A 112,376-nucleotide genomic window follows, 5' to 3' on the forward strand; every position below is an offset into this window, starting at 1 on the left:
GCCTGCCCGCGCCGCCTCGATGGTGGCGTTCAGCGCCAGAAGGTTGGTCTGCTCGGCGATGTCGGTGATGAGTTTCACCACCTCGCCGATCTTGCTGGCCGCCTGGGCGAGGCCGGCGATCTTTTCGTTGGTGGCATGCGTGCCCTCGGTCGCCTGGGAGACGACCTGGGTGGTCTGGCCGACCTGGCGGGAGATCTCGGCGATGGAGGCGGAAAGCTCCTCGGCAGCACTTGCCACGGTCTGCACGCTGTCGGTCGCGGCCGAACTTGCATCGGCCGTCTCGCCGGCGCGTTCCGCGCTGTCCTGGGCGGAGGCGCTCAATTCGCGCGCCGTCTGGTCGAGACCTTGCGCCGTCTCGCTCACCGTGCCGATCAGCTGCTGCACCGTGCCACGGAAACCGGAAATCAGCTCTTCGGTGCGCGCCTGGCGCTCGCGGGTTCGCGTTTCCGAGGTGTCGCGTTCCAGCGCAAGCGTCTCGCGCTCGATCGCACGCTGCTTGAAGACCTCGACCGCCTTGGCGATCGCGCCGATCTCGTCCTTGCGGGCGGTAAAGGGGACGTCTGCGTCATGCGCACCGTCCGCGATGCGTCGGGCAACCTTCGCGATTTGCGGGATCGGGCGCAGAAGCCGGCGGGAGAGCAGCGCCATCGCGCCGACCGCCACGAACAGGATCGGGACGAAGGCGATCATCAGCTTGTCGGTGACGGCGCTCATCAGCGCCGTGATCTGTGCCTTGCGAACCCCGGCGTAGAGAATGCCGACGATGTCGCCGCCGGGCGAATAGATCGGTTCGTAGATGGTGAAATAGGGCGTTCCGAGAATGACGGCCTCGCCACGAAAGGTCTCGCCCTTGGTAACCACCGGATAGACGGCGCCGGTCTGGCCGAGTTTCGTGCCAACGGCGCGTGAGCCATCGGGCTTGATGATGTTCGTCGTCTTGCGCCAGAAGTCCCGCGTCTCGGGGTCCCACTTGAAGACGGTGACCGTCTCGCCGGTCATGCGTCCGATCTTGTCGATCATGCCGTGATCGGTAATCTCGTCGGGAATGTTTGCCATGACCACGCGGGAGACGTTGCCGTCCTCCGCCCAGGTGATCTCGGTGCCGGGCATGTCCTGTCCGACCTCGGTTGCGGCAACCCGCAGGCTGGTGTTCTGCCGTGCGACGGCATCCGCCTGGATGCGTTCGGACAAAACCAAGTGTATCACGATGGCAACGGTTCCCAGCGCGGCGGTGATCATGACAGCGGCTGCCAGGGAGACAATTGAAACCAGATTGAGACGTGAAAACAGGGCCATGGCCGGCAGTCTCCTAAAGATCTAACAATTTTTTTCCCGACTGGAAACGATACGCTACCTGAAATTGGTAAACCGGCTCTTATGCACCCCTGAATGGTCAGCGAAAAAAAGCGCGCCCGGGTTTCGAGCGCGCTTTTCTATAGATTTCAAACGTCTGGCTGGATCAGGCCGCCGCAACCTTCGCCAGGAAGGTTTCGAATTCTGTCTTCAGCCTGTGCGATGTCTGGGTAACCTGGCGGGAGGCGTCCAGAACATCGTTGGCGCTCGCCGTCGACTGTTCCGCCGTCGACAGCAGGCCGTCGAGGTCGACGGCGACGGCGCGGGTGCCTTCCGCGGCATGCTGCACGTTGCGCGAGATCTCTCCGGTCGCGGAGCCTTGCTGCTCGACCGCGGCGGCGATGGCGGCCGTATAGCCGTTCACGTCTTCCATCGTGCGGGCGATCACGCCGATCACGTCGACGGCCTCGCCGGTCGATCCCTGGATCGCGCCGATCTGGGCGCCGATTTCCTCGGTCGCCTTCGACGTCTGGGTGGCGAGCTCCTTCACTTCCGCCGCGACGACCGCAAAGCCCTTGCCGGCCTCGCCCGCGCGCGCCGCCTCGATGGTGGCGTTGAGCGCCAAGAGGTTGGTCTGTTCGGCGATCGCCTGGATCAGGGTCACGACCTCGCCGATCTTGTTGGCCGCCGCCGCGAGGCCTGCGACCTTGGCGTTGGCGTCCTGTGCGTTGACCGTGGCGTCGGTGACGACCTGGGTGGTCTGCCCGACCTGGCGCGAGATTTCGGAGATCGAGGCGGCGAGTTCTTCCGCCGCGCTTGCCACCGACTGCACGTTTTCCGAGGCGCTTTGCGATGTCGCGGAGGCGTTGGTGGTGCGTTCGGCGCTTGCGGATGCGGAAAGAGACAGTGTTTCGGCGGCGCTGCCGAAGGTTGCGTTCGTCTGTTCCGCTTCGTTCAGAAGGTCGGCGATGACAACGCGGAAGTCTCCGATCATGGCGTCGATGCGCTGTTGGCGCTCGATCTCGGTTGCCTGGGCCCGAGACTGGTTGACACTCAGTTGCTCGCGTTCGATTGCCGCCTCGCGGAAGGCTTCCAGGGCCTGGGCCATGTCGCCGATCTCGTCGCCGCGCTCCACGCCGGGCACCTCGCTGTCGGTATCCCCGTCGCGCAGGGAGCGCATGCGGTCGCCAAGTGCATTGATCGGCCTTGTGATGGAGCGCACCAACAGCATGCAGATGCCGCCGCACAGGGCGAGGATCACCAGGACGATGCCGGAAAGGCGCAGGAGTTCGGAATAGAAAATCGCGTCCAGGTCGTCGACATAGACACCCGTACCGATAACCCAGCCCCAGGGCTGGAAGGCCTTGATGTAGGAATATTTCAGGACCGGCTCTTCCGACCCGGGCTTCGGCCAGTAGTATTCGACGAGGCCGGAGCCCTTTGTCTTGGCCAGCTTGACGAACTCGGAGAAGAAGCGCGTGCCGTCCTTGTCCTCAAGTGTTTCAAGGTTCTTGCCTTCCAGCTTGGCCGAGAACGGATGCATCAGCATGACGTGCTGCATGTCGTTCACCCAGAAATACTCGTTGCCGCCATAGCGCAGCGCGCGCAGCATTTCCGAGGCGTCGCGCCTGGCCTGCTCCTCGGTCTTGTCACCGGACTGCGCAAGGGCGTATTCGCGGGCGACCATCGATGTCGCGGTCTCCACGATGTGGGTCAGCTCGGCCTTGCGGTCTTCCACGAGCCGTGAGCGGTAACCGGACACCTGGACCGCAAGAAGCGCGGCGATGCCGAGGGCGAAGAGAAGAACAAGCGCACCGAGACGGTGTCCGATTTTCAAGTTCATGGGGACTCCCTAGAGCCGGCTGGCTGGAGACAGGACGGATGACGTGCCTCTGGACAATCGGATATGACCGCGACGCTGCGGCCGGTCGCTGTATAGAAGACGCGCGAACCTGTTATGATTTTCTAAATTCTTCGCCGAAAGTGAAAGTAGTGCCGATTATTTAGTCATTACAATCAGCAAGATACTTGTATAGAAACCTAAAACCCTGGGTGGATTTCGGCCGTTTTCCCGGCAAATTCCCGGTGGGCAGTGCGGGCCCTGCACCTCTTGGGCGCGCGCGCCGGGGGGGCGTCCGGCGGGCCCGGATCGCGGCGGTCGCCGCGGCACGCGGGAAAGCGAGCGCTCAGATGTGCTGGCCGCCGTTCACATGCACTTCCGCGCCGGTGACATAGGACGACTGGCTGGAACACAGGAAGAAGATCGTCTCGGCGACCTCCTGGGGCAGGCCGAGACGGCGCAGCGGAATATCGCCGATCATGTCCTCGGTGCCGGGGGACAGGATCGCGGTGTCGATCTCGCCCGGGGAAATCGCGTTGACGCGGATGCCGTGCGGACCGAAATCGGCCGCCATTTCGCGCGTCAGGCTGGCAAGCGCCGCCTTGGAGGTGGCATAGGCGGTGCCCGCGAAGGGATGCACGCGGATGCCGGCGATGGAGGTGACGTTCACCACCGCGCCCTTGGCGTTCGACAGTTCCTTGAACAGGCCGCGTGCCAGCAGGATCGGCGCGAAGAAGTTTACCTGGAACACCGTGCGCCAGGCATGCATCGGCGTCGTCAGCGAATTCATCCGCCCGCCGTCGTCTTCCTTGGGGCTGATGCCGGCGTTGTTGACCAGCGCATGCAGTCTGGATCCGCCGTCGACGAGGCGCTTCTGGATTTCCGCGATCGCCACGCCCAGGTTTTCCGGGTCGGACAGATCGACCTGGATGTGGTCTTCCGGTCCCGACGGCCAGGGGCACTTGTCGGAAAACGCATGGCGCGAGCAGGTGATGACACGCCAGCCTTCCGCGGAAAAGCGCTTCACCGTGGCATGGCCGATGCCTCGGCTCGCGCCGGTGAGGACGAGCGTCTTGCGGTCGCTTGGCGGTGTCATGTGGCGGCCTTTCGGGTTCGGCGGAGGCGGGTTGCATTTGCTTCCGGCTACCGGCTTCCATATGTAGGCTGGGACGGTGCGCTTGACGAGGGAAAACCGGCTCTTGCCTCGAACGGACGGAAAACCTGCGTGATTGTGTGTTCCTGCAATGTACTGACCGACAAGGAGCTGCGCCGCGCCGCGCGCGAGCTGCAAAGCGGTCCCAACGGCGTGATCGCGACGCCGGGTGCCGTGTTTCGCGCGCTCGGCAAACGCCCGCGCTGTGGTGGCTGTTTCAGTTCGATCATACCGATCATCCACGAGGAGGCGTCCGAGGACCGCAAGGCGGCGGGCGGCAACAGGGAGAACTCCGATGAAGGGTGACGCGAAAGTCATCGACTATCTGAACAAGGCGCTGCGCCACGAACTGACGGCGGTCAACCAGTACTGGCTGCACTACCGGCTTCTGGAGGACTGGGGTTACGCGAAGCTTGCGGCCAAGGAGCGCATGGAATCGATCGAGGAAATGCAGCATGCGGACAAGCTGGTGGAGCGGATCCTGTTTCTGGAAGGCTTTCCCAACATGCAAAGCCTCGATCCCTTGCGCATCGGCCAGTCGCTGAAGGAAGTGATGGAGGCCGATCTCGCCGGCGAGTATTCCGCCCGTGCGCTCTATCGCGAAGCCCGCGAGATCTGCAAGACCGCGTCGGATTATGTGACCCTGCGTCTGTTCGAGGAACTGCTTGGCGACGAGGAAGACCACATCGATTATCTGGAGACCCAGCTGCAGCTGATCGAGCAAATCGGCATCGAGCGCTACGGACTTCTGCAGGCGGCGTCGGCGGACACCGCGCCCTGAGAGGCGCGCAGGCAGAAATGCTGCCCTGAGAGGCGCGCAGGCAGGAACCGCGTTCTGATCAGGCCGGCGCGATCTCGACAATCGCGCCGGCGGCCGCTTGCGCATCCGCTGCGTCATGGGTGACGAGCAGGACGGGCAGGCCGCGGGCGCGCGCCATTTCGAACACCAGGTCCCGGATCTGTCCGCGAAGCGCGGTATCGAGTTTTGAAAAGGGTTCATCCAGAAGCAGCGCGCGCGGGGCGCTGACCAGCACCCGCATCAGGGCCACGCGGGCCTTCTGACCGCCCGAGAGCGTGGCCGGGTCCCTCTTTTCCAGCCCGGCAAGCCCGACCTCCGCCAGCGCAGCCGCGATGGCGGCCTTGCGCGCCGCGCGGCCGCGCAAGCGGGGCGGCAGCGCGAAGGCGAGATTGCCGCCGACGGAGAGGTGCGGAAACAGCAGCGGGTCCTGGAACAAGAGACCCATGTGACGCTCATGCGCGGCAAGCCGCGTGACATCCGTCCCGTCGACCAGCACGGCACCCGAGGCCTGAAACACGGAATCGAGAAAGCCGGCCGCATAGGCAAGCAAGGTGGATTTGCCGACACCGGACGGCCCCATCACCGTCAAAACATCTCCCGGAGCGATATGGGCATCAAGCGCGATCAGCGGCTGTCCGGCGCGGGCGATCCGCACGTCCTGGAAGCGAAGGCCGGCAGGCGTGTCGGCGGGCAAGGGCAAGGCCTCCGTCATGTCGAGGGCTGAAGGTCGCGCCGCGCCCTGAAGGCAACGCCGGGAACCAGCGCGGCCAGGGCGAAGGCGAGGAAGGGAAGCGCCATCTGCAGCAGGGCGTAGATCGCGATGAGGCGGCGGTTGCCGCCGGCTGCAAGCGCGACCGCCTCTGTCGTGACGCTGGCGAAGCGCCCGCCGCCGATCAGGAGCGTCGGCAGATATTGTGCGACCGAGACGGCGATGCCGAGTGCTGCCGCCGTTGCGGTCGCGCGCAGCGCCAGCGGCAGACGCACGCGCCAGAAGACGCGGTCGGGTGGAGCGCCAAGTGCGGTCGCGACATGGCCGTAGCGCGGATCGGCGGCGCGCCAGGGATCGGAGAGCGCCAGAAAGACGTAAGGCAGCACGAAGACGAGATGGGAGAGCGCGACCGCGAGCAGCGTATCGTGCAGACCGCACAGGAGAAACAGGATCTGCAGGCCGAACAGGAAGGCGATCTGCGGCACGATCAGCGGCACATAAAGAAGCGGCAGCGTGCGGTGGCGCAGCGCGCGGCCCTTGCGCGTCTCGCCTTCCAGGCAGGCGAGTGCCAGCACGACGGCGAGTGCGGTGACGGGAAGGGCGATGGAAAGCGTCACGCCGACCGCCTCGGAGATTGCGCCCAGATGACGGAGCCAGTTGTCGAACGACAGATGCGCGGGAAGCGCGTCGGGAAAGCGCCAGGGGCCGGCAAGGGACCACAGGCACAAGACGCAAAGGCCGAGCAGCAGGGCGCCGATGAGCGCAGCCATCCCGGCGCCTGCGGCAAGGGCGACCCAGCGGTCGGCGAAACGCCGCCCCCCGCCGTCGGTCCAGCGGCGCCCGACGTGGATCGCCAGTCTCTCGCCCACGATCCACAGGCCGATGGCGCCGAGGCTGATGGCAAGCTGCAACAGCGCGCCGGCAGATGCCATGAAGCGGAAGGAGAGGTCCGGATCGTTCATCCAGGCAACGAGCCGGACGGCGAGCGGCGCGGGCGTGGTCGGCCCCAGGATCAGCGCCACGTCGACAACGGAGGTGGCATAGGCGAGCACGGCGAAGACGGGCAGGCGGATCTGTGGGTAGACGCGCGGCAGGACGACCTTGAGCCATCCGGCAACGGGGGCATAGCCGAGACCGGTCGCAACCCGTCGCGCCGCCAGCGATTTCGTCTGCGGAAGCGCCGCCAGCACCATGAGAAACAGGAAGGGGATTTCCTTCGCCATCAGGCCGAAGGTCATGGCAAGGCCATGGGGATCGCCGATGATCAGCACGTCGGGCGGGCGGGTCATGCCGTTCGCCCAGGGCGAGACGAGCCGCATCGCCCATCCCGACGGGGCGATCAGGAATGCGAGGCCGAAGGCGGCGGCGGCATGGGGAACCGACAGGAGCGGCGAGAGCAGCGTCTTCACGCCGCGAAACATCCGCGTGCCCTCGAAGGCAGCGGTGAACAGCATGACGATGACAAAGGCGCCAAGCGTCGCCGCCAGTCCGGTAAACAGGCTGAGAAGCACGGAGGTGGCCAGCCCCGGCTGGGCGAGAAGGGCGCGGACCGGCTCGAGCGACACGCTCGTGCCGCCAAGCGCGGGCACGTAGCCCGCCGCCGGCAGCAGCGTGCCCGCAAGCCCGGCGATCACGGGTCCGAGCATCAGCGCTAGCGTGAGAAACGGCGCGGCCCTCAGCATGGCGCCGGCCCGTGCGGTCCGGTCACTGCGCCGCGTAGCGCTTGGTCCACGCGCGCTCCAGCTCCGTCATCCAGCTTGCGTGCGGCTCGTCGATCACCGGGCCGAGGTCTTCCGGCGAAAGCGTCGCGATGCCGAGGTCGAGCGCCTCGAAGCGGGCGCGGTCGTCGCTCTCGAGCCGTGCGACGGCAAGCACGGTCGGATCGCCCCAGATCTGCGGATCCTGCTTGCGCGCCTGGGCCTGCGGCGAGATCAGGAAGTTGGCGAGCACCAGCGCGCCGGCCTTGGCGGAGGCGTTGAAGGGAATGGCGACGAAATGGGCGTTTCCGATGGTGCCGCCCTCGAGGACGAAGGTGCGCACGGTATCCGGCAACTCGCCGGAGGCGATCGCCGCCGAGGCGCCGGACGGGTTGAAGGTGAAGGCGATGTCGACCTCGCCGTCGGCAAGGAGCTGGCGCATCGCCGGCTGGTTCTGCGGAAAGGCCCGGCCCTGGCGCCACAGGTTCGGATGCAGCGCGTCGAGATAGGCGAACAGCGGTGCGGTGTCCGCCTCGAAGGTTTGCGGGTCGACCGGCCGGGTCAGTTTGCCGGGTTCGGCGATGGTGGTCGCCAGCACCTGCTTCAGGAAGGTCGAGCCGTGGAAGTTCGGCGGCTGCGGATAGGTGAAGCGGCCGGGGTTCTCCGCCACATGGGCGGCAAGGGCGGCAAGCGTCGTCGGCGGTTCGGCGAGCGTCGCGGTGTCATGCATGAACACCAGCTTCGCCATGCCCCAGGGGCTTTCCAGTCCCTCGGTCGGCTCTGTGAAGTCGGTGACCACGGCGGGTTTGTTCGCAACGTCGACCAGCGGCCAGTTCGGCAATTTCGTCGCCCAGCCGGGCGCCATCAGCAGGCCGGCTTTTTTCAGGGAAATGAAGTTCTCGCCGTTGATCCACACGAGATCGACCGCGCCATCCGTCTCCTTGCCCGCGGCCTTCTCGGCGACGATGCGGCTGACGACATTGGCGGCGTCGCCGACCTTGACGTGTTCGACCGTGATGTCGTGACGCTGTTTAAGCGTTTCGCCCGCCCAATCGATGAAGGCGTTGATGCGCGGCTCGCCGCCCCAGGCATGGAAATAGACCGTCTGCCCGCGCGCTTCCTTCACCACGAGACCCCACTTTTGCACGTCCGGCGTTTCCGCCCGTGCCGGCGCCATCGCCATGAGTGCGAGGGCCGCGGCGCTCAGGAGTGTCTTCGAAAACGGCGGCAGGCGGAGGTGCATGATCGATCCTTCCCTTTTTCCGTTAGGTGCAAGAGCCTGGCGCGAGGGTCAAGACACGGCTTCGTGACGGGTGCGTCAGCAAAGAGGGGAGCCGGGCGGATCAGTCGAGCGACAGGACGTGCGTGTCCTTGACCTCTTCCATCACCGCGTATGTGTGGGTTTCGCGTACGCCGGGCAGGTCGAGAACGGCGTCCGCCAGAAGCTTGCGGTAGGACGCCATGTCGGAGACGCGGGCCTTGACCAGATAGTCGAAGCCGCCCGCCACCATGTGGCACTCCAGCACCTGCGGCACGCGCTTCACCGCGCGGGCAAAGGCATCGAACACCTCCGGCGTCGTGCGGTCGAGTTTCACCTGAAGGAAGATCAAGAGCCCCTGGCCGAGCTTGAGCGGATCGAGTTCTGCGGAAAAGCGCAGGATATAGCCCTCCCGGACAAGCCGTTTCATCCGCTCCGCCGTGGCAGTGGGGGAGAGGTTGACCCGTGCGGCAAGATCCGTTGTCGTGATGCGGCCGTCGCTCTGCAGCACGCCGAGGATGCGTCGGTCGGTGCGATCAAGCGGCGTGAATTCCTCTGAATTTTCGTTCTTCACCGAGAATACCTCAGATTTTGGTGCTTATTTCGATCAGAATAACGGTCAAAACCGCGTTAGACTAATGAAAATGAAGGAGGGCTTTCGCGCCGTCGCGCGAGCCAGCCGCCGGGACAAATTTGCATCGTGAGGAGAACAGCATGAGCCAGTCCGTCGACCGTGTGCCCGTGACATCGCCCGGTCCGGAGCTTTCGCCGTTTCGCGCCGCCTTCGCGCCGGCCGACGAAAAGGTCGTGCGCGCGCTGGTCGGTCAGGTCGGGTTCGACACCGGCGGCGAGGCACGTGTCGACGACATTGCGTCGGGCTACATCCAGACGATCCGTTCCGCCATCGGCGGGCTTGGCGGCGTGGAGGATTTCCTGCGCGAGTATGGCCTGTCGACGCGCGAGGGACTGGCGTTGATGGTGCTGGCCGAGGCGCTGCTGCGCGTGCCGGACGCCAGGACCGCCGACAAGCTGATCGAGGACAAGCTCGCCGCCGCCCGCTTCGACGAAAGCGAGCACGGCCCCTCCGACACCTGGCTCGTGTCCGCCTCCTCCTGGGCGCTGGGCGTCACCTCGCAGCTCATTCACCCCGGCGAGAAGCCGAACACCATTCTCGCTTCGCTGGTCAAGCGCATGGGCATGCCGGCGGTTCGCGGTGCGACCCGTCAGGCGATGCGGGTTTTGGGCCACCAGTTCGTGCTCGGCGAGACGATCAAGGCGGCCCTGTCGCGGGCGCGGTCGCAAGAGGCCAAGGGCTACCGCTACTCCTACGACATGCTCGGCGAGGGCGCGCGCACCGCCGAGGACGCGGAGCGCTATTTCCGCTCCTATGCCGATGCCATCGAGGCCATCGGCGCCGCCGCCGGCAAGAAGGGGCTGCCGGAGAGGCCCGGCATTTCGGTGAAGCTTTCCGCGCTGCACCCGCGCTACGAGGCCGTGAAGGGAACCCGCGCGCGCGACGAGATCGCGCCGCGCCTCCTGGAACTGGCCCAGGCGGCGAAGCGTCATGATCTCAATTTCACGGTGGATGCGGAGGAGGCCGACCGGCTCGAGATCTCGCTGGATGTGTTCGCAGCCGTTGCGTCCGACCCCTCGCTTGCCGGGTGGGGCGGCCTCGGCCTTGCCATCCAAGCCTATCAGAAGCGCGCGCTGGAAACCGTCAACTGGGTGATCGACCTGGCGACGCGGCTCGACCGCAAGTTCATGGTGCGTTTGGTCAAGGGCGCCTATTGGGACACGGAGATCAAGCGCGCGCAGGAGCGCGGGCTTGACGACTTCCCGGTCTTCACCCGAAAGGCCGCCACGGATCTCTCCTATCTCGCCTGCGCCCGGGCGATGCTCGCCGCCCGTCCGCGGCTCTATCCGCAGTTCGCCACCCACAACGCGCTGTCGGTCGCCCAGGTGATCACCATGGCCGGCAACGAGGGCGGTTTTGAGTTCCAGCGCCTGCACGGCATGGGCGAAAGCCTGTTCAAGGCGGTGTCTGAACGCGACGGCCATCCCTGCCGGATCTATGCGCCGGTCGGCGGGCACCGCGATTTGCTGGCCTATCTGGTGCGTCGCCTCCTGGAAAACGGCGCGAATTCCTCCTTCGTGTCGGCGGTCGGCGATTCCGCCGTGCCGATTTCCAGACTGCTCGCCCGGCCGCAGGATCTGCTGGCCGGCGGCACAAAGTCGCGCAATCCGAAGATCCCGCTGCCGCGCGATCTCTACGGCGAGAGCCGCGACAACTCGAAGGGATTGGAGTTCGGCTATGCCGCCGACCGCATCGCGCTGACCGACGCAATGGCCGCCGCACCGTCGAAGATCGAGGATGCCCGTCCGCGCTATCCGGGCGCCCCTTCGAACGGGGCGCCGCGCGACGTGGTGTCGCCGGTCGACGGATCGCGGGTCGGAACCGTGCATGAGGCGCAGGCGGGCGAGGTCGGGGCGCTGTTCGATGTCGCGCAAAAGGGGTTTCAGCATTGGTCGCGCACGCCGGTCGATGTGCGCGCGAAGGCGCTGGCGAAAGTCGGCGATCTTCTGGAGCGCGACAGTGCGAAGCTGATGGCGCTGATGGCGCGCGAGGCCGGCAAGACCCTGCCCGACGGGCTGGCGGAAGTGCGCGAGGCGGTCGATTTCTGCCGCTTTTATGCAGCCGAAGCCGAAAAGCTCTTCGGCGAGGGCGTCTTGATGCCGGGACCCACGGGCGAGGAAAACCGCTACCGCTTCCGCGGGCGCGGCGTCTTCGTCTGCATCTCGCCGTGGAACTTCCCGCTCGCGATCTTCCTCGGCCAGGTGACGGCGGCCCTTCTCGCCGGCAACACGGTGATCGCAAAGCCCGCCGACCAGACGCCGCTTGTGGCCCATGAGGCGGCAAAGCTGCTCTATGAGGCCGGCGTGCCGGAGGATGTGTTCCTGCTGGCGCCCGGCGGGCGCGAGCTTGGGGCCGCGATTGTCGCCGAGCCGCGCGTGGCCGGCGTTGCCTTCACCGGCTCGACCGAAACCGCCTGGGCGATCAATCGCGCCTTGGCCGAAAAGCGCGGGCCGATCGTGCCATTGATCGCGGAGACCGGCGGCATCAACGCCATGCTGGTCGATGCGACGGCGCTCCCCGAACAGGTCTGCGACGACGTGATGATGTCGGCCTTCCGCTCCGCCGGCCAGCGCTGTTCGGCGCTGCGGCTCCTTTATCTGCAGGAGGATGTCGCCGACAAGCAGCTCGCCATGCTCAAGGGGGCGGCGGCGGAAATGTCGCTCGGCGATCCGGCCGATCCCGCGACCGACATCGGTCCGGTGATCGACGCGGCGGCGCGTGACAAGCTGATGGCGCATATCGACGACATGCGGTCGAAACAGAAGGTCACCTATGCCGGTCCGACGCCGACGGACGGTCTCGCCAACGGCACTTGGGTCGCGCCGCATATCGTGGAACTCGACAAGCCGGACGCGCTGGAGAAGGAGACCTTCGGCCCGATCCTGCATGTGGTGCGCTACAAGGCCGCCGACCTGCCGAAGATGCTGGAGACCATCGCCGCGACCGGCTACGGGCTGACGCTTGGCGTGCACTCGCGCATCGACGCGACGGTGGCGCAGGTGGTCGACCGGCTGTCGGTCGGCAATGTCTACGTCAATCGCAACACCATCGGTGCCGTCGTCGGCACGCAGCCCTTCGGCGGCTCGGGCCTCTCCGGTACCGGTCCCAAGGCCGGCGGTCCGGGCTATCTGCCGCGCTTCGCGCTGGAACAGGTCGTCTCGATCAACACGGCGGCCGCCGGCGGCAACGCCAGCCTGATCGCCATGGCCGAGGAGGATTGAGGGGTTTCTTGTTTCTGGTGCTCATTTGGGCTGCATTCAAGGCTTGAAGGAACACCTCGATGCCTCGAAATACCTACGTTCGGGCGCGGATCGATCCGGCCTTGAAGGAGGATGCAACGCTTGTGCTCGACAGTCTGGGTTTGACCATCTCGGACGTCGTGCGCATGACGTTGACACGGATCGCGCGGGAAAAGGCGCTTCCCATCGAACTGACGCGTCCGAACGCAGAAACCATCGCAGCGATGGAAGAGGCAAGAGCGCTGAGCGCGGAGCGGAACGGTCGTTTCGATACCGCAGATGAACTGATCGAAGCACTAGAGGGTCGCTGATCGGCCTCGGGGCGAAATCGCGGGAAGTCGGCGTCTTCCAAAAGGGCCCGGCTTCCGCGTCGCTTCGATTACACCAAAAAATTTTCCAAGGACTGGGAACGTCTCAACCGCACCGGGCGGTTTGACATGGCGAAGCTCAAGGACGTTATGGGCTTGATCGTTGCAAGTGATGCTCCCTTGCCGCCTGAGTTGAACGATCATCCATTGATCGGCGACTGGAAAGATCATCGCGAGTGCCACATCGGCGGCGACTTTCTGCTGATCTATCTTCTCGACGAGGCGAGGAACCTGGTTGTTTTCGTGAGAACGGGAACCCATGCTGAGCTCTTCGACGGCTGAAGGCGGCCCCAAAACATAGACGTGGAGATTCCTCTGCTCGACCTCACGTGCCCCGTGGCTTCGCCCGGGCGGTCGCTTTCGTGGCAAGCGGATCGTCCGGCCAGGGGTGTTTGGGGTAGCGGCCTTTCATTTCCGATTTCACCGCCGCCCAGGAGCCGCGCCAGAAGCCCGGCAGGTCCTTGGTGATCTGGATCGGGCGATGGGCGGGCGACAGGAGTTCCAGGATCAGCGGTACGCGTCCGCCGGCAATCGCGGGGTGGGTGTCGAGGCCGAAGAGCTCCTGCACGCGAATGGCAAGCGTCGGTCCTTCCTCGCGCGCGTAGTCGATGGCAATCCGCGACCCCGATGGGGCCGCGAACTGCGCGGGCGTCAACCGCTCGAGCTCCGCCATGCGGTGCTGCGGCAGAAGCCCGGCGAGCGCATTGCCGAGACAGGCGGCATCGATCTCCGATGCCTTCGTGACCCCGGCGAGATAGGGCGCAAGCCAGTCGTCCATCGTTGCCGTGAGGGTCTCATCGGAAAGATCCGGCCAGTCGTCCGCGCCGTTGTCGCCAAGCATCCTGCGCAGCACCATGACCCGGCCGCGCAAGGCCCGTTGCGCCTTCGACCAGTTGAGCGCGCCGGCACCCTTTTTCGTCAGGTGCTCCGCCAGGGCCGCCGCGACCGCTTCCGGGTTGGGCGACGGCTCGATGTCCTCGGCAAGCACCAGCTTTTCATAGCGACGGACGCGGCGCGCGCGCACGGCACCCGACGCATCGCAGACAACCCGCGTTTCCGTCACGATCCGGTCGGCGAAAAGCGTCTCGATCTCCTCGCGCGATATCGGGGCGGCCAGCAGGATGCGCCCGCGCGCCGCCGTGCCCTGCACCTCGGCGAGCACGAGGAAGGGCGCGCGCGCGAGCGCGTCGGTTTCCTCCAGCCGCGCCGCGCGACCATTGGCCATGCGAAAACCGCCGCGCCCGTCCTGCGCCTGCGCGACCCGGTCGGGAAACGCCAGCGCCAGCACGTGCCCGCAGGCTTGCGTGTCGGGGTCTCCGGTCTCGACGCCCGCCGCCGCGCGCCAGCGTGCGGCGAGCGCGCGGGCGGATTTGGCGCGCGGGTCCTTCGTCCGGCGGAAGGCGGAGAGCCGGCCGCGCAGATCGCTGTCCCGCCCGCCGAGACCTTGTTCCGACAGGAGCGCGGCGATCTCGGCGGCAAGGCCTCCGTAGCCCGCGCCCCCCGCCGCGACCAGCATGTGCGACAGGCGTGGCGGCAGGGCGAGCTGCATCATCCGCTTGCCCTCGCCGGTCAGCAGGCCGCCGGCGTCGAGCGCGCCGAGGCTCGTCAGCAGCGTGACCGCCTGCGACCAGGCAGCCGGCGGCGGCGCATCGAGAAATCGCAAGGCGGCCGGGTCCGACACACCCCAGGCGGCGAGATCGAGCACAAGGCGCGACAGGTCCGCCTCCAGGATCGCGGGCCGGTCGTCGGGGGCAAGGGCTGCGGTCTGCGGTTCGTCCCACAGCCGGTAGCAAAGACCGGGTTCCATGCGTCCGGCGCGGCCCCGGCGCTGGTCGGCGGCGGCCCGGGAGACCCGGACGGTTTCCAGCCGCGTCAGTCCGGTGGCCGGCTCGTAGACGGGAACCCGCGACACCCCGCTGTCGATCACGACCCGAACGCCCTCGATGGTGAGCGAGGTCTGCGCGATGGAGGTTGCCAGAACCACCTTGCGTCGGCCGTCGGGAGCCGGGCGGATCGCGGCGTTTTGCTCCGCGCCCGTCAGCGCGCCGTAAAGCGGGGCGAGATCGGTGTCGGCGGGCAGGTGGCCTGAAAGCAGATCGGCCGCGCGGCGGATCTCGCCCTGGCCCGGCAGGAAGACGAGCACGGAGCCGTGCTCCTCGCAAAGCGCCTTGCGCACGGCCGATGCGGCCTGATCAGCCGCCCCTTTTCGCGGGTCGCGCCCGAGATAGACCGTCTCGACGGGAAAACTGCGCCCGGCACAGGAGATCACCGGAGCACCGTCCAGATGCGCCGAGATCCGCTGCGCGTCGATGGTCGCGGACATGATCAGCAGACGCAGATCCTCATTGAGCGCGGCTTGCGCATCGAGCGCCAGCGCAAGGCCGAGGTCGCCGTCGAGGGAGCGTTCGTGAAATTCGTCGAAGAGCACGGCCGCAACGCCGGAAAGTTCGGGATCGTCGAGGATCATGCGGGTGAAGACACCCTCGGTGACCACCTCGATGCGTGTCCTTGCCGAGACCTTGGTTTCCAGCCGCACGCGCAGGCCGACCGTCTCGCCGACGCTTTCGCCAAGGAGCGAGGCCATACGCTGCGCTGCTGCGCGCGCCGCGAGCCGGCGCGGTTCGAGCAGGATGATGCGCCCGTCGTTGCCGGCCTCCCTGCGCCAGGGGGCGTCGAGGAGGGCAAGCGGAACGACCGTCGTCTTGCCGGCGCCGGGTTCCGCAACGAGGACGGCGCGCGTGTTCGCTTCGAGCGCTGTCGTCAGATCGCCGAGCACCGCGTCGATTGGCAGCATCGGTCTCGAGATAGTCCGAAAGGTCATTTCGGCGTGCGGGCCGCTTCGCGCATCCACGTCCGGCCGTGGAGGTCGACCGCGAACCGGTCCGGCTGACGCGCGAAGCCGGCCAGTCCTTCAAGGGCCGGCGCGTCGTGGCGGACGAGATACGTCGGGATGGCGGCCATCAGGCGCTCGTGCGGTGCCTTGGCCTGGAAGGCGGCGCGAAAGCCGCCGTCGACCAGATGGCGCTCGATGTGTTCCGGGATGCCGCCGCCGAGGAACACGCCGCCGCGCGCCAGAAACATCAATGCAAAATCGCCGGCAACGCGCCCAAGCGCCTGGGTGAAGATCGCCAGCGTGAGATTTGCGATCTCGTCGCCGGCATCCGCCGCGCGGGTGACATCCGCTGGTTTGGCGAAACTGCGCGTCGCGTTTTCGGCCGCACACACCGCCCGTGCCAGCCGCAGGAGACCGGAGCCGCTGATGATCTGTTCCGCGCCGATGCGCCCGCCAATGCGCTCGATATGCGGCCAGACACGATAGTCATCCGCGCTCACCGGACCGAGCTCCACATGGCCGCCTTCGCCGGGGAGCGGCACCCAGCGCCCGGCGGCATGGATCATCGCCGCCGCGCCGAGGCCCGTGCCGGGACCGAGCACCACCTGTGGCATCTGTGCGATGCGTGTCCCCGGACCGATCTGCTGCAGGTGGTCGCCGTCAAAACCGGGAAGCGCCAGTGCCTGGGCCTCGAAGTCGTTGAGAACGAGGACCCGGTCGAGATCAAGTTCCGCCATCAGTCGGCGCGGCTCGATCACCCAGTCGGCGTTGGTAAGCGGGATGCGCTCCCCCGTCACCGGGCCGGCGACGGCGAGCACCGCGGAGCGCGGGCGCCCCGTGCCCTCCAGAGGCAGGGCGCTCCGTGCTGCCTCGGCAAAGCCCGCGTGATCCGCAGTCGGCACGCGGGCGGCCGGGCCTGTCGGTGCATCGGGGGCGGCAACAAGCGCAAAGCGGGCGTTGGTGCCGCCGATATCGGCGACCAGCACGGGAAAGGGAAAGGCCGCGTGCGGAATCGGGCTTGAGGTCATGACGGGCCGCGGGGGATTTCTGGTGTCTTCGATGTGGTCGACAGTCCGGCGAGCCGGGCGGAGCGCAGCAGGATTTCCGCGGTCGCCGGATTGAGGGCCATGGGAATGTTGTAGACGACGGCCAGCCGCATCAAGGCCTTGACGTCGACATCATGCGGCATCGGCGACAGCGGGTCGACAAAGAAGATCAGCCCGTTGAGCCGGCCTTCGGCGATCATCGCGCCGATCTGCTGGTCGCCGCCGAGCGGGCCGCTTTTCAGCGGCAGGATGTCGAGACCGGGACAGGCATTGGCGATGCGTCCGCCTGTGGTGCCGGTGGCGACCAGCGAATAGGCGCCGAGCTTGTCGACATGCGCCTGGGCGAAGGCGACCATGTCGTCCTTCTTGGCATCATGCGCGATCAGCGCAAGCGCCGGACGCGGCGCGTCGGAACGGGGCAGGAGGTCGGGAAGCGATCCGGTCACGGCAGGGTCCTGTGTTCACGCGGGATGCGCGGGAAGCGCTGCCCCTCCGTTTAACCGCTTCCGCGTCGCGTTGGAACCCGCCCGCCGGCGCGCCCCTGCCCCGCGGTCGACGCGGTGCGGGCCGGTTGCCGGTTGCGGCGGATCAATCGTAGAGGCCGCAGTTGACCCGCTTGCGCGCGCTTGCCGGCATCACGCGCGGTCCGGCCGGCACCAGCCCGGCGATCTCGAGCACGAGTTTCATGCGGATCGCGTCGGCGAATTGTGCCTTGGAGTGCACCGGCACGAAGAAATGTCCGGGGCCGCCGATGACGCAGTCCTCATAGTAGCGGTCGATGTCGAGCATCGCCTGCCAGGCGGTGTCCTTTGTCTTCAGCATCAGCGGCAGCCCGTTGATGGTGATGCCGGCCGCCACTGCGCGGTCGCGGTAGAGCGTGACGGCGCCCCCCTGGTTGTTGGGGCCGTCTCCGGAAATGTCGATCACCTTGCGCAGGCCCTGAAAGCGGTTGCCCTCGACCATCGCAACGGCGGCCTCGAGGGCGGAGGCGATGGACGTGCGCCGGCGCTGGTTCAGCGGTGCCTCGGCGACCTTGGCGGCAAAGGCGGCGGCGGTGGCTGCATCGCTGATCACCGACCAGTCGGCGACGATGAACTGTTCGCCCGTGCCGCCCCATTCCATGTAGGAGACGGCGATGCGCCCGGTCGGACCGTGGCGGATGGCGTCGAGCACGTCCCGCGAGGTCAGGGCCGCGACATAGCCGGCGCGCTGGACTTCCTGTTCGTCGGTGTCCATCGACTGGGAAATGTCGACCGCAAGCACAAGTTCGACATCGACTTCGGCGTCGGGGTCGTAGCTGTAGCCCAGCGTCTGGGCATGGGCCATGTGCAGCGAGACCGCAAGTGCGATCGAAGCTGCGAACAGCGCGACCAGCGCGCCGCGGAGGACGGCAAGAGCCGTGTCCCTTGCCGGGGTGGGGTGAACTGAAACGCGCATGGTCGAACTCTCCTTCAACCGATGTGACAAGCTCCCGCCTGTTTGACGCCGTCTCCCGAGCCCCTCCCGGTGTGCCTTCTGTCGTCGCCGTTGCGCCGCTTTGCGGATGTGATCCGCGCGATGGGAAGCGCGTTGCCGGCAACCGGGCACCTGTCCCTGAGATCAGCAATTGCCGTGCCAGTGTCGTCAATACGGCGCGGACAACCCGCCGGTTGTTCCGTCCCTCGCGCTGGCCCGTCGGCGAAAAGTGCCGCAGCGTCAATGGTCAAGCCCGCCATGGCGGGAGAGGCCGACGGGGGGTGTTGCGGCCCGGTCTCCTGCGGGTCGCGAATGACATGTGTGCGCATGCCGCCGGGACCGGTCTTGCAAAACGCAAGGCGGCCGGCATTAATTGCCTCCCGCTGCGGCATTTCATGCCCCGTCGGCGGGCACCCGAGTGACCGGATCCGCGCCGCACCGGCTCCGGGCGATTGCACAGACAACGCGCTTGACGTTCCCGGAAGCGTCATGCAGTCTGCTTGAAAGAAATCGCAGGCGATGAATAATTTTTCGGCAATTGCGATCTTTCGGCCCGGCGCCAGCAAACGAGCGCCAGCGACACAGCGTCGATCCGGGGCATGCGGCGAGGGAGGGGTGTGGCCATGCAACAGGGCGACTGGACCACGGACATGGCCATTCGCGCGGCATGGATGTCGTTCGTCGGTGGCGCCACCCAGGGCGAAATCGCAACGCGCCTCGGCATTTCCAACGCCAAGGTTCACCGTCTGATCGCCCATGCGCAGCGCACCGGCCTCGTGCGTTTCCAGATCGCCGGGCGGCCGGCCGACTGCCTGGAGACCGAGGCGGCGCTGATCACCGAATGGGGCTTGTCGTCCTGCCTGATCGCGCCCGATATCGGCGCCGGCGGCGACGGTCCCGAAGACAGCGACATCCGCGCGATTGCCGCATTGGCCGGCCCGCATCTTGCCAATCTGGTGTCCGGCTCGGGCATTTCGCAGCTCGGCGTCGGCATGGGGCGTACCCTGAAGGCGACGGTGGCGCAGATGCCGCGCGTCCAGCGGCCCGATCTCAGGATCGTCTCGATTTCCGGCTCGCTCACCCGAAAGCTCTCTGCAAATCCCTTCGATGTCGTGCAGCAACTGGCCGAGCGCACCGGCGGGGAGGGGTTCTATCTGCCCGTTCCCTATCTGGCGGAAAGCGCGGCCGAGCGGGACATGTTTCTCGGTCAGCGTAGCGTGCAGGCGCTGCTGGAGCGCGCCCGCGCCTCCGACCTCTTCGTCATCGGCATCGGCTCGGTGGAGGATGACGGGCATCTCATTCGCCGCGACCTGATCTCGCGCGACGAGCAACGCGACCTGATCGCCTCGGGCGCGGTCTGCGATCTCATGGGCCGGTTCATCGGGCGCGACGGCCGGCTCGTCGGGGCGAAACTGGGGGAAAAGGCGGTCGGCCTGCCGTTCGAGGCGGTGCGCGGGGCGCGCGTCGTCGCGCTGGCGGGTGGGCTCGGCAAGCTGGAAGCAACGCGGGCGGCGCTGAGCGCGGGGCTGATCACGGACCTGATTGTCGACGAAAAACTGGGACGCGCCCTGGTGTCGGCGAAGGGCACACAACAGGCCCGCTCGGCATGAGGCCGGCGGGGGGAAGCAGCTGGAGGTTTTGCAGGTGATGAAACGATACATTCTCGGTGTCGCGGCGGCGACGCTTCTTTCCACAACCGCAATGGCGGAAGAATTCGCGCCGGCGGTGGTCTATGACCTCGGCGGCAAGTTCGACAAGTCGTTCAACGAGGCCGCCTATACGGGCGCCGAACGCTTCAAGGCCGAGACCGGGGTCGAGTATCGCGACTTCGAGATCCAGAACGACAGCCAGCGCGAGCAGGCGCTGCGCAATTTCGCCCGCCGGGGCGCCAATCCGGTGATCGCCATCGGCTTTTCCCACGCCAACGCGCTGGAAAAGGTCGCCAGGGAGTTCCCGGACACGAAATTCGCCATCGTGGACATGGTCGTCGAACTGCCGAATGTGCGCTCCATTTTGTTCAAGGAACAGGAAGGCTCCTACATCGTCGGCAAGCTTGCGGCGATGGCGTCGGAAACCGGCAAGGTCGGGTTCGTCGGCGGCATGGACATTCCGCTGATCCAGAAGTTCGCCTGCGGCTACAAGCAGGGCGTCATGGAGACCAACGCCGACGCCGAGGTCTTCCAGAACATGACCGGCACGACGGGGGCCGCCTGGACCGATCCGGTCAAGGGCGGCGAACTGGCCCGCTCGCAGATGGATCGCGGCGCGGACGTGATCTATCACGCGGCCGGCGGCACCGGCCTCGGCGTGCTGCAGGCGGCGGCGGATGCCGGCAAGCTCGGCATCGGCGTCGACAGCAACCAGAACGCCCTGCATCCGGGGCAGGTGCTGACGTCCATGCTCAAGCGCGTCGACGTGGCGGTCGAGACCGCCTTTAAGGATGCCCGCGACGGCAACTGGAGCTCCGGGTTCTACACGCTCGGTCTTGCGGAAGGCGGCGTCGACTGGGCGCTCGACGAGCACAACGAGGCGCTGATCACCGACGAGATGAAGGAGGCGGTCGCCCAGGCGCGCGCCGACATCGTCTCCGGCAAGATCGAGGTCCATGACTACATGGCCACCAAGGACTGCCCGTTCTGATCTGAAACCGGGCACAAAAAGCGGTCGCCCTTCCCGGGCGGCCGCGATTTGCAGGCAAGCCGGGGTGAGCGCACGATGTCCCTTTTGACTTGGAAGAGCTGGCTTGGCGGCGCGGCGATGCTTCTCGCGTCGAGCGCGGGCCTTTCGGCGGAGCCGGCGCTGGTCTATTCCGTCGGCGGCAAGTTCGACGGGTCCTTCAATGAGGCGGCCTATCGCGGCGCAGAGCGTTTTGCCGCCGAGACCGGCGAAAGCTACCGGGACTTCGAGATCGCGCGCGATGCGGAAAGCCTGCAGGCGCTTCGCAATTTCGCCCGGCGCGGCGCGGACCCGGTCGTTGCCATCGGTTTCAACCAGGCTTCCGCAGTTTCCGGCGCGGCCGCCGATTTTCCCGACGCCAATTTCGCCATCGTCGACATGGTGGTCGATGCGCCAAACGTGCGCTCCGTCGTCTTTCGCGAGCACGAGGGTGCCTATATCGCCGGCCTGCTCGCGGCGATGGCGTCAAAGACCGGCACCATCGGTTTCGTCGGCGGCATGGATATCCCGATCATCCGCCGGTTTCTTTGCGGCTACCGCGAGGGCGCGGCCTCCGTCTCCGGCGACGTGCGGGTGATCTTCAACATGGCCGGCGACACGCCGGCGGCCTTCGCCGATCCCGCGCGCGGCGCGGAGCTTGCCCGCAGCCAGATCGCGCGCGGCGCCGACGTGATCATCCAGGCGGCCGGCGGCACCGGCATCGGCGTGCTGCAGGCGGTGGCGGATGCCGGCAAGCTCGGCATCGGCACCGACAGCAACCAGAACGGCCTGCATCCGGGGCATATGCTGACCTCGATCCGCAAGCGCATCGACACCGCAGTCTATGCCAATTTCATGGACGCGCGGGCCGGCGCCTGGACGCCGGGCGTGCAGGAACTGGGTCTGAAGGAAGGTGGCATGGACTGGGTTCTCGACGCCGACAATCGCGCGCTTGTCACCTCCGCGATGGAAGCGGCGGCCCGCGCCGCAGAAGCCGGCATCGCGCAAGGGCGCCTGTCGGTGCACGACACCATGCGCGACGGGGAGTGTCCGCTGTGAGTGAGCGACTTGCCATCGAGCTTGAGGGCATCGACAAGCGGTTCGGCGCGGTTCATGCCAACAAGGACATCCACCTGAAGGTCGCGAAGGGCTCGATCCACGGCATCGTCGGGGAAAACGGCGCCGGCAAGTCGACGCTGATGTCGATCCTCTACGGCTTCTATCATGCCGACGGCGGCGAGATCCGCGTCGACGGCAAGACGGTGACGATTGCCTCCAGCCAGGCGGCCATCGCGCTCGGCATCGGCATGGTGCATCAGCATTTCATGCTGGTGGAGAATTTCACGGTGCTTGAGAACGTCATTCTCGGCGCGGAGGGCGGCGCACGGCTTGGCGCCGGTATCGGACGGGCGCGGGCCGAGTTGAAGCGGCTGGCCGCGGATTACGATCTCAAGGTCGACCCGGATGCGGTCACCGGCGATCTCCCCGTCGGTCTGCAACAGCGGGTGGAAATCCTCAAGGCGCTGTTTCGCGGCGCCGACGTTCTCATCCTCGACGAACCCACCGGCGTGCTGACGCCGCCGGAGGCCGACCACCTCTTCCGCATCCTCCGGGTCCTGCGCGACGAGGGCAAGACGGTCCTTTTGATCACCCACAAGCTGCGCGAGATCATGGCGGTGACGGATGAGGTCTCCGTCATGCGGCGCGGCGAGATCGTTGCCACCCGCGAAACGTCGAAGACCTCCATGGGGGAACTGGCCGAACTCATGGTCGGACGCCGGGTGCTGCTGGAGGTGGAAAAGACCCCGGCGCAACCGGGCGCGCCGCTTCTCACGGTCGAGGGTCTGAACGTGCGCGACGGGCGCGGCGTCGAGGTGGTCAAGGACGTGTCGTTTCAGGTGCGCGCCGGCGAGATCGTCGGTATCGCCGGCGTGTCCGGCAACGGCCAGTCGGAGCTTCTGGAGGCGATCGCCGGCATCCGTCCGGCACGCTCGGGCATCGTCACCATCGACGGCACGCGGGTGGATCTGGCGGCCGCGCGTCGCGACCCGGCCGAGATCCGAAGCTACGGTCTTGCCCATGTTCCGGAGGACCGCCACCGGATGGGGCTGGTGACGCGGTTTCACGAATACGAAAACGCGATCCTCGGATATCACCGCGATCCGGCTTACGGGCGCGGCGCCTTCCTCGATCTCGATGCGATCCGCGACACGGCGCGGGCGGAAATAGAGAAATACGACATTCGTCCGCCCGACTGCTTTCTCAAGACGGCCAATTTTTCCGGCGGCAACCAGCAGAAGATCGTCCTGGCGCGCGAGATCGAACGCGACCCGGCCGTGCTTCTGGTCGGCCAGCCGACGCGCGGCGTCGACATCGGTGCCATCGAATTCATTCACAAGCGGCTCGTCGCGCTGCGCGACGCCGGCAAGGCGGTGCTTCTCGTCTCCGTCGAGCTTGACGAGGTGCGCGCGCTCGCCGACCGGGTGCTCGTCATGTTCGATGGCCGGGTGGTGGGCGAACGCGCGCCGGAAACGGCGGAAAGCGAACTGGGGCTCCTGATGGCGGGTGCCGTTCAGGAGGCGGCGGAATGATGGCCGGACAGATGCCGCGCTGGGCGGATTACATTCTCATGCCGGCGATCAACGTCGCCGCCGCCTTCTTCGTCTCGGGTCTGGTGGTGCTGGCGATTGGCGAGAACCCGTTCGACGCGGTGCGCATTCTGGTCTGGGGCGCCTTCGGCTGGAACGAGGGCATCGGCTTCACGCTGTTTTACGCCACCAATTTCATCTTTACCGGCCTTGCGGTGGCGGTCGCCTTTCATGCGAGCCTCTTCAACATCGGCGGCGAGGGGCAGGCCTATGTCGGCGGTCTCGGCGTGGCGCTTGCCTGTCTGGCGCTCGACCGCTTCGTGCCCTGGTGGGTGACCATGCCGCTTGCCGTTGCCGGTGCCGCCGCCTTCGGCGCGGCCTGGGCCTATATCCCGGCGGTGCTGCAGGCCAAACGCGGCAGCCATGTCGTGATCACCACGATCATGTTCAACTTCATCGCCGCCTCGCTGATGGTCTATCTGCTCGTCAATGTCATGGCGAAGGAAGGCTCGATGCAGCCGGAAACCCGCACCTTCGAGGACGGCGGTCGCCTGCCGCTGCTCGACACCATCCTGCCGGGCGTCGATTTCGGCTCCGCGCCGGCCAATCTCTCCTTCGTCATCGCGCTGCTGGCATGTCTTTTCACCTGGGTGCTGATCTGGCGCACCAGGCTCGGCTACGAGATCCGCACCTTCGGTGCAAACCAGACGGCGGCCGTCTATGCCGGCATTTCGCCGGTGCGGATCACCATCGTCACCATGCTGATTTCCGGCGGGCTGGCCGGCATGATGGCAGTGAACGAGATCATGGGGTCGCAGCACCGGCTCCTGATCGAGTTCGTCTCCGGCTACGGTTTCGTCGGCATCGCGGTCGCGCTGATGGGCCGCTCGCATCCGCTCGGCATCGTCTTCGCCGCGATCCTCTTCGGCATGCTCTACCAGGGCGGCGCGGAACTCGCCTTCGAGATGCCGGCGATCACCCGCGACATGATCGTGGTGATCCAGGCGCTGGTGATCCTCTTTGCCGGGGCGCTGGAGCACATGTTCCGTCCGACCCTCATCAAGCTGTTCGGCATCCTGTCCGCGCCGGCTTCACGCGCGGCCTGAGGAGAGGCGCCCAATGCTCGACACGATCATCCTCATCCTCGACAGCACCGTGCGGCTTTCCACGCCGCTGTTGCTGGCCGCCCTTGCCGGACTTTACTCGGAGCGCTCCGGCGTCTTCGACATCGGGCTGGAGGGCAAGATGCTGGGCGCGGCCTTTGCCGCCGGCGCCGCCGCCGCCGTGACGGGCTCGGCCTGGATCGGGCTTGGCGCGGGCATTCTGGTGTCCATCGCGCTGGCGCTGGTGCACGGTTTCGCCTGCATCACCCACCGGGGCAACCAGATCGTCTCCGGCGTCGCAATCAACTTCCTCGCAATCGGACTGACGGCGCTGCTCGGGCAGGACTGGTTCCGCCAGGGCGGGCGCACGCCGCCGGTGACAGGGGATGCGCGCTTTGGCAGCATCGTCTTGCCCTTTGCCGACAGTCTGCGCGATGTGCCGGTGGTCGGCGGGATCTATGCCGAACTGCTCTCCGGCCATAACATCCTGGTCTACATTGCATTCCTCGCCGTGCCCTTCACCTGGTGGGTGCTGTTCCGGACCCGCTTCGGCCTGCGCTTGCGTGCCGTTGGCGAAAACCCGGCCGCCGTCGACACGGCCGGCATTTCCGTCACCTGGCTGCGCTACCGCGCGGTGATTTGCACCGGTATCCTGTGCGGCATTGCCGGCACCTATCTGTCGGTCGCGCAATCGGCCGGCTTCATCAAGGACATGACGGCCGGAAAGGGCTTCATCGCGCTGGCAGCGCTGATCTTCGCCAAGTGGAAGCCGGTGCCGGTGATGTTTGCCTGCCTGCTCTTCGGGTTTCTCGATGCGGCGGCGATCCGCCTTCAGGGACAGCAGGTGCCCGGCATCGGCGAGGTGCCGGTGCAGGCGATCCAGGCGCTACCCTATATCCTGACCGTCGTGCTTCTGGCCGGCTTCATCGGCCGGGCCGTTCCGCCCAAGGCTGGCGGCACGGCGTATGTAAAGGAACGCTCATGAGCCGCTTTGCGGATCTTTTCGCCGCCGCCCGTGTCGCGCGCGACAATGCCCATGCCGGCTACTCCGGGTTTCCGGTCGGCGCCGCTGTTCTGACCGACGACGGGCGGATCTTCGCCGGTTGCAATGTCGAGAACGCCAGCTTCCCGGAAGGCTGGTGCGCGGAGACGACGGCGCTTGGCGCCATGGTCGCGGCCGGCGGGCGCCGGGTGGTGGAAGTGGTGGTGACGGCGGATGCCGCCCTCTGCACGCCCTGCGGCGGCTGCCGCCAGCGGCTGGCGGAATTCGCCGGCGACGACACGCCGGTTCACATCTGCAACGCGACGGAGCTGCGCCGGACGTTCCGGCTGGACGAACTCCTGCCGGCAAAATTCGAACTTCACGATCAAAGGGACATGTCTTCATGAGCGGTTATGGACGCGAATGCGCCGAACAGTTGCGCGCCGCGCGCCCGGGAAATTACCGTCTCGGCATGGTGCTCGGCTCCGGCCTCGGTGCGCTTGCCGACGAGATCGAGGACGCCGTGCGCCTTCCCTATGCACGGCTGTCGGGATTTCCGGTGCCCTCCGTCTCCTCGCATGGCAGCGAACTCGTCGCCGGCACGCTCTCCGGCGTTCCCGTCGTCGTGCTGTCGGGGCGCGCGCATTTCTACGAGAGCGGCACGGCTGACATCATGCGCACGCCGCTGGAGACGCTGAAGGAGCTTGGCTGCGACACGCTGCTCCTGACCAATGCGGCCGGCAGCCTGCGCGAGGACCTGGCGCCTGGAACGCCGATGCTGATTTCCGACCACATCAACTGGTCGGGTCGCAATCCCTTGATCGGCGAGGAGAGCGAGGCGCGCTTCCTCGACATGAGCGCCGCCTATGATCCGGACCTGCGCGCCCGTCTTGCCGCTCTTGCGAAAGACGCCGGCATCACGGTGGGCGAGGGCGTCTACATGTGGTTTTCCGGCCCCTCCTTCGAGACGCCGGCGGAAATCCGCATGGCGCGGCGGCTGGGCGCGGATGCGGTCGGCATGTCGACCGTGCCGGAAGTGATTCTCGCGCGCGTCATGGGGTTTCGGGTTGCGGCGATTTCCACCATCACCAATTACGGTGCGGGCCTGCAGGCGCATGCATTGTCCCACGCCGAGACCAAGGCGACCGCATTGACGGCCGTCGACGCACTGAAAACGCTGATCCGGCGTTTCGTGAAGGACCTTGCCGATGACTGAGATGACCGCTGCCGAAACGGCGGCCCGCGCGCTGCCGCTCGTTGACCTGACCAATCTGGACGACGCCTGCCGCGCGGAAGACATCGACACGCTTTGCGCCCGTGCGGTCACGCCGCACGGGCCGGTCGCGGCGGTGTGCATCTGGCCGCGCTTCGTCGGCCAGGCGGTCGCGGCCCTTGCCGGAACCGGCGTGCGGGTCGCCACGGTGGTGAATTTTCCCCAAGGGGGCGACGAGACCCTGAAAGTCGTCGCCGAGACCCGGCAGGCGGTGGCCGACGGGGCCGACGAGATCGATCTGGTGATGGCCTATGGTGCCTTTCTCGCCGGTCGGCGCGGTTTTGCCGAGGAACAGATCCGCCGTGTGCGCGCTGCCTGCCCGGAGGCGACGTTGAAGGTCATTCTGGAAACGGGCGAGATCGCCGATCCCCTGTTGATCCACGCGGCCTCCAATGTGGCGATCGGCGCCGGCGCCGATTTCATCAAGACCTCCACCGGCAAGGTCGCGGTCAATGCGACGCTGGAGGCGGCCGAAATCATGCTGACGCTGATCGAGGAAGTGCGTCGCGACAGCCTGCTCGAGATCGGGTTCAAGCCGGCCGGCGGCATTCGCACCGTCGAGGATGCGGCAAGCTATCTGGCGCTGGCCGACAGGATCCTCGGGCAAAACTGGGTGTCGGCGGCAAGCTTTCGCTTCGGCGCCAGCGGGTTGCTGGATGCGTTGCTGGCAGCTCTCGGGGACCCGCCCGAAGACGGCCCGATCCCTTTGAAATCAGGATATTGACCGCGATGCTGGCACAGGAACTCATCCGCAAGAAACGCGATGGCGGCACGCTGGATGCCGAGGAGATCGGCTTTTTCGTCAAGGGGCTGGTCGACAGGTCGGTGACCGACGCGCAGGTCTCCGCACTGGCGATGGCGATCATCTTCCGCAAGCTCTCGGGCGACGAACGCGTTGCGCTGACGCTCGCCATGCGCGACAGCGGCACGGTGCTCGACTGGTCGGACCTCGACCGGCCGGTGGTCGACAAGCATTCCACCGGTGGCGTCGGCGACAATGTGTCCTTGATGCTGGCGCCGGCGCTGGCGGCCTGCGGCGCGGCGGTGCCGATGATTTCCGGGCGGGGTCTCGGTCATACCGGCGGCACGCTCGACAAGTTCGACAGCATCCCGGGCTATGTTACGCAGCCCGATAATGCGCTGTTTCACAAGGTGGTGGCCGATGTCGGCTGCGCGATCATCGGACAGACGGCGGATCTTGCGCCGGCGGACAAGCGCTTCTATGCGATCCGCGACGTGACCGGCACGGTGGAAAGCGTCGACCTCATCACCGCCTCGATCTTGTCGAAGAAGCTCGCCGCCGGGCTTCAGGGGCTTGTGCTCGACGTCAAATGGGGAAGCGGTGCCTTCATGGCGACGCTCGAGGAGGCGATGGCGCTTGCCGAAAGCCTCGTCGCGGTCGCCAATGGCGCGGGCTGCCGGACCACCGCTCTCCTGACCGACATGAACGAGCCGCTGGCGTCTGCCGCCGGCAACGCGCTGGAAGTGCGCAACGCGGTCGATTTCCTCACCGGTCGGGCCGTCGACAACCGGCTTCACGATGTGACCGTCGCGCTTGGCGGCGAGGCGCTGGCGACCGCGGGGCTTGCGGCGGACAGGGCGGCGGGGACCGATGCGATGCGGGGTGCCTTTGAAAGCGGGGCAGCGGCCGAGCATTTCGCGCGCATGGTGACCGCACTTGGCGGTCCGGCGGATTTTCTGGAGAAGTACGAGGCTTACCTGCCGTCCGCCCCGGTGGAGCGGGCGATCTATCCGCTCGAGGAGGGAACCGTCCTGTCGGTCGATGCGCGCGCCATCGGCGTTGCGGTGGTGGAACTCGGCGGCGGACGCCGCCGGCCGGAAGACACGATCGATCCCTCCGTCGGGCTGGAACATCTCGCAGGCGTCGGGCATTCCGTCGACAGCGACGCGCCGCTTGCGATCGTTCATGCGGCCGATGAGGAAAGTGCCGCCCGTGCGGTCGCGCTTGTTCAAAACGCCTACACGATCGGCGCCGCCGCACAGGTGGAGGACAGGCCGGTGATCGCCGGACGGGTCGGTCCGTCGGGTTGACCGTGCGAGCGACGAAAGACGGGACGAACCCGTCAGACTGCTGACAAAGAGGAAACCCCATGGCCCGCGCAATCCTGTGCGTATTGGACAGTTTCGGCATCGGCGGTGCTCCGGATGCGGCAAGCTTTGGTGACGAGGGCGCGAACACGCTCGGTCATATCGCGGCCGCCTGCGCCGCCGGCGCGGCCGATCGCGAAGGCCTGCGCGAAGGCCCGCTCACGCTTCCCAACATGACGCGTCTCGGTCTGGCGCGGGCATCGCTTCTGGCGAGCGGCGAGGCGCCCGCCGGCCTCGACGTTGGCGTGGAGCCGGACGGGATCTGGGGGGCTGCGAGCGAGACCTCGCACGGCAAGGACACGCCCTCCGGCCACTGGGAAATCGCCGGCGTGCCGGTCGCATTCGACTGGGGCTATTTTCCCGATACCGAGCCGACCTTTCCCGAGAACCTGACCGAGGCCATCGTGGCGCAAGGCGGCCTGCCGGGAATTCTCGGCGACAAGCATGCTTCCGGAACGGTGATCATCGCGGAGCTTGGGGAGGAGCACATCAGGACGGGAAAGCCGATCTGCTACACGAGCGGCGATTCCGTCTTCCAGATCGCAGCTCATGAGACCCATTTCGGCCTGGAGCGCCTCTATGCGCTCTGCGAGACCGTAAGATCGCTGGTCGATCCCCACAACATCGGGCGGGTGATCGCGCGTCCCTTCGTCGGCGAGACGGCCGAGACCTTCGAACGCACCGCCAACCGTCGCGACTACTCCGTCCTCCCGCCCGAACCGACATTGCTCGACCGGGTGGTGGACGCCGGCCGCCGGACGCATACGGTCGGCAAGATCGCCGATATCTTTGCCCATCAGGGGATTTCAACGGTCCGCAAGGCCGCCGGCAACATGGCGCTTTTCGACGAGACGCTGGCGGCGATGGAAGAGGCGGAGGACGGCGATCTCGTCTTCGTCAACTTCATCGATTTCGACAGCCTGTTCGGCCACCGCCGCGATGTTGCGGGCTATGCCGCCGCCCTTGAAGCCTTCGATGCGCGGCTGCCGGAACTGCTTGCGCGGCTGAAGCCGGGCGACCTGCTGCTGCTCACCGCCGATCACGGCTGCGACCCGACATGGCGCGGTACGGATCACACCCGCGAACGCATCCCGGTGATCGGCACGGGGCCGGGGCTTCCCGCCGCCGCCATCGGCGTGCGCGCGACCTTCGCGGACATCGGCGAGACGGTTGCGGCGCATCTGGGTCTTCCGCCGGGCCGGCACGGAAAGGGGTTCCTGTAAACGGCGACGCGCGGCCCCCGGATAAGCGGCCCCCGGATAACATGACAAGGACGGACGAATGATTGCACGCTCATTTGACGCGCCCGCCGACGGTCGTTTGACGCCGGAGATGCGCAAGGCTTACGCGGACGACGGCTTTTTGGTGCTCAACCGCTACAAGAGTGCCGGGGAATGCGACGCGCTTGCCAGTCGCATGGCCGAATTGATCGACGCCTTCGATCCGGCGGAAAACGCCTCCGTCTTCGAGACGGGCGCGCAGAGCCACGCCCGCGACCGCTATTTTCGCGAAAGCGGCGACAAGATCCGCTTCTTCTTCGAGGAGGAAGCCTTTGATGCCGACGGCAAGCTGACACGGCCCAAGCAGGATGCGCTCAACAAGGTCGGCCATGCGCTGCATGATCTCGATCCCGTGTTCGAGGCGTTTTCCCGCGATCCGCGCCTGGCGCGCACCGCCGCCGATCTCGGGCTGGCCGATCCGCTGCTGGCGCAGTCGATGTATATCTTCAAGCCGCCGGAGATCGGCGGCGAGGTCAATTGTCATCAGGATTCCACCTTCCTGCATACCGAGCCGCTCTCCTGCACCGGTTTCTGGTTCGCGCTTGAAGACGCGGACGAGACCAACGGCGGGCTGCTGGGCGTGCCGGGCGGTCACACCGGGCCTTTGCGTCAGCGCTTTCACTACGACGGCGACGGTCTGACGATGGAGACGCTGGACAAGACGCCCTTCGGCGCGGATGCAGCCCTTGTCGCGCCCAAGGGGACGCTCGTCGTGCTGCACGGCCTCGTTCCCCATCGCTCCGCGCCCAACCGCTCGCCGCGCTCGCGTCATGCCTACGCGCTGCATATGGTCGATGGCGCAGCCCGGTGGTCGGCGGACAACTGGCTCCTGCGGGCAGCGGATAATCCGATGCGGGGATTTGGCGGCTCATGACGCAATCCCTGGCCCCGGCCGTCGTGCCCAAGGCGGAACTGCATGTCCACATCGAGGGCGCCGCGTCGCCGGAGTTGGTGCGCGAGCTTGCCCAGCAAAACGGCGTCGATGTCACCGGCCTCTTTGCCGAGGACGGGGCCTACGCGTGGAGCGATTTCACACAGTTTCTCGCCGCCTATGACAGCGCAAGCCGGGTGTTTCGCACCCCTCAGGACTATACGCGTCTCTCCGAGACCTATCTGCGCTCCATCGCCGAACAAGGCGCGATCTACGCCGAACTCACCATCTCGCCCGACCATGCCGCCGCGGCGGGTCTCTCTTATGCCGACTACGTCGGCGGCCTTGCCGAGGGCATCTACCGGGCACGGGAGGCAACCGGCATCGAGGCGCGCATGATCGTCGTCGGTGTGCGCCACTTCGGTGCGCGCGCGGTGGAGCAGGTGGCGGCACAGGTCACCGCCCGGCCCCATCCGCTTGTAACCGGCTTCGGCCTTGCCGGTGACGAGGCGGAGGGTCATCCGGCGAATTTCGCCCGTGCCTTTCGCATGGCGGGCGAGGCGGGGCTCGGACTGACGGCCCATGCCGGCGAGACGGCGGGCGCGGAAAGCGTCACGGCCGCGCTCGACTTCCTGCAAGTCTCGCGGATCGGCCACGGCGTGCGCGCCATCGAGGACACGGCCGTGGTCGAGCGCCTGGCGCGCGACGGCATCGTTCTGGAGGTGTGCCCCGGCTCCAATCTGGCGCTGGGGCTTTATGGCGCGCTACGGTTTCACCCGGTCAACCTGCTGCGCCGCGCCGGCTGTCGCATCACGCTGAATTCCGACGATCCACCGTTCTTCGGTACGACCCTTGGCGAGGAGTACGAGGGATGCGCGCGCACCTTCGGCTGGAGCCGGGAGCAGTGCCTGGACATCACCCGAACCGCCATTGGCGCCGCCTTTTGCGACGAAGACACGCGCGGGCACCTGCTGCGTGCGGTGGCGGATGCGGCGGGGGCGCCTCCGGCCCCGGCCTGAGGAAAGCCGTGGGGCTTGTTGCTTTTCGCGACCGTCAGTGTTCCGCTCCGTGAGCGCTTGAACTAGAAGGATCGCAGCGAGGCGGCGTGCGGGCAGTCCGGTCCCGCGTTCAGACGATCCGGTCCGACACAAGAAGAGGCGAGACATGACAGGTGCCACCGTAATCGACCATCCGCTGGTTCAGCACAAGCTCACCCACATGCGGATGAAGGACACCTCGACCCAAGGGTTTCGCCGGCTTTTGCGGGAGATTTCCGTCCTGCTGACCTATGAGGTCACCCGCGACCTCCCGATCGCGCCGATGGAGATCGACACGCCGCTTCAGCCGATGTCGGCGCCCGTGATCGAGGGCAAGAAGCTCGTCTTCGCCTCCGTCCTGCGCGCCGGAAACGGTCTGCTGGAGGGCATGCTGGAGCTGGTGCCGGCGGCCCGTGTCGCTCACATCGGCCTTTATCGCGATCCGGAGACGCTGCAGCCGGTCGAATATTACTTCAAGGCGCCCGACGGCCTCGCCGAACGGCTCGTGGTGGTGGTGGATCCGATGCTGGCGACCGCCAACTCCGCGATTGCCGCCGTACAGCGCTTGAAGGATCGCGGCGCGACGCGGCTGCGCTTCCTGTGCCTGCTTGCCGCGCCCGAAGGCATCGCCAAGTTCAACGAGGCCCATCCCGACGTGCCGATTTACACCGCCGCCATCGACGAAAGGCTCAACGAGAAGGGCTATATCGTGCCGGGCCTGGGCGACGCGGGCGACCGCATGTACGGCACCAAATAAGCCAGGCTTTTCAGCCCGATACCGGAGGCGTGGACATGATAGCGGTTTTTGGGTCGATCAACCTGGATCTGGTTGTTTCCCTGCCGCGCCTGCCCGCGCCCGGCGAGACCATCGTCGGGCCGGATCACCAGAGCTTTGCCGGTGGCAAGGGGGCCAACCAGGCGCTGGCCGCCGCGCGCGCAGGGGCGCGGGTGCGCATGATCGGCGCGGTCGGACAGGACGCGCATGCAGGTCCCGCGCTTGCCAATCTGGAAGCCGCCGGCGTCGATCTCTCCGGTGTGCGCCGTCTCGACGGCACCACGGGTCTGGCAATGATCGGGGTCGCGGCGAATGGCGAAAACCAGATCATGTGCGCCAGCGGGGTGAACGCGCGCGTCGCCGCCGACTGGCTTGAGGGCGAATTGTCCTCCGAGGTGCTTCTGGTGTTGCAGCGCGAGTTGCGCGCCGAACCGATCCGCGATGCGGTGGCGCGCGCCCGTGCGGCCGGAGCGCGGGTGTTGCTCAATGCGGCGCCTTCGGGAGATGCGGATCTGGCATCGCTTCTCGACGATGTCGATATCGTGGTCGCAAACGAGATCGAGGCGGCGGAACTGGGGTGTGCGCGCGGCGCGGCGGGCGACGCCTCCGTGGAGGCCCTCTGCGCTGCGCTCGGCGGCACAGGCAGGTTGTGCGTCGTGACGCTCGGAGCGCGCGGGTTGGTCGCATGCAAGGGCGCCGACGTCTGGCGCGTTGCCGCACCGCGCATCGATGTGGTGGACACCACCGGGGCGGGCGATGCCTTCGTCGGGGGCTTCGCGGCGGCGCTCGACCGGGGCGCCGATGTGGCGCGCGCACTGTGCGAGGGCACGGCCGCAGGTGCGCTGGCCTGTACGGCGACGGGCGCGCAAACCGCCTCGCCGGATGCCGGGGCAATCGCGGACCTGGCGGATACGCTCGTTTGCGACGATGCGCGGGCGGGTTGACCCCATTGATGCCGCCGGATTGCGACAATGCAAGGCTTTCGGGTAACCCTTTGCAAACCCAGACTGGCTGTTTTCCGTGCAGGTCAGCCCTCCCTTAACCCGTTTCGCGGATACTTCTCCCATCCATCCGCGCAAGGGCGAAGAGGGACCGATGGGACGCTATCTGATCATTGCGATTGCGGTTGCCGTGGCCGCGGCCTTCGGCCCGGACATCGCCCGGACCTATCTGGACGACGGCCGCCTTCTCGCCGCCGCGCGGGTCGATGACGGCGACAGCGACAGTGATGCATCGCGGACGTCCTCGGGTCTGCGCACCCTCGTGCTCAAGGCGGGGTACAACGGTCATTTCCAGGTGAACGCCCATTTCAACGGTCGGCCCGTGCGCTCGTTGATCGATACGGGCGCCTCCGCCGTCGCCTTGCCGCTCGACGTGGCGCGGGCGGCCGGCATCGCGCCGTCCGCGTCGGACTATACCGTTCGGGTCAAGACCGCCAATGGCATGGCGCTGGCTGCGCCGGTGCGGCTGCGGGAAATGCGCCTCGGCAGCATCCGCATGCGGAATGTGGAGGCCCTGGTGATGCCGGCGGGGGCGCTGGAAATCCCTTTGATCGGCATGTCGGCGCTCAATCGCCTGCGCACCGTCGACATCCGCTCCGGCACCATGCGGCTCATTCAGTAGGCGCTCAGCGCCCGGCCTTCGCGTCCCGGCAGCATGTTCGCACCTGGATCGCGCCTCCCTGCTTGCGGCTGCCGGTCGACACCGTTATCAGCGATGGGGTGAGCGCTGCCCGGCCAGGACTGGCGGGCACGGCGGCAAGGGTGGGGACCCCGATTGCAATGAAGACGATTTTTTCCACGGGCCAGCTGGCTCACAATCCGACCCATGAGATTTCCGACGGCGCGTTGCAGCCGGCGGTGGAAATTCCGGCGCGCGCCGAGATGGTGCGAGACCGCATTCTGCAAACCGCCTTCGGCGCGGTGCTCGAGCCGGACGATTTCGGCATGGCCCCCCTGCAGCGCGTTCACGATGCCGACTATCTGGCGTTCCTGGAAAGCTTCTGGACCCGCTGGACCAATGCCGGCCGCTCAGGCGAGGCCTTCCCGTTCGTCTGGCCGGTCAGGGGCCTGCGCAAGGATCCGGCCCCCGACCACATCGACGGCCTGCTCGGACGCTATTCCTTCGATGCCGGCACGCCGATGGGCGAACATACATTTGCCGCTGCCCGTGCCAGCGCCAATTCGGCCCTGACGGCGGCCCGGCTTGTCGCCGGCGGAGAGGCTTCCGCCTTCGCCCTGTGCCGTCCGCCCGGACATCACGCGGCGGCCGATTATTACGGCGGCTATTGCTTCCTGAACAACGCCGCGATCGCCGCCCAGTGGCTGCGCGACGCAGGCGCTGAACGGGTCGCGGTGCTCGATGTCGATTACCATCACGGCAATGGCACGCAGTCGATCTTCTACGAGCGCGACGACGTGCTTTTCCTGTCGATCCACGCCGATCCGCGCGAGGAATATCCCTATTTTCTCGGCCATGCCGACGAGACCGGCACCGGAGCAGGCGACGGGTTCAACGCCAACTTTCCGCTGGAACTCGGGGCAGACTGGCGCATCTGGTCGGCGGCGCTCGACGTGGCTTTGAAGCGTATCGAGGCGCATCGACCGGACACGCTGATCGTCTCGCTCGGTCTCGATCCCTACCAGAACGACCCGATCTCCAAGTTCCGTCTGACCGGCGAGGATTTCACCCGCATGGGTGCGGCCCTTGCCCGCGCCGGCCTGCCGACGGTCTTCGTGATGGAGGGCGGCTATGCGGTCGATGCGCTGGGCGTCAATTGCGTCAACGCGCTCGCCGGATTTGCGAACGCCTGAGGTCAGCCGCGCGGCGAGAGCGGAAAGCCGTGGTCTGCAAGGGCGATCCGCAGGCCGTCCGCGCCGGAGAAATGATGGGCGTGCATGCCGATATCCCGCGCGGCGGCGACATTCGCGGCACTGTCGTCGATGAAGATCGTCTGTTCCGGCGCAAGCCCGTTGCGGGAAAACAGCACCTGGTAGATTGCCGGATCCGGCTTGAGGACGCCTTCATGGGCGGAGACCACGACATCGTGAAACGCCTCCCTGAGGAAGGGAAAGCGGATCTCGCATTCGGCGAATTTCTCGCGCGAGAAATTGGTGATCGCGTAAAGCGGCACACCGGCTGAGCGCAATTCCTCGAGGATCGCGACGCTTCCCGCGATTTCGCCGGTCACCATTTCCTGCCATCTTTCGTCCCAGGCGGTGATGGCCTCGGCGTGTTCGGGGTGAAGCGCAAGGCGCTCCGCGATCGCGTCCTTGAAGCTGCGGCCCTTGTCGAGGCTGAGATTGAACTCCGGCGGGCAGACGACCTCCAGGAAATGCGCCATCTCCTCAGGGTCGGGAAAGATCTCCCGGTAGAGCGCGCGCGGGTCCCAGCGGATCAGGACATTGCCGATATCGAAGACGACCGTGTCGGGTGTGCGTGGCATGATGGCTCCTTCAAATGATTCGTAGTCTGCCACGGGAACGGCACAAGACGGTGACACCGCGCGCGCAAAATCGCAGGAAAAGTTCGTCCCGCGCGGCCGGGGCGACATGGCGCGCAACGCTCCGGCTGTGCGTGGCCGTGGCGGTGCTGCTGGCTCTCGCCTTTTCGTCTGCCGGCGCGCAGGAGGGCGCCGACACGGGGACGGACTGGTCCGCCGAGGCGCCGGCCGTGTGGACAAGCGAGGCGGAGCGGCAACCCCGCGCCACCGGTTCTCAATGGCCCTATCCGGACGAGCGCGACCGCAGCGACGGTGGTCTGGCGGCCGATGACGCCGAAGCGGGTTCGTGGGGGGGCGGCCCTCCGGGCGGCGCCGCGCCGGAGGAGGAGCGCCTGGAGACGGGCGCCGCCGGCGCCGACGCCTTCGATCCCGAGCGTCTGGCGCTCCTGCCGGTGCTGCGCGTCGGGCTGGTGCTCGATCCGGCGAGCGAGGATTTTCGCGCCGCCGAGCCGTTTCGCGCCGCACTCGAAACCGGGCTTCGCATCCCCGTTCATCTGGTGGCCTACCGGGATCTCGCGCGCCTTCAGGGGGCGTTGATCCGTGGCGAGATCGATTATGCGCCCCTGTCGGCCTCGGCCTATGCGGCGGCCTCTCGGCGGTGCGCTTGCGTCGTGCCGCTGATCGTGCCGCGCAGCGCCGATGGTGCGGCCGGATGGCACGCGGTCGCGCTTGTCGCGCAGGCATCGCCGTTTCAGGGGCTGGGGGATCTTGCCGGCGCCCGGCTTGCAACGGCGCGGCCCGTCTCGACGGCGGGCTACCGGGTGCCGCTTGCGGCGATGAAGGCGGATGGTCTCGATCCGGACAGCCATTTCGCAAGCGTTCGGGCGTTCGACAGCACGCGCGCGGCCGCCGCCGCCGTTCTGGCGGGCGAGGCGGATGTCGCCTTCGGCTGGTCGTCCTTGCGTGGTGATGCAAGCAGCGGCTACAGCCGGGGCACCCTGCGGGACCTTGCCGAATTGCAAGGCGCGGGCACGCCCTCCCTGAGGGTGGTATGGACCTCGCCGCAGATCCCCAATGCGCCGCATGTGGTGCGCGACAGCGTTCCGCTCGCCATCCGCGACGCGCTTGTCGAGCTTCTTGTGCTCGATGCAGCGGTGTCGCCGTCGGACGCCTTGCGGTTGTCGCCCCATGGCTTCGTGCCGGTAACGCACGAGGATTTCGCAGCCGTGCTTGCGACCTTTCCAAAGGCGGAGGAGGGGGCGAGCGGCCGCCTGCGCCCGCTTGGCGGGGCGGCGGGGGAGTTGCGCTGATGCGCTGTCAGGCGTGGACGAGCCGCTGCACCTGCCGGGCGATCATGCGCTCCTCGTCGGTCTCGATCCGGTAGACGGCGACCTTCGCCTCCGCCGGCGACAGCCGGGTCGCCTGGGCTTCGTTGGCGTCATTGTCGAGCGCGACGCCGAGCCAGCCCATGTCGGCGCAGGCGAGGCTGCGCACGCGCGCCGAATGCTCGCCGATCCCGCCGGTGAAGACCAACGCGTCGAGGCCGCCGAGAATGGCGGCAAGCGCGCCGGTCTCGCGGCGGATGCGCAGCGCGAAATGCTCGATCGCCAGCTGCGCGGCCGGGTCGTCGGACGCTTCCAGCGTGCGCATGTCGGAGGACAGGCCGGACAGGCCGAGAAGTCCGGAGCGGTGGTAGAGCAGGTCGGCGATGGCATCCCCGTCCATGCCGCGCTCCTGCATCAGATACAAGAGCACGCCCGGGTCGATCTGGCCGCTGCGGGTTCCCATCGGCAGTCCGTCGAGTGCGGAAAACCCCATGCTCGTCGACACGCTGCGGCCGTCCCTGAGCGCGCACATCGACGCGCCATTTCCCAGATGGGCAATGATGACGCGGCCGCGACCGACGTCCGGTGCGATCTCGGCGAGCCGTCCGGCGACGAACTCATAGGACAGCCCGTGAAAGCCGTAGCGGCGCACGCCCTCGTCGTAAAAAGCGGCGGGCAGGGCAAACGTATCGACGACGCGCGGATGACCGCGATGAAACGCCGTGTCGAAACACGCAATCTGGGGCGTTCCGGGAAAGGCGATCCGGGCGGCGCGGATGCCGGCCAGATTGTGCGGCTGGTGCAGGGGGGCGAGCGGTTCCAGACGGTCAAGAGCGGCAAGCAGCCGATCGTCGACAGGAACCGGGTCCGCATGGTCCGGGCCGCCGTGGACCACCCGGTGACCGACGGCCCGGATCGCCCTGTCGGGGGCGGCCGTTGCGAGAAACCCGACAATGGCGCCAAGCGCCGTGTCGTGGCAGGCGGCGTCATCGGCCGGCAGGGCACGGTCGGCGAGCGTCGTGCCGGCATCGTCGTGAACCGAAAGATGCGGATCGGTTCCAAGGCCGTCGACCTGCCCGCGCAGCAGCGAGTGCTCGCCGTCGAAGAGCTGGAACTTGATCGACGAGGATCCGGCGTTGATGACCAGAATGGCACTGTTCGTCGTCATTGGCCGGCCTCCGGAACGATCTCGCGATGGGCGGTACCTTCCGGCTCGAACGGGGCGAGGGCCGTGCCGTTGCGCCGCCAGTGATCGTAGAGAAGCGCCAGCGTACAGGAGGCAAGGCGCGCGCGGGCATCGTCGGCACGGCTTGTCAGGATCACCGGCACCGAGGCCCCGACCACAAGACCGGCGGCTTCAGCATGGGCAATGAAGGTCAATTCCTTGGCCAGCATGTTGCCGGCTTCCAGATTGGGTGCGATCAACACGTCCGCATGGCCGGCGACGAGCGAGGTGATCCCTTTGGTTTTCGCCGCTTGCACATCGATGGCATTGTCCATGGCCAACGGTCCGTCGACGATCCCGCCGGTGATCTGGCCGCGTTCCGCCATTTTGGACAGGACTGCCGCGTCGAGCGTCGAGGGCATCGCCGGGTTCACCGTCTCGATGGCCGAGAGAATGCCCACTTTGGGCGTGGCGATGCCGAGCGCGCGTCCCATGTCGATGGCGTTCTGGACGATGTCGACCTTGGCGGCGAGATCGGGTGCGATGTTGATCGCGGCATCGGAAATGATCACCGGCGAGGGCCGGCCGGGAATATCCATCACGAAACAATGGCTCAGCCGCTTGCCGGTTCGCAGGCCTCCGTCGCGCTTGACGATATGGCCCAGCAGCACGTCGGTGTGCAGATGGCCTTTCATCAGGGCGCGTGCGCGCCCCTCGTGCACCAGGGCGACGCCCTTGGCCGCAGCCTGTTCGTCAGACGCGACGTCGATGATTTCAATCTCGCCGAGATCCTCGCCAAGGCTGTTTGCCGCCGCCTCGATGGCGGCCGCGTTGCCGATCAGGATCGGGGCGATCAGGCTTTCGCGCGCGGCCAGAAGCGCGCCGCCGAGCGAATTCGCGTCGTCGGGCGCGACCACTGCCACGGGCAGCGGCGGCAGCGGACGGACAAGCTCGTTCAATCGGTCGAAATGCTGGTGGCGTTCGACCAGAATGCCGGGAAGGGCGGAGGCGTCGAACGTGATGCGGGTCGACGGAGCAACCACAACGGCCTCGCCGTCGGCGATCACCGTACCGTCGGAGCGGGTCACACGGGTATCGAGACGCACGACGCCGTCGGCCTCCTTGGCCGACACCGTGGCGCTGACGGTGAGCTTGTCGCCGAGATGGACGGGCGCGCGGAAGTTGAAGGTCTGCTTGCGGTAGGCGGTGCCGGGGCCCGGCAGGACGTTGCCGAGAACGGAGGAGATCAGCGAACCGACCCACATGGACGGCGCGACCGGATCGTCCTTCTCGCCGTCGCCGGTCCAGTCGATGTCGGGGATATGGACCGGATTGATGTTGCCGGAGGCATGGGCGAAGACGAAAAGGTCGTTGGCGGTCAGGATCCGCGTGAGCGATGCAGTCTCGCCGATGGTGATTTCATCATAGATCCGGTTTTGCGCCATTGTCGTTCGTCCTTGCTCGCGAGGTCGTGCGGTCGCGTGAGGGGGATTGCCCGCGGGCGCTGTGCCCTCCAGCGGATGTATGGCACGTCTGTGAAGCGGCAGTGAACCCGGCAGGCGCCGGGTTTGCCATTCGCATTGGCCCCAGGGGGCGGCGGGAGAGGATCAGTTGCAGCACTCGACGTTGGTGCTGACGCGCGGGCGCATGAAGTATGTGTCGCTCAGTTCGATCGTGTCGGTGCTGAAGACATCCTTCAAGATCGCGGCAAAGGTCGGACGATGCGTGTAGATGGCCTGCGAGACGATCAGATAGGTGTCCTTCTGTTTCGTCAGGCTGTCCGGGATCTCGATCGGTGGCGGCGAGTTCTTGCTCCATCCACCGGTGTTCAGGCCCCGGCTCCACACGACCCGGGGCTTGTTGACGTCCTTCATCCAGACACTGGAAACGACAAGTTTGATCCCGCTTGCGGGATAGGGATCGAGCATCGCCTCGGAGATCTCCATCAGGTCGTTGACCTGGGCGGACGTCAGCTTGTCCGTCTGCGCCACGAGATCTGCGAGCGCGCTTGCTGTCTGGCTGACCTTCCGGTCGAGCGTCAGCGCGGAGTTCAGTTCCACCATCCCGAGGAACAGCAGCAACATGAAGGGCAGGACCAGCGCGAATTCGACGGCGGCAATGCCGCGCCTGTCTGAGCCAAACCGCGCAAGGCGCCGGAAGGCGCGCATCGGTTCTTGACGCGAGCGAAGCGGAAAGATCCTCATGATCAGCCTCCCGGCTTCTGCGTCGACCACGGGAAGGGTTCGTTGCGGAACACGGCGGTGGCGACCAGCAGCCGGTCCCCGGATCCCAGATCCGCATAGTTGGTCTTCATCAATGCGGAAATCATCGGCCACTTGTAGAGCGCGCGAACGATGACAATGTCGCCGGCCTCGCCGTGATTGTAGCCGACGTCATCGGTCATCTCGCCGTCTTCGATCAGCGGCTTTGAGGCATAGCCGGAGAAGGAGTCGACGCGTTCGACATCAATCGTCAGCCGGTCTTCGCTGACGGGGAAGCCGGACATGTTCTCGAGCACCTTGGTCTTGAAGGCGCCGACGTCGAAGCCCTGCGCATGGGCCTGCCCGGTGCGGATCAGCCGTGAGGCATCGAGTACGGCATTGTTCAGGACCTGGTCGGCGAACAGCGACAGGCCGATCTCGATCAGGCCGAACAGGAGCAGGAAGAATGGAATTGCGACGAAGCCGAATTCGATCGCCGTCGTTCCCTCGCGGTCGCGCAGGATCAGCCGCAGGGCGCGCCGCCTGCGCGCGTATGTTCCGTTCGAACCTGCCGAGAGGTCCTTCCCCGACGTTTTCATTCCGGACATACCTCGGTCAAATCGCATCTATTGGGAGACGCCCGCGGCCTGTTCGGACATTTGCGTGCGCGCGGTCGCCTGCTTGCTTGTGAGTTCGTAGCTGGCTTCCGTGTCGCCGACGCGCATCACCGGCTCGCAGGCCGGCGCACAGGAGTAGGACGTGCGCGCGGTGTTGCGATGGACGGTGACGATGTCGGCTTCCGGTGCGCTCACGGTAAGCACCTCGTCGATGATCGGTTCGCCGTCGGCGTCAAGGATCACCAGGTTGGTGGTGCCATAGAGCTTGCCCGTCACCACCACGGTCTGGCGGTCGTACATGGTGACATCCGCAATCGCAGGATTACCGACGATCACCGTGTCGGCGGGCGCGTCGATGCGGAACACCTTGGCCCGGTCGGTCATGACCTGAACGGCTGCGTCCTGTGCGTGTCCCGCAACCGGCAGCACCGCGAGAACGGCCGCGAACGCCAGCGCACCGGCGAGCGGCCTGAGCGAAATCAAGCGGAAAGGCGACATGTCCATCGGCTCCTTCAAAGAATTCCTACCCGAACGTGAAGGAGATTGGTGAAGGAACCGCTAACGCGGACGTTCGCGTTCTTGCGATCCGCCGCTATCGTTAATTCCGACAAGGGCGCCAGTTTACCAAGACCCGCTGTGTCGGCCGGCCGGACTCGCTGGTGCTGGCGTGTCCTGTTGGTACGGGTTGAAGGACTTGGTTAAAATTGAATTCTATGTATTCGTATTGCATTAACCATGGATACTGGAGAAGGAATTGTTTTTTCTCCGCTTTCCAAATTTAACCAACTGGCAACTTGTGGTTCCTATAGTCGCAACATCTTAGAGCGACCAAGCAAATAAAAAACGGTCGACAAGATGGTGCTGTCAAAACAAGTGGAAGTTAGGAGCCAACAAATGAAAAATCTTCTCGCACGTTTCGCCAATGACGAATCCGGCGCCACCGCGATCGAATACGGCCTGATCGCCGGCCTGATCTCGATCGGTATTATCACGGCAGTGACTGCAGCCGGCGACTCGATCGCTGGCATCTTCGGTCAGGTCCAGACTGGCCTCGAGGGCGCCGCTGGTGATGTCGGCACGGGTGGCTAAGCCCTCTTGTCGTCTGACGGTCTAGCTTGGCCGGGGCGTGATCGCCACGACCCGGTCGAACTATCCGGCACGAATAACGGGCGGCCCTTGCCGCCCGTTTTTTTTCGTTTCGGATCAGGTCCCGGGACGCCTCTAAACCGCGTTTTAAGGGATGCGCTTTCAAATTGGTGAAACGGAACAGCGCTTAAAGGAACGGAACATGCTCGAAGCGGCCCTCCTGGTGGTTTTTCCCTGCCTGCTGGCCTTTGCCGGCGCCTCCGACCTGTTCACGATGACGATCCCCAACCGCGTGTCGTTGCTGCTGGTTGCCGGTTTCGCCGTGCTTGCGCCCTTCATCGGGCTTGGCTTGGCCGATATCGGCATGCATGTGCTGGCGGCCGTGGTGACACTCGGTGTGTGCTTCGTTTTCTTCGCCTTGGGCTGGATGGGCGGGGGCGACGCCAAGGTGATGACCGCCGTGGCGCTGTGGTTCGGCTTCACGCCGTCCTTCTTGGTGTTCCTGACGTTTGCCGGGATTTATGGTGCCGTCCTGACGGTGGCGCTCGTGATGTTTCGGCAGGTTCAAGTTCTGCCGGGGCCGGCGCGACGGGCCGACTGGCTGTTGCGCCTCCACGACCAGCGCACCGGCATCCCCTACGGCATCGCGATTTCGCTTGCCGCGCTTCAGGTCTATCCGGAAAGCGTATGGTTCCACGCCTTGACGTGAGCGTCTGTCTTGCGCGCAAGGCTTGCACGCCTGCCGGGGCGGAGACCGCGCCGGCCCATACGGCAAATATTAATAAAAAATAAACGATGCGGAGAGCGATTCTCCAAATGCAAAAGCTTTAAAATTCATTCATCTACATTGATCACACCTGATTAACCATGTCTTGACCATTTGCCCGTCACAGTATCGGCAGGATGGTCGTCGGCGTTTTTGCCAGCGACCCGACATCGATCGATTGCGGGTGAGTGTCATGAAAATCGCGCGTCTGGCCATTTTGGGTGTTTCGCTGGGGGCAGGCCTTCTGGTCGCCCGCATGGTGATGACATCCGGCAGCGAGCCGCCGTCGGAGCCGGTCGTCGTCGCGGAAGCGGTCGAGAAGGACGAGGTGCTCGTCGCCGGTCGTGATATCCAGCTCGGGCAACATGTCAGTGAAGCCGACCTGACCTGGACGAACTGGCCTCGCGACCTGACGCCGCTCAACGCGATCCTGAGATCGGACCGTCCCGACGCGGTTGGCGAGATCGCCGGACGCATCGCCAAGGCCCCGGTCTATTCCGGTGAGCCGCTGCGCGAGGAGCGCCTGATCTCCAGCGACCGGGGCTTCATGTCGTCGATCCTGCCGAAGGGCAAGCGGGCGATCGCGGTGTCTGTGGAAGCCCTGACCTCGGCCGGTGGCTTTATCCTGCCCGGCGACAAGGTGGACGTCATTTTGACCCGCCAGTCCGGTCAGCGGGGCGGCAACAGTTTTACCAGCGAGACCATCCTCCAGAACGTGCGCGTGCTGGCAATCGACACGATCACGGCGGGCGAGCAGGAGGAAAAGGCGCTGCCGCCGGGCCAGACCGCGACGCTCGAACTTGTGCCCAACCAGGCCGAAGTGGTCGCCCAGGCAACCCAGCTTGGAACGATCTCCCTGGTTCTGCGCAGTGTTCAGGATTCGGCCGACGATGCGGAGCAGGACGTGATTGGCGGCGGTGTGAACTTCGTGAAATTCGGCGTTACCGGCCAGATGCAGACCCAGCGCTAGAACAGCGCGGGTGTGGCAATGACGTCAAGGAGAACTAGAATGGTTGCTCAACGTTTCCTCGGCATCGGCCTGGCCTTCGCGCTGGCCCTCGGCAGCATGGGTGTGCCCTCGCAGGGCCTTGCCGAGGGATATCCGAAAACCGTGACGATCTCCGCCGGCGAGCGCGTCTCGGGACGCATTCTCCAGGTCGGTCTCGGCCGGTCGGTGGTGATCAACCTCGGTGAGGAAGTCAGCGACGTCATCGTGTCCAGCCCGGAGGTGGCCGACGCCGTCGTGCGCAGCGCGCGGCGGGTCTTCGTCTTCGGCAACAAGGCGGGGCAGGCGAGCCTCTTTTTGTTCGGCCGCGCGGGCAACCAGATCGCCAGCTTCGATCTCGCTGTCGAAAACGATACGACCGATCTCAACGCGATGATCGCCCGTTCGATCCCCGGTGCCCAGATCCGTGCCGAATCCATCAATGGAAACATGGTGCTGAGCGGAACCGCACCGAGCACGGCGGACGCCCAGCGGGCCGCCGACCTTGCCGCGCGCTTTGCCCGCAAGGAAGGTGAGACGCTCCCCGTTCTCAACATGATTGCCGTCACCGGCAAGGATCAGGTGCATCTCAAGGTTACTGTTGCCGAGGTCGAGCGCTCGATCATCAAGCAGCTCGGCGTCAATCTCGGCGGCAACATCGGCATCGGCAATTACAACGTCGGTTTCAATAATTCTCCGGGCTATACCGTCAACTCCAACGTCGTCGGTCGCTCGGCGGCCGGACTGTTCGATCCGACCAACCCATCCGCGACCTCCGGTTTCGTCGCCGGCGGCACCCAGCTCAAGGCCAACATCGAGGCGCTGCAGCGCGACGGCGTGATCCGCACGCTGGCCGAGCCGACGCTGACGGCGATCTCGGGCGAGAACGCCAGTTTCCTGGCGGGCGGCGAATTTCCGATCCCGATCTCCCAGGACAACGACAAGGTCACGGTCGAGTTCAAGAAATTCGGTGTCGGCCTCGATTTCACGCCGGTGGTTCTGAGCGGCGGACGCATCTCCTTGCGCGTCAAGACAGAGGTCAGCGAGATCACCCAGGAAGGTGCGGTCAACATCGGCGCCCTGTCGATCCCGGCCCTGAAGGTGCGGCGCGCGGAATCCACCGTCGAGCTTCCGTCAGGCGGCACGCTGGTGATGGCTGGTCTGCTCAAGGAATCCTACAAGCAGGATCTCAACGGCGTGCCCGGCCTGATGCAGGTGCCGATCCTGGGCGCGCTCTTCAAGAGTCGCGACTTCCTGCGCCAGGAGACTGAACTCGCCGTCTTCGTCACGCCCTACACCGTGCGCCCGGTGGCGCGGTCCGAACTCGTCGAGCCGACGAAGAACTTCGCGCCGGCCACCGACGGCGACACGATTTTCCTGAACCGCCTGAACCGCGTCTATCGCGTGTCCGGTAGCCCGGCCGAGGGCGGATATCACGGCCAGGTCGGCTTTATCTACGAATGATGGGGATCGCACCGATGAATGCAAAGACCGCACAGCGCCGCGCAGCGGCAGCGCGCCCGAGTCGGCCGGTCATGCCCGCCGTCGCGGTTCTCGCAGCGCTTCTCGCCGCGGGCTGCCAGAGCCAGGCGCCGACCACCTCCGCGCTTGCCGCAAACGATTACCGCCTGCGCCATCCGATTGTGGTCGGTGAAGGCACCAAGACGCTGGACCTGCCGGTCGGCAGCGGCATGCGGCAGCTGTCGCCGCAGCTTTCCGCGGTGGTGTCGAGTTTCGCCCGCGACGCACGTTCGCGCGGCGGCGGATCGGTTGAGATCATCGCTCCGTCGGGATCGCGCAACGAGGCGGCCGTCCATGCCGTCCTGCCGCAGATCCGCAAGGCGCTCGCCCGCGGTGGCGTGCCGTCCAAGCGCATCGCCACGCGCAGCTACCGCGTCGGCGACAGCGGCGTCGCGGCCCCCGTGCGTCTTGCCTACACCGGCATTCAGGCAAGTGCGGGTCCCTGCGGCCAGTGGCCCGCCAGCATCAACGGCGGCGGATCGGCAACAAAGCACAATCCGCAACTGAACAACACGCAGTACCACAATTTCGGATGCGCCTCTCAGGCGAACCTGGCGGCGATGGTCGACAATCCGTCCGACCTGCTCTACCCGCGCGCGATGGAACCGGGCGATCAGCTCCGCCGCGGTGTCGTCTACGAGAATTTCCGCAAGGGCGAGCAGACGGCATCGGAATACAAGCAGGGTGACGGCGCGCAGATTTCCGACGCAGCCGGAAGCTGATCCCGGGAGGAGCAGGACGTATGAACACGCTGGCATTCGAGGACATGGGTGAAGACACCCGCCGGGCCATCGACGAGGCGGACCGGGAAACGGAGATGGTTGCGCCGCCGCCGCCGGCCGACACGATCGACCTGAAAGCAGTGCCGCGCATCGCGATCCAGGCGTTTTGCGAAAGCGACGACGTTGCGGGCACGATCGAGCGGGCCGCTCAGGACCGTCGCATGGCCAAGGCGCATGTCAAGGTGCACAAGGGCGGGATCGCGGCGGCCGCGGACTTCTATTCCACTGCCCCGACGCCGAACCTGATCCTGATCGAGAGCCTGATGAACCCGGAGGGGTTGATCGAGGGTCTGGAGCGCCTGGCGGAAGTTTGCGACGCGGGAACGAAAGTGGTCGTGATCGGCCACGTCAACGACGTGTCCCTTTACCGTGACCTCATTCATCGCGGAATCAGCGACTATCTGGTAGCGCCGATCGACCTGTTCCAGGTGATCGGCGCGATCGGCGAACTCTATGTGAGCGCGGAGTCCGAGCCGCTCGGACGCACGATCGGCTTCATCGGCGCCAAGGGCGGCGTCGGGGCGTCCACGGTGGCGCACAACGTGTCCTGGTCGATCGCGCGCGTCTACGAGAGCGATGTGGTGCTGGCGGATCTCGATCTCGCCTTCGGGACCGCCGGGCTGGATTTCAACCAGGACCCGCTCCAGGGCGTGTTCGAGGCAGTGTCCTCGCCGGACCGGCTCGACGAGACGATGCTCGACCGGCTCTTGTCGAAATGCGCGGACCGCCTCAGCCTGCTTGCCGCGCCGGCCTCCCTGGAGCGCGCCTACGATCACGGCGAGACGAGTTTTGACGGTCTCGTCGATGTGATGCAGGCCGGCGCGCCGGCGGTCGTCCTCGATATTCCCCATGGCTGGTCGTCGTGGATTCGTCGTTTGCTGGCGAATGTCGACGAGGTGGTGATCGTAGCAGAGCCGGATCTGGCCAACCTGCGCAACGCCAAGAACATGGTCGATACGCTGCGTCAGCTGCGTCCCAACGACACCGCGCCGCGCCTTGTGTTGAACCGGGTGAACGTTCCGAAGCGGCCCGAGATCAAGGTCAGCGAGTTCACTGACGCGCTGGGGCTCGATCCGGTCGCGGTGGTGCCGTTCGAGCCGCTCCTGTTCGGCACGGCGGCGAACAACGGACAAATGATCGGCGAACAGGACGAAAAGCACCCGAGTGCAGCCCTGTTCGACCAGATTTCGCAGGTCGTCACGGGCCGCGGCGAGATCCAGAAGCCAAAGGGTCTGGATCTTGGCGCGCTGATGACCCGCTTGCTGAAAAAGGGTTAGGGCGCGGGGTGGCGGCCCGGCGCCCGCGGTGCGGAGGGGCCCTTCGCGATTTTCGATAAATGCAGTTGAGAGCAGGTGAAAATGTTCGGTCGACGTGGCGCAACTCCCGGAACGGCGGCTCCCCGCCCCAAGGCTCCCGCCGCTCCCCCGGCGGGTCCGGCGGCAGAACCGCGCTCGAATGCCGCATCGGAGCAGGACGCGGCCATCGCTGCCGGCCCGGCGCCGGCGGCCGCCGCGCAGCCCGCTCCCCGACCCAAGGCCCCTGAGCCTGCCCCGGAAAAGCCCGCGCAGCGGCGCTCCAACGACTATTATGCGACCAAGGCGTCGATCTTCAACGCGCTCGTCGAGGCCATCGACCTGTCGATGCTCACAAGGCTGTCGCCGGAGGACGCGCGCGAGGAAATCCGCGATGTCGTCAATGACATCATTGCGCTCAAGAACGTCGTCATGTCGATTTCCGAGCAGGAAGACCTGCTGGAAGATATCTGCAACGACGTTCTGGGCTATGGTCCGCTGGAGCCTCTGCTCGCGCGCGACGACATCGCCGACATCATGGTCAACGGCGCCGACACGGTCTACATCGAGACCCAGGGCAAGATGCAGCAGACCGGTGTGCGCTTTCGCGACAACAAGCAGCTGATGAACATCTGCCAGCGGATCGTCAGCCAGGTCGGCCGGCGCGTCGATGAATCCAGCCCGATCTGCGACGCGCGCCTTGCAGACGGCTCGCGTGTCAACGTCATCGCCCCGCCGCTTGCGATCGACGGGCCGACGCTGACCATTCGTAAGTTCAAGAAGGACAAGCTGACGCTGAAGCAGCTGGTCCAGTTCAACTCCGTGTCGCCGGAAGGCGCCACCGTTCTGGAGATCATCGGCCGCAGCCGGTGCAACGTGCTGATTTCCGGCGGCACCGGTTCGGGCAAGACGACACTGCTCAACTGCCTGACGGCCTACATCGATTCCACCGAGCGCATCATCACCTGCGAGGATGCGGCGGAACTGCAGCTGCAGCAGCCGCATGTGGTGCGTCTTGAAACCCGCCCGCCCAATCTGGAAGGCGAGGGCGAGGTGACCATGCGCGATCTGGTCAAGAATTGCCTGCGCATGCGGCCCGAGCGCATCATCGTCGGCGAGGTGCGCGGACCCGAGGCCTTCGATCTGTTGCAGGCGATGAACACCGGCCACGACGGCTCGATGGGCACATTGCACGCCAACAGCCCGCGCGAGGCGCTCTCGCGCCTGGAATCGATGATCACCATGGGTGGCTTCACGCTCCCCTCCAAGACCCTGCGCGAGATGATCGTGTCCTCCATCGACGTGATCGTCCAGGCGCAGCGCCTGCGCGACGGTTCGCGCCGCATCACCCATGTCTCCGAGGTGATGGGCATGGAAGGCGACGTCATTATTACCCAGGACGTGTTCCTTTACGACATTCTCGGCGAGGACCCGAACGGCAACCTGGTCGGACGGCATCGCTCCACCGGCATCGGCCGGCCGAAGTTCTGGGAAAAGGCCCGTTACTTCGGCGAGGAGCACCGGCTTGCCGCGGCACTCGATGCAGCGGAAGTGCGCGAGGGCGAAAATGTCTGAGCTGAAGGACCTGCTCTCCCCCGAACTGACGATGCTGGCGACGGCCTTGCTCGGCGCCTTTTCCATTGGCGGAATTCTCTACGCCCTGCTGCAGCCGACCCTCACCGGTGAAAAACAGCGCGAAAAGCGGCTCAAGACCGTTGCCAGCCGCCCCACGTCATACGACGCCAGCCGTCTCGTGAAGGACAACGACCGGCGCCGCAAGTCCGTTCAGGACCAGTTGCGGGACTTTGAAGCGCGTGAAAAGAAGCGCAAAGACAAACAGGCGCGTCTTAGTCTTGAGGAACGCATCGATCAGGCGGGGCTGACCTGGACGAAGCGGGCCTTCTACATATTCTCGGTGGTCAGCGGCATTGTCGTGACCTTGATCGGTTTCGCGATCACCTCGTCCATCATCGTCAACGCGGGCTTCGCCTTTGTCGGTTTTTTCGGCATTCCCCGCTTTTATCTGGGGCGCAAGAAGAAGAAGCGCATCGACGCGTTTCTCAATGAATTGCCGAATGCCGTGGATGTCATTGTGCGCGGCACCAAGGCGGGTCTGCCGCTTGCGGAATGCATCCAGATCGTGGCGGCCGAGGCGCGCGATCCGATCAAGACCGAGTTCCGCCGCCTGATCGAGGCGCAGACCATGGGCGTGACGCTGAGCGAGGCGATTGTGAAGCTGCCGCAACGGATGCCGGTGGCGGAAGCGAACTTCCTGGCGATCGTCGTCGCCATCCAGTCCCAGGCCGGCGGCTCTATGTCGGAGGCGCTTGGCAACCTCTCCAAGGTCCTGCGTGAGCGCAAGGCGATGAAGGGCAAGATCCAGGCGATGAGCCAGGAGGCAAAATCCTCTGCCGCCATCATCGGGTCGCTGCCGTTCCTGGTCGTCGGCGTGCTGTCGTTGACCAGTCCGTCCTACATCATGCTTCTGGTCACCGAACCCGCAGGCAACATGATCCTCGCCTTTTCCGGTTTTTGGATGCTCACTGGAATGGCCATCATGAAGAAAATGATCAACTTTGACTTCTGACCCAAGGGCCCGGCCATGATGGGACTGGATTTTTCTGATCTGATGAGCCAGCAGATGATCATCGCCGCGCTTGCGATGGTCGCCGTTGCCGGGACGGTCTTCGTTCTGGTGATGCCGCTGCTTGAGGGCGACAAGCTGAAGAGCCGCATGAAGTCGGTGGCGCTCGAACGCGACCAGATGCGGGCCCGCGAACGCGCACGTATGACCGACGAGAAAGCCAACGCCCGGGTTTCCCTGCGCAATCAGCCAAAGCAACAGGTGCAGCGCATCGTCGACCGGCTTAACCTCAAGAACCTGATGTCGGACGAACAGACCAAGCTGCGCTTGACCCAGGCCGGTTTTCGCGGAACGAAGCCGCTCTATACGTTCCTGTTTGCACGCCTGGTCATGCCGGTGCTGCTGTTTTTCGTGGCGCTGTTCTACACCTTCGTGGTGCTGCAACTCGATCTTCCGCCGATGATCAATGTCCTGATCGCCAGCGTGATCGCCTTTATCGGTTACTACGCACCGGACCTCTATCTGAGGAACCGCATTCAGAACCGCCAGCTGTCCATCAACCGGGCATGGCCGGATTCGCTCGATCTGATGCTGATTTGCGTGGAATCGGGCATGTCCATCGAGGTCGCCTTTCGCAAGGTGTCGGAGGAGATCGGCGTGCAGTCGGTTGCCCTTGCAGAGGAACTGACGCTGACCAACGCCGAGTTGTCCTATCTCGGCGAGCGCCGGCTCGCCTATGAGAACCTCGCAAAGCGCACGGGCCTTGAAGGTGTCAAGAACGTGTCGCTCGCTCTCATTCAGGCGGAACGCTATGGCACGCCGGTGTCGCAGGCGCTTCGGGTGATGGCCGACGAGAACCGGGCGCAGCGCATGCAGGCCGCCGAAAAGAAGGCCGCCGCCCTGCCGCCCAAGCTGACGGTTCCGATGATCGTGTTCTTCCTGCCCGTGCTGCTGGCCGTCATTATCGGACCGGTGATCATCCAGGCGCTTGCCACCTTCAAGTGATCCACGCCGGGCCGTTGTCCGAGGCATGGCCCCGATCCATCCAGACAGAAAAAAGCCTCCGGGACGATCCCGGAGGCCTTTTCGGTTGAAATGCTGCGATCGGCGAAGCGGCGCTTCGCCGGAGCCGATCAGCCGCCGCGCTTCTTTTTCTCGGCGGCGGAAATTTCCGCCCAGGAATTGCGCTGCGCCAGCATCGATTTCAGATAGGCGATGTTCTGGTTGGCCTGCGCCGGATCGAGCTCCGAGCGCGCCACGCTTTCGGCTTCCTGGAAACGTCCCTGCAAGCCGATCGACAGGGCGAGGTTCTGCCGGATACGGCTGTCGGCCTTGGGGCTTGCAGCTGCCTTCTGGAGGATCTCTTCGGCCTGTTTCACTTCGCCGGCGAGCAGATAGGACATGGCGAGATTGTTGAGGAGGCTCGGCTCGTCGGGCGCGATCTTCAGCGCCTGGCCATAGAGCGAGCGAGCCTTGTTGGTGTTGCCCATCTGATCCTCGATCGCCGCTTCCGCGGAGAGAAGACGCCAGTCGGGCCGGGTCGGGGTCTGGGCGCCCTTGATCACCTGAAGTGCCTCGGGCAGCTTGCCGCCCATCGCCAGGATCTTGCCATAGGCGGCGGCGATGTCGCGGTCGCTCTGCTTGTTGATCACCGCCTTGCGCAGCACCGCCTCGGCCTGCGGGATCTGGCTGTTGCGCCGCAGGGCGGCCGCGTAGTTCAGGATGTTTTCGCGGTTGTCGGGCGCCTTTTCATAGGCCTGCCCCCAGTAGCCAACCGCCTGTCGCGCGGCATCGGAGCCGGGTGCGGCGTAGCCCTGGGTGGCGCTGGCATGGGTGCCGACCGCGCGCTTGGACGAGGCGCAGCCGGTGACCGCGAGTGCTGCCGCCAGCGACAGGGCGAGAACGAAGTGGCTGGGGACCGAGCGTCCCCGGGAACGGCGCGTGGATGGCATGGTGCCAGGCTCCTCAACGCGAAAGACGGGTTTGCAAATTGCGCTTCCCCATCAATACGTCGTTAACCCTAATGCTTCGTTAAACGCAGCGCCTCGTTGCTTTTTGCCGTGCCATCTCCTTCGGATTGCGGGTCGATGGGGCTTCATGCTTTAACGTCGGTTCCGTCCTGTTTCCAACATGAGGCTCAAGACCTTGCGCCAGTCCCTGCGTGCCTTCGATCCCGCCCTCAAGCCGGTTCCCCTTCACCTCGTCGACAAGGCGGGATGCGCCGCAGCGCTTCAGCGGCTGGGGCCGGGCGCCGGCGAATGGGCCGCCGCCAACGGGTTCGAGGGCGCAAGCGGTCAGCTTCTGCTGGTTCCGGGCGAGGGCGGCATTGCAACAGCCGCGCTTTATGGCGTGGCCGATCCGCGGGATCCCGGCTTTGCCGCGGGCGAGCTGGCGCGCAAGCTTCCCGGCGGCGATTACGCGCTCCAGCTTGAGGGCAAGGCCCGGCAGGAAACATTGCTTGCTTTCGCGCTGACCGCCTACCGCTTCGAGCGTTACCGCAAACCCGCGACGCAAAGCCGGCCTGCCATCGTCCTCGACGAAGGCGATGACGCGGAGGCTCTCGGGGTGATCCTCGATGGCGTCGCGCTTGCCCGCGACCTGATCAACACGCCGGCGAACGATCTCGGTCCGGAGGAATTGGCGGCCGCCGCGCGCCAGCTGTTCGCCCTGCACGGTGGCTCGACCCGCGTGGTGGAAGGCGAGGCGCTGGTCGCCGACGGCTTTCCGATGATCCATGCCGTCGGGCGGGCCAGCACCCGGGCGCCGCGCCTTGTCGATGCGGTCTGGGGGGCGGAGGACGCGCCGAAGGTGACGCTGGTCGGCAAGGGCGTGGTGTTCGACACCGGCGGCCTCGACATCAAGCCGGCGAGCGGCATGGCCTTGATGAAGAAGGACATGGGCGGGGCGGCCAATGTGCTGGGCCTGGCCTCCATGATCATGGCGGCCGGTCTGCCCGTGCGCCTGCGCGTGCTGATCCCGGCGGTCGAAAACGCCATATCCGGCTCCGCCTTCCGGCCGGGCGACGTGCTCGACAGCCGCAAGGGGCTGCGGGTCGAGATCGGCAACACCGATGCGGAAGGCCGCCTCGTGCTGGGCGATGCGCTGACCCTTGCCGATGAGGAAAAGCCTGAAATCCTGATCGACATGGCGACCCTGACCGGGGCTGCCCGCGTGGCACTCGGACCGGAACTCCCCCCGTATTTCACCGACGACGAAGCCTTCGCCGGCGCCCTCGCCGCAAAGGCGGAGGAAACGCGCGATCCGCTGTGGCGGCTGCCGCTGTGGCGTCCCTACGAGAGTTATCTCGACAGCCGCGTGGCGGACATCAATCACATCAACACCACCGGGGCGGGGTTCGCCGGATCGATCACGGCAGCGCTGTTTCTCTCCCGTTTCGTGGAAAACGCCGCGACCTGGGTGCATCTCGACATCTACGGCTGGTCGCCCTCCGACCGTCCGGCCCGTCCCGCAGGTGGCGAGGCGCAGGGCATTCGGGCGCTGTTTGCGCTGCTCACGGAGCGCTTTTCGCGCGGATAGGGACGGGTGGCCGTCTCATCGGCTACGCATAACGGAACCGAAACGATTTCGCGCCATGATGCTGGAACCGTGCCGCTCGGCACGGGTAAGCGAATGGGGACGAAATGGGTGTCGAGATACGGCCCTCGCAGGCGTTGCGCCTGTGGCATGACGTCACGATGGAGCTTGTCACCGACGGGGACAAGGACCTGACGGCACGCCAGATGGCGATCCTGCTGACGGTCTATCTGGAGCCGCCGCCGCATACGGTGCGCGGCCTGGCGGCCCGGCTGACTGTGACGAAGCCGGTGATCACCCGCGCGCTCGACACGCTTGGCGCGATGAAGCTTCTGTCGCGCAAGCGCGACGAGGCCGACCGCCGCAACGTCGTGATCACGCGAACGGTTGCCGGCGCGCTTTATCTGGAAGAGATTGCCGATACGATTGTCGCCAAGGCCGCGACGATGCCCCGCTGACCGATCCGACGGACACTGATCTCATGCCAGATGCTTCTCCCGCCGCTCTTGACCGCCGCTTGCACCCGGTGCGCCCGGACCTCGCGGCGGAGAGCTATCGCGGACGGGTCGAGGCCGAGGCTTTCGCGCCGGGCGTTGCCATGCGGGTCGCCGCCGACAGCGTCGCCCTGCGGCCCGTGCCCGATCCGGCGCGTTCCATCGACACCGAGGCGCTCCACGGCGAGATTTTCACCGTCTACGAGACCCGTGGCGACGGCTGGGCCTGGGGGCAGTTGGAGACCGACGGCTACGTCGGTTTTCTCCCGTCAAATGCGCTGGGGTCCACCGGCGCGACGCCGACGCATCGCGTCGCGGCCTTGCGCAGTTACCGCTATCCGGATGCGGAACTGAAATCCCCGCCGCTCGGTCTCCTGTCCATGGGCACAAGGGTCTGCGTCACGGGGCAGGCCGTCACGCGCGGGCTCGCATTCGCGCTGCTCGACGACGGCTCGGCCATGGTCGCGCGCCATCTCGTGCCGCTCGATCACCGCGAGGCGGACTGGGTCGGCGTCGCGGAAACCTTCCTCGGTACGCCGTATCTGTGGGGCGGGCGCACGTCGCTCGGGCTTGATTGCTCGGCCATCGTCCAGCTTGCCGCAGCCGCCGGCGGTCTCGACGTCCCGCGCGACACCGACATGCAGGAACGCGAGGCCGGAACGCCGCTCGACATCGCCTCCGGTCTGCCAGCGCTCCAGCGCGGCGATCTCGTCTTCTGGAAAGGCCATGTCGGCATCATGCGTGACGGCGAAACGCTGCTGCACGCCAACGGCTTCACCATGTCGGTGGCGAGCGAACCGCTTGCGCCGGCAATCGCGCGCATCGCCCGCAACGAATGGGGGGCACTGACAGCGGCGCGGCGGTTCGTCTTGTGATACGCCGGTCGCGAATGCGATCCATCTCGGCGGCTGTCCGGCCGCCGATCCTTGCGTGGCGATGCGCTATCTGTAACTGCGTTTTGTGAAAATTGACCGCATTTGTATTCAAGGTGGCATGATCCTGCACCGAACCGGCCGGATCCTGCACCGAACCGGCCGGATCCTGCACCGAACCGGCCGGCAGCCGGCCGGCGGCTCTTCAGGCGGGCCGGGCGGACCGCATCGTTTTGCCGTTCCCGGTTGGGGTGTTATCAGATCCGTTCTTGCCGGCGGTGCAATGTGTGCCAAGGATCTTTTGTTGACCGCGAAACGCCATGACGATTGATATTCGTCCCCACCATCTGCTGTGCATCCTGACGTATGCGGGAAAGGGGTACTCGGAAGAGTTCACGCGCAACTATGGTCGGATCGTCGCGCGGCTGAATGCCGGGGAAACCGTCTCGATCGTCGAAGGGCCGGATGAAATTTGCGCACCGCTGGTGGATGCCGAGGCCGAGCCGCATTGTCTGCGTGAAAGTGTGACACGGCGCGATGCGGATGCCTCGGCGAGCCTGGCCCGCCTGCTGCGCCGCCCGATTGCGGTCGGAGACGAGATCCTGCTCGACGTCCCCACGACCGCCGCGCTTCGCGACGCCTTCGCCAGCGGGACCGTCCGAAAGGCCTGCGACGGCTGCCAGTGGTCGCGATTGTGTTGTTCGATTGCCCGGCGTGGCTTTAGGGACGCCTTTCTGATCGGGCACGCCGCGCCCGAACCCACGCCCGATCAATCGAAAGAGCGGGAGTAAATTGCCTGGGACACCTCGTCGGCGGTCTTCAGGATGCGCACCACGAGCGGCACGAGGACGGCCTTGAAATTTCGGTCGAGGCCCCGCGCGCGCTGCGCCTCCCGGACCTCGCCAAGCACCGTGCGCACCAGCGGAATGAACCGCAGGCACAGCGAGATCGCCAATGCAATCCGGGCTTTCGGCACCCAGGACGGGGCAAACCGGAGAGCGGAGAGAATCCCGTCGACGAACTCGCTCGTCTTGGTCGTCAGGGTGACGAGCGCGGCTGCCAGGATGAGGACCACGAAGCGCGCGACGACGAATCCCGCAAAGACGACGTCGGTCAGGTAAACCTGGACAGCGAAGATCGCGGCAAGAATCCAGAATGCCGGTCGCAGCGACACGAAGGCATGACGCGGGGCAAGGCCTGCAAGCGCGAAACCGGCGAACACCAGGATCCCGGCGACCGCGACCGAGGCCCACCCCTCGACGATGAAGAGGCTGGAGCACAGGACCACGAGCGAGGCGATCTTGACGATGGGGCGGGCGCGATGAAGCGGGCTGTCCGCGAAGACGTAAAGGTCGCTCAGCATCGCGAGCTCGCAACGTAGCCCGCCACAACCGATGCAGCGTCGCCGTCCGCGACGATCGTGCCATCCTCGATGTGCAGGACCCGGTCGAAATGCGCCAGCAGCTCGAGGTCATGGGAGACGACGACGACATGCTGGTCCAGCCCGTCGATCGCCGCCATGAACTTGCGCTTGTTCCACAGATCCAGAAGCGTGGTCGGCTCGTCCAGCACGATCATCTGCGGCCGCATCACCAGAACGCCGGCGAGGGCAATCATCTGCTTTTCGCCGCCGCTCAGCCGATGGGTGAACCGGTCGCGCAGATGGACGAGGTCAAAGCGTTCAAGAACCTCTTCGATCCTGGCTTGCGTCTCGGACGCGGACAGTTTGAGGTTCTTGAGGCCAAAGGCCAGGTCCTCCGAGACGATCGGATAAACGATCTGGTTGTCGGGATTTTGAAACACAAAGCCGACGTGTCGCCTCAGCGCGCCGCGTTCACGAACCGCGTCGAGCGTGACCGTCCCGCGGGTCGGTGTCTCGATACCGTTGAACAGGCGCGCGAATGTGCTTTTGCCGGAGCCGTTGCGGCCAATGATGCCGACACGCCTCTCACGGAGATGGACGGTGATGCCGTTGAGGATGGCAACCCCGTTTTTCTCAACGCAAACATCGGTAAAGGCGATCACGTCTGCGAAGGTCCGTCAGCTGAGTTTCTGGGGCTGGGTGCGGGGCGAGATAATCGGGTAGGAGCGCTTCACGACGACGATGACACCCGCCGCGACGAGGGATTTCAGGAGGTCGCCGGGAATGAACGGCAGCGATCCGGTGAGCGCTGCGCCAATCGGGATCTCGGCGACGGCAGCGACCCACGGCACTCCGATCGCGTAAAGCAGAACCACGCCGCCGGCCAGGCAGATGGTCAGGGCGACGACAAAGTTCAGGTGGTTCCAGAAACGTTCCGTCAGGAAGCCGATCGCGGAAGCCGCAACGATCCAGCCGAGCAGGAAACCGCCGGAGGGGCCGAGAAACACGCCGAATCCCCCGCGACCGCCGGCAAGCAGCGGCAAGCCGATGGCGACGAGGACAAGGAACAGAACGAGTGCGAGGCCGCCGCGCACGGCGCCGAGTATGCCGCCGGCCAGCATGACGCCGAGCGATTGCGCCGTAACCGGCACGCCGACCACGGGAAGCGTGATCGGCGGGAAAACCGCAAGGCCCGCGACAATGGCGGCGAAGAGGGCGATAAAGACAACGTCACGAGTGTCCATGGAGATCCTCAACTCGGTGCGGCGGCAGGCTCTCGCTGGACAAGCCGGCGATCGCGATCCTTGAAATACCTGCAATGCGACAGGCTGGCGCCATCCGGGCCGCCGATTTCGATGTGAGACCGCGTGAAGGCCTTGTAGCCGTATTTCTCGGCCGGGTATTCGAGATTCTTCGCCCGTTGCAAGTCATAGCGGGAGTTTGCATCCACGAACCGCATAACGAATGCGGCGCGTTTCGGCAACGCTCCCTCGCCAAGCATGACGCTGCGGTGGACCACATACTTGTTGAAGAGCAGAATGTCGCCCGGCTCGAAATCATCCTCCACCTGATGCTGTTCGAGGATTTCCAGCATCGTCGGCGAGTTGAGGATGCCCGAACGCAGGGCGAAATAATCCTCCATGCTCGTCTTCAGGCCTGCCCGTTCCTTTCCCTCCAGAGTCGAGACGATCGCGGGTTCGATCTGCTCGTAGATGAATTTCCCCGAAATGACGGAATCGGGGACATAGGCCATGCCGCCACGCTGGCCGGTCGGGTCGACGCGGTGCAGGGGCGCCCAGATCGTGCATCCGAACTCCTCGGCGCGCTGATAGCCGAAGCTTTGCACGCCAACGTGCCAGGGAAACCCCTTGCTGACGTTTTTCTCCAGCTCGAAACACAGCTCGAAGGTGAGGAAGAGGTCCCGCTCGACGAGCGTCGTCAGAGCCTGGCGGAAATACGCCCGTGCAAGCAAGTCGTAGATGTCGGATTTCTCGGCCTCGAAATCATACTTCAGCCGGCTGAATTCGCTCTTGAAGTTATCGGGTGCGCGGCTCATTTCGACCTCGACACGGTCGAGCAGCGTGTTCACGACCTCCGCGTTGAAGAAACCGTCCAGCTTGACGAAGCCGTCGCGTCGAAAGCGTTCGATCTGGTCCGGCGTCGCCTGAAACGCGTTGTCGAAGGGATGGCCACCCATGGCATGTTCCGTTCCTGTTGCCGCGAGCATATGCGCCACTCTCTCGTTTTACTACTTGAAGATGCATGGACTTTTGCGAATTCAACGTGACCTATTGCCGCCAAGGCATGGTGGTGTCCCTGCGGAGGTCGTACCGTTCGGTACGCCGATGCGTATGTCGTCTTGGTGCGCGCAAGTAATCTAAAGAAGCGCGACTTCGCGCGCATTAATTTCCTGAAAGCCTTCTTGCCGATTGCGTTTCGTTTCAAGTCGGGGGAGAAATCTGATATGCACGAAACGCATTTGTCATAGACGACAACGCAGGCTATCACTCGCGCGTCTTCGGTGCCGCATGAAGCGTTGCGCCGGGACCACCAGGGACCGTGCACGGCGAAAGCCGGGGCCGGTCGGCGATTTTTCGAAACAGCAACGTCCATGTCGTTCGGGTCTTTCGGGGCACGGACGTGTCTTGGCGTTTGCGCTTTGGACGGGCGATACCCAGCAATGATGCACGCGATACCCCATGCAGTCTTTCTGCACGTGGAAGCCGATTGTCGGGATGCAGGCATGTGGAGCGATGCACTTGCGCGGGTGACCGGCAACGTCCGGGTCCGGCGGGTGAGCGCGGCGGAAACCGCCCTTGCCCTGATTTCCGAATCCGGGGAGGGCGGCCCTCCGTTCGACTGCGTGGTGTCGTCGCTCTGCCTTCCCGGCCTCAATGGCGCGGGACTCGCCCGCCGGCTGCGCCAACGCTTCGATGCGGCGACGCTTCCCGTCTTCGGGTTGACGCGCGATGCGCCGGCCTCGGCCCCCGATTGCGACTGGTTCGATGCCGTGTTCCAGAAGGCGGGTGACGTTCGCGGTCTTCTTCCCGCCGCCGCCGCAATCGTCGACCTGTGGTTTTCCCAGGCCCGCCGCTTTCACTGCTGAGGACGCCGCCCTGCGTCAGTATCCGCGCGCGGGGTCGACACGATTGTCGAGTGTGCCGTCGGCCTCGAAGCGCAGGATCTGCGCCGCGATGTAATCGGAAATCGCCTCAGGATCGCTGTCGGCGGCCACATGCGGTGTCAGGATCGCGTTTTCGCAGGCCCACAGTGGGCTGTCCGGCGAAAGCGGTTCCGTCTCGAAGACGTCTAGGCTCGCGGCCTTGAGCGTTCCGTCGTTGAGCGCTGCAACGAGGTCCGCCTCCACATGGCTGCCGCCACGCCCCGCGTTGATGAAGACGGGCCCGCCGAGAACGCCGTCGCGCGCCAGTTTTTCGAGCACGCTCCGGTCCACAAGGCCGCGTGTTTCCGCTGTCAGCGGCAAGAGGTTCACCAGCACATCCGTGCGCGCCAGAAAGGCGTCGAACTCCGCGTCACCCGCGAAACTGTCGATGCCCTCGAGCGTCTTTTTCGAGCGCGACCAGCCGGCGACATTGAAACCGAGACGTTTCAAGACATCCGCCGCGTCGGCCCCCAGCACACCGAGACCGAGGATGCCGACGCGCAGATCGCCGGCGCTCGGTTGCTCGAGTTCGCGCCACACCCGCTCCCGCTGCTGGGCGGCATAGGCGAGATGCTGGCGATGGTGCAAGAGAACCTGAAGCGCGATCCACTCGCTCATGCGTGCGGTGAGATCCGGATCGACGACGCGCACGATGGGAACCTTCGGCAGGTCGTCCTGGCCCAGCAGATGATCGACGCCGGCGCCGAGCGAAAACACCAGCTCCATATTGGGGCAGTCGGACAGGACCCTCGCCGGCGCCTTCCACGTGAGCGCATAGCGGATGTCGGCGGGGTTGCCGACGGCGTTCGGCCAGCTGCGGATGTCACGGTCGGGAAAGCGCGCCTTCAGTCGTGCAACCCAAGTCTGCGTGTCCCATCCCTTTACCGCGATCAGCAGCGCCATGTCCGTCCTCCCCAAGTGCGTCCAGAAACCCGTTTGCGATCAAGTCGCTGTCATAGCCGCTCAGACCGTCCGGCGAAAGGGGAGGTTGCGCGCGCACCGCCGTCCGAAGGTGCGGAGGCCGCGGAGGGCGTGGCCGCGCCATTGGGGTGGGGGGAGGCCTCCGGCGCAAGCTCCAGCTCTCCGATCCCGCGCCCGCGCTTGCCGATCTTGTCGGTGGAAATCAGGATCTGCCCGATGTCGTCGTTTGCCTGGGAAAAATGCTTCTGCAGTTTCTGTACGCGCTCCTCCAGCCGGTCGACATCCTTGACCAGATGTCCGACCTCCGCCTGGATCAGATGCGCTTCCTCGCGCATGCGGGCGTCGCGCAGCAGCGACTGCACCACCTGGACGCAGAGCATCAAGAGCGACGGCGAGACGATGACGACGCGAAGCCGGTGCGCGCGCTGCACCAGATCGTCGAATTCCTCGTGGATCTCGGCAAACACGCTTTCCGACGGCACGAACATGAAGGCCGTGTCCTGCGTTTCGCCGGGGATGAGGTAGCGCTCCTTGATGTCGGTGAGATGCTTGCCGATGTCGCGGCGAAAGCGGGCGCGCGCCTGTTTCAGCTGTTCCGCGTCCTGCGCGCGGCGGATGTCGCTGTGGGCTTCCAGCGGAAACTTGGCGTCGATGACGAGGGGCGGCGCGCCGCCCGGCAGATGGATCAGACAGTCGGGCCTCACGCCGCTCGACAGCGTTGCCTGGAAGCTGAAGCGGCCCGGTGGCAGCGCGTCCTGGATCAGCGCCTCCATGCGGCCCTGGCCGAAGGCGCCGCGCGTCTGCTTGTTGGAGAGCACCGACTGCAAGGCGCCGACCTGTCCGCTGAGTTCGCGGATCGTCGTCTGCGCCCGGTCGATGACGGCGAGGCGCTCATGCAGATGACGCAGCCCGTCGTGGGTGCGTTTGGTGCCGTCCGCCATCGACTGGCCGAGCTTGTGGCTCATGCCGTCGAGCCGCTCGTTCACCGCACGCATCAGGTCACCCTGGCGTGTGCCGAAAACCTCAGCCATCGTCTGCATCCGGCCGGTCATTTCCGACTGGACCTTCAGCAGGTCGGAGATCCGCCCTTCGAGCTCGCGGGCCTGTTCCTCCGCCCGCCATTCCGCGTGGCGTCGCGCGCGGGCGAGCCGCATCAGCACGATCAGCGCCAGCGCGAGCAGAACGGCAACGCCGAGCGCTGTGGACGTCAGCGCCTGCGCCACGGTGACGGGCCGGTCGCCCAGGGAAAACAGAATCGCATCCATGGAAACAAATATAGAACATCCGCGCGCGGCGGAAAACGCCCCCGTTGCAGCGTCCGGGAGGCAGGCGCGCGTTGACGGCGGCGCGCGCATCTCATATTTGAGCGGCATGACAAAGCGAGACATTCTCATTCTGCCGGAGGCGAAACTGCGCCTCGTGAGCGATCCCGTGGAGCGGGTCGACGATGCCGTGCGCCAGCTGGCCGACGACATGCTGGAAACCATGTATGCCGCGCCGGGCATCGGACTGGCCGCGATCCAGATCGGCGAGCCACGGCGCATGCTGGTGATGGACGTCGCGCGCGAGGACGAAGACCCGGATCCGATGGTGGTGATCAACCCCGAGATCGTCTGGGAATCGCCGGAACTGGCAACCTATCAGGAAGGCTGCCTTTCCATTCCCGAGTACTATGCGGATGTGGAGCGTCCCGCGCGCATCGGGTTGCGCTTTCTCGACCGCGCCGGCGCTCAGCGCGAGCTTGAGGCCGACGGCCTGCTTGCGACCTGCCTGCAGCATGAGATCGATCACCTGAACGGCGTTCTGTTCATCGATCACATTTCCAAGCTGAAGCGCGACCGAGTGATGAAGAAGTTCCAGAAGCAGGCGCGTCTGGCGGAGAAACCTTGACCGCCGCGGCAGCGATTGCCTTGCGCGCCGGGAGCCGGCCTGATGGACAGGGCCTGTTTCCTCATGGTTTTCGCTGTCTTTTTCGCACTCATGCCCCCTGTCGCCAACCTGTCGCTGGCAGGGGATCGCGCTCCTGGCGATGCCCGAAGGGTGTCCCTCGTCGGGCGGGCGTTCCTGGCGGGGGTCGCGATGGACGTGACGGTGACGAGCCTCGGGGCGTTGTGACCGGGGCCTGCAGCCTGATGGCGCGTTCCGCGACCAGGCCGGACCGGAAAAGGAGACACGGATGACCTTGCGGATCGTCTTCATGGGCACGCCCGAGTTCTCGGTACCCACGCTGGTGGAGATCGTGGGGCAGGGGCATGATGTTGTTGCCTGCTACACCCAGCCGCCGCGCAAGGCCGGGCGGGGCATGGAGGAGCGCAAGTCGGCCGTGCATCAGGCGGCCGAAACGCTGGGCATCGAGGTGCGCACGCCGGTCTCGCTGAAATCAGCCGAGGAGCAGGCCCGCTTCGCAGACCTCGAGGCCGATGTCGCCGTTGTCGTCGCCTACGGTCTCTTGTTGCCGCAAGCCATTCTCGATGCGCCGCGCCACGGCTGTCTCAATCTTCACGCCTCGCTGCTGCCACGCTGGCGCGGGGCCGCTCCGATCAACCGCGCGATCATGGCCGGTGACCGCGAAACCGGCGTCGAGGTGATGCGCATGGAGGCCGGCCTCGATACCGGCGCCGTGTGCATGGCCGAACGGGTCGCCATCGACGACGCCATGACGGCGGGCGACCTGCATGACCGGCTTTCCGCGCTCGGCGGCGACCTGATGGTGCGCGCGCTCGGCGCGCTCGCCCGCGGCGGGCTGACCGAAACGCCGCAGGCGGAAGAGGGCGTGACCTACGCCAGGAAACTCGCCAAGTCCGAAACACGCATCGACTGGACGCAGGCCGCGCGCGCGGTGCACGATCACATTCGCGGCCTGTCGCCCTTTCCCGGCGCCTGGTGCGAGATCGAGATCGCGGGCGCGCGCGAGCGTGTCAAGATCCTGCGCAGCGCGCTTGCCGGCGATGTCGAAACGGCGGCGCCCGGAACGCTGCTTGCAGCGGAGGGCGACACGCTTGTCGTTGCCTGCGGCGCGGGCGCGGTGCGCCTGCTTCAGTTGCAGCGCGCCGGACGCAAGCCGATGGCGGCGGACGCCTTTCTGCGCGGCGCGCAGCTTCGCGTTGGCGACGCAATCGCCTAGGATCGAAACCGAAGCCTCAACCGGACCCTGATCATGACCCGCCATCCCGTTCCCGAACCCGTCATTCGCCCCGTTGCGGAGGCCGATCACGCGGAGATTTCGATGCTGCTCGCCGCCGCCTTCGGTCAGGACGCGGAAGCGCGTCTGGTGACGGAACTGCGCGCCTGCGGCGCACTGGTGCTGGAACAGGTCTCCGTCGATCCGGATGGCACGCTGGAGGGCTATGTCGCCTTTTCCCGCGTCACCGGCGCGGGCGCGGCGCACCGTCTCGCGATCTCCTGTCTGGCGCCGGTCGCGGTGCGCCCCGACCGGCAGCGCAGCGGCGTCGGCACGCAGCTGATCGAGGCGACACTCGCGCAGCTGCGCGCGAATGGCGAGGATCTGGTGCTGGTGCTCGGACCGCCGTCCTATTATCCACGCTTCGGCTTCGATGCCGCGCTTGCCGGCAAGGTCGCCGCGCCCTTTGCCGGCACGGCCTTCCAGGCGCTGGCGCTGAGCGAGGCCGCCCCCGCCGCCATGCCCATCGAGGTCGATTTCGCAACGCCCTTCCAGGCCTTCGACTGACGAGCACACCGGGAAGCCATGCCCCGCTACAAGATCACCGTTGATTATGACGGCCGCCCCTTCGTCGGCTGGCAGCGCCAGGACAACGGTCCCTCCGTGCAGGCGGTGATCGAACGGGCGATCACGGCATTTACCGGGGAGACCGTCTCCATCGGCGGGGCGGGGCGTACCGATTCCGGCGTGCATGCGCTCGGACAGGTGGCGCATCTCGATCTGGAAAAGGACTGGCCGGCGGCGACAGTGCTCGGCGCGCTGAATTTCCACTGCCAGCCGGACCCGGTCGCGCTGCTCGATTGCGAGAAGATGCATGACGGTTTCGACGCGCGGTTTTCCGCGATCCGCCGGCACTACCGCTACCGGATCGCCAACCGCCTTGCGCCGCTCACCCACGACCGCGGCCTTGCCTGGCAGGTGAAGAAGCCGCTCGACGCCGATGCCATGAACGAGGCCGCGCAGGTCTTCGTCGGCCACCACGACTTCACAACCTTCCGCCACACCCGGTGTCAGGCAAGGAGCCCGTGGAAGACGCTCGAGGCCTTCCGCGTCTGGCGCGACGGCGAGGTGGTGATTGCCGAATGCAGCTCGCGCTCCTTCCTGCACAATCAGGTGCGCTCCATGGTCGGAACGCTTCGCCTGGTCGGCGACGGCCGCTGGACGGCCGAGGACGTGGCCGCCGCACTCGATGCGCGCGACCGCGAGGCCTGCGGGCCGGTCGCTCCGCCCGACGGGCTTTATCTGACCCGCGTCGATTACCGCTCCGCGGACGAAGACCGCGCGTCGCGCGCGGCCTGGCTGGCGGAAGCCGAGGAGACGCCCGGAGGCTAAGCCTCCGGTGCCGCTGCCTCGCCCGGGTCCGGATCGGGCACCAGCTTGCGATAGAGATGCCAGGTGGTGTGGCCGAGCACCGGCAGCGTCACCAGAAGGCCGGCGAAGACCGGCAGCATCGACAAGAGCATCGTGACGGTGATGATCAGCGCCCAGCCGATCATCGGCTTCGGACTGGTGACGACCGCGCGCACGCTGGTGATCATCGCGGTGATGAAATCGACCTCCCGGTCGAGCAGCATCGGGAAGGAGACCACCGTCAGCGAGAACAGCACGATGGAGAGCGCGGCGCCGACGATGTTGCCGATCAGGAGAAACATCAGGCCTTCCGGCGTGGTCACCACCACCTCGACGAAGGCGGAAAAGCTGGCGAACGACTGGAAGCCCAGGAACAGCGCCAGGAGAAGCCGGACCTGATACATCCACATGATCTGGACGAAGAGCACGACGAAAGCCATCCATGCCAGTTCGCGCCGGCGCTGCGCCCAGATCACGGCGAGCACGCCATACCAGTCGAGCGGTTCGTCGTTTTCCAGCCGCCGGCTGACCTCATAGAGGCCGACGGCGACGAAGGGGCCGATCAGGCCGAAGGCGATGGCGAGCGGATAGCTCAGGTAACTCATGTGGAGGGCGGAGGCCGTCAGCAGCACGACGATGCCGCCAAGCGCGTAGACGCCGCCGAAGAACAGGCCGAAGCGCGGGGCCTTTCGGAAATCGCGCATGCCTGCGCCAAGCGCATCGACGATGGCATCGAAGCCGATGGCATTGACGCGTGTCGGGTCTGGTCGGCGTTCGAATGTGTCGGCCTGGGCCGCGCCGTCGCTGCTCGTCATGGGGTGTCCTCCGCAAACTGTTCTTGTGTCTGGCGCTACAATGCCATCGCCGGGCGGCGTCGAACAGTCGGAGAGTTTCGGATGCGCTGCCGTCAGACCGCGACCCCGTAGAGCCGCGCGAAGGCTTCCCCGATCACCATGCTGAGCGCGAACTCCAGCGCAACGAGGCTCACGGCAAGGCCGAAGGAGCACTCGAGCGCCGCCCGCGTGACGATGTAGCGATAGCGCAGGAAGACGAACATGATCGTGAGAAGTCCGAGGAAATGGAGTTTCGATCCGATCAGATCGAAGTAGAAAGCGGCGAAGAGGGGTGTCGCGATCAGCGCCATCAGGAACTGCGACCAGTTGCGCAGAACGACGAAGGTCGCATATCTGTCGGCGATGCCGAGCACCCCGGCAAAGGGCATCAGCGCCAGCGGGAAGAAAAACCAGTCGACGACAAGCGAAATGTAGCCGGCGATCGCGAAATCGGCGAACTCCGGAAGCCCCCGATGACCCAGCTCGATCCTGGTGAGCTCATAGTCGGAAAACGTGACGATGACATAGAAAAGCATGATCGGGACGATCAGCTGGAAGGATCGCCAGAAGCCGGAGGTCGACACATCATACAGGCTGGGATCGAGAGGACGCTTGAGAAACAGCGCCCAGGCGCCTTTCGTCGAAAGGCGGATTTCGGCAAGGCTTAGCATGATACTGTCCCGAAGGGGCCTTGAGGGAAATCTCAGGCGGCTGAAAAATAGCTGTCCAGAAACCGGCGATAGATTGCCGCGAGGCGGTCGAGATCGGCGGTGGCGACGCGTTCGTCGACCTTGTGCATCGTCTGGCCGACGAGACCGAATTCCACGACCGGGCAATAATTCTTGATGAACCGCGCATCCGAGGTGCCGCCGCCGGTGGAAAGCTCCGGCCGGCGTCCGGTTTCCGCTTCGACCGCTTCGCTCAGCGCGTCGATGAGGGCCGCGTCATGGGTGAGGAAGCTGTCGCTGGAATCGGGGGCAAAGGCGAGGCTCCAGTCGCAGGAAAGCCCGGTGACCTCCGACAGCGCCTGCCGCAGCCGCGTGCGCAGGCTCTCCACCGACCATGTGTCGTTGAAACGCACGTTGAAGCGCGCTTGCGCCTGACGCGGGATCACGTTGGTCGCCGTGTTGCCGATATCGATGGTGGTGATTTCCAGGTTCGACGGCTGGAACCGCTCGTTGCCGGCGTCGAGCATGAGTGACTGAAGCGTGCCGAGCAGGACAAGCAGGTCCGGCACCGGGTTCTTCGCCAGATGCGGATAGGCGACATGGCCCTGCACGCCGGTCACCGTCACCGTGCCCGTCAGCGACCCGCGCCGCCCCACCTTGATGGCGTCGCCGAGCGCGTCGGGATTGGTCGGTTCGCCGACGATACAGGCATCGAAGCTGTGTCCTTGCGCCCTTGCCCAGTCGAGCAGCTTGACCGTGCCGTTGACCGCCGGGCCTTCCTCGTCGCCGGTGATCAGGAAGGAGAGCGTGCCGGGGATCTTGCCGCCGTGCGCCTCGATAAAGCCGAGCGCGGCGGCGGCAAAGGCGGCGATCCCGCCCTTCATGTCGACCGCGCCGCGTCCGTAGAGCACGCCGTCGACGATCTCGCCCGAAAACGGGGGGTGCTGCCAGGCGTCTGCATCGCCGGCCGGAACGACGTCGGTGTGGCCCGCGAAGACGAAATGCGGTGCGCCCGAGCCGATGGTGGCGAAGAGGTTTTCCACGTCCGGGGTGTTGTCGTCGCGAAAGACCATGCGGCTGACGCTGAACCCGGCCGCTTCCAGCCGCGCCTCCAGAAGCGCCAGCGCGCCGCCTTCCGCCGGTGTTACCGAGGGGCAGCGCAACAGGTCGCGGGCGAGGCTGACGGCGGGCGAAAGCGGGTCTGTCATGGGCAGGCGGTCCGGTTCGGGCAGGGGGCGGTAGGTCGGGAACCGCGCTCAGGTCGGTCGCTTCCAGCGGCTGTTGGGGCCAGGGCCATAGGCATTGGGCCCGTCCTGTCCGGGGATCAGGCCAAGGCCGGCGATAAAGAGCAGGTTGATCATCGGGATGAAGACGAGAATGGCCAGGAAACCGGTCAACCCGCGATCCTGCAGCCGCTTGATCACCAGCGCCAGCTCCACCCACTGGAAGGCGATCAGCATGAACGGCATCAGCGGATTGGCTTCGATGAAGGAGGCCATTGCCTCCGGCAACGGCGTTTCCGGCGTGATTGTCGTGTCGCGCAGCCAGACGGTGATCGCGATGGCGAAAAACGTCCAGACCAGCGCGAAGGACAGCCAGTAGGGCTCGCGCGAGATGCGGCCGATCGGATTGAAGAACAGCCAGACCAGACTTTGAGGTCCGGGATGGGGAACGGGTGCGGACATGGGATCCCTTGCGCAAGCAGGCATGTGCCGGGGCGGGCGGCGGCCTTCCGGTCACCCCTTCAGGTAGGCTGTCCGCCGGCGGCAATCAAGCCGCCGGCGGGCATGACGGGCGTGCGGATCAGGCGCGCAGCAGCTCGTTGATCGAGGTCTTGGAGCGAGTCTTCTCGTCGACGCGCTTGACGATCACGGCGCAATAGAGGTTCGGACCCGGCTCGCCGTTCGGCATCGGCTTGCCCGGCATGGTGCCGGCGACGACGACCGAATAGGGCGGAACTTCGCCGTAGGAGACTTCACCGGTGGCGCGGTCGACGATCTTGGTCGACTGGCCGATGAAGACACCCATGCCGAGCACGGAGCCCTCGCGCACGATGCAGCCCTCGACCACTTCCGAGCGCGCGCCGATGAAGCAATTGTCCTCGATGATCACCGGGCCGGCCTGCAGCGGCTCCAGCACGCCGCCGATGCCGACGCCGCCCGACAGGTGCACGCCCTTGCCGATCTGCGCGCAGGAGCCGACGGTGGCCCATGTGTCGACCATCGTGCCCTCGTCGACGAAGGCGCCGAGGTTGACGAAGGAGGGCATCAGCACGACGTCGCGGCCGATATGGGCCGAGCGGCGCACGATGCAGCCGGGCACGGCGCGAAAGCCGGCGGTTTCGAAATCGATGCCGCGCCAGCCGTCGAATTTCGACGGCACCTTGTCCCACCAGGTCGCATCGCCCGGTCCGCCCTTGATCGTCTCCATCGGATTGAGCCGGAAGGAGAGCAGCACCGCCTTTTTCAGCCACTGGTTCACGACCCAGTCGCCATCGTGCTTTTCGGCGACGCGGGCATGGCCACGGTCGAGCAGGTCGAGCGCCGTGTTGACGGCATCGCGGATCTCGCCGGTCGTATGCGCGTCGATCGCAGCACGATCCTCGAAGGCGGCATCGATGATGGCGGCCAGTTTCGACTGGTCGATGTGGGCTGTGTTCATGTGCGCGAAACTCCGGGCTGAATTTGTGGGATGAATGCGGGATTTGAGCCAAAATCTGTCGGCGCGACCTAAGCCTTGCCGCCCTGCGAAGTCAAGGCCGCGTGCCATGGCCGCCCCGTGACCGGATGACCTGTGGCGTTTCCGGCTGGACAGGGGCGGTTGCGCTGCCTAAGCGAAGTGCCATGGAACTCTGGATCCCGATCACGATTTTCGCCGCGTTTTGCCAGAACGCGCGCTCGGCGCTGCAAAAGCACCTGAAGGGCCGGCTCGGCACGACGGGCGCGACCTTCGTGCGCTTCGGCTACGGCTTTCCCTTCGCGCTCGCCTATCTGGGCCTTCTGGTCTACGGCCTCGGGTATGCGCTGCCGTCGCCGGGCGGGGACTTCTGGGCCATCGGCGCGGCGGGCGGGCTTGCCCAGATCGCGGCGACCTTCCTGCTGGTGCATCTGTTCAGCTACCGCAACTTCGTGGTCGGCACGGCCTATTCCAAGACCGAGCCGGTGCAGGCCGCCGTCTTCGGGCTGGTCTTTCTCGGCGAGACGGTGACCGCGATGGCCGCTTTCGCGATCGCCATCGGCGTCGCCGGCGTGGTGATGATCTCGCTTGCCGGTCAACGGGTCGGCCTCAAGAGCGTCATTGCCGCGCTCACCGGCCGTCCGGCGCTGATCGGTCTCGCCTCGGCGGCGCTCTTCGGGGTCTCGGCGGTCTGCGTGCGCGGGGCGTCGCTGTCGCTCGGCGGGCCGAATTTCCTCATGCAGGCCGGCTTCACGCTGGCCTATGTCACCGTTTTCCAGACGCTCGCCATGGCGATATGGATGATCTGGCGCGAACCGGACCAATTGGCCGCGAGCCTTGCGAGCTGGCGCACCGCGATCTGGGTCGGCCTGTCGGGGGTGGCGGGATCTGCCGGCTGGTTCACGGCAATGACGCTGCAGCAGGTCGCCTATGTGCGTGCGCTTGCCCAGATCGAGCTGGTCTTCACCTTCCTCGTTTCCTGGCTTGTCTTCCACGAACGAATGCGCACCAGCGAGGCTGCCGGCGCGCTGTTGATCGTCGCCGGCATCGTCGTGCTGCTTCTGGGGGTGTGACGTGCGCCGCGCACCGCCCGGCTCGGCCCGGATCAGGCCTTTTTCACATATTGCGTGAGGATGACGATCCGTTGCCCCTCGACGCGGCCCTCGATATGGGCGGCATTGTCGGGCACCAGCGAAATCTTGCGCACCGCCGTGCCGCGCTTGGCGGTAAAGCCGGCCCCTTTCACGGTGAGGTCCTTGATCAAGGTGATCGTATCGCCGGCAGCAAGCACCGCGCCGTTACAGTCGACATGCACGACGGCATCTGCATCGGTGTCCGCACCGCTCATGCCCTCTTCGGCCCAGGCCAGGACGTCGGGTTCCAGATAGGCGATTTCCAGGACCTCGCGCGCCCAGGGCGCTTCCGGCATCGCCTTCAGGAGCCGCCAGGCAACGACCTGCACTGCCGGCTCCGTGCTCCAGATCGCCTCGTTGAGGCACTGCCAGTGCGGGCCGTCTAGGGGGCCTTTCTCGACCCCGTCCCGGCAGGTGTCGCACAGGGGCAGGCTTTCGTCGCGTGGCGTGACGGTGACGTCGGTGGTGGTGTCGGCAGAGCAAAGGGCGCAGGTCGCCATGGGAAATCCAATCGGTTGAACGCGCGCCTGCGGCTGGTCGGTCGACGCGCAAGAAAGGCAAGGCCCGAGGCATAGGCCGCCGCACCGCGTCTGTCCATGTCGGGGCAAGTCCGGATGACAACGCCGGGCGCCGGATGTCGTTCACTCCTTGCGGGGACGGTTGACCAGTGTCACCAGCACGAAGGAGATGATCATCAACAGCACCCATGCGTTCAGCTTTGCGATCGACACGAGACGCCAGCCGTCGGCCTGGTCGGGATAGCGCCAGGCCTGGGCGAAGGTGCCGATGTTTTCCGCGAACCAGATGAACAGCGCGACGAGAAAGAATCCGAGCACGAGCGGCATACGGTGCCGGTAGCGGTAGACGGAGTAATGCACGAAGGTGCGCCCGTAGAGCACGAAGAGCAGGGCGAAGAGGCCAAGGCGGATGTCCACCGTGTAGTGGTGGGTGAAGAAGTTCACATAGATCGCGGTGGCGAAGATCCATGTCGTCCACAATGGCGGATAGTGGCTGTATCGGAAATCGAAGATCCGCGAGATCCGGGCGAGATAGCTGCCGACGGCGGCATACATGAAGCCGGAGAAGAGCGGCACGCCGCCGATCCGGAAAAAGCTCTCCTCCGGGTAGATCCAGGAGCCGGCGGCGGTCTTGAACACTTCCATCGCGGTGCCCACCACATGGAAGATCAGGATCACCTTGGCTTCGTCCAGCGTTTCCAGCCGCGCCGCCAGCAACCACAGCTGTATGGCCAGCGCGGCGAGAAACAAAAAGTCGTAGCGGGCAAGCCCCGCATCGGCTGGATAGAGGAAACGGGTGCCCAGGATCAGCGCCAGCAGCAGCGCACCGTAGAGGCAGGCGTAGGCCTGCTTGACACCGAAGGCGAGAAACTCGGTCACCGCGCGCGCGGCAACGCCCTTGCCGAGCCGCCGGTAGACATGCGGCAGCAGGACGTGAAGCAGCCGCTCCGTGCGCGAGGCGGCGGCGGCGGGTCGTCCCAGCCTTTGAACCAGATCGAACCGCATGTCCGTGCTCTCCCGGCGTCCGTCGCGGTGCCCGCGTTTCAGGCCGCGCCGTGTTTCAGCGTGCCGTTGACGGCCTTGAGGAAGCCGGCGAGATTGTCGGTGACGAAATCGACATGCGGCGCATTGGCGCCTTCCAGCTCCCATTCCTCGCGAAACACCGCGCGCGTGCCGTCCGGCACCAGGAGCACGGAGCGCATGCCGAGCTTGTGCGGCACGACGAGGTTGCGGGCGAGATCCTCGAACATCGCGGCGCGTGCAGGCGCCACGCCGGTCTGCTTCATGAAGAGGTTGTAGGCTTCGAGGTTCGGTTTGGGCATAAGACCGGCGGCGACGATGTCGAAGATGTCGTCGAACTGGTCGGAGATGCCGAGGCGTTCGGCCGTGCGTTCGGCATGCGGTTTGTCGCCATTGGTGAAGATGAACTTCTTGCCCGGCAGTTCGGCGATCATCCGGCCCAGTTCCGGGTTGGGCTCGATCGGCGAATAGTCGATGTCGTGGACATACTCCAGGAAGGCATCCGGCTCGATGTCGTATTCGATCATCAGACCGCGCAGGGTCGTGCCGTAATCGCGGTAGAATTCCTTCTGCTTGATCCGCGCCTGGTCGCGCGGCATGTCGAGCACGCGCGCCACATAGTCGGAAATCCGGACGTCGATCTGCGAAAACAGGTCGCTGGATGCCGGATAGAGCGTGTTGTCCAGGTCGAAAACCCAGGCTTCCACGCCCTTGAAGGCGCGCAGGTCGTGCTGGTGGGCGTGACGGCCTTCGCCGTTGAGAGCGGGTGTGTCGTTCACGGGCGCAGCAGGGTCCCGGCGCCCTGGTCGGTGAAAAGTTCCAATAGCACGGCGTGTGGCACCTTTCCGTTGAGAATGACGACCCCCTCGACACCGCGCTCGATCGCCTCGATGCAGGTTTCCACCTTGGGGATCATGCCGCCGGAAATCGTGCCGTCCTCGATCAGGGATCGGGCCTGGGCAACCGACAGCTCCTTGATCAGATTGCCGTTTGCGTCGAGCACGCCGGGCACATCGGTAAGGAACAACAGCCGTTTGGCGTCGAGCGACCCGGCGATGGCGCCGGCAAACGTATCGGCGTTGATGTTGTAGGTCTCGCCGTCGCGACCGGGGGCCACCGGGGCCACGACCGGGATCAGCTCTTCCTTCATGACGAGCTTCAGGACGGTCGGATTGACCTCGGTGGGTTCGCCGACGAAACCGAGGTCGATCACCTGCTCGATGGCGGAATTGGGATCGCGCACCCGGCGCTGCAGCTTCTGCGCGGTGACCAGATTGCCGTCCTTGCCGCACAGCCCGATGGCCTTGCCGCCCTCGGAGTTGATCAGATGGACGACTTCCTTGTTGATCGCGCCGGCCAGCACCATCTCGACCACCTCGACGGTCGCCTTGTCGGTGACGCGCAGGCCGTTCCTGAACTCGCTCTTGATGCCGAGACGCTCCAGCATCGAGCCGATCTGCGGTCCGCCGCCATGCACCACCACCGGCAGGACGCCGGCAAGGCGCAGCAAGGTGATGTCCCGGGCGAAGGCATGACCGAGCTCCGGATCGCCCATGGCATGACCGCCGTATTTCACCACGACGACCTGATCATCGTAGCGCAGCATGTAGGGCAGGGCCTTGGAGATGACCTGCGCGGGGTTGATCGGGGCGGGATCGGGCATGATGGGGTCGGACTTTCGCAAGAACACATGGGGTGTGGCAGCACGATCGAGGGAACGCACGACGACGCGTCGCTCTATAGCGGTTTTCGACGACGGTCTCAATCGCGGGGGGATGCGAGGGCCGGCAGGGGCGTCAGGCCGCGCCCTTGCGCCGGCCGTTCACGGCTTGCCCGCTCTCCGACTGCCGGCGGGCGCTCTGGATATGTTCCAGGATCTGCTCGCCGCGCACGGGGCGCGAGAAGTGATAGCCCTGGACGTCGGTGCAGCCGATCAGCGACAGGAACCGCTTTTGCTCCTCGGTCTCGATGCCCTCCGCGGTCACCTTGAGCCCCAGGTCCACGGCAAGTTTCACGACGGCATGCGTGACCGTGTTGTAATCGACATCGACGTTCAGTCCGTTGACGAATTGACGGTCGACCTTGATGCGGTCGATGCAAAACTGCAGCAGGTGGTTGAGCGAGCCGAAACCGGTGCCGAAATCGTCCAGCACGATGTCGGCGCCCATCTGCTTGAGGGAGCGCAAAGTGTCGGCCAGATCCGCGGTCGGCGTGATCAGGATGTTTTCGGTGATTTCGAGATCGAGGTTGCGCCCGTCGAAGCCGGTGCGTTCCAGGATCGCGCGCACCCGGTTGACAAGCCGCGGATCGCGCAATTGTCCGGCGAAGAGATTGACCGAGAGGCGGAACCCGTGCGGCGCCTCGCGCGTCCAGGGAAGGGCCGCCCGGCAGGCGTCTTCCAGGACCTTGTATCCGACGTCGGCGGCGTAGCGGCTGGAATCGAGCGCCGAGATGAAGGCGCCCGGCGCCAGTCGGCCGCGTTCCGGATGATCCCAGCGCAAGAGCGCCTCGGCGCCGACGATGCATTCGTCTTCCATGCGCACGATCGGCTGGAACACGAGATCGAACTGGTCGTTGTCGAAGGCTTCGCACAATTCGCGCGCCAGCGTGTTGCGGCAGTCTGCGTCCCGGCGCATCGCGGTCTCGAAGACGATGAAGCGTCCGCGCCCGACCGCCTTGGCCTCATAGAGCGCGAGATCGGCATTGCCCATCAACTGGCTGAAGTCGCCGCCGTGTTCGGGCAGCGCGGCAACGCCGATGCTGCTGCCGCATTCGATAACGAAGTCGCCGATGTCGGTGGGTTGCGAAATGGCGCGGGCGAGGCTTGCCGCGTATTCGGCCACCGCGCCGTCGCGTTCGAGGCTCGGCTCCAGGATCGCGAATTCGTCGCCGCCAAGACGCGCCACTGTCGCGTCGGCGCCGACGCAGGCCTTGAGCCGGTTCGAAACGGCGATCAGCAGCGTGTCGCCGGCCGAATGCCCGTAGGTGTCGTTGACCTGCTTGAAATGGTCGATGTCGAGCAGGAACAGCGTTGCCGTGCTGCCGTCCTCCTCCCATCGCTGGAAGGCGTCGCCGACGCGCTGTTCGAAGGCCGTCCGGTTGGCCAGTCCGGTGAGCGGATCGTGGTGGGCCATGTATTCGACTTCGCGCCGCGCCAGTTCCTCCTCGGAGACGTCGCGCGCGGAGCCGCGGTAGCCCAGAAACGTGCCGTCCTGGGAGCTGACCGGACGTCCGCTGATCGAGTAGACCCGCTCCCGGCCGCCATGGAACCAGCGGAAGCGCAGGTCGCGAAACGGCTCATGAGCTTCCAGCGCCCGGCGATGTTCGGCCCAGAATTTCGCGCTTTCGCCGTTGGCGCTGGCCGCATCCCAGCGCGCCTTTCCGAGAAAGTCCTCGATCCGGATGCCGTTGTCGGAAGCGCTGCGCGACAGGTAGGTGAAGCGGAAATGCTCGTCTTGTTCCCAGATCCAGTCGGAAGCGATCCCGAGATAGTCGCTCAGCCGGGCGTCGCGTTGGCGGCCTTCCAGGATGCGCACCGCAAGCATCGTCAGCGATTGCATGGTGGCCTGCTGGATTTCGTCGAGCAGCTCCTGGCGAACCTTGCGGTCGATGACGCACAGGCTGCCGATTGAGGTGCCGCAGGCCAGCCGCAGGGGAAACCCGGCATAAAAACGGTGTCCGTTTTCCGCGGCGACATAGGGGTAGTTTTGGAACCGGATGTCACGGGAGAGATCGCCGACGATCAGCGGGGCGTCCTCTCGATAGGTCACGCCGCAAACCGAAAGGGCGGCCGGGGTCTGGCTGACATCGCTGCCGACGGAGGCGAGCACATGAAGCTGGTCGTTGTGGGCGAAGGTGATGAAGGCCTTCTCGCACTTCGCAATGCCTGCGGCGAGACGTACGATCTCGTCCAGCGAGGGATCCGGCCTGTCCTCGACAAGGCCGAACCCGACCAGGTCGGTGCGCGAAATCGCATCGCCGTCGTCATTGCTGGAAAATCGGGCGCGCAACCCAGGTTGCGCGCCTTGGCCCTCGTACATGCGGTTTCCACCCCTCAGTCGCGCAAGAGTCGCATGAGCTAGTTTACGCAACGTTAAATGTGATGGGAGTCGCGGTTTCTGTCGATAGTTCGACTCGAAAAAACGGTCGTACACAGGAAAAAACACGACTGATGGTTGTTTTGGCGCTGACGCCGCGTTCCGGTGCGCGGGTACGCTACGTCAGGGTCAGCTTGTGAATCTCCGCGCGCAGCTCGGCAAGCCCCGTTGCCGTGTCGGAGGAGGTCTCGATCACCACCGGGTGGGCTGCCGGCCGTTTCACGATCCCTTGCGCGGTTTCCTCCTTCACGCGTTTCGCCTGTCCGGGCTTGATCTTGTCGATCTTGGTGAGAACCACCTGATAGTTCACCGCCGCCCGGTCGAGCAGGGTCATGACTTCCAGATCGTTGGGCTTCAGCCCGTGGCGGCTGTCGACCAGCACGAACACGCGCCGAAGCCGGGCCCGGCCCTGCAGATAGGTGTAGACGAGCTTCGTCCAGGCATCGACGAGGTCCTTGGGCGCCTTGGCGTAGCCGTAGCCGGGCATGTCGACGAGCGCGACGTCGCTGCCCTGGGCGCCGAAGAAATTGAGCATCTGCGTGCGTCCGGGCGTGTTGGAGGTGCGCGCCAGGCCGTTGACGCCGGTCAACGCATTGATCAGGCTCGATTTGCCGACATTCGAGCGCCCCGCGAAGGCGACCTCGATCATCTCGTCGTCGGGCAGCTGGTCGAGCCGCGCGACGCTGGTGATGAAGGCCCAGGGACGGCGAAACAGCAGACGGCCGGCCTCGATCTCCGCGTCACTGTAGGTAGCGGGGTCGTTCGGATCGTTTTGGGCGGAGGTCTCGGTTTCGGTCATCGCGTCAGGGTTCCGGTGCGGCCGCTGGCTGCGGCACATGTGAGGCGGCGTGTCGGGGGGCGGGTCAGCGCGCGGCCTTAAGCCGGTCGAGGTCCGCGCCACGGATGGCGTCAAGGTTTCGAGCGATCTTCTCGGGCGTCCAGTGCCACCAGGCGATATCCAGAAGGGTTTCGATCGTTTCCTCGCGAAACCGGTATCGCACAATGCGTGCGGGGTTTCCAGCAACGACGGCGTAGGGCGGCACCGGCGATGCGACCACCGCATGCGCGCCGACGATGGCTCCGTCGCCGATGGTCACGCCCGGCAGGACGGTCGCCTCCCGGCCGATCCACACGTCGTTTCCGACCACAGTGTCGCCACGCAGACCGTCGGTGACGCTGGCGAGGTCGAAACCCTCTTCCCAGCCGCCGCCGAAGATGTTGAACGGGTAGGTCGAAAACCCGCCCATGGCATGGTTCGCGCCGTTCATGACGAAGCGCACGCCGGTGGCCAGCGCGCAGAACCGCCCGATCCTCAGCCGGTCCCCGATGAAGTCGAAGTGATAGAGGACGTTGCGATCCTCGAAGGCCTCGGGCCGGTCGGGGTCGTGATAATAGGTGAAATCGCCGACCTCGATGGTCGCGCGGGTGATCACGGTGTTGAGAAAGACGGTATGCGGCGCGCCACCGAGCGGATGGCGGGTGCGGGGATCTGGGCCGGGCATGGCAAGGTCTCCGGGCGTGTCGTGGATCGCCGGCGCGTCGAACGCCCGGCGGAGGGGACGGTGCGGTGGCGCACCTCTCGTCACACGATCTTGTCCATCGACCCTTTTCCTTCGATCCGCTCGGTCTTGAATGCCTGTGTCCCTGCCGTCATGCAAGGGGGCGGGCAAAAAAAAGCCCCGGGACGCGCCCGGGGCTTTCGATTTCTTGCGATACGGCGCTATCAGCTCTCGTCGGGCTTCTTGCGACGGAACGTCGACTTGATGTTGTCGAAGAGCTCCACCTTCACGCCCTGGCGCCGCATGATCACATACTGCTGCGCGATGGAGAGCGAGTTGTTCCAGGCCCAGTAGATCACCAGTCCGGCCGGGAAGGAGGCCAGCATGAAGGTGAAGAGCACCGGCATCCAGGTGAAGATCATCTGCTGGGTCGGATCGGGCGGGGCCGGGTTCATCTTCATCTGGACGAACATCGTGATGCCCATGATCAGCGGCCAGATGCCGAGCATCAACAGCTGCGGCGGATCCCAGGGGATCAGGCCGAAGAGGTTGAACAGCGACGTCGGGTCCGGGGCCGAAAGATCCTGGATCCAGCCGAAGAACGGCGCGTGCCGCATTTCGATGGTGACGAAGAGCACCTTGTAGAGCGCGAAGAAGACCGGGATCTGGATCAGCACCGGCAGACAGCCCGCCAGCGGATTGATCTTCTCCTTCTTGTAGAGCTCCATCAGCGCCTGTTGCTGTTTTTGCTTGTCGTCCTTGTAGCGGTCGCGGATTTCCGTCATCTGCGGCTGAACGAGCTTCATCTTGCTCATCGAGACGTAGGACTTGTTGGCGAGCGGGAAGAACACCAGCTTGATCCCCACCGTCACCAGCAGGATCGCGACGCCGAAGTTGCCGACCAGGCGGTACAGGTAGTCGATGATGTAAAACAGCGGCTTGGTCAGGAAGTAGAACCAGCCCCAGTCGATCAGCAGCTCGAAGTTCTTGATGCCGAGATCGTCCTGGTAGCTGTCGATATTGGCCGTTTCCTTGGCGCCGGCGAAGAGCTGCGAGCTTGCCGATGCACTGGCGCCGGGCGCCACCTGGATGGGGTCGGCCAGGAAATCCGCCTGGAAATTGTCGGTCTGCGCGGAATAGGAAAACTGCGGCTGAAACGTGCTTCCCGGCGTCGGGACGAGAGCGGCGGCCCAGTATTTGTCGGTGATGCCGAGCCAGCCGTCATTGACCGCGGCCGGGCGCACGGGACCGTCTTCCTGCAGGGTGTCGTAGTCGACCTCCTGGAGGCCCTCCTCGCCGAATACGCCGATCAGGCCTTCATGCAGGATGTAGAAGCCCGTCGTCTCGGGCAGGCCGTTGCGCGCGATCAGGCCGTAGGGGTAGAGCTGGACGGCGGCGTCGGTCTCGTTGCGCACGGTCTGATCGACGGTGAACATGTAGTTGTCGTCGATGGAAATCGTGCGTTCGAACACAAGGCCCGCGCCATTGTCCCAGGTCAGCGTGACCGGGTTCGAGGGCGTAAGCCGGGCGCCCGCGGGCGCGGTCCACTGCGCATTCTGGTCGGGCAGCGCGATGTCGGCGCCCGGGTCCGCCGTCAGGCCGAAGTCGGCGTAATAGGGCTTGGGGCTGCCCTTGGGGGAGAACAGCACGATGGTCGGGCTCGTGGGGTCCACGGTCTCGTGGTAATCCTTGAGCCGGAGATCGTCGATGCGGCCGCCGGTGAGGTTGATCGAGCCTTCGACGCGGTCGGTGTCGATCGCAACGCGCGGCGTGTTGCCGACGGCGGCCTCGCGGCTCAGTCCCTGTGCCGGACCGCCGGCCGCGGTGCCGGGAACGTTGGCGCCCGGAACATTGGCCGAGCCGGCGACACCGGGGGTCTGCGGCACGGCCGAGCCCGGGGCGTCCTGCGTCTGGGATTCGGACTGGGACTGGGCGGCCTGCTGTTCTGCGCGCTGGCGCTCCATCTGCGGCTGGGCCACGAAATACTGCCAACCCAGCAGGACCACGAGGGACAAGACGATAGCCAGGATCGTATTACGGTTGTCAGCCATAGTCGGCGTTCACCCTTGCTTTTTCGGAACAGGCGTTGGTTTGGAGCGGGCGCCGCGCTTGCCGTGGCGCGGTCCGGCGGAGGGCGCGGTCGACGCCCGCTGCAGTCCGGCGCGAATATCGCCGGTGAGTTCTGAGAAATCTTGCGACAAGGCGCCGCGCCGGCCGATCAGCACGTAATCGAGATCCGTGCGTGCGGCGTCGCTGGCGGCGCGCACGGCTGCGCGCAGACGGCGGCGGATGCGGTTGCGTTCGACCGCATTGCCGACCTTCTTGGTGACCGTGTAGCCGATGCGCGGCGGGCCGGGGACATCGGCGGCCTGAAGCACGAAAGCACGCCGAGGCATCCGGCCGCCTTTGGCGACGGCCAGAAACTCGGCGCGTTTCTTGAGAGTCGGCAAGGTATCGGGCGGCGCAGCTTGGATCACAAAGGTCTCCCTCGCCGCGGCCCGGCCAAATCCTGCTTAGGCGCTCAGCCGCTTGCGGCCCTTGGCGCGGCGACGGAGAATGACCTGACGACCGTTTTTGGTTGCCATGCGGCTGCGAAAGCCGTGGCGACGCTTGCGGACGAGACGGCTCGGCTGGAAAGTGCGCTTCATTGTTTCTGCTTCCGCGCGCGAGGGGCGCGCGGCCCTGATTGTCGAATTGTCTGATGATCCGAACCGCGTTCCCCGTCTTTCGAGGAGGCCGCGGCCGTCGTGGGCGCCGCAATAGTCAGCACGACCCGATTGCGCAGGCTTATACGGGTGCAACACGGTGAAGTCAACGACAAGCCGACGGGAGCCGTTGCGTTCCGCGGCGGGCCGCGCAGCTGCGGTGCGGCCGATTTCGTTCACGCGCCGCTGACGCCGGGGAGAGGGGGGATCACTTCCCGGTGAGACGGGGCCAAAGCGGGTTTTCCCTGCCCGGATTGGCGATAGAACGCAAGGAGAGGGTGCCACTGGCGCACCGCAACCCGGGAAGGAAAGTCATGAGGCCGACGGCCGTGCCCCATCGCGCGCATTCAAGCGATACAGCGCCCGCGCCGGATGCGATCAGCCGACGGACGCTGATTGCCGGCGCTGGCGCCCTGGCGCTTTCCGGCCCGCGCGTCGCGGTGGCGGCGCCGTCCCATGATGCCTTCACCGCCCTGCTGCAGCGCCATGTCGTCGTCTCCAGCGGCGGCTTGAACCGCGTGCGCTACGCCGCCTTCAAGGCCGGCGGCCGCGCAGCGCTCGATCGCTACGTCGAGAGCCTGGCGGCGACACGCGTCTCCTCGCTTGGCGCGCGCGACGCCTTTGCCTTCTGGGTCAACCTCTACAATGCGGTGACGCTTCAGGTCGTGCTTGCGCATTATCCGGTAAGGTCGATTCGCGACATCGACCTCGGCGGCGGCTTTTTCGCGCGCGGGCCGTGGAGGAAGGAACTCGTCACTGTCGAGGGCCGTGCGCTCTCGCTCGATGACATCGAACATGGCATCCTGCGCAAGCGCTACAAGGACGCGCGGGTGCATTATGCGGTCAACTGCGCCTCCGTGGGATGTCCGGACCTGGCGCCGCGCGCCTACACCGGCGCCGCGCTTGAGGCGATGCTGGAAGACGGCGCGCGCGGCTATATCAACACGCCGCGTGGCGTTCGGGTCGAGGGTGGGGGGATCCGCGCTTCGAAGATCTACAGCTGGTTTTCGGAGGATTTCGGTTCCGAAGCGCAATTGCGGGCGCATTGGCGCCGCTACGCACGCCCTGAACTCGCCAGCGCGATCGACGGCGCGCGGCGAATCGCCGGCTACCGGTATGACTGGAGCCTGAACGATGCGGGTTGAGACACATGGCACATCGCCGGGCCGTGGGCACGGCAACGGGGGAGCGGGGATGGACACTGGCGAAAGCGGCAAGGACAGGCCGGTTCCGGCCGCGCCGCAAAAGCCGGCGTGGCGGCGCTGGCTGCCGCTGATCGCCATTCTTGCGATCACGGCCAGCGGCTATGCGCTGGGCTGGCACGAATACCTCAGCCTGTCGACGCTGATTCGCGAGCGCGACGCGCTCGCGGAGGCCGTCGCCTCCCATCTGGTCGTGGCCGCGCTTGCCTACCTCGCCCTTTACGTGGTGGCTGTCGCGCTCTCGTTCCCCGGCGCCTCGCTGATCACCATCATCGGCGGTTTCCTGTTCGGCTGGGCGCTCGGCGGCACACTGACCGCCGTCGGTGCGACCGCCGGCGCGGGGCTGATCTTCCTGGCCGCGCGCACCTCGCTCGGCGCAACGCTGAAGGCGCGCGCCGGCCCTTTCCTGAACCGGCTTGCGGCGGGATTTCGCGAGGACGCCTTCCACTATCTGCTGTTCCTGCGTCTGGCGCCGGTGTTTCCCTTCTGGCTCGTCAACATCGCCCCTGCGGTCTTCGACATGCGGCTCAGGCCGTATCTTGTCGCCACCTTCTTCGGCATTCTGCCCGGCACCTTCGCCTATGCCTTCATCGGCGCGGGGCTCGACAGTGTGATCGCGGCGCAGGAGGCGGCCGATCCCGGCTGCGCGGCCGCCGGCACCTGCTCCATCGAGCTCTCCGCCCTGATCACGCGCGACATCGTGCTCGCCTTTGCAGCGCTCGGCCTTGCCGCCCTGATCCCGGTCGGCGTCAAGAAGTGGCGCCGGCGCAAGGCGCCTCCGGCGTGAGCACTGAAGCGCCCGCGACGGCGTGTTCCCGTTTCCCCATGGAGGTTTCGCCATGACCCGAGTTCTGACGCCCGACATCTGCGTCATCGGCGCCGGCTCCGGCGGGTTGTCGGTGGCGGCCGCAGCGGCGGCCTTCGGCGTCGACGTCGTGCTGATCGAAAAGGGAAAGATGGGCGGCGACTGCCTCAACTACGGCTGCGTCCCCTCCAAGGCACTGATCGCTGCGGCAAAGGCGGCGCATCACGCGGCCCATTCCACGGCGCTCGGCGTTTCCGTGCCCTCCGTCGCGGTCGATTTCCAGGCGGTGCACGACCATGTCCACGGCGTGATCGGCGCAATCGCGCCGCATGATTCGGTCGAGCGCTTCGAGGGGCTGGGCGTCGAGGTCATTCAGGAAACGGCCCGTTTCGTCGATCGTCGCACGGTTCGCGCCGGCGATACCGATGTCCGCGCCCGGCGCTTCGTCGTCGCAACGGGGTCGTCGCCGGCCGTGCCGCCGGTCCCGGGTCTCGACGCTGTTCCCTATCTCACCAATGAAACCGTCTTCGGTCTGACCGAGTGCCCCGGGCATCTCGTCGTGGTCGGCGGCGGCCCCATCGGGCTTGAACTGGCGCAGGCGCATCGGCGGCTCGGCGCGCGCGTCACCGTGGTGGAGGCCGAACGCGCGCTCGCCAAGCAAAGCCCCGATCTTGCGACCATCGTGCTGGATCGGCTGCGCGGCGAAGGGGTGGAGATCCTGGAAGAAACCAGGGTCGCGGAGGTGTCCGGCACGGCCGGCAACATCAAGGTGAGCGTGGAGGATGCCGACGGTCGCCGCGAGATTGCCGGCACGCATCTTCTCGTCGCCGCCGGTCGCAAGCCCAATCTCGACGGCCTGGGCCTGGAGGAGGCCGGCATCGCCCATACGCGCGGCGGGATCACGGTCGGCGCGGACCTGCGCACCAGCAACAGGAGCGTCTATGCCATCGGCGATATCGCCGGCGGTCTCCAGTTCACCCATGTGGCGGGCTACCACGCCGGCGTCGTCATTCGCGCGATCCTGTTCCGCCTGCCAGCAAAGGAAAACCGCGACATCGTCCCCTGGGTGATCTTCACCGACCCCGAGATCGGCCACGTCGGCATGCGGGAGGCGGAGGCGCGCACCGCGCACGGGCATCACGTGGTTCGGGTTCTCGACGCGCCGTTTTCCGGCAACGACCGCGCACAGGCCGAGCGGCGCACCGATGGCCTCGTGCGGCTGATCGTCGGCAAGCGCGGGCGCGTCGTCGGGGCGGATGTCGTCGGTCCGTCCGCGGGGGAAATCACCAACCTGCTGTCGCTCGTCGTCTCGAAGGGCCTGACGGTGCGCGATCTGGCGGGATTCGTTTCCCCCTATCCCTCGCTTTCGGAAGCGGTTCGCCGCGCGGCGATTTCCTACTATGCTGACAGCGCGAACAATCCCTGGGTTCGCCGCGTCGTACGTCTGCTGGCCTTTTTCGGCTGAAGCGTTGCGGCGGGGCGTGCCGGACGCTTGAACGAAAGAGCGACAGACGCGTGACCTCGCAAGATCCCAAGGCCCGGGACCGGCTTTCGCCGACCGACGCTCCGGCATCCGCCACCGGGCGGGCGGGCGACGACGACCGAGGCGCATCGCCCCAGGTGCGTTCCGGCGGGGCCGGGCGGCGCCGTTGGGGCGGCCTGTCGGGCAAGCTGCTGTTGCTCACCGTCGTCTTCGTGATGCTGAGCGAGGTGCTGATCTTCGTGCCGTCGGTCGCCAACTTTCGCAACACCTGGCTGATCGACAAGCTGACCATTTCCGGCGTGGCCGCCAGCATCCTTGTGGAAACCGACATGGTTGCGCCCGGCGTGCAGGCCGAACTCCTGCGCACCACCGGTGCGGTGGCGATCGCCCTCGACGACGGCAACCGCCGCCGGCTGATCGCCATGTCCGGGCCGCCCGGCGCGATCGAGCGCACGGTCGACATGGGCGAGGCCGATCCGCTGACGTCCATCGTCGGCAGCTTCCAGATCCTGCTGGGCGGGGCGGACGGCAACCTGCGGGTTGTCGGGCCCTCGCAGATGGGGCTTGGCGGACGGGTCGACATCGTCATGCCGCAAGCCTTGCTGCGCGACGCGATGCTGGCGTTTTCCGCGCGCATCCTGGCGCTGTCCGCCGTCATTTCCGCGATCACCGCGGCACTGGTCTATCTGTCGCTGCGCTGGCTGTTCGTGCGCCCGATGCAAAAGCTCACCCGTTCGATGGCGCGCTTTCAGGACAGCCCCGATGACGGCAGCCTCGTGATCGTGCCCTCGCGTCGCAACGACGAGATCGGCGATGCCGAGGCGCGCCTGGCCGACATGCAGACCACGCTTGCCACGACGCTTCAGCAGCAGCGCCGGCTGGCCGATCTCGGTCTGGCGGTGTCCAAGATCAATCACGACCTGCGCAACCTTCTGGCTTCCGCGCAGCTTTTCTCCGAGCGTCTCGAGCATGTTGCCGATCCGACCGTGCAGCGGCTGGTGCCCAAGATCATTGCGACGCTGGACCGCGCCGTCAGCTACACCCGCTCGGTTCTGGCCTATGGCAGCGCCCGCGAAGCGCCCCTCAAGCGCCGGCTGGTGCGGCTCGACATGATCGTCGCCGACGTGGTCGACGTCTTCGGCCTGTCGGGGCAGGGCGGAGTGGCGTTCGAGACGCATGTTCCGGAAGGCGCGGAAATCGACGCCGATCCGGAGCAGCTTTTCCGCGTGCTGATGAACCTGTGCCGCAACGCCGTTCAGGTGCTGGAGGCGAACGACGATGCCGCGCTGGTACGCCGTGTCACCATCGAGGCCCGTTGCGGCGCCGATGCAGCCACGATCCGCATCAGCGACACCGGGCCGGGCATTCCGCCGGCGATCCGCGACAAGCTGTTCAAACCGTTCCAGTCTGTGGCCAAGAGCGGCGGCACGGGCCTCGGCCTTGCGATCGCCGCGGAACTGGTGCGCGCCCATGGCGGCAGCATCCGGCTGGTGGAGGCAAATGCCCCGGGCGCGGTCTTCGAGATCCGGCTGCCCGCCTGCCATGCCCCGTCCGCGACGCCGGCAAGAGCCGCCTCGAGGCCCGGGCCGGTTGCCGATCCTGCGGGGGAGGCCGATGCGGCCGGCGGCGATGCAAACGGGGACGACGCGGCCGGTTCGCGCGTGTGAGGCACCGGTTGCCGTCAGGCTTATCAACAGCTTTGGGCGGCGAAGCGCGCAGGGGGCAAAAAAACGCGCGCCCTCGCTTGCAATCGGCGAATGACCGGAGTAGAGATGCGCCCTGTTCGGACGGCCTTGGCGCCGACCGCAACACGCCCCGCAGTCAGGTTGAACCTCGACAGCGCGGGACAGGCAGGCACCGGTAGCTCAGCTGGATAGAGCACCAGACTACGAATCTGGGGGTCGGGAGTTCGAATCTTCCCCGGTGCGCCATCTCTTTTTCGATACATGAAATCCCTGCTAAAGCCTTGAAAGGCATAGCTATTTTCGGGGTTCGAACACCTTCGTTTCTGCTATAGGAAATAGGCTCTACAAAGGCCAGTCGAAGCACGGTTTTCTTCCATGCGAGATCGCTGTTTTTCCAAATTTTCCAGGGGCTTGATAGGAATTTGAAGGCGAGTTCGAACAACTCCTCCTGGGTGTGTCGCGGCTTGCCCGCATTATCAATGTGTTCCTGGGTCAGGAGTTTTTCCTGCTCAAGCTTTGAGATCCGCTTTTCATAGGCAGAAATCACAGAAGCATTGCTTGCCTCAACGATGCGGTCGAGAAGCTGTTCGATCTGTTTGTCGATCTTCTGAACGTTCGTTTTAAGCGACTTCGCTATTTCATCCGCCTGTGCGAGGCGCATGTTCCAAAGATCGATGAACATCGCCTTCGCCAGCTCGAACAGCTTCGCTTTCGGCTGAAGGGTCTGAAGGAGCTCTTCGAATTCGCCCTCCAGCACATCACGTCGTATGGATTTGCGATAACTCTCGCACCCCTTTTTCTTGCACATGTAGTAGGGGTGCTTTGCTCCGGTTTTCGATTTTGCCCAGCAAGCCGTCATAGGCGTTCCGCAATCATCGCAGTGCACGAAGCCACGAAGCGGGAAGTCAGCGCTTATGTCTTTGCGAGCGGGCGCCTTTGCCGTGCCGTTCAAGCGCTCTTGGATTCGTTGGAAGGTCTCGAAGCTGATAAGGCCCTCATGTTGGCCTTTGCGAAGCGAGATGCCCCAATTTGGAGCTTCTATGTACCCGGCATAAAGCGGCTGCGTCAGAAGGTCGTGAATGCGTTGGTTTCTGATCGTGCCGTCCGGTAGATCCTTGGGATAGGTGGGTTGCCCTTCTAAAAAACGCTTCACTTCGACCTGTGTCTGAAACCTTCCGCACGCATAGCCTTCAAACGCTTCCTGCAAGATTGACGCTATGGGTTCGTCTCGGACGAGGAGTTTTCGATGACCGGGGGTTTGTTCATAGCGAAACCCTCTGGGAGGACGCGCAAGCACGCAATACCCATTCATCACTCGGGCACGCATCCGGTTCTTGGTTTGCTCCGCATTCTTCTGGCGTTGATGCTGCGAAACAGAAGCCAGCATGTTTTCCACGAGGATGGAGTCTGAATCTTCACCGAACTCAATGGAGGGGCTTTGCAACACGCCACCAGCATCGGAAATAGCCGCCCGAAGGGCTAGGTGAGCATCCAGGCCGCGTGCGAGGCGGGATACATCATCGATGATAACGATATGAGGATCGTTCTTGCGTTTGCGGATGTAACGCAGCATCGCTTGGATACCGGGTCGATCAATCAGCCCACCGGATGCGTCATCTTGAAAAATGTCGACGACATCCAATCCCTTATAGCGAGCGAACTCTCGGCATCGGGATTCCTGCGAGCCCAGTCCGTCGCCGACCTTTTTTTGTTTGGAACTGGAAACACGGCAATAAATAATCGCCTTGGTTCCAGTTTCAGAAAATGGGTTTGCCGATCTCATGCTACTCACCTTTCTGCAGATTGGCCGTCCGGGCCATCCGCCATCTTCTCAAATTCCTTCTGAAAACCTTTATCTGTATCGGTTTTATTATCGTGGATGCTTGCTCTAACTTCAATATTATTCGAACCATATTCCTCAATAACCTGTTGAATCGGGTGAATCCCAAAGCCGAGATCGACAAATTGTAGTAATATCGACCATATTGTCTCAAGAAATTCTTGTTTATGCGCTTCACTCAGCGCGGGATCGTCGAGGAAGTGCATATATTTATCGAAATCGACTTGAAGAACGTTACACGGTGTATCGTTTGCATCACGGGCCTTTTCGAAGGGCTCGCGGACGGAGTGTTTACCGTTGTTGGTTTTATCCTTCATGCGCTTACCCTTTCCCGGTTATCCCTTGCCGAACTCGCTGATGAGCCGGCCGTAAGAGGCCATGTCCCTTCTGTCATGCCGGAAGGGCTGCACATCGCACGCGAAAGGCTGAAAGTTTTACTTTCCAGATCTCTACTATTAGTAGAGAATTTATTTTGTATATATACTTTTAGGTTAACATAACCACTCTTTGGAGAGCAAGAATACAATATATATTCTTTGTTATTTGAAGTACTAGGCATAAGGGGCTCTCTTATTTCTTCCAGATCACGAATGGGCATTCCCCGACAGAACGCTGCTCCACGGGCTGCGTTATCAGGGGGAGGCCTGCATAGCGGCACCAACTTCCTGAGCCTGTGCGATGAGTGAGCACGTAGGGCCAGCCGAACATCTGCACGATGACGATCAAAGCGATGAATAAGACCGCCCGACCGCTCGGCTTGAAGTGAGATGCAGCCGCGAAAAACGGAACCAGAAGCGGGCGCTTGGGGCGTTTGATCATCCTCCGTCCCGCCCGCGTCGCTTTCATACGACCGGACCTGATGCGCATCTTGACTTGTCCCAAGAACGGCTCGCCGCCATAGAGCGGGGTAGGCCGAACCTGGCTACGCCATGGATCAACTTCTTGATAGCCAGCTTTGAGTGCGCGGATCGGCGGCAGATTCTGCGCGAAAATGATTTGCTCATCTTCGGGGAGTTCGCGAAGCTGAGTGGGGGAAAGTAAAGGCTTGTTGCGTGGCGCTAGGCTAAGATTTAGGTCCGAGAAGATTTCTTGGCCTACACCAAAACTCTCGCCCATGAATTCATATTCACCGAGCAGGCGACTGACGAGCTGAGCGGTCTTATGCGAAGCGAAACCATAGAACAGCTTCACGTCTGTCTGGCTCAAGATCGTGGCAAGGGCTTCTGCCCCATAGACCCGCGTGATTTCCTGTAGCTCTTGCACCACTATCCAGCAGCGAATGCCATAGCCGCCAAGGGCCGTGAGCGCGTTGGGTAGACCGGCAAGGCGGTAGTTCGTGAACTCATCCAAAATGAAGTGGACAGGGATGTCGTTGTCCTCGCGCACCAACTCTTTGAGCGCAGCCCAGATCAGAAGACCAAGCCAGGGTGCAAACACATCCATGCGCGAATAGTCGCAAACCAGAAACAGAGTGATTTTGCGCTCTTTCAGATCGCGGAAACGAAAGCCGCAGTTTTCCATCGAGGGGGCGAGGCGTCCGCTTGGGCCGAACGGCACGAGACCTTGCACAGCACCTTCGCGGAAGGATTCAAAGTGCTTGTCGTTTGTGTCCCAGTTTGCGCTGATGTTCGCGGCTAAGGCTGCGAGTTCGCCACCGAGGACATCGCTTCCCAGAGCTTGGATAAGCAGGGTTTGGATAAGATCGTTGTCGCAAAGCACCTCATAGGCGCGTGGCAGATGGGCTTCAGCTTCTCCACGCAGCGTGGAGAGGGCAACGATCACAAAGACGAAGAGCTTGCGTGTGCCATTCGGCCAGTAGGGATCACGCTCGCCGCCGGGAGCCTTAGGGTACAGCTGAAGTGCCATCGACCAGGCGTCGGCTATGACATCCTCCGGCGCGTTTTCCAGATCATCCAGAATGACAATCAGCGGATTATACGGGATGCTTCCGAGCGCGAACTTATGGGCAGGGTTGAGAGCGATGACCTCATGCCCATGTTGATCCCGGATCAAATCAGCCGTCTGATAGAGAAGTTCCCCTTTCATGTCGGCCACAATCCGGCTTGCACCGATGTCATGACATAGCTGCGGCATGACGAACGACGTGCTTTTGCCTTTGCGTGCCGGAGCGCAAATCAGGCCATGTACGGCATTAAAGATCGATAGCGGACGGCCTTCCAAAAGGCCGAGGAAAATCCCCGTATCCTCTGTAAGGCCAGCTCTTCTAGCCTCTCGAACCGTCAGCCATGAGGACGAAGACGCCGACAATTTTGGACGCAATGCCCGGAACTTGCGGGCTGCTTTAGATGAAACGGATACCGCGTCGCGCGCCGCTTCATAGGCGCCAGTGACGGCGAGCAGTGCGCCGAAACCCCAAATCGCTTGTGCCCATTCAGCATCCTGCTGAGAAGGCTGAACGAAGCGCCATGTGTGATAGAGCACAGCGGCGAGCGCAGATGTGGCCAGGAGCTTCGCAATCGGGTCGTGCTGCTGATTGCTCATGCCGTGTCCTCCGGGAACTGACAGGCATCTTTGGCTTTTTGCAACATCGCTTGCGTAAGCCCGGCATCCTCCAGAGCCGTGCTACTGATAGGCTTCCAGGCGACAGCTTTTTTCGGGACACGATTGCCAAGGGTGATATGGCGTTGCAGCCCCTTATGGGTACGTTCCAGATAGCACCAGCTATCAGACCAAGCTTCGGGCTTCAGCACGGAGGTGAACTTGGCTCCGGTTGAAACCGTTCCGAACGTCAGTTTCTTTGTCTGGAAGAGGTTGAAATTCTGAACCTTAGCGCTGAGCTGGTCGAGTTCCTGCTCGCGCCTTTTTTGTTCCTGAATCTGTGCGGCCAGGCGGTCGCGCTCCAGCTCGGTCTTTCGGCGAGCATCTTCCAGTGCGCCGATCTTGTCTGCAACGCAGTCGCTGTCTTCGGCAGGGACACCGATCATGCAACGAATGGTGTCTGAAGCCTCGCGTAGTTCAGGGAGCTGCGCGGAGAGGACTGTCCAGGCCAGCAGGGCAACTGTTGTCAGGAAGGCGATTGCCGAGATGGAATTGATCGTCGTGCGAATGATGGTCATATCGGCTCTCCTTAGGCTGCGACAGGGAGGAAAGACTTGCGCGAACGGCGCAGACTCCCGGCATAGAAGAGGAGCGCGCTGAGCGGGCCGAAGGCATCGAGGCTGATTGCAAGGCCAAGCTGCGGCAGATGTTCCGTCAGGTAGCGCAAGGTGATCTGCGGGGCAGGCACCAATTCGGCGCGCACGCTTTCCGGCAAGGGGAGTGCTTCGATCTGGTCAAGCATCCTCTGCATCGTCGCCGCAGAAGCGCGCTCCGCAGCGATGATCTCGCGCAGGGCATTGGCCTGTCCCTGCGACACGCTTTCTTTGAGGGCTTCGAGCCCAGCGACTGCCTCGCCAATCGCCTCATAGGAGAAGCGGACAGCTCGCATGCGGTCGGTTGCTCGCAAATTATCGAGGACCGTTTCGAGCGCGCGGGCTTTGCGGATGAAACCGATCTCACGATCTGACAGGGTTTGTCCCCGGTCGAGGATTTGAAGGTCGATAATCCGGCTGATGTCGCGGGCGCTTTGAATAAGCGGGTGCGCTGTTGTTAGCGTCGCCTCAAGTGCGCCAGCCAGCGCGGTCTTGCGCACGCACAGTGTTTGCAAGGTGCTGGCAATCGGGCCTGTCCCGGCAGAGCCGCTGATCAGACCCGTTCTTGCTTCCGCGCTGCTTTTTGTGCAGGCCGTTTTGGCTTCTGGATGGATAAATGTTGCGGCATTTTCCATCTCCAGGGCGCGTGCACCCAGCAAGCGCGCTTGTCCCGCGTAACGCGCAGCCTGATCCATCAGATACAAGGCACGCGCGCTTTGTTCCGTCAGGCCGATAAATGACGTGTAGGTGGAAGCCAGCCCCGTCATGGCGATCAGATAGACCAGCACCAGAAGGCCAATCGCGGTTGCGCGCCCGGTGACATAGGCGCGCAAATAGCTGATCGTCATGCCCCACAAGCTCAGGCTGATCCCGGCGCTGACGAATGAAACCAGCAAGGCGATATAGGCAATGTTGCCCGAACGCCCGGCCAGCCAGTCCGTGATAATGAGGACGCCGTTATAGGTGGTGATGAAGCTCGCAATTGCCGCCGCCAGCAACGGCGCCCCGCTTAGTAGCAAGCTACGCTTGTTCAGAGCATCCAACTCTTGTTCACGTTTAAGTTCTTTTGGATGATCGGAATGCTGAAGCTTCCTAGTCATGTGAACCTCACTGTGTTCGTCACAACGGAAGAGCTAAAGAAAGGCTGTTTGGCCTCTCGTTTGGTCCTTTTCTCAGCGTCGTGAGCCCTAGCCGGTGAATCGGCGCTGCAGCAAATGGCAGAGCCTTCACTTTGCCTTTGTTTCACTTGCTGCAGGGTGAGGTGGGGGAAAGTTAGATGCTTGGTTTAGAGATAAGGGAGCCAAACGGCTCCCTTATCTCCCTTCCAAATCGTCGTTGCGGCAGCTATGGCTTCGAACTCGAGGCATACTGACCGCGACACATGTCAATCTTCATGCAGATATAGATTAGGCGCAGGCGGGGCAGAATGCGGCGCTGTGCCTTCTGCTTGATTGGCCTGTATTTGAGCTTGAGGAAGTCGCTAATCCAACGAAAGCTGCCATCGTCATTGAAGGCATCGTCAATAGCTGTATCGCTAACGTAGAATGGCTTTTCATTTGCCCAGAGAATGCGACCGCCGAAACCGTAGATTGTGATAGCCCAAACATCAGGCATTTCCCGACGCCCGCATTCATAGCTCGACAGGTAGTCCACCAGCCGCCTAACCATCATCGGGCGGCGCAGATCATCATCATCTGGAACGTAGATCGGGCCATCATCGTTCGCAGGCTTTTGGGGTTTGAGGTCGGCATATACGCTGTAAACAAGATATTGCCAGGTTGTGCGTGGACGCATAGCGATTTCTCCCTCCCTTTGCCTGCCTATCAGATCGATTCGCTCTAAGAGCGCTATCGAGCTGCGTCGGGCATGCGAAATTCTCAGATCATGATGTTTCCCCGATTGTCAGGATTCCTTCAGGAACACAGATAGTTAAACATGCATCCCCATGCGCAACTGGATCAACTATGCGCACGCAAGTTGAAATTACGCGTCGGTCTGCGCACCATCTGCGCGAAATACGCAGACAGCGATTGGGGGGGGGGGCGTCGGATTAATGAGCGAAGACTACGAAGGAACTGAGCAACAGATAAAAAAATTGCGATCATGGCTGCGTAGCTTGAAAGCACGCGGTCTCAGTGCAGAGAAAATAATTTTAGAAGGCGACATTCCTTATCAAACCTCTTCCCTCAATCGTTTTCGCAACGGAGCGATCGAGCGTATTAGAGATAATGCTGGCAAGAAGTTATGGGGCTATGTTCTGGAACGGCACCCTGGTATCTTCCATGGGCCAGTCACGGAACACGAAGAGCAGGATCAATTTGATTTACTATTTTCTAATGTAAAGCAATTTTTTGAACTTAAGAACAAACGCATAGATGACTTTATCTCAGATTTCTCTGGCACTTACGCCATGTACTCCCGATCAAGCAATTTTTATAAGATGGGGTGCTACATTGTTTCGAAACTTGAAATATCCAAAACCGAAAGCAACTCAATTTCTATACTGGAAAGTCAAACCTATAGTGGGAGACTCGGGCTATCTGAGTTGCGGGAGAATTTTCATGGGTTTTGCATTCCTAAGAGCGGCATACACATTATCGTCGCCACGGAAACAGAAAGACATCATCCGAGAATATATTTTTTGAATGACATGCATTTTAACGAAGATCGAAGTGCAGTTGAGTTTTTTCAAGGATATTTCGTTACATATTCCAAGGGATTTGGCGGGTATTTTCAGAGCAATTTCTTTTGTAAGCGCTTACAGTCTGGCGATCACGTTGACTATGATATTTTTGAGCGCGTGCATTTGCAGGATAAGATCGTGGAAAACTGGATTTATAGCAGCATATAGGTCCCGAATTTCGGGTTGTTGGAGTGCCCAGGAATGCTAAATCATGAGCGAACTTACCCTGGTGAACATACGCGGTGTTCGAACGACCAGCATAAAAGCTCAATTTAGAGAGTGGGTTAGATAGCACTGAACGCAAGATGTGTTTTGTAGTACAAAACCATCTTGGCAAGGGGGCAGCTAGCGCCCCCCGTTGCATCCCCCAGCCATTGGCTCTTCCAGGGCATTGAACCCATTCCAGAGCCATCAGACCGTATCGCCGGTCAATCACTCGCAGGGAGACTTCGCTCTCCCTGCACCCATCGACTTGAGGGCGTTCCTGCCCCCAAGTCCCCAGACCATTTCATGGAGACCAGGAAGGGAGCATTCGCGCTGCCCTTCCTTGGAACCATCCCGTCGAGCAGGAGCCTTCGAACCCCTTGCATCCCTGACCAACCGTTCGCCGTTTGGATGCCGCCAGCGCATCGGCGCTGAACCCGATCAGGGGGCTATCGCGCCGCCCTGAACCCACTCGCAGGACCTGGAGATATGCCTCTCCACCTGCACCGCACCATACACAATCGACCGCTCGGTTGATCGCCGATCAGGGGAGCGTTCGTGCTCCCCCGATACCCCCACGGCAACTTCGTTGAGACCATTTAATGGAGACGCGTTCTGCGCGAGCTAGGCAGGCCGCTTTCGTACTGATCTGAAATTTGAAGTGGCTGAATCTGGTTCCCTGATTATCCCTTACGTCCTCGGATATAGTCGTAATCTGGCACTTCAGAGGACAATACCAGCTTGCCTTCATCACGCTCTTTGCGGTGCTCCGCGAAAACGATGAAATCGACAAAGTAAAACAGTGCGGCCCTCGCCAGTCTCAGGGAGGCCAGCGTCAGTTGTTCAAATTCCAGTAGGCTCTTGTGCTCTACCGCCAATGAATCCGATAGGTGATTGTGACCCATATCATGAAGAACAGTGAATCTATGGGTGGACGAATTTCTGAATTGCCGCTGAGCATCGAGGAACCCACCACCAAGGCTTTCGTGTGTTGAAACGTCCTGAAATATATCGAAAAGAGCCATCAAAGGTTGGTTGCCCCCGATCAGCTCAGTTTCAATTTTCTTGGAAAAGACGAACCCCTTTTCCTTTTCGTTGTTTCCCCAAATGCCGGTGAAAGATGCCCTGTGCGCTCCGGGAAGCTTTAAATAGCAGGCTATGGCAACAGATATTTTGTCGAGGATATCGAACGCAATACGCTGCGCGGTGGTCAGTGCGGAATATCTAACGCCATAGACCGCATAGTCCAATGTGTCCGCATGGGAGGTTGTTTCGAAATACGGCGTCTCCGCATCGTATTCGCGGACGTCGAAGAAGACTTGTCTGGCAAAGGCGAAGTCCGCCTTCATCACGTTCATCATCGCAAATATCTCTGGGACATCCGGTCCATCTTCCAGCGTTGTTTGAAGATGGGGAATCGTCAAAAGGTCAAAACGTCCAGAGGAAAATTCCTGCGTGCTGCAATGCAAGGACAGGGCAAGACTGTTCCGTCGAATGTCCGAAAAATAGGCGTTATCCAGTCGCTCGACCTGAGGTTCACCAAACTTTAGCCCATGATCAACGGCCTGCTTGGCTATAGGGATAGCGGCCGCCCCAGCAAACTCCTCCAACACATCATAATTCTCGGAAACAACCGTTGCCAGTTGCCGGACGCGCTGACACAGCGCATCGACATGGCAATACGATTGATAGGTTTCTTCTCTCTGCGTGAAAAGGTTTGCCAGCGCCATCAGGCGCCGCATTTCCTGAAACGCCGCGACCGCATTTTTGGGTAAGATGTGCTGTGCATGTTGAAAGCAATCCAAGGCTTCAACCCACCGATGCGTTTCCAGAAACAAAATTCCGATATTTGTCAGCATCTGAGATCGGGTTGAAATCGATGCTGAAGAGTCATTCATGACTCGACCGAAAAGGATGCGGGCCCGCAAACGGTCATCGGCGACTTGTCCCCGAAGGGGCCTTTCCGCTGCCGCGAGCAGTCTCGCGCGGAGCTGCAACCCGTTGGCTAAATTGTACGCTATATCGGGACTGAAAGAGATTTCGGCCGAAAGAGTTTCAAGGATATCCACTCCGCGGCTGATCGATGAGAGATCGCCAAGCGCATCGCCGCAATCTATCAAGATAATCGCGGCAGTAGCCCTTCCGTTGGGCGTCTTGTCCAACTCGTTTACTCGGCGAAGCGCTTCGGCAGGGTCCTTATCCCGCAATTCCTGAAGCTCTTTTCCAACACTATCGCGGGGCTCACTCATGAGCAGATATGATCCATCTTTTGCTTAAACTTCTCGCGCATATCGGTATTTGCAGGGTCTTTCAGCGCCGCGATATAAACGTCAAACGCCGTGACCAATTGCTTATGCAATAGCGTGCGATTGATCACGATCCGCCCGTCATTGTGAAAGACGAACATCTTGCCGCTCTTGCGAACGATAACACGGTCGGTTGAACCGGTATGATGAAGCGCGCAGCGACCCTGCTCATAAACGCTAACCGCCAAATCATCAGCGTTCGCGCCTTGCGGTACGCAGTCTTTGAATACCTGCCAGTTGGTCCAGAACGCCTTGAAAAGTGCTTTGCTCTTTCGGTTGTGGTTGGTCAGGCCTTCCCGAAAGCCCTGAATGGTTTCGATAAGGAGAAAGTCGATAGCCAGCACGGCAAAGCCGTTTATCCCGCGACCCTTGCCGTTCTCTGCATCGATCAAGAGCTGTGCTGGTTCGATAAAGCGGCGCCGGATGCGTGTATCGAGGATAGCGATTGCCTTGGTCCAGTCTGATGACGTGGAGTTCTTCTGGTTTAGGGTGAGGCTCTTCCAGCCTTTCACCCGGTGGCCAGGCGCAATCTCAAAATTGTCCGGTAGCGTAGACGATCCCATACTATCCTGCCTTCGCCGCACGTTTAGCCGCGTCGGCGTCTCTTTTTTCCGCCGCCTGCGCTTTGCGATATGTCGCTACGCGCTTGATGATGGAGAGCAACTCAGCAAAATTCTGCACACTCGGTTCAATGCCGAACAGTGGGCAGTCGTGCTCCTTATCGACAGGGAAACCTACTTGACACGGTTCATTGTAAGATTCGATACGGAAATGTTTTTCGGGTTCTTCGGGCTCTTCAATGCCACTCGGTTCGAGGCGGAGCCAGTATTCCTCTATCTCATCCTTATCCTCTGTGAGCGCCTGACGGTTGAATGCGAGGATGCGTCTGCAATCCGCGCTGCAGATATCCTGAATTTCGGAGAGAAGTTGATCGGCGATCGGCATCAATAGATATGACTGGACATCTTCCGGGAATTTGTCCGGTTCACCGCGCGTGATCGAATTGACGACGAGCTCCGCGACGCTTTCCGGCGGAAGCTGATCGATCGCAGATAAGATCAAATAGGCGAAAGCGCGAATAAGCGGCGTTTGCTCAACACCTGCCTTTGATGCCCGCATCATCAGATACGGAGCGTTCACCAGCCCGAGGTGCAACACCTCGACGAGCGAAGCCGTGCTGAGCACCGCGCCCCAGGGCCGGTGCGTGATGCTGCCATTGGCGAATTCGTTCGCGATGAGCGCAAATACGCCTAGCGATGTAAATTCAGCTTCGACGCGCGCATTCCAAAGTTTTTTCAGTGTGGGGGAGGAGACGAATTCGAGCTTATTCCAGAAACGCGACTCCAGCGCCTGGAACTGACCATCAAGGCTGAGCGCCTCGGAAAACAACCGCAGAACCACATCGGGATGACGCGACAAAAGCCGCTCCAGATGAGCGCTATCCCAAAGCTTGACCTTGGGCCGCGGATTGTTCTTCTGCCACTCCTTGACCCAGTCGCGCGTCGGGTTGGAAAATTGGGTATTGGTGGCAATGACGACATAGTCGAGGCCGCCTTTGGCCTGAGCGTTGATAACAGCGCTCTTTACCTCGTCAGATTCTACCGTGCCGCTTCGTCCCTTGCATTCGACCCACCAGACCTGCGGTTCCATTTCCTGGTCAGCAGTCGGCGTGTAGAAATGCGCCTCAAGATCGCGGCCACCGTCCGAAGCACCGCCGCCGCTGCCTCCCGTGCGCCATTCAAGGTCTTTGGCGCCCATGGCGTCGAAGAGCCAGTAAAGGCACTCTTCCAAGTCTTTGCCCTTCAATTCCGCGAAGGGAATTGACGCCGGCAGAATCCATTCTTTTTCTTCTTCACTCATAGTGTGTTAAACTAATATCTTTACAACCAATTTTCCACACGAATATTTAATACTCAGGAATTCAGCTTTTTATAGCAGCCCTTGGCGTCCCTCGTCAGGGTCATTAGTGAAAGCTTCCACCTTGCAATAGTCCTCGATGTCTTCGGGTGGATCGACGTTCTCGAAGACCATGATTTGCGCCTTCTCGCCAAGGTGGCCAAGATGTTCAAAGAAGCGCTGTTTGAGGTCCGTGTTGCGCATTTCCTGTTCGTCCAGCGTCAGACGATCACCGGGTTTCTTCATCGGGTCGCGGTAAGTGAGCAGCGGCGTGTCGAGCACGAGGAAACCCGGATGCGGTAACCCGCGCTCGCGACAAAAGAGCATCAGCGCAACTTTGAAGGCTGCGTGCGTGATCGCGCGAACGCCCTTGCCGTTGTTCCGGCGTTCCTTGCCATCAATGATGAGATCATACGTCGATAAGTCAAAAACGACCTGCTTCTGACCGGGGAAGCCCCAGGCTAGCAGGACCTCCGAGACCACATCCGCAAATTCTTTTGCGGTTTCGGTCGAAAGGCCACGCTGGACCGTGCCGTCAACCTTGGGCGGCTTCGATGCCTCGATCTCTTCTTTCTGTTTGATGAGCCGATCGCGTTGCGCCAGCAGGTCGAGACCGCGACGCACATGATCGCGCACGGACACGACCTCACTCAATTGACGCTGCTGCTCGCTTTCGCTGGGCGTCGCCTCTTCAAGCTTAAGTTCCACATCGCGTAAAGACTGCCGCAGCCTGGCCACCTCGGCGATGAGTTTTGCGCCTTCAGTCTTTGTGTCCTCGACTGTTCTAATGAGTTCGCTACGTTGCTGCTTGATCTTTTGGACTTCGGTTTCGGCGGCCACGCGCACGTCCTCGATTTCAGCGAGGCCGTGCGAATGCACCTGCGCATCGGGCGGCGCGCCGCAAACGGGGCAATCGCTCCTGCCGTCGAGACTGAGCAGGAAGCCGGCTTCTTCGAGCGACTCGAGGCGCGAGATGTCGCTTGCATAGACTTCTTCCAGCTTCTCGAAGCTGTCGAGGCTCAAGGCGATTTCTGTGCTCCGGCGTTCGGCGGCGGAGATTTCGACCGACAGGGTACGCTTTTGGTCCAGCAGAGTTCGGATGGAAGAGCGTGCGGCGCTGACCTCGTTCTCGATCCGGCGCAGAGTATCATTGATCCTGTCGTTCTGATCAGCCAGACCATCCGTGTCGGGATAGTCCGCCGATAGATCGGCGTTGATCTGGTCAATCATATCTTGGATGAAAGAGGCTTTGGCGACACGGCCAGTACGGAAGTCCTTAGGTTTCACGACCGGTACGATTGCAGAGTCGTCTTCGCCTGTAAGAATAAATTTGAGGACGCTGCGCTCGCGCGTCTTGACGTTCGTATCGCCTGACTCGATGGGCGAGTCCTCCGACTGAATTGCGATTTCGTCGGTAAGTACGACGCTCGCGATGTCACGGAACGATAGGTTGCTATGAGTCCCTGAGGCGTCTACCGACACCTTGCGACCGGCGGCCTCCATCTGCGTAAGCAGGAATGTAGAAATATTATTGGGCGTATTTGCGTTGTGCTTGGGGGCGAGCGTGCGGGCGGCGTCCTCGCCTTCATGGAGCCTGAACGGTCCGCCAACAATAGCGCGTTCCAGCCGGACTTTGTGGTCGGGCGAAAACGCTATATCGAGCCACAGCTTGTCATAGGGCTCCCGCTCCTTGATGTTCGGCAGTTCACGTTGGCCACCCAGCATGAAGTCCAGCGCCTTCAGCGCAAACGATTTTCCGGTATTGGATGCACCATAGACAAGTGACAGGCCGGCAGCGAAGTCGAGAACAGCTTCCTCGTCGCCCTTGCCCGTGAGTTTCAGTTGCTCGATGTGCCAGCCCGCGTAGGTCATGTGCTGCCACCCGGTTTCAAGTCGCTTTGAAACTCAACGGCCCATCGCCCAATTTTTTGGGTGATTACCTCGTGCAGATGCTCTTCGCCGCGTTCGGACAGATGGTTTATCAGCCACGCAGCACGCTCCTTGAGAGCCCGCCCGTAGTCCGTGCGAATGAGCTTCACGAACGGCGCAGCCTGATCAAGAGCGGCATAGACGATGCCGGACGCGCCGTACCTAACCTCTATCATATGCAGGCTGCACATGAGCGTGATGCCTTGCTCGACCAGGGAACGCCGTACCAGCAGTTCACCATCGCGGTGCGGCACGTTCGGGTGGAGGCTTTCAGGGCCGGAGATGTCGCTAGTGTGCACTACGAGGTGATCGAGCCACGTCAATTCCTTGAGGTCGAACGCGCGCGGATAGGCAGTATTTAGCAGCACGACGCTACGCACGCCTGTTTCAAGCGGGCTGTTGAACAATTGGGGGTGCGCGATAGGCGTCATGGCTTATTCTTCCAAGACAGTTCCCCGTCATTGACGAAGTGATGGCAGATTCCCTGTTTGACAGGAACGTGCGCGTATTTGGCAAGCGGGCCAGCGCACGTCACCGTAGCCGCGTGGTTCATAACTGCCTCGACACGAGCAAGCGTGTCATCGGCGGAGACTTTCCAACGCTCGATCACGCCAAACTTTACGTCCTTGCGGAAACCAGAAATAATGCTCGCCGACGTGTTGTCCCGATAAAATTTCTGAAAGGCGTCCGCCTCAAAAAAGCGCTCACGCTGCCTTCGTAAATCCGGCCCGTGCTCTACGTTCGCTAGGACGGCGGCGTGATTGGCGAATGGCTCCTTGGCGCGCTCACCATACGCTTCGACGAGTTCGTCGATATAGCGCATCTCTATGTCCTGAACGTCCATTGGAACCGCGGCGGTGGGATATTTGCCGGGATCAGCGCCGAACTTTTCGATCAGCAGAGGCTTCACCGCCGGATCGTCCATCATGTCATCAATGGTGACGATGCGTACATTGCTGAAATCGTAGGAGTTGATGACTCCCATCACCTTGGCATCGAGCGGCACAGCAACTTTTCTGGTGATCGAGTTGGCGCAAACGGTGGCCCATCCGTCGATCAGCGCCTTCTTCAACTCGCTTGGCTTGTCAATGAGCAGTTCAAGTTTGCGCGCCAATCCCTTCGGGGCTACGAAATAAAAATTCGTCGGTGGGCTAAAATGGCCTTGAGATGCCCAGTAAAGAACCTTGCCGATTGCCAGAAGTCCCTGCGAGCGGCTCACACTCTTCCGGTATTGTTTGCATTGGTAGTTGTCCCACGGGCCGTCGTGGCGCGCATCGGTGAGAAAACCAACGACATCGCGGCCCATATCGCCTGTGCCCGCGATTCGCTTTACTTCGACGTAGCCGGACTTCTTCTCAGTCCATGCGCGACAGAACATCTCAAGTTCTTCGTCGTCCATCAAAAGAATTAGTCGATCGTATCGAATGTCTCCGGGCATAGAGTTTCTTGTTCCCCCAAGCTAACTTAGCAATTCTCCCAACCTTCTGAAATTATACTATTCGCACCCATCTGGATAGTTTTCCACAATCATTATTCCCGTCTGAGTGGTCAATTAAGCCGCCTAAAGCGATGAGAAGGTATCGACATAGATCGCTTCGACCCGTTCCACTTCTTCTTCTGTAAGTGCCTCAAATTCCTTCTCTTTGGCGCGGTTTGACAGCTTGCCGTCATTCTGACCGAGAAACCGAAATAGCAGGTCGACGGTGCGCTCAGGCATGTCGATCATGCCTTCGATGCGGCGGCGGAATTCATCGTAGCGGCGCAGGAAGTCTGTCTCGTACGGCAGGTCGTGCTCGATGGTTCGTTTGACACATTCGTAGAGAAATTCGGCGTGCGGGGTGGCATCGAAAAAGCGGTAGAAATCGCCGGTTTCGTTCAGGGCGCGGACATTGAATTTCTCGGTTGGCTCCCAGCGGATATGGGGCAGCAGGCGCTGCGAATAGGATTCGAGCGTGGTGCGGTACTGATCGATCTGGTCGAGAATCGCTGCCGAGACCGGGAAGACAACGCCGGGCGGATTGTAGCCGCGATCAGCCAGGACATGATGAATGAGATAGCGGTGCAGACGGCCGTTGCCGTCCTCAAACGGGTGGATATAGACAAAGCCGAAAGCGAGGATCGCGGCGGCGATGACGGCGTCCATGTGCTGCGCGGGACCACGGTCGAAGGCGATCATGCCCGTCAGAAGCGACGGCAGGTCTTCGTGGCGTGCACTGATATGGTCCGGCAGCGGCAGGCGGGTATCGCGGTCATGGTCGCCGACAAATCCGCCTTCGTCGCGAAAGCCCAGCTTGATGAAGCGGGCGTCGCCAATGACGATGCGTTGCAGGCGCAGCAGCTCGTCCTCATCAAGCGGCTGTTTGCCTGCTTCGCCGATGGCGCGGCCCCAGCGCTGGATGCGGTCCTGCGGCGGGCTTTCGCCTTCAATCGCATAGCTGGATTTGGAATCCTTGAGCAGCAGGAAGGCGGCGGTACGAGCGAGCACATCGCGCGGGACATCGGCCACGATGTCTCTGGCGCGTTGCGCCAGGCCCTCGGCGATGTAGTCTTCCAGCCGCTTTGTGCGAAAGACCAGCGGACAAAACGCCGGAGTGCCGGGCAGATTATTGCGTAGCCGATAGCGTGGAACGGTTTCCCCTTCGATGCCCCATTGCAGATCGGGATCGAGCACGGGGGCATATTTTCCGGTCCGGGCATCGGGCAGGTCCAGCGCTTCCCCTGTGAGCCATTCATAGAGGAACCAGACGCGCCTTGCGTAAGTGCCGGTCGGTTTGTCGCGCACAATAGCTGTGATCGGGTCAGGGCCAACCTTGAGGAACAGGCACTTGAGAACGGCAAGGTCGAGCCCTTCATACTTGAGGGCGAAGGTCAGGTGGCCTTCGAGGCTGGCCGCTGGCGCATGGCGCGGTGTCATCATCCGCCAGCCATCACGCTCCAGCATGCGGTGATGAGCGCCGATGGCGCAGAGCGTGCGTGGCAGGGGGACTTCGAGCCTATAGGCATCGATCAGCGCGCTGTAGCCGGCAGGCGTCGCGGTTTCAGGAAGGCGTCTTTCCTGAAAAACGGATACTGGGCCTGAAAACTGGTGCTGTGCGGCCGAAGCCATGAAATCCGTGCCTTGCTCGGGGTTGCGTGGTTCCAGGAAGTACGTTTCCTGAATTTTGATTCTATCACATGAAAAATGGTTCTCATAGAAAAATATCGTGAAAAGCGATATTCGTGCTGTTTGGCCGTCCGGGCGGGCTGTCGTGAACCGAGCCTGATGTCTCGGCCATTTGGCTTCCATCCCTGACGCAATGAGTATTGGGCTGCTTTGCAGCGCTTTCCCGTTTGTCGGGGAAGCCAAGAGGCTTTGCCTCTTTCTCCCCGCAAGGAAAATAGACGCCGGCCGTGGCTCGGCTTTGCCTGCGCCCGCACCACCCGGCATCGATTTTCCTTAGCCCCTCCCATCTCCATCCTCAGCCGGAAGCAGGGTTGCATGAACAACCCACTTTCTATTTGGAGGATTTATCAATGACTTATCTCTTTGCTCAGCCCTATGACATTTCAGCAAGCGGCTTTTATTTCGAGAATTTTGAAGACTATCAGGCCAAGGCGGCGAAGGCCGTGAACCACTACGGTGAGCGTGTCGAAGAATTCGAGATCCAGTTTATCGATGGAGAAGACATCGATTGCGAACTCGCAAAAGCCTACGGGATCAATCAGGCCAATCTGAAAAGCTATTTCAGCGCTGTAGACGAACTGGACGAGGACGAAAAGAAAACGGTGATTTTAGCGGTTGGTGAATGCGGCTACGACATCGAACGTGTACTTGGCCATATCAGCGGCGTGGATCTGGACATCTACTATGTGTCCAGCATGCGCGAATTGGCCGAGCAGTTTGTCGAAGAAGGCCTGTTCGGGGAGATCCCCGAACGCCTGCAATACTATCTCGATTATGATGCCATCGCCCGTGACCTGTCGGTGGATTACACCGAGACGGTGATTGCCGGTGAAACCCTCATCTATCGCTGCGCATAAGAGGAGGGGATCATGACACAAGCCAATACTTCAAAAATCGAAATGGAGTGCGGCGGTTATTCCGCCGGGCATCCTTGGTATTATCTGCTCGGCGGCCCCGTGCCGACCTTGAAACAAATCCGTAGCTATGCAGAGAAATTTGAGCGGCGTGGCTACAGGGCAGAAGAAATCGATGCCGCGCACAGATTACCAGAGCCAAAACGTACGCATGCTCTTTCAAAAATACGTGCCGACATCATGGAAGAGCTGCGCAGGGATATCAGCGGTTATCGCAGAGCGGCAAAGAATCTGACAGAATACAGGAAGCAACACCAACCCGAGGCCAGTCCAAGGATCTGTGACGGTGTGCATGTGGCAATTAGCCTGAAACTCTCTCATCTGTTGAATGACTTCATCCATCTACAGAAGCTGGATTCCATACCCTCACAGCTCGACCTGTTTTGATTGGTAAGAAGGGCAAGTCTCTTGCCCTTCTGCCCCATGGCGAATGTGGGAGGGCAAGTGCAAGGGGACGGTGCGGGCGCAAGGCTTCGCCTGAGCCTCGGTTCCCCTTGCGCGCAGCGGGGGCAAAGCCCCTTTGAAATTATTGAGCCGTTTTGTCCGTTTGAATGGACAAAATCGGCTAGCGCCTTGCTGTGTAGGTCGCCTTTTGCCCGAAGTTCTAGTATAGCCATGCGCCACTAGGGGTTGAAGCTACGGGGGCTCGTTTGAACTATCCGCTCATCGGCGCAATAAGCGTGTTTACATTCGTCCTACTGGCCACAGCCAATGCGATGATCGTCCCGCTCGACGCGGCAGCAGTATGTGAGACGAAACTCTGCATCATCGTGCGCACCTTCAGTGAATACCAAACCCTAACAGGTGCGGGGCTTGCCATTATTGCGGCCTTTGTCGCCGCCCGCCCAGCATGGCTTCAGCTTCAAAAAATGAAACTGCAGCAAGATATTGCAGCGCGCTCCGCCATAGTCAGCCGACTAAAGGGAATTGAGGGGCGTGCCAGATACATGGAGAAGGAGGTGGATTCACTACTGCGTGAGATAATGAACCACCTTTACGATTTTGATGACGAGGGGGAGTTTGGATATGTTTCAACGCCAGTTGACCCGCAATGGGCTCACAATATGTCATCCCAGTGTCTTAGCATTGCCAGCAAGCTCGAAACCCATCAAAAATTGATGCGTGATACCCATCGTATAGAAGCTGCGCGGCGAAATGTTATTTTGGCGCTAGAAGCTCTAGATGATTGCCTGGACGGTATTTCTCTCCATGAAAGAGCACAAGGCGAACCAGAGATATCTTCTAGCCAACTAGAAGAATTTAAGAAAACTGAAGAAAAATCTAGAAACGACCTTCCGGAGAAAACCCGTGAAGTTAAAGAAGCCCTGGATGCCGCAAAAGAAGTTAGCGCATCCGAATCCAAGGCAATTCGTCGTCGCCTTCGCCGGATCGATGATGCCATTTTGGCCGAGGCCGAATAAGAGCCTTTATTCGGGCTCAACCGTCTCCGCTACAGAGCCGGAGACGGAGCACGGCTGCGCCGTGCCAACTCGGCCTCAATCGCGGCCAGTGTGGCGCGGATTGAAGGCAGATCCGCAGGATCGATCTGCGGGCAGGTCAGGGCGCGAAAGAGCAATGAGCGTAATCCATAAAGCTCCTGATCGCGCAGTCTTCGCAGTGCGTCTTGTCCAATCCATCCTCTCATAACAACCTCCGTTTCGTTTTGGACCCGAACCGTTCGGGTCGTCATGGCATCGGGAGGCGCAGGGGTGATCTGGTGAGACACCCGTCAGGGTCGCAACATCAAACGTGGAGCAGGAAAGCGCAGCGTTCCTTGTCATCCGCAGATCAGCTCATGCCAGAACCGAAATGCCTTAGACCCGAGCGAGTAGGGCAACGCAAACGGCGCGTTGTTTGGATGGATTGGTTTTGAACGCTGAAGAAGCCAGTGATCCGCCTATGCGCTTCGGGAAAGCCCGTCTTTTAGCGCATTCGTCCTGACCGAACGTGGCCTGCCGTCAAGTGCCTGCCCGCGCCTGTTTGCATAAACGCTCACCCGTGTTGGACATGACCGCGAGGCCTGCATCGCCCGGTCTATCGGAGCGGCGTAGACGAGCCAAACCCGAACCAAAGGAGGAAATCATGGCAAACTCAAATGAAAAACAAACCAATCCGCAACCCAACGCACCGGACTTTCTTGCCTGGCATGTCATCGACAAAGGCGAGAAATCGTTCTGGAACAAGGTCGGCGCCGCCTGGAAACATAAGGACGATAGGGGCTTCACCCTGCAGCTTGAGGTCGTCCCCATCAATGGCCGTATCGTCATGCGCCAGCCAATCGATGATCCAAAGCAAAGATGAAACGGCCCGGAGCGCCACAAGGCGTTCCATTCTATTAGATATAAATCAGTACGAAAAATATAAATCCATCTTATTGTAATACTAATAAATATATTATATGGTTTAATGACGTTATAATTTTTGTAATATTGTTGATCCGTCATGAATTTTATTGTTTTTCTTCTCCTAGTTCTATTCCCTTTCAATGTCTTTGCCGCCTGTTCGTCCCCGTCTGGGCAGGCAAGCCAGACTCGATATGATTTTACTGCGAATAAACTGTATTATTGCAATGATGCAGATTGGGTTGAAATGGGCGGTGGCGGCGGTGGAGGAGCGGGAGTTCCAACCGATGTAAAACTCACTACATCTTCTAACAATGGTAATTTTGGCGGTTTTGCAGGGATGAAATCTTTCATTGAAGCAAATGGATGCGCCGGATACCAGATTTGCTCAGCGGATGCCCTTTTTAAACACCTTGAGAATGGTGGGGTGAACCTTTCTGAGCGGGGGTGGGTAACTCCTGATGCTGTTCACAGTAGAGGAAGTTGCGCCGGCTGGACTTCATCAGCTGGCGGCGGTAACTATGGTTCATATTGGCTTGGTGGTGGATATTCGGGAGTCTACAACGTTACTTGTAGTATATCTATGAAAGTAGCTTGTTGCAAATTTGACTAATATTTAAAATAATTTACGTCCTTCGCGCTATCTGGGACAGAATACCCAAAATAACTGATCCAAGAAAAAGGTAGAACCCTCTCTGCACCATCTCGCCAGTCGTTGCCCCATAGCGCCGATCATAGAATGCTTGGGCTTGCGTCATGGCCTCGGGATCATCGGTCGGCAAACTAAAGCCGAGCCAGAACCCCATCCCCAGAAAAAACACCCCCAATGCAAGCCCAAGCCAAGCCAGCACCGAACCAATACGAACAAAGAACATCATTCCCTCAATCGTTGTTGCAAACGCTTAGTCTAATGCGTCAATGTTTAAAGCGAGATTTTGTTCGACTCCGCCCTTGATCGACGGTGGCGATGGTGAACTATAAAACCGACTTTTACCTTCACCAGTATGAATTTCTGTCATCGAATGAGACACCGTCTCGTTCATCGCTGTCCAGGCAACATGTGATTTTTTTGGGAATCCTGATCCTTCGTCGCCCTCGTCTCTCATTTAGTAGCTTACGGTTAAAGGAGCCGTTTCAAAACTTCGTGCAAGCCGGGGGCCGGCTTCCGCGTGTTTGCAACGCTCGATACAATTTTTATGCCGCATGATCCAACCCCATTCGCCGAATAGCCCGGTCCAACGTTATACGAGAAACGCCGAGCATGTCGGCGATATCGTTGCGGCGTTCTCCGGCTGCGATCAGGCGATGCGCCTCGACAACGGCTTGGGGTGATAGGATCGGTCGGCGGCCTAAGCGGGTGCCGCGTTTCTTCGCCGCTTCGAGCCCGCAAAGCGTGTTCTCCAGGATGATATCGCGCTGGAATTCGGCAAAGGCACTGAAGAGGTGAAAAACCAGCTTGCCGCCGGGGGTGGCGGTGTTGATGCCCTCGGACAGCGACATGAAATGAATGCCGTCCTCCTGAAAGCGCACCAGCAAATCGGAAAGATGCAGGACGGAGCGGCCCAGCCGGTCGAGCTTATAGACCACGACCATATCGCCAGCCTTAACATCGTCCAGCATGGCGTCAAGGCCGGGGCGGCTACCCTTTGCGCCCGACACGCCATGATCCTCGAAAATCGGTGTGCATCCGGCCTGGTTCAGCGCATCGAGCTGCAGAGAAAGCCGCTGGTCCTTGGTGCTGACGCGGGCATAGCCAACCCGGCGGCCAGAGCCGTTTTCACCCGCATTCATGCCCGCATCTCCGCTTCACAAAAACGATCCTTTTTGAGAAAGGTGGAAATGGGTGCGGAGCGCTTTTCGGCTCCGGCTGAAAGTCGCGGAAACGCTGGCGTCCTAGTTTTGCATAAGGTCAATTTTCTGTTTATCTTTCTTATATCAGAATCCATGAATTATGTTCGGCATAAAACTTGGTTTGAGGGCAAGTATTATCGTAATTTTTCTTGGATTTAGCATACAGGTGCATGCGGAAACCGGGCTGACTTCGAAGGAATTTCTGACTTGGAATGAGAGTAATCGGCGTTCCTATATTCAAGTCGCCATGATGTCGATGAATATGATCTCCCTCGAAAACGACAAAAGTCAGTCAGACTGCATTGGGGATTGGTACGCAGCCGACAGACGCGGCGGCGAAGAGTACATTTATGAAATAATGAAAAAGGCCCCGGACTATCACCCAATTGGTGTAATTATGGCCGTGCTTGAAAAGAAATGTGGTCCATTCAAATACCGCTGATTTTAGATCTCTGGTTTTGCGGCCACCAACGGTTGGTTTGACGTTCTTTCATTTTTGTAATTCGGAGCGTCAAACCGAGACTCAATCGTCTTGACCTTTGTTTCCATCTCATCAAGCCGCTCAATGACTCCATCCTGCTCTTCCCGGAAGGATTGGACGGCTTCTTTGGTCAGCGGATCGTCATGGTCTTCCAGGGCGTCAAGGATCTCGCCAAGGCGCAGACTGTGCCCGTCGCTTTCGGCTTGCAGATCCTCCAAGGTCGCGCGGTCCTTGATCAATGACTGATAAGTTTCGTGCGCCGGGCGTTCGGTCCAATCGATGCCATCGACAATGGATTGATCGACCGGCTCGTTATCGGCGGTGTAGACGTCACCTTTTTCATTCATAAATGCCTTGCGGCCATCGGGCAGCATAACAGCCTGTTCGAGCACTTCATCGATTCCGCGATCGATCTTCTCCATTGCGCGCTCGATGCGATCTTGCAGGTCTGTCACCTTGGCTTGTGCCGCCCGGTTTTCGTCGAAGGTGGCTTCGTAGAGGCGCGCATATTCGGGGTCGTTCAGGAGTATCCAATCGAGCGCTGAGAGCGATGAACCCGAGCGGCCACCGCCTGCCCCTTTGGCCTCGCGAAGAGCCTCCCGCGCTTCTGGACTTAGAAAGCGCGGAATGCGTCCAACATCGACGCCGGAAAGCTCCCTTTGAAGATCGTCGAAATCCACTTGCCGCTTCACATCATCGGCAGCACCAGACCCCTTGTTAAACTCCCCTAAATAATCCGCCATGATATAATTTCTTTATATATTTCATTGTTTTAAAGCACACGAGCATTATACCATTTTTAGTGATCGGATTGCAAAATTGGCGTGCTCTACCTGCACTTCTCGGGACGAATTCAGCAGGGATCAACGTGAAATGACAGAGAACAAAACTCTATCTCGCCAGGAGCTTTACAAGCTTGTCTGGGAGAAGCCGATGACCAAACTCGCCAAAGAGTTCAATCTTTCGGACCAGGGGCTTGCGAAGATATGCAAGAAATTCGACGTGCCTCGCCCGCCGCGCGGCTATTGGGCGAAACTTGAGGTTGGCAAAAAGGTCATTCAGGAGAAATTGCCGGAGAAAAAAGCCGGCACACCGGAAACCATCGTCATTTACGTGAGAAGCGAAACGCAGCCGAAGCCGGAAAAGGAACCTCGCCTGGAGATCGAGGCGAAAATTCCTCAGGAAATTGCTATTCCCGATACGCTTCGAAGCGCCCATCCCATCGTCAAAGGGTGGATTGAAAAGCACCGCCTTAAACAAGCCAAGAGACGGGCGGACAGCCGCGAATGGCGTATTGGCTGGCACTCAATGCCCCTTCTTGATTTGAGCGAACGCGACCTTTATCGATTGCGGGTGACTAGTGCCTTTCTGAAGATCTCGGAAAAAGAAGGAGTTACGATTGAAAAAAGTTGGGCAAAGGGTGCTTTGACTCTCATTGTCGAAGACGAAAAAGTCGAAGTCGTTATCCTCGAAAAGATGATTAAAACCTATGGGCAAGACAATGATGACATCAAAAACTGGAGTGCTTATGCGGATTGCTACCAAAGCGGCTTGCGTCCATCCGGCTTTCTCAGGTTTGAGATCAAAACTTACGTTCCGGATATCGCCAGAGGGCCGTGGATAGAAACCAAAACCCACAAGGCCGAGAAGATATTGCCAACCCTTGTCGAGGAAACGCTTCGCGCAGGCCCGGCATTGGTGAAACGTAAAAAGGAATGGGAGGAAGCCGAGCGGCGACGCCAAAAAGAGGCTATGGAGAGGCTCCGACTACAGCAAGCTAAAGAACTTGACGACAAACGTTGGGCCACGTTTATGGCCATGTGCACGGATGCGGACTCCGCAGAGAAGCTACGCGCTTTCATTGAGCGGCTGAAAGTCAAATTGGCGGTCGAAGGCGATATTCAGGTTGGCGACCTTAATTTAAGCGAATGGATCGCATGGGCCGAACAGCGAACCCGGCAACTCGACCCCTTTGAGCAGAGCCTTGAAGATCTGTTTGGGAACATCGCACAGACCAAACATTATAGCTTCTAGCTTACCGGTATGCCGATCACAGCTCGGGCTCAGGCCCGGAATTTGTTCGACCGGGCCCATGCATTCGATCAGCGCGTCTAGGCAACTCACTATTCCGACGCTCATTGGTACGTGGTTGCAGAATTTCCCGCCGCTTGAGCAGATAGCTCGCGATATCATGTTGCAGTTCGGAAATCTCCTTGCTGCGCTGCTGGCGTAGCGTATTGATTTTTTGCTGGAGCCGCTGACGTTCTTCGAGGTGCTGAACGATCAGCTTTTCCTTCTCCGCAGAATCGCGCCGGTAAGCCTGCCAGGCTTCATATTCGTTCTGTTGCTTAATTCGGCGTGTCTTGCCTGTTACACGACTCCATAACCCTCCAAGACCCCTAGGAAGCCTTGCTGCGCGTTGCTGAGCTTCCTGAAGCTGGCGCTTGCCCAGTTTCTCCGAGAGGAGGATGCGCTCTTTTTTCTGGCGCTCGACCATTTGCGTTCGCTGATATTCGATAGCGGGGCGCAAGCGGCGGTAGTACATATCGACATCACGGATGAAGCTCTTAAGCCTTTCATCCATGCGTTCGGACACCATCGCTTTTACCTCCTCAATGGAAGGAAGCTGCGTGTCCTGGCCAAAGCGATCCCTGATATCTTTAGTCTTCACGCCCGACCAACGTGCCAGTGAATAGACTTCTCCGCGCATGTCCACCGCGACCACGGCACGTCGGTCGCCTTTGGCAATGAAATAGCCTTTTTCCTCTAGAGCCTCTTTGAGAGCTTTGGCAGTGTCGGATCTTTGCCAGCTCTCCTGAAACATCGCTTTGATCATGCGCGGGTCTTGCTGGATACGTTTGGCCTGTTGCCATTCCTTTAGGCTGAAATTGAGTGGATTGCGCAGTTCGCGGTCGATGAATCCCTTTGGTAACTTCCTGCCATGTTCGAGATAGAGTTCCTTAGAAACCTCCATAAGGCGGTTTTTAAAAAAGGGGAGCTGCTTGGCCGTCATCGTCTGCGCATCGATACGCGACCAAACCACATGCGCATGCCGTCTGCCTTCTTTCTCATGGAAGACAATCGCGCGTGGATGATCATCCAGGCTGAGCTTTTGCTCGATCATTTCAATCGCGGTTTCGAAGGTCTCAACAGGCACGTTTTCCGTTTCGGGAGGGCTAAGGCTGAGCGAGAACAGAAACTGTTTGCAACGGCTGCCCTTGGCGATGGCTTCCGCCTCATACAACGCCCCGTGCAAATTCTCGCTCAGGAAGCCGCGCAGCTCATGCAGCTCCACATGCTCATTGTCCTGCGTATTCAGCAGGTGGCTGGCGAGCTGGGTGGCGTTTGCGCGTTGAGAGGCCTTCAGGATCATGGGCCACTCCCCGGACCCTTGCCGAGAGCTTCCATAAGAGCGCAGCGCATATCTTCGATGGCTGCACAAGCTTCCTTCAAGGATTCGTCGGTTTCCGGTGTAACAGGTAAAATGCCAGTGTTTACGGCGCGGGCGAGTTGGTTGAGGTTTGCCGATAGGCGGGACGCGCCGAGTTGGCCTAGAACGCGCCCAAGAGCTTCGTGATCTTTGACGGGGAAATTGCCGCGCGTGCGGCGTTTTTCGACATGTTCGCCAAGCAAGCGCTCACGAATAAAGG

Annotated in this window: 110 protein-coding genes, 1 tRNA gene and 2 pseudogenes (1 of these 113 running past the window's edge); 56 read left to right on the top strand and 57 right to left on the bottom strand. The window is 63.1% G+C overall.

The window, feature by feature from the left end; all coding sequences use genetic code 11:
* The 3 genes from G572_RS0109705 to G572_RS0109715 all read right to left on the bottom strand — a co-directional run.
* On the bottom strand, nucleotides 1-1,296 hold a 1,296-nt coding region (locus tag G572_RS0109705; RefSeq protein ID WP_029058299.1), incomplete at its 3' end, for a methyl-accepting chemotaxis protein.
* Nucleotides 1,297-1,459: 163 nt separating this feature from the next.
* The gene (locus tag G572_RS0109710; RefSeq protein WP_029058300.1) at nucleotides 1,460-3,136 is read right to left on the bottom strand and encodes a methyl-accepting chemotaxis protein; all 1,677 of its coding nucleotides are present in this window, start codon (nucleotides 3,134-3,136) and stop codon (nucleotides 1,460-1,462) included.
* A 343-nt stretch (nucleotides 3,137-3,479) separates the two neighbouring features.
* Nucleotides 3,480-4,229, bottom strand: a complete 750-nt coding sequence (locus tag G572_RS0109715) for an SDR family NAD(P)-dependent oxidoreductase (RefSeq protein WP_029058301.1) — start codon at nucleotides 4,227-4,229, stop codon at nucleotides 3,480-3,482.
* Nucleotides 4,230-4,358: 129 nt separating this feature from the next.
* On the opposite strand from G572_RS0109715, the gene G572_RS25440 reads away from it, so the two are divergent.
* On the top strand, nucleotides 4,359-4,592 hold the full coding sequence (locus tag G572_RS25440) for a (2Fe-2S)-binding protein (RefSeq protein WP_051242206.1): 234 nt from the start codon (nucleotides 4,359-4,361) through the stop codon (nucleotides 4,590-4,592).
* Nucleotides 4,582-5,067, top strand: a complete 486-nt coding sequence (bfr, locus tag G572_RS0109725; protein ID WP_029058302.1) for a bacterioferritin — start codon at nucleotides 4,582-4,584, stop codon at nucleotides 5,065-5,067. The genes G572_RS25440 and bfr overlap by 11 nt, the downstream gene beginning before the upstream one ends.
* Before the next feature lie 58 nt (nucleotides 5,068-5,125).
* On the opposite strand, the gene G572_RS0109730 is transcribed toward bfr, so the two are convergent.
* From G572_RS0109730 to G572_RS0109745, 4 genes are all read right to left on the bottom strand, one after another.
* Nucleotides 5,126-5,797, bottom strand: coding sequence for an ATP-binding cassette domain-containing protein (locus tag G572_RS0109730; RefSeq protein WP_029058303.1), 672 nt, complete (start codon nucleotides 5,795-5,797; stop codon nucleotides 5,126-5,128).
* Nucleotides 5,794-7,476, bottom strand: a complete 1,683-nt coding sequence (locus G572_RS0109735) for an ABC transporter permease (RefSeq protein ID WP_029058304.1) — start codon at nucleotides 7,474-7,476, stop codon at nucleotides 5,794-5,796. The genes G572_RS0109730 and G572_RS0109735 overlap by 4 nt, the downstream gene beginning before the upstream one ends.
* Nucleotides 7,477-7,498: 22 nt before the next feature.
* Nucleotides 7,499-8,734: an ABC transporter substrate-binding protein gene (locus tag G572_RS0109740; protein WP_037546457.1), complete on the bottom strand. Its 1,236-nt coding sequence runs from the start codon at nucleotides 8,732-8,734 to the stop codon at nucleotides 7,499-7,501.
* A gap of 100 nt (nucleotides 8,735-8,834) precedes the next feature.
* Nucleotides 8,835-9,323, bottom strand: a complete 489-nt coding sequence (locus G572_RS0109745) for an Lrp/AsnC ligand binding domain-containing protein (protein WP_029058306.1) — start codon at nucleotides 9,321-9,323, stop codon at nucleotides 8,835-8,837.
* Nucleotides 9,324-9,463: 140 nt separating this feature from the next.
* Here G572_RS0109745 and putA point away from each other — a divergent pair, with 140 nt between their 5' ends.
* From putA to G572_RS0109760, 3 genes and pseudogenes are all read left to right on the top strand, one after another.
* Nucleotides 9,464-12,604 carry a bifunctional proline dehydrogenase/L-glutamate gamma-semialdehyde dehydrogenase PutA gene (gene putA, locus G572_RS0109750; protein WP_029058307.1) on the top strand — a complete coding sequence of 1,047 codons (3,141 nt, stop codon included), beginning with the start codon at nucleotides 9,464-9,466 and terminating at the stop codon, nucleotides 12,602-12,604.
* Nucleotides 12,605-12,663: 59 nt separating this feature from the next.
* Complete coding sequence (locus G572_RS0109755; protein ID WP_029058308.1) at nucleotides 12,664-12,933, top strand: type II toxin-antitoxin system RelB/DinJ family antitoxin; 270 nt, start codon at nucleotides 12,664-12,666, stop codon at nucleotides 12,931-12,933.
* Nucleotides 12,934-13,005: 72 nt separating this feature from the next.
* Nucleotides 13,006-13,272, top strand: a pseudogene (locus tag G572_RS0109760) (type II toxin-antitoxin system RelE/ParE family toxin); the annotation flags it as partial.
* A gap of 43 nt (nucleotides 13,273-13,315) precedes the next feature.
* On the opposite strand, the gene hrpB reads toward G572_RS0109760, so the two are convergent.
* From hrpB to G572_RS0109780, 4 genes are all read right to left on the bottom strand, one after another.
* Nucleotides 13,316-15,784, bottom strand: coding sequence for an ATP-dependent helicase HrpB (hrpB, locus tag G572_RS0109765; protein WP_245566194.1), 2,469 nt, complete (start codon nucleotides 15,782-15,784; stop codon nucleotides 13,316-13,318).
* 23 nt (nucleotides 15,785-15,807) lie between these two features.
* Nucleotides 15,808-16,851, bottom strand: a complete 1,044-nt coding sequence (locus G572_RS0109770; protein ID WP_029058311.1) for a glucokinase — start codon at nucleotides 16,849-16,851, stop codon at nucleotides 15,808-15,810.
* A complete protein-coding gene (locus G572_RS0109775) occupies nucleotides 16,848-17,315 on the bottom strand; it encodes a methylglyoxal synthase (protein ID WP_281168763.1) in 468 nt (155 codons plus the stop codon). The genes G572_RS0109770 and G572_RS0109775 overlap by 4 nt, the downstream gene beginning before the upstream one ends.
* A gap of 142 nt (nucleotides 17,316-17,457) precedes the next feature.
* The gene (locus G572_RS0109780; protein WP_208979082.1) at nucleotides 17,458-18,306 is read right to left on the bottom strand and encodes a DUF1194 domain-containing protein; all 849 of its coding nucleotides are present in this window, start codon (nucleotides 18,304-18,306) and stop codon (nucleotides 17,458-17,460) included.
* A gap of 641 nt (nucleotides 18,307-18,947) precedes the next feature.
* On the opposite strand from G572_RS0109780, the gene G572_RS0109785 reads away from it, so the two are divergent.
* From G572_RS0109785 to G572_RS0109865, 17 genes are all read left to right on the top strand, one after another.
* On the top strand, nucleotides 18,948-19,934 hold the full coding sequence (locus tag G572_RS0109785) for a sugar-binding transcriptional regulator (protein WP_208979083.1): 987 nt from the start codon (nucleotides 18,948-18,950) through the stop codon (nucleotides 19,932-19,934).
* Between the two features lie 37 nt (nucleotides 19,935-19,971).
* On the top strand, nucleotides 19,972-20,964 hold the full coding sequence (locus tag G572_RS0109790) for a BMP family lipoprotein (RefSeq protein ID WP_029058315.1): 993 nt from the start codon (nucleotides 19,972-19,974) through the stop codon (nucleotides 20,962-20,964).
* A 75-nt stretch (nucleotides 20,965-21,039) separates the two neighbouring features.
* Complete coding sequence (locus G572_RS0109795) at nucleotides 21,040-22,038, top strand: BMP family ABC transporter substrate-binding protein (protein WP_084650013.1); 999 nt, start codon at nucleotides 21,040-21,042, stop codon at nucleotides 22,036-22,038.
* The gene (locus G572_RS0109800) at nucleotides 22,035-23,570 is read left to right on the top strand and encodes an ABC transporter ATP-binding protein (RefSeq protein ID WP_029058317.1); all 1,536 of its coding nucleotides are present in this window, start codon (nucleotides 22,035-22,037) and stop codon (nucleotides 23,568-23,570) included. The genes G572_RS0109795 and G572_RS0109800 overlap by 4 nt, the downstream gene beginning before the upstream one ends.
* Entirely contained in the window at nucleotides 23,567-24,673 is a 1,107-nt protein-coding gene (locus tag G572_RS0109805; protein ID WP_029058318.1) for an ABC transporter permease, read from the top strand. The genes G572_RS0109800 and G572_RS0109805 overlap by 4 nt, the downstream gene beginning before the upstream one ends.
* A 13-nt stretch (nucleotides 24,674-24,686) precedes the next feature.
* Nucleotides 24,687-25,655, top strand: coding sequence for an ABC transporter permease (locus G572_RS0109810; RefSeq protein WP_029058319.1), 969 nt, complete (start codon nucleotides 24,687-24,689; stop codon nucleotides 25,653-25,655).
* On the top strand, nucleotides 25,652-26,059 hold the full coding sequence (gene cdd, locus G572_RS0109815) for a cytidine deaminase (RefSeq protein ID WP_029058320.1): 408 nt from the start codon (nucleotides 25,652-25,654) through the stop codon (nucleotides 26,057-26,059). Before G572_RS0109810 ends, cdd begins: the two co-directional genes overlap by 4 nt.
* Nucleotides 26,056-26,868, top strand: coding sequence for a purine-nucleoside phosphorylase (locus G572_RS0109820; RefSeq protein ID WP_029058321.1), 813 nt, complete (start codon nucleotides 26,056-26,058; stop codon nucleotides 26,866-26,868). Before cdd ends, G572_RS0109820 begins: the two co-directional genes overlap by 4 nt.
* The gene (deoC, locus tag G572_RS23315) at nucleotides 26,861-27,649 is read left to right on the top strand and encodes a deoxyribose-phosphate aldolase (protein ID WP_051242128.1); all 789 of its coding nucleotides are present in this window, start codon (nucleotides 26,861-26,863) and stop codon (nucleotides 27,647-27,649) included. Before G572_RS0109820 ends, deoC begins: the two co-directional genes overlap by 8 nt.
* 5 nt (nucleotides 27,650-27,654) lie before the next feature.
* Complete coding sequence (gene deoA / locus G572_RS0109830) at nucleotides 27,655-28,977, top strand: thymidine phosphorylase (protein ID WP_029058322.1); 1,323 nt, start codon at nucleotides 27,655-27,657, stop codon at nucleotides 28,975-28,977.
* Nucleotides 28,978-29,036: 59 nt separating this feature from the next.
* Complete coding sequence (locus G572_RS0109835) at nucleotides 29,037-30,257, top strand: phosphopentomutase (RefSeq protein WP_029058323.1); 1,221 nt, start codon at nucleotides 29,037-29,039, stop codon at nucleotides 30,255-30,257.
* 58 nt (nucleotides 30,258-30,315) lie between these two features.
* The gene (locus tag G572_RS0109840) at nucleotides 30,316-31,188 is read left to right on the top strand and encodes a phytanoyl-CoA dioxygenase family protein (protein ID WP_029058324.1); all 873 of its coding nucleotides are present in this window, start codon (nucleotides 30,316-30,318) and stop codon (nucleotides 31,186-31,188) included.
* On the top strand, nucleotides 31,185-32,204 hold the full coding sequence (locus tag G572_RS0109845) for an adenosine deaminase (RefSeq protein WP_037546459.1): 1,020 nt from the start codon (nucleotides 31,185-31,187) through the stop codon (nucleotides 32,202-32,204). The genes G572_RS0109840 and G572_RS0109845 overlap by 4 nt, the downstream gene beginning before the upstream one ends.
* A 145-nt stretch (nucleotides 32,205-32,349) precedes the next feature.
* Complete coding sequence (gene upp / locus G572_RS0109850; protein ID WP_029058326.1) at nucleotides 32,350-32,979, top strand: uracil phosphoribosyltransferase; 630 nt, start codon at nucleotides 32,350-32,352, stop codon at nucleotides 32,977-32,979.
* Between the two features lie 35 nt (nucleotides 32,980-33,014).
* Nucleotides 33,015-33,941, top strand: a complete 927-nt coding sequence (locus tag G572_RS0109855) for a PfkB family carbohydrate kinase (RefSeq protein ID WP_029058327.1) — start codon at nucleotides 33,015-33,017, stop codon at nucleotides 33,939-33,941.
* A 151-nt stretch (nucleotides 33,942-34,092) separates the two neighbouring features.
* The gene (locus G572_RS0109860) at nucleotides 34,093-34,620 is read left to right on the top strand and encodes a retropepsin-like aspartic protease family protein (protein WP_029058328.1); all 528 of its coding nucleotides are present in this window, start codon (nucleotides 34,093-34,095) and stop codon (nucleotides 34,618-34,620) included.
* Nucleotides 34,621-34,778: 158 nt separating this feature from the next.
* Nucleotides 34,779-35,810, top strand: coding sequence for a histone deacetylase family protein (locus G572_RS0109865; RefSeq protein ID WP_029058329.1), 1,032 nt, complete (start codon nucleotides 34,779-34,781; stop codon nucleotides 35,808-35,810).
* Nucleotides 35,811-35,812: 2 nt separating this feature from the next.
* On the opposite strand, the gene G572_RS0109870 is transcribed toward G572_RS0109865, so the two are convergent.
* The gene (locus G572_RS0109870; RefSeq protein WP_029058330.1) at nucleotides 35,813-36,442 is read right to left on the bottom strand and encodes an HAD family hydrolase; all 630 of its coding nucleotides are present in this window, start codon (nucleotides 36,440-36,442) and stop codon (nucleotides 35,813-35,815) included.
* 137 nt (nucleotides 36,443-36,579) lie between these two features.
* Between G572_RS0109870 and G572_RS25445 the strand changes: the two genes are divergently transcribed.
* Nucleotides 36,580-37,749: a phosphate/phosphite/phosphonate ABC transporter substrate-binding protein gene (locus G572_RS25445; protein WP_169391305.1), complete on the top strand. Its 1,170-nt coding sequence runs from the start codon at nucleotides 36,580-36,582 to the stop codon at nucleotides 37,747-37,749.
* 7 nt (nucleotides 37,750-37,756) lie between these two features.
* On the opposite strand, the gene G572_RS0109880 is transcribed toward G572_RS25445, so the two are convergent.
* The 5 genes from G572_RS0109880 to G572_RS0109900 form a co-directional block, all read right to left on the bottom strand.
* Nucleotides 37,757-38,932, bottom strand: coding sequence for an acetate/propionate family kinase (locus tag G572_RS0109880; protein WP_029058331.1), 1,176 nt, complete (start codon nucleotides 38,930-38,932; stop codon nucleotides 37,757-37,759).
* Entirely contained in the window at nucleotides 38,929-40,374 is a 1,446-nt protein-coding gene (locus tag G572_RS0109885) for a bifunctional enoyl-CoA hydratase/phosphate acetyltransferase (protein WP_029058332.1), read from the bottom strand. The genes G572_RS0109880 and G572_RS0109885 overlap by 4 nt, the downstream gene beginning before the upstream one ends.
* A gap of 162 nt (nucleotides 40,375-40,536) precedes the next feature.
* Nucleotides 40,537-41,133, bottom strand: coding sequence for a TadE/TadG family type IV pilus assembly protein (locus G572_RS0109890; protein WP_051242134.1), 597 nt, complete (start codon nucleotides 41,131-41,133; stop codon nucleotides 40,537-40,539).
* Nucleotides 41,134-41,135: 2 nt separating this feature from the next.
* Nucleotides 41,136-41,729 (bottom strand): TadE/TadG family type IV pilus assembly protein, encoded by a 594-nt coding sequence (locus G572_RS23325; RefSeq protein ID WP_051242136.1) that lies wholly within the window; start codon nucleotides 41,727-41,729, stop codon nucleotides 41,136-41,138.
* A 27-nt stretch (nucleotides 41,730-41,756) separates the two neighbouring features.
* Nucleotides 41,757-42,245, bottom strand: coding sequence for a pilus assembly protein N-terminal domain-containing protein (locus G572_RS0109900; RefSeq protein ID WP_051242212.1), 489 nt, complete (start codon nucleotides 42,243-42,245; stop codon nucleotides 41,757-41,759).
* Nucleotides 42,246-42,641: 396 nt separating this feature from the next.
* Here G572_RS0109900 and G572_RS0109905 point away from each other — a divergent pair, with 396 nt between their 5' ends.
* The 9 genes from G572_RS0109905 (at nucleotide 42,642) to G572_RS0109945 (ending at nucleotide 51,768) form a co-directional block, all read left to right on the top strand.
* Nucleotides 42,642-42,836 (top strand): Flp family type IVb pilin, encoded by a 195-nt coding sequence (locus G572_RS0109905; RefSeq protein WP_029058335.1) that lies wholly within the window; start codon nucleotides 42,642-42,644, stop codon nucleotides 42,834-42,836.
* Between the two features lie 199 nt (nucleotides 42,837-43,035).
* A complete protein-coding gene (locus G572_RS0109910; protein ID WP_029058336.1) occupies nucleotides 43,036-43,542 on the top strand; it encodes an A24 family peptidase in 507 nt (168 codons plus the stop codon).
* 250 nt (nucleotides 43,543-43,792) lie between these two features.
* Nucleotides 43,793-44,569, top strand: coding sequence for a Flp pilus assembly protein CpaB (gene cpaB, locus G572_RS0109915; protein WP_029058337.1), 777 nt, complete (start codon nucleotides 43,793-43,795; stop codon nucleotides 44,567-44,569).
* 39 nt (nucleotides 44,570-44,608) lie between these two features.
* Entirely contained in the window at nucleotides 44,609-46,048 is a 1,440-nt protein-coding gene (locus G572_RS0109920; protein ID WP_051242138.1) for a type II and III secretion system protein family protein, read from the top strand.
* Nucleotides 46,049-46,119: 71 nt separating this feature from the next.
* Nucleotides 46,120-46,827, top strand: coding sequence for a CpaD family pilus assembly protein (locus G572_RS0109925; protein WP_029058339.1), 708 nt, complete (start codon nucleotides 46,120-46,122; stop codon nucleotides 46,825-46,827).
* Between the two features lie 20 nt (nucleotides 46,828-46,847).
* Complete coding sequence (locus G572_RS23330) at nucleotides 46,848-48,164, top strand: CpaE/TadZ family protein (RefSeq protein ID WP_084650019.1); 1,317 nt, start codon at nucleotides 46,848-46,850, stop codon at nucleotides 48,162-48,164.
* A gap of 81 nt (nucleotides 48,165-48,245) precedes the next feature.
* Nucleotides 48,246-49,754, top strand: coding sequence for a TadA family conjugal transfer-associated ATPase (locus tag G572_RS0109935; RefSeq protein WP_029058340.1), 1,509 nt, complete (start codon nucleotides 48,246-48,248; stop codon nucleotides 49,752-49,754).
* Nucleotides 49,747-50,766, top strand: a complete 1,020-nt coding sequence (locus tag G572_RS0109940; RefSeq protein WP_029058341.1) for a type II secretion system F family protein — start codon at nucleotides 49,747-49,749, stop codon at nucleotides 50,764-50,766. Before G572_RS0109935 ends, G572_RS0109940 begins: the two co-directional genes overlap by 8 nt.
* 15 nt (nucleotides 50,767-50,781) lie before the next feature.
* Nucleotides 50,782-51,768, top strand: a complete 987-nt coding sequence (locus G572_RS0109945) for a type II secretion system F family protein (RefSeq protein WP_156884538.1) — start codon at nucleotides 50,782-50,784, stop codon at nucleotides 51,766-51,768.
* Between the two features lie 128 nt (nucleotides 51,769-51,896).
* On the opposite strand, the gene G572_RS0109950 is transcribed toward G572_RS0109945, so the two are convergent.
* Nucleotides 51,897-52,715, bottom strand: coding sequence for a tetratricopeptide repeat protein (locus tag G572_RS0109950; protein WP_051242140.1), 819 nt, complete (start codon nucleotides 52,713-52,715; stop codon nucleotides 51,897-51,899).
* Nucleotides 52,716-52,893: 178 nt separating this feature from the next.
* Between G572_RS0109950 and G572_RS0109955 the strand changes: the two genes are divergently transcribed.
* The 4 genes from G572_RS0109955 (at nucleotide 52,894) to G572_RS0109970 (ending at nucleotide 56,454) form a co-directional block, all read left to right on the top strand.
* The gene (locus tag G572_RS0109955; protein WP_029058344.1) at nucleotides 52,894-54,300 is read left to right on the top strand and encodes a leucyl aminopeptidase family protein; all 1,407 of its coding nucleotides are present in this window, start codon (nucleotides 52,894-52,896) and stop codon (nucleotides 54,298-54,300) included.
* A 104-nt stretch (nucleotides 54,301-54,404) separates the two neighbouring features.
* Nucleotides 54,405-54,755 carry a MarR family transcriptional regulator gene (locus tag G572_RS0109960; RefSeq protein WP_029058345.1) on the top strand — a complete coding sequence of 117 codons (351 nt, stop codon included), beginning with the start codon at nucleotides 54,405-54,407 and terminating at the stop codon, nucleotides 54,753-54,755.
* A gap of 23 nt (nucleotides 54,756-54,778) precedes the next feature.
* The gene (locus G572_RS0109965; RefSeq protein ID WP_037546463.1) at nucleotides 54,779-55,666 is read left to right on the top strand and encodes a C40 family peptidase; all 888 of its coding nucleotides are present in this window, start codon (nucleotides 54,779-54,781) and stop codon (nucleotides 55,664-55,666) included.
* Between the two features lie 317 nt (nucleotides 55,667-55,983).
* Entirely contained in the window at nucleotides 55,984-56,454 is a 471-nt protein-coding gene (locus G572_RS0109970; protein WP_029058347.1) for a DUF1284 domain-containing protein, read from the top strand.
* Here G572_RS0109970 and G572_RS0109975 read toward each other — a convergent pair.
* The 4 genes from G572_RS0109975 to G572_RS0109990 are packed head-to-tail and all read right to left on the bottom strand — an operon-like array spanning nucleotide 56,433 to nucleotide 59,253.
* Nucleotides 56,433-57,026 (bottom strand): energy-coupling factor transporter transmembrane component T family protein, encoded by a 594-nt coding sequence (locus G572_RS0109975; RefSeq protein WP_029058348.1) that lies wholly within the window; start codon nucleotides 57,024-57,026, stop codon nucleotides 56,433-56,435. The genes G572_RS0109970 and G572_RS0109975 overlap by 22 nt on opposite strands.
* Nucleotides 57,020-57,688: an energy-coupling factor ABC transporter ATP-binding protein gene (locus tag G572_RS0109980; protein ID WP_029058349.1), complete on the bottom strand. Its 669-nt coding sequence runs from the start codon at nucleotides 57,686-57,688 to the stop codon at nucleotides 57,020-57,022. Before G572_RS0109980 ends, G572_RS0109975 begins: the two co-directional genes overlap by 7 nt.
* A 15-nt stretch (nucleotides 57,689-57,703) precedes the next feature.
* Nucleotides 57,704-58,270 carry a biotin transporter BioY gene (locus G572_RS0109985; RefSeq protein WP_029058350.1) on the bottom strand — a complete coding sequence of 189 codons (567 nt, stop codon included), beginning with the start codon at nucleotides 58,268-58,270 and terminating at the stop codon, nucleotides 57,704-57,706.
* A gap of 8 nt (nucleotides 58,271-58,278) precedes the next feature.
* The gene (locus G572_RS0109990) at nucleotides 58,279-59,253 is read right to left on the bottom strand and encodes a phytanoyl-CoA dioxygenase family protein (protein WP_029058351.1); all 975 of its coding nucleotides are present in this window, start codon (nucleotides 59,251-59,253) and stop codon (nucleotides 58,279-58,281) included.
* 516 nt (nucleotides 59,254-59,769) lie between these two features.
* Between G572_RS0109990 and G572_RS23335 the strand changes: the two genes are divergently transcribed.
* Complete coding sequence (locus G572_RS23335; protein ID WP_037546464.1) at nucleotides 59,770-60,132, top strand: response regulator; 363 nt, start codon at nucleotides 59,770-59,772, stop codon at nucleotides 60,130-60,132.
* Nucleotides 60,133-60,147: 15 nt separating this feature from the next.
* On the opposite strand, the gene G572_RS0110000 is transcribed toward G572_RS23335, so the two are convergent.
* The gene (locus G572_RS0110000; protein ID WP_029058352.1) at nucleotides 60,148-61,092 is read right to left on the bottom strand and encodes a 2-hydroxyacid dehydrogenase; all 945 of its coding nucleotides are present in this window, start codon (nucleotides 61,090-61,092) and stop codon (nucleotides 60,148-60,150) included.
* A gap of 50 nt (nucleotides 61,093-61,142) precedes the next feature.
* Nucleotides 61,143-62,375 carry a DNA recombination protein RmuC gene (locus tag G572_RS23340; protein ID WP_051242142.1) on the bottom strand — a complete coding sequence of 411 codons (1,233 nt, stop codon included), beginning with the start codon at nucleotides 62,373-62,375 and terminating at the stop codon, nucleotides 61,143-61,145.
* Nucleotides 62,376-62,481: 106 nt separating this feature from the next.
* Between G572_RS23340 and def the strand changes: the two genes are divergently transcribed.
* The 5 genes from def (at nucleotide 62,482) to truA (ending at nucleotide 65,623) form a co-directional block, all read left to right on the top strand.
* The gene (gene def, locus G572_RS0110010; protein WP_029058353.1) at nucleotides 62,482-63,000 is read left to right on the top strand and encodes a peptide deformylase; all 519 of its coding nucleotides are present in this window, start codon (nucleotides 62,482-62,484) and stop codon (nucleotides 62,998-63,000) included.
* 42 nt (nucleotides 63,001-63,042) lie between these two features.
* Complete coding sequence (locus tag G572_RS0110015; protein WP_029058354.1) at nucleotides 63,043-63,225, top strand: hypothetical protein; 183 nt, start codon at nucleotides 63,043-63,045, stop codon at nucleotides 63,223-63,225.
* A gap of 67 nt (nucleotides 63,226-63,292) precedes the next feature.
* The gene (gene fmt / locus G572_RS0110020) at nucleotides 63,293-64,234 is read left to right on the top strand and encodes a methionyl-tRNA formyltransferase (RefSeq protein ID WP_029058355.1); all 942 of its coding nucleotides are present in this window, start codon (nucleotides 63,293-63,295) and stop codon (nucleotides 64,232-64,234) included.
* A gap of 33 nt (nucleotides 64,235-64,267) precedes the next feature.
* Nucleotides 64,268-64,798: a GNAT family N-acetyltransferase gene (locus tag G572_RS0110025; protein ID WP_029058356.1), complete on the top strand. Its 531-nt coding sequence runs from the start codon at nucleotides 64,268-64,270 to the stop codon at nucleotides 64,796-64,798.
* Between the two features lie 18 nt (nucleotides 64,799-64,816).
* Entirely contained in the window at nucleotides 64,817-65,623 is an 807-nt protein-coding gene (truA, locus tag G572_RS0110030) for a tRNA pseudouridine(38-40) synthase TruA (RefSeq protein WP_029058357.1), read from the top strand.
* Here truA and G572_RS23345 read toward each other — a convergent pair.
* The 5 genes from G572_RS23345 to dapD all read right to left on the bottom strand — a co-directional run bounded on the left by G572_RS23345 (nucleotide 65,620) and on the right by dapD (nucleotide 69,803).
* A complete protein-coding gene (locus G572_RS23345; protein ID WP_037546465.1) occupies nucleotides 65,620-66,456 on the bottom strand; it encodes a DUF2189 domain-containing protein in 837 nt (278 codons plus the stop codon). The genes truA and G572_RS23345 overlap by 4 nt on opposite strands.
* Nucleotides 66,457-66,548: 92 nt before the next feature.
* Entirely contained in the window at nucleotides 66,549-67,145 is a 597-nt protein-coding gene (locus G572_RS0110040) for a hypothetical protein (RefSeq protein ID WP_029058358.1), read from the bottom strand.
* 32 nt (nucleotides 67,146-67,177) lie between these two features.
* Entirely contained in the window at nucleotides 67,178-68,350 is a 1,173-nt protein-coding gene (gene dapE / locus G572_RS0110045) for a succinyl-diaminopimelate desuccinylase (protein WP_029058359.1), read from the bottom strand.
* 48 nt (nucleotides 68,351-68,398) lie between these two features.
* The gene (locus tag G572_RS0110050) at nucleotides 68,399-68,827 is read right to left on the bottom strand and encodes a DUF805 domain-containing protein (protein WP_029058360.1); all 429 of its coding nucleotides are present in this window, start codon (nucleotides 68,825-68,827) and stop codon (nucleotides 68,399-68,401) included.
* A gap of 118 nt (nucleotides 68,828-68,945) precedes the next feature.
* On the bottom strand, nucleotides 68,946-69,803 hold the full coding sequence (gene dapD, locus G572_RS0110055; protein ID WP_037546467.1) for a 2,3,4,5-tetrahydropyridine-2,6-dicarboxylate N-succinyltransferase: 858 nt from the start codon (nucleotides 69,801-69,803) through the stop codon (nucleotides 68,946-68,948).
* Nucleotides 69,804-69,985: 182 nt separating this feature from the next.
* On the opposite strand from dapD, the gene G572_RS0110060 reads away from it, so the two are divergent.
* Nucleotides 69,986-70,891, top strand: a complete 906-nt coding sequence (locus G572_RS0110060; protein ID WP_029058362.1) for a DMT family transporter — start codon at nucleotides 69,986-69,988, stop codon at nucleotides 70,889-70,891.
* Between the two features lie 32 nt (nucleotides 70,892-70,923).
* On the opposite strand, the gene G572_RS26645 is transcribed toward G572_RS0110060, so the two are convergent.
* The 10 genes from G572_RS26645 to rpmH form a co-directional block, all read right to left on the bottom strand.
* Nucleotides 70,924-71,451: an alkylphosphonate utilization protein gene (locus G572_RS26645; RefSeq protein WP_029058363.1), complete on the bottom strand. Its 528-nt coding sequence runs from the start codon at nucleotides 71,449-71,451 to the stop codon at nucleotides 70,924-70,926.
* 141 nt (nucleotides 71,452-71,592) lie between these two features.
* On the bottom strand, nucleotides 71,593-72,474 hold the full coding sequence (locus G572_RS0110070) for a DUF817 domain-containing protein (protein WP_051242147.1): 882 nt from the start codon (nucleotides 72,472-72,474) through the stop codon (nucleotides 71,593-71,595).
* Between the two features lie 38 nt (nucleotides 72,475-72,512).
* Nucleotides 72,513-73,268, bottom strand: coding sequence for a pyrimidine 5'-nucleotidase (locus G572_RS0110075; RefSeq protein WP_084650021.1), 756 nt, complete (start codon nucleotides 73,266-73,268; stop codon nucleotides 72,513-72,515).
* Nucleotides 73,265-74,152, bottom strand: a complete 888-nt coding sequence (gene argB, locus G572_RS0110080) for an acetylglutamate kinase (protein ID WP_029058366.1) — start codon at nucleotides 74,150-74,152, stop codon at nucleotides 73,265-73,267. The genes G572_RS0110075 and argB overlap by 4 nt, the downstream gene beginning before the upstream one ends.
* Before the next feature lie 133 nt (nucleotides 74,153-74,285).
* The gene (locus tag G572_RS0110085) at nucleotides 74,286-76,529 is read right to left on the bottom strand and encodes a putative bifunctional diguanylate cyclase/phosphodiesterase (protein ID WP_029058367.1); all 2,244 of its coding nucleotides are present in this window, start codon (nucleotides 76,527-76,529) and stop codon (nucleotides 74,286-74,288) included.
* 175 nt (nucleotides 76,530-76,704) lie between these two features.
* Nucleotides 76,705-77,385: a ribosome biogenesis GTP-binding protein YihA/YsxC gene (gene yihA, locus G572_RS0110090; RefSeq protein ID WP_051242149.1), complete on the bottom strand. Its 681-nt coding sequence runs from the start codon at nucleotides 77,383-77,385 to the stop codon at nucleotides 76,705-76,707.
* 64 nt (nucleotides 77,386-77,449) lie between these two features.
* A complete protein-coding gene (locus tag G572_RS0110095; RefSeq protein WP_029058369.1) occupies nucleotides 77,450-78,088 on the bottom strand; it encodes a CatB-related O-acetyltransferase in 639 nt (212 codons plus the stop codon).
* A 221-nt stretch (nucleotides 78,089-78,309) separates the two neighbouring features.
* The gene (yidC, locus tag G572_RS0110100; RefSeq protein WP_029058370.1) at nucleotides 78,310-80,136 is read right to left on the bottom strand and encodes a membrane protein insertase YidC; all 1,827 of its coding nucleotides are present in this window, start codon (nucleotides 80,134-80,136) and stop codon (nucleotides 78,310-78,312) included.
* Nucleotides 80,137-80,145: 9 nt separating this feature from the next.
* Entirely contained in the window at nucleotides 80,146-80,562 is a 417-nt protein-coding gene (rnpA, locus tag G572_RS25450; RefSeq protein ID WP_245566195.1) for a ribonuclease P protein component, read from the bottom strand.
* 36 nt (nucleotides 80,563-80,598) lie between these two features.
* Complete coding sequence (gene rpmH, locus G572_RS0110110; RefSeq protein ID WP_029058372.1) at nucleotides 80,599-80,733, bottom strand: 50S ribosomal protein L34; 135 nt, start codon at nucleotides 80,731-80,733, stop codon at nucleotides 80,599-80,601.
* A 371-nt stretch (nucleotides 80,734-81,104) separates the two neighbouring features.
* Between rpmH and G572_RS23350 the strand changes: the two genes are divergently transcribed.
* The 5 genes from G572_RS23350 (at nucleotide 81,105) to G572_RS0110135 (ending at nucleotide 86,211) form a co-directional block, all read left to right on the top strand.
* Nucleotides 81,105-81,935, top strand: coding sequence for a DUF547 domain-containing protein (locus G572_RS23350; protein WP_051242151.1), 831 nt, complete (start codon nucleotides 81,105-81,107; stop codon nucleotides 81,933-81,935).
* 49 nt (nucleotides 81,936-81,984) lie between these two features.
* Entirely contained in the window at nucleotides 81,985-82,779 is a 795-nt protein-coding gene (locus tag G572_RS0110120) for a TVP38/TMEM64 family protein (RefSeq protein WP_029058373.1), read from the top strand.
* A 52-nt stretch (nucleotides 82,780-82,831) separates the two neighbouring features.
* On the top strand, nucleotides 82,832-84,262 hold the full coding sequence (locus tag G572_RS0110125; RefSeq protein WP_029058374.1) for a dihydrolipoyl dehydrogenase family protein: 1,431 nt from the start codon (nucleotides 82,832-82,834) through the stop codon (nucleotides 84,260-84,262).
* 50 nt (nucleotides 84,263-84,312) lie between these two features.
* Nucleotides 84,313-85,947: a sensor histidine kinase gene (locus G572_RS23355; RefSeq protein ID WP_208979084.1), complete on the top strand. Its 1,635-nt coding sequence runs from the start codon at nucleotides 84,313-84,315 to the stop codon at nucleotides 85,945-85,947.
* Between the two features lie 187 nt (nucleotides 85,948-86,134).
* Nucleotides 86,135-86,211: transfer RNA gene (locus G572_RS0110135), tRNA-Arg, on the top strand.
* 541 nt (nucleotides 86,212-86,752) lie between these two features.
* On the opposite strand, the pseudogene G572_RS26650 reads toward G572_RS0110135, so the two are convergent.
* From G572_RS26650 to G572_RS23365, 6 genes and pseudogenes are all read right to left on the bottom strand, one after another.
* Nucleotides 86,753-87,748 (bottom strand): annotated as a pseudogene (locus tag G572_RS26650) (recombinase family protein); the annotation flags it as partial.
* Between the two features lie 5 nt (nucleotides 87,749-87,753).
* A complete protein-coding gene (locus tag G572_RS23360) occupies nucleotides 87,754-88,122 on the bottom strand; it encodes a hypothetical protein (protein WP_029058375.1) in 369 nt (122 codons plus the stop codon).
* A 253-nt stretch (nucleotides 88,123-88,375) separates the two neighbouring features.
* Nucleotides 88,376-90,307 carry a type IV secretory system conjugative DNA transfer family protein gene (locus tag G572_RS0110145; RefSeq protein ID WP_029058376.1) on the bottom strand — a complete coding sequence of 644 codons (1,932 nt, stop codon included), beginning with the start codon at nucleotides 90,305-90,307 and terminating at the stop codon, nucleotides 88,376-88,378.
* A complete protein-coding gene (locus tag G572_RS0110150) occupies nucleotides 90,304-90,882 on the bottom strand; it encodes a hypothetical protein (protein WP_029058377.1) in 579 nt (192 codons plus the stop codon). The genes G572_RS0110145 and G572_RS0110150 overlap by 4 nt, the downstream gene beginning before the upstream one ends.
* Nucleotides 90,883-90,893: 11 nt before the next feature.
* Nucleotides 90,894-92,057 (bottom strand): hypothetical protein, encoded by a 1,164-nt coding sequence (locus G572_RS0110155; RefSeq protein ID WP_156884540.1) that lies wholly within the window; start codon nucleotides 92,055-92,057, stop codon nucleotides 90,894-90,896.
* A 244-nt stretch (nucleotides 92,058-92,301) separates the two neighbouring features.
* A complete protein-coding gene (locus G572_RS23365) occupies nucleotides 92,302-92,751 on the bottom strand; it encodes a hypothetical protein (protein ID WP_029058379.1) in 450 nt (149 codons plus the stop codon).
* A 259-nt stretch (nucleotides 92,752-93,010) separates the two neighbouring features.
* On the opposite strand from G572_RS23365, the gene G572_RS26215 reads away from it, so the two are divergent.
* Nucleotides 93,011-93,808: a hypothetical protein gene (locus G572_RS26215; RefSeq protein ID WP_156884541.1), complete on the top strand. Its 798-nt coding sequence runs from the start codon at nucleotides 93,011-93,013 to the stop codon at nucleotides 93,806-93,808.
* 719 nt (nucleotides 93,809-94,527) lie between these two features.
* On the opposite strand, the gene G572_RS0110165 is transcribed toward G572_RS26215, so the two are convergent.
* The 7 genes from G572_RS0110165 to G572_RS0110195 form a co-directional block, all read right to left on the bottom strand.
* Nucleotides 94,528-96,093 carry an LA2681 family HEPN domain-containing protein gene (locus G572_RS0110165; protein ID WP_037546474.1) on the bottom strand — a complete coding sequence of 522 codons (1,566 nt, stop codon included), beginning with the start codon at nucleotides 96,091-96,093 and terminating at the stop codon, nucleotides 94,528-94,530.
* Nucleotides 96,090-96,713: a hypothetical protein gene (locus tag G572_RS0110170; protein WP_037546476.1), complete on the bottom strand. Its 624-nt coding sequence runs from the start codon at nucleotides 96,711-96,713 to the stop codon at nucleotides 96,090-96,092. The genes G572_RS0110165 and G572_RS0110170 overlap by 4 nt, the downstream gene beginning before the upstream one ends.
* A 1-nt stretch (nucleotide 96,714) precedes the next feature.
* Nucleotides 96,715-98,010 carry a restriction endonuclease gene (locus tag G572_RS0110175; RefSeq protein ID WP_029058382.1) on the bottom strand — a complete coding sequence of 432 codons (1,296 nt, stop codon included), beginning with the start codon at nucleotides 98,008-98,010 and terminating at the stop codon, nucleotides 96,715-96,717.
* Between the two features lie 69 nt (nucleotides 98,011-98,079).
* Entirely contained in the window at nucleotides 98,080-99,918 is a 1,839-nt protein-coding gene (locus G572_RS0110180) for a hypothetical protein (RefSeq protein ID WP_029058383.1), read from the bottom strand.
* Nucleotides 99,915-100,406: an ABC-three component system middle component 2 gene (locus G572_RS0110185; RefSeq protein ID WP_029058384.1), complete on the bottom strand. Its 492-nt coding sequence runs from the start codon at nucleotides 100,404-100,406 to the stop codon at nucleotides 99,915-99,917. The genes G572_RS0110180 and G572_RS0110185 overlap by 4 nt, the downstream gene beginning before the upstream one ends.
* On the bottom strand, nucleotides 100,403-101,374 hold the full coding sequence (locus tag G572_RS0110190) for an ABC-three component system protein (protein WP_029058385.1): 972 nt from the start codon (nucleotides 101,372-101,374) through the stop codon (nucleotides 100,403-100,405). Before G572_RS0110190 ends, G572_RS0110185 begins: the two co-directional genes overlap by 4 nt.
* 162 nt (nucleotides 101,375-101,536) lie before the next feature.
* Entirely contained in the window at nucleotides 101,537-103,081 is a 1,545-nt protein-coding gene (locus tag G572_RS0110195; RefSeq protein ID WP_029058386.1) for a Fic family protein, read from the bottom strand.
* Between the two features lie 407 nt (nucleotides 103,082-103,488).
* Between G572_RS0110195 and G572_RS0110200 the strand changes: the two genes are divergently transcribed.
* The 5 genes from G572_RS0110200 to G572_RS26225 all read left to right on the top strand — a co-directional run bounded on the left by G572_RS0110200 (nucleotide 103,489) and on the right by G572_RS26225 (nucleotide 107,007).
* Nucleotides 103,489-103,995 carry an antirestriction protein ArdA gene (locus G572_RS0110200; protein WP_029058387.1) on the top strand — a complete coding sequence of 169 codons (507 nt, stop codon included), beginning with the start codon at nucleotides 103,489-103,491 and terminating at the stop codon, nucleotides 103,993-103,995.
* A gap of 12 nt (nucleotides 103,996-104,007) precedes the next feature.
* Nucleotides 104,008-104,439, top strand: coding sequence for a hypothetical protein (locus G572_RS26220; RefSeq protein ID WP_156884543.1), 432 nt, complete (start codon nucleotides 104,008-104,010; stop codon nucleotides 104,437-104,439).
* 263 nt (nucleotides 104,440-104,702) lie between these two features.
* Nucleotides 104,703-105,473: a hypothetical protein gene (locus G572_RS0110210; RefSeq protein ID WP_029058389.1), complete on the top strand. Its 771-nt coding sequence runs from the start codon at nucleotides 104,703-104,705 to the stop codon at nucleotides 105,471-105,473.
* A 661-nt stretch (nucleotides 105,474-106,134) separates the two neighbouring features.
* Nucleotides 106,135-106,353, top strand: a complete 219-nt coding sequence (locus tag G572_RS25910) for a hypothetical protein (protein ID WP_029058390.1) — start codon at nucleotides 106,135-106,137, stop codon at nucleotides 106,351-106,353.
* 141 nt (nucleotides 106,354-106,494) lie between these two features.
* Nucleotides 106,495-107,007 carry a hypothetical protein gene (locus G572_RS26225; RefSeq protein ID WP_156884545.1) on the top strand — a complete coding sequence of 171 codons (513 nt, stop codon included), beginning with the start codon at nucleotides 106,495-106,497 and terminating at the stop codon, nucleotides 107,005-107,007.
* A gap of 13 nt (nucleotides 107,008-107,020) precedes the next feature.
* Here the strand turns inward: G572_RS26225 and G572_RS0110225 are convergent, their stop codons facing one another.
* Together G572_RS0110225 and G572_RS0110230 are read right to left on the bottom strand one after the other, a co-directional pair.
* On the bottom strand, nucleotides 107,021-107,272 hold the full coding sequence (locus G572_RS0110225) for a hypothetical protein (RefSeq protein WP_029058391.1): 252 nt from the start codon (nucleotides 107,270-107,272) through the stop codon (nucleotides 107,021-107,023).
* Nucleotides 107,273-107,588: 316 nt separating this feature from the next.
* Complete coding sequence (locus G572_RS0110230) at nucleotides 107,589-108,185, bottom strand: recombinase family protein (RefSeq protein ID WP_029058392.1); 597 nt, start codon at nucleotides 108,183-108,185, stop codon at nucleotides 107,589-107,591.
* A gap of 160 nt (nucleotides 108,186-108,345) precedes the next feature.
* On the opposite strand from G572_RS0110230, the gene G572_RS23380 reads away from it, so the two are divergent.
* Nucleotides 108,346-108,687: a hypothetical protein gene (locus G572_RS23380; RefSeq protein ID WP_037546485.1), complete on the top strand. Its 342-nt coding sequence runs from the start codon at nucleotides 108,346-108,348 to the stop codon at nucleotides 108,685-108,687.
* Nucleotides 108,688-108,689: 2 nt separating this feature from the next.
* On the opposite strand, the gene G572_RS0110240 is transcribed toward G572_RS23380, so the two are convergent.
* Nucleotides 108,690-109,469 carry a hypothetical protein gene (locus tag G572_RS0110240; RefSeq protein ID WP_156884547.1) on the bottom strand — a complete coding sequence of 260 codons (780 nt, stop codon included), beginning with the start codon at nucleotides 109,467-109,469 and terminating at the stop codon, nucleotides 108,690-108,692.
* A 190-nt stretch (nucleotides 109,470-109,659) separates the two neighbouring features.
* Here G572_RS0110240 and G572_RS0110245 point away from each other — a divergent pair, with 190 nt between their 5' ends.
* Nucleotides 109,660-110,760 (top strand): hypothetical protein, encoded by a 1,101-nt coding sequence (locus G572_RS0110245; RefSeq protein ID WP_156884549.1) that lies wholly within the window; start codon nucleotides 109,660-109,662, stop codon nucleotides 110,758-110,760.
* 16 nt (nucleotides 110,761-110,776) lie between these two features.
* On the opposite strand, the gene G572_RS0110250 is transcribed toward G572_RS0110245, so the two are convergent.
* Nucleotides 110,777-112,099, bottom strand: a complete 1,323-nt coding sequence (locus tag G572_RS0110250; RefSeq protein ID WP_029058396.1) for a relaxase/mobilization nuclease domain-containing protein — start codon at nucleotides 112,097-112,099, stop codon at nucleotides 110,777-110,779.
* Nucleotides 112,096-112,376: the 3' portion of a hypothetical protein gene (locus tag G572_RS25915; RefSeq protein WP_084650024.1), read on the bottom strand. The gene runs 139 nt beyond the window's last position; the window shows 281 of its 420 coding nt (coding positions 140-420); its start codon lies beyond the right edge, outside the window — the gene reads right to left on this strand; it ends in the stop codon at nucleotides 112,096-112,098. The genes G572_RS0110250 and G572_RS25915 overlap by 4 nt, the downstream gene beginning before the upstream one ends.

The organism is Stappia stellulata DSM 5886, from assembly GCF_000423705.1.
Classification (GTDB): domain Bacteria; phylum Pseudomonadota; class Alphaproteobacteria; order Rhizobiales; family Stappiaceae; genus Stappia; species Stappia stellulata.

Coding starts and splice junctions, on each gene's coding strand:
- G572_RS0109710 (WP_029058300.1), bottom strand. CDS start 3,136: ATGAACTTGAAAATCGGACACCGTCTCGGTGCGCTTGTTCTTCTCTTC.
- G572_RS0109715 (WP_029058301.1), bottom strand. CDS start 4,229: ATGACACCGCCAAGCGACCGCAAGACGCTCGTCCTCACCGGCGCGAGC.
- bfr (WP_029058302.1), top strand. CDS start 4,582: ATGAAGGGTGACGCGAAAGTCATCGACTATCTGAACAAGGCGCTGCGC.
- G572_RS0109730 (WP_029058303.1), bottom strand. CDS start 5,797: ATGACGGAGGCCTTGCCCTTGCCCGCCGACACGCCTGCCGGCCTTCGC.
- G572_RS0109735 (WP_029058304.1), bottom strand. CDS start 7,476: ATGCTGAGGGCCGCGCCGTTTCTCACGCTAGCGCTGATGCTCGGACCC.
- G572_RS0109740 (WP_037546457.1), bottom strand. CDS start 8,734: ATGCACCTCCGCCTGCCGCCGTTTTCGAAGACACTCCTGAGCGCCGCG.
- putA (WP_029058307.1), top strand. CDS start 9,464: ATGAGCCAGTCCGTCGACCGTGTGCCCGTGACATCGCCCGGTCCGGAG.
- G572_RS0109755 (WP_029058308.1), top strand. CDS start 12,664: ATGCCTCGAAATACCTACGTTCGGGCGCGGATCGATCCGGCCTTGAAG.
- hrpB (WP_245566194.1), bottom strand. CDS start 15,784: ATGCTGCCAATCGACGCGGTGCTCGGCGATCTGACGACAGCGCTCGAA.
- G572_RS0109770 (WP_029058311.1), bottom strand. CDS start 16,851: ATGACCTCAAGCCCGATTCCGCACGCGGCCTTTCCCTTTCCCGTGCTG.
- G572_RS0109780 (WP_208979082.1), bottom strand. CDS start 18,306: ATGCGCGTTTCAGTTCACCCCACCCCGGCAAGGGACACGGCTCTTGCC.
- G572_RS0109785 (WP_208979083.1), top strand. CDS start 18,948: ATGCAACAGGGCGACTGGACCACGGACATGGCCATTCGCGCGGCATGG.
- G572_RS0109790 (WP_029058315.1), top strand. CDS start 19,972: ATGAAACGATACATTCTCGGTGTCGCGGCGGCGACGCTTCTTTCCACA.
- G572_RS0109795 (WP_084650013.1), top strand. CDS start 21,040: ATGTCCCTTTTGACTTGGAAGAGCTGGCTTGGCGGCGCGGCGATGCTT.
- G572_RS0109805 (WP_029058318.1), top strand. CDS start 23,567: ATGATGGCCGGACAGATGCCGCGCTGGGCGGATTACATTCTCATGCCG.
- G572_RS0109810 (WP_029058319.1), top strand. CDS start 24,687: ATGCTCGACACGATCATCCTCATCCTCGACAGCACCGTGCGGCTTTCC.
- cdd (WP_029058320.1), top strand. CDS start 25,652: ATGAGCCGCTTTGCGGATCTTTTCGCCGCCGCCCGTGTCGCGCGCGAC.
- G572_RS0109820 (WP_029058321.1), top strand. CDS start 26,056: ATGAGCGGTTATGGACGCGAATGCGCCGAACAGTTGCGCGCCGCGCGC.
- deoC (WP_051242128.1), top strand. CDS start 26,861: ATGACTGAGATGACCGCTGCCGAAACGGCGGCCCGCGCGCTGCCGCTC.
- deoA (WP_029058322.1), top strand. CDS start 27,655: ATGCTGGCACAGGAACTCATCCGCAAGAAACGCGATGGCGGCACGCTG.
- G572_RS0109835 (WP_029058323.1), top strand. CDS start 29,037: ATGGCCCGCGCAATCCTGTGCGTATTGGACAGTTTCGGCATCGGCGGT.
- G572_RS0109840 (WP_029058324.1), top strand. CDS start 30,316: ATGATTGCACGCTCATTTGACGCGCCCGCCGACGGTCGTTTGACGCCG.
- G572_RS0109845 (WP_037546459.1), top strand. CDS start 31,185: ATGACGCAATCCCTGGCCCCGGCCGTCGTGCCCAAGGCGGAACTGCAT.
- upp (WP_029058326.1), top strand. CDS start 32,350: ATGACAGGTGCCACCGTAATCGACCATCCGCTGGTTCAGCACAAGCTC.
- G572_RS0109855 (WP_029058327.1), top strand. CDS start 33,015: ATGATAGCGGTTTTTGGGTCGATCAACCTGGATCTGGTTGTTTCCCTG.
- G572_RS0109860 (WP_029058328.1), top strand. CDS start 34,093: ATGGGACGCTATCTGATCATTGCGATTGCGGTTGCCGTGGCCGCGGCC.
- G572_RS0109865 (WP_029058329.1), top strand. CDS start 34,779: ATGAAGACGATTTTTTCCACGGGCCAGCTGGCTCACAATCCGACCCAT.
- G572_RS0109870 (WP_029058330.1), bottom strand. CDS start 36,442: ATGCCACGCACACCCGACACGGTCGTCTTCGATATCGGCAATGTCCTG.
- G572_RS0109880 (WP_029058331.1), bottom strand. CDS start 38,932: ATGACGACGAACAGTGCCATTCTGGTCATCAACGCCGGATCCTCGTCG.
- G572_RS0109885 (WP_029058332.1), bottom strand. CDS start 40,374: ATGGCGCAAAACCGGATCTATGATGAAATCACCATCGGCGAGACTGCA.
- G572_RS0109890 (WP_051242134.1), bottom strand. CDS start 41,133: ATGAGGATCTTTCCGCTTCGCTCGCGTCAAGAACCGATGCGCGCCTTC.
- G572_RS23325 (WP_051242136.1), bottom strand. CDS start 41,729: ATGAAAACGTCGGGGAAGGACCTCTCGGCAGGTTCGAACGGAACATAC.
- G572_RS0109900 (WP_051242212.1), bottom strand. CDS start 42,245: ATGTCGCCTTTCCGCTTGATTTCGCTCAGGCCGCTCGCCGGTGCGCTG.
- G572_RS0109905 (WP_029058335.1), top strand. CDS start 42,642: ATGAAAAATCTTCTCGCACGTTTCGCCAATGACGAATCCGGCGCCACC.
- G572_RS0109910 (WP_029058336.1), top strand. CDS start 43,036: ATGCTCGAAGCGGCCCTCCTGGTGGTTTTTCCCTGCCTGCTGGCCTTT.
- cpaB (WP_029058337.1), top strand. CDS start 43,793: ATGAAAATCGCGCGTCTGGCCATTTTGGGTGTTTCGCTGGGGGCAGGC.
- G572_RS0109920 (WP_051242138.1), top strand. CDS start 44,609: ATGGTTGCTCAACGTTTCCTCGGCATCGGCCTGGCCTTCGCGCTGGCC.
- G572_RS0109925 (WP_029058339.1), top strand. CDS start 46,120: ATGCCCGCCGTCGCGGTTCTCGCAGCGCTTCTCGCCGCGGGCTGCCAG.
- G572_RS23330 (WP_084650019.1), top strand. CDS start 46,848: ATGAACACGCTGGCATTCGAGGACATGGGTGAAGACACCCGCCGGGCC.
- G572_RS0109935 (WP_029058340.1), top strand. CDS start 48,246: ATGTTCGGTCGACGTGGCGCAACTCCCGGAACGGCGGCTCCCCGCCCC.
- G572_RS0109940 (WP_029058341.1), top strand. CDS start 49,747: ATGTCTGAGCTGAAGGACCTGCTCTCCCCCGAACTGACGATGCTGGCG.
- G572_RS0109945 (WP_156884538.1), top strand. CDS start 50,782: ATGATGGGACTGGATTTTTCTGATCTGATGAGCCAGCAGATGATCATC.
- G572_RS0109950 (WP_051242140.1), bottom strand. CDS start 52,715: ATGCCATCCACGCGCCGTTCCCGGGGACGCTCGGTCCCCAGCCACTTC.
- G572_RS0109955 (WP_029058344.1), top strand. CDS start 52,894: ATGAGGCTCAAGACCTTGCGCCAGTCCCTGCGTGCCTTCGATCCCGCC.
- G572_RS0109960 (WP_029058345.1), top strand. CDS start 54,405: ATGGGTGTCGAGATACGGCCCTCGCAGGCGTTGCGCCTGTGGCATGAC.
- G572_RS0109965 (WP_037546463.1), top strand. CDS start 54,779: ATGCCAGATGCTTCTCCCGCCGCTCTTGACCGCCGCTTGCACCCGGTG.
- G572_RS0109970 (WP_029058347.1), top strand. CDS start 55,984: ATGACGATTGATATTCGTCCCCACCATCTGCTGTGCATCCTGACGTAT.
- G572_RS0109975 (WP_029058348.1), bottom strand. CDS start 57,026: ATGCTGAGCGACCTTTACGTCTTCGCGGACAGCCCGCTTCATCGCGCC.
- G572_RS0109985 (WP_029058350.1), bottom strand. CDS start 58,270: ATGGACACTCGTGACGTTGTCTTTATCGCCCTCTTCGCCGCCATTGTC.
- G572_RS0109990 (WP_029058351.1), bottom strand. CDS start 59,253: ATGCTCGCGGCAACAGGAACGGAACATGCCATGGGTGGCCATCCCTTC.
- G572_RS23335 (WP_037546464.1), top strand. CDS start 59,770: ATGTGGAGCGATGCACTTGCGCGGGTGACCGGCAACGTCCGGGTCCGG.
- G572_RS0110000 (WP_029058352.1), bottom strand. CDS start 61,092: ATGGCGCTGCTGATCGCGGTAAAGGGATGGGACACGCAGACTTGGGTT.
- G572_RS23340 (WP_051242142.1), bottom strand. CDS start 62,375: ATGGATGCGATTCTGTTTTCCCTGGGCGACCGGCCCGTCACCGTGGCG.
- def (WP_029058353.1), top strand. CDS start 62,482: ATGACAAAGCGAGACATTCTCATTCTGCCGGAGGCGAAACTGCGCCTC.
- G572_RS0110015 (WP_029058354.1), top strand. CDS start 63,043: ATGGACAGGGCCTGTTTCCTCATGGTTTTCGCTGTCTTTTTCGCACTC.
- G572_RS0110025 (WP_029058356.1), top strand. CDS start 64,268: ATGACCCGCCATCCCGTTCCCGAACCCGTCATTCGCCCCGTTGCGGAG.
- truA (WP_029058357.1), top strand. CDS start 64,817: ATGCCCCGCTACAAGATCACCGTTGATTATGACGGCCGCCCCTTCGTC.
- G572_RS23345 (WP_037546465.1), bottom strand. CDS start 66,456: ATGACGAGCAGCGACGGCGCGGCCCAGGCCGACACATTCGAACGCCGA.
- G572_RS0110040 (WP_029058358.1), bottom strand. CDS start 67,145: ATGCTAAGCCTTGCCGAAATCCGCCTTTCGACGAAAGGCGCCTGGGCG.
- dapE (WP_029058359.1), bottom strand. CDS start 68,350: ATGACAGACCCGCTTTCGCCCGCCGTCAGCCTCGCCCGCGACCTGTTG.
- G572_RS0110050 (WP_029058360.1), bottom strand. CDS start 68,827: ATGTCCGCACCCGTTCCCCATCCCGGACCTCAAAGTCTGGTCTGGCTG.
- dapD (WP_037546467.1), bottom strand. CDS start 69,803: ATGAACACAGCCCACATCGACCAGTCGAAACTGGCCGCCATCATCGAT.
- G572_RS0110060 (WP_029058362.1), top strand. CDS start 69,986: ATGGAACTCTGGATCCCGATCACGATTTTCGCCGCGTTTTGCCAGAAC.
- G572_RS26645 (WP_029058363.1), bottom strand. CDS start 71,451: ATGGCGACCTGCGCCCTTTGCTCTGCCGACACCACCACCGACGTCACC.
- G572_RS0110070 (WP_051242147.1), bottom strand. CDS start 72,474: ATGCGGTTCGATCTGGTTCAAAGGCTGGGACGACCCGCCGCCGCCGCC.
- argB (WP_029058366.1), bottom strand. CDS start 74,152: ATGCCCGATCCCGCCCCGATCAACCCCGCGCAGGTCATCTCCAAGGCC.
- G572_RS0110085 (WP_029058367.1), bottom strand. CDS start 76,529: ATGTACGAGGGCCAAGGCGCGCAACCTGGGTTGCGCGCCCGATTTTCC.
- yihA (WP_051242149.1), bottom strand. CDS start 77,385: ATGACCGAAACCGAGACCTCCGCCCAAAACGATCCGAACGACCCCGCT.
- G572_RS0110095 (WP_029058369.1), bottom strand. CDS start 78,088: ATGCCCGGCCCAGATCCCCGCACCCGCCATCCGCTCGGTGGCGCGCCG.
- yidC (WP_029058370.1), bottom strand. CDS start 80,136: ATGGCTGACAACCGTAATACGATCCTGGCTATCGTCTTGTCCCTCGTG.
- rpmH (WP_029058372.1), bottom strand. CDS start 80,733: ATGAAGCGCACTTTCCAGCCGAGCCGTCTCGTCCGCAAGCGTCGCCAC.
- G572_RS23350 (WP_051242151.1), top strand. CDS start 81,105: ATGAGGCCGACGGCCGTGCCCCATCGCGCGCATTCAAGCGATACAGCG.
- G572_RS0110120 (WP_029058373.1), top strand. CDS start 81,985: ATGGACACTGGCGAAAGCGGCAAGGACAGGCCGGTTCCGGCCGCGCCG.
- G572_RS0110125 (WP_029058374.1), top strand. CDS start 82,832: ATGACCCGAGTTCTGACGCCCGACATCTGCGTCATCGGCGCCGGCTCC.
- G572_RS23360 (WP_029058375.1), bottom strand. CDS start 88,122: ATGAAGGATAAAACCAACAACGGTAAACACTCCGTCCGCGAGCCCTTC.
- G572_RS0110145 (WP_029058376.1), bottom strand. CDS start 90,307: ATGAGCAATCAGCAGCACGACCCGATTGCGAAGCTCCTGGCCACATCT.
- G572_RS0110150 (WP_029058377.1), bottom strand. CDS start 90,882: ATGACCATCATTCGCACGACGATCAATTCCATCTCGGCAATCGCCTTC.
- G572_RS0110155 (WP_156884540.1), bottom strand. CDS start 92,057: ATGACTAGGAAGCTTCAGCATTCCGATCATCCAAAAGAACTTAAACGT.
- G572_RS23365 (WP_029058379.1), bottom strand. CDS start 92,751: ATGCGTCCACGCACAACCTGGCAATATCTTGTTTACAGCGTATATGCC.
- G572_RS26215 (WP_156884541.1), top strand. CDS start 93,011: ATGAGCGAAGACTACGAAGGAACTGAGCAACAGATAAAAAAATTGCGA.
- G572_RS0110165 (WP_037546474.1), bottom strand. CDS start 96,093: ATGAGTGAGCCCCGCGATAGTGTTGGAAAAGAGCTTCAGGAATTGCGG.
- G572_RS0110170 (WP_037546476.1), bottom strand. CDS start 96,713: ATGGGATCGTCTACGCTACCGGACAATTTTGAGATTGCGCCTGGCCAC.
- G572_RS0110175 (WP_029058382.1), bottom strand. CDS start 98,010: ATGAGTGAAGAAGAAAAAGAATGGATTCTGCCGGCGTCAATTCCCTTC.
- G572_RS0110180 (WP_029058383.1), bottom strand. CDS start 99,918: ATGACCTACGCGGGCTGGCACATCGAGCAACTGAAACTCACGGGCAAG.
- G572_RS0110185 (WP_029058384.1), bottom strand. CDS start 100,406: ATGACGCCTATCGCGCACCCCCAATTGTTCAACAGCCCGCTTGAAACA.
- G572_RS0110190 (WP_029058385.1), bottom strand. CDS start 101,374: ATGGACGACGAAGAACTTGAGATGTTCTGTCGCGCATGGACTGAGAAG.
- G572_RS0110195 (WP_029058386.1), bottom strand. CDS start 103,081: ATGGCTTCGGCCGCACAGCACCAGTTTTCAGGCCCAGTATCCGTTTTT.
- G572_RS0110200 (WP_029058387.1), top strand. CDS start 103,489: ATGACTTATCTCTTTGCTCAGCCCTATGACATTTCAGCAAGCGGCTTT.
- G572_RS26220 (WP_156884543.1), top strand. CDS start 104,008: ATGACACAAGCCAATACTTCAAAAATCGAAATGGAGTGCGGCGGTTAT.
- G572_RS25910 (WP_029058390.1), top strand. CDS start 106,135: ATGGCAAACTCAAATGAAAAACAAACCAATCCGCAACCCAACGCACCG.
- G572_RS26225 (WP_156884545.1), top strand. CDS start 106,495: ATGAATTTTATTGTTTTTCTTCTCCTAGTTCTATTCCCTTTCAATGTC.
- G572_RS0110225 (WP_029058391.1), bottom strand. CDS start 107,272: ATGATGTTCTTTGTTCGTATTGGTTCGGTGCTGGCTTGGCTTGGGCTT.
- G572_RS0110230 (WP_029058392.1), bottom strand. CDS start 108,185: ATGAATGCGGGTGAAAACGGCTCTGGCCGCCGGGTTGGCTATGCCCGC.
- G572_RS23380 (WP_037546485.1), top strand. CDS start 108,346: ATGTTCGGCATAAAACTTGGTTTGAGGGCAAGTATTATCGTAATTTTT.
- G572_RS0110240 (WP_156884547.1), bottom strand. CDS start 109,469: ATGGCGGATTATTTAGGGGAGTTTAACAAGGGGTCTGGTGCTGCCGAT.
- G572_RS0110245 (WP_156884549.1), top strand. CDS start 109,660: ATGACCAAACTCGCCAAAGAGTTCAATCTTTCGGACCAGGGGCTTGCG.
- G572_RS0110250 (WP_029058396.1), bottom strand. CDS start 112,099: ATGATCCTGAAGGCCTCTCAACGCGCAAACGCCACCCAGCTCGCCAGC.